Annotated in this window: 95 protein-coding genes and 2 riboswitches (1 of these 97 running past the window's edge); of the genes, 75 read left to right on the top strand and 20 right to left on the bottom strand. The window is 34.3% G+C overall.

Going from position 1 to position 115,343, the window contains the following annotated elements:
- Nucleotides 1-734, top strand: the end of a protein-coding gene (locus tag DOS84_RS16270) for a peptide MFS transporter (RefSeq protein WP_111411165.1). It extends 778 nt beyond the left edge of the window; only the last 734 of its 1,512 coding nucleotides appear in the window; its start codon lies beyond the left edge, outside the window; it ends in the stop codon at nt 732-734.
- Between the two features lie 80 nt (nt 735-814).
- Nucleotides 815-1,351, top strand: a complete 537-nt coding sequence (locus DOS84_RS16265) for a thioredoxin family protein (protein WP_111411164.1) — start codon at nt 815-817, stop codon at nt 1,349-1,351.
- A 9-nt stretch (nt 1,352-1,360) separates the two neighbouring features.
- Here DOS84_RS16265 and DOS84_RS16260 read toward each other — a convergent pair whose 3' ends face one another.
- The 4 genes from DOS84_RS16260 to surE form a co-directional block, all read right to left on the bottom strand.
- On the bottom strand, nt 1,361-3,394 hold the full coding sequence (locus DOS84_RS16260; RefSeq protein ID WP_111411163.1) for a ComEC/Rec2 family competence protein: 2,034 nt from the start codon (nt 3,392-3,394) through the stop codon (nt 1,361-1,363).
- 204 nt (nt 3,395-3,598) lie between these two features.
- On the bottom strand, nt 3,599-4,711 hold the full coding sequence (gene lpxB, locus DOS84_RS16255; protein ID WP_111411162.1) for a lipid-A-disaccharide synthase: 1,113 nt from the start codon (nt 4,709-4,711) through the stop codon (nt 3,599-3,601).
- A gap of 125 nt (nt 4,712-4,836) precedes the next feature.
- Entirely contained in the window at nt 4,837-5,109 is a 273-nt protein-coding gene (locus tag DOS84_RS16250; RefSeq protein ID WP_111411161.1) for a hypothetical protein, read from the bottom strand.
- Nucleotides 5,102-5,881, bottom strand: a complete 780-nt coding sequence (surE, locus tag DOS84_RS16245; RefSeq protein ID WP_111411160.1) for a 5'/3'-nucleotidase SurE — start codon at nt 5,879-5,881, stop codon at nt 5,102-5,104. The genes DOS84_RS16250 and surE overlap by 8 nt, the downstream gene beginning before the upstream one ends.
- A gap of 211 nt (nt 5,882-6,092) precedes the next feature.
- On the opposite strand from surE, the gene DOS84_RS16240 reads away from it, so the two are divergent.
- From DOS84_RS16240 to DOS84_RS16230, 3 genes are all read left to right on the top strand, one after another.
- Nucleotides 6,093-8,267, top strand: a complete 2,175-nt coding sequence (locus tag DOS84_RS16240; RefSeq protein WP_111411159.1) for a carboxy terminal-processing peptidase — start codon at nt 6,093-6,095, stop codon at nt 8,265-8,267.
- A gap of 321 nt (nt 8,268-8,588) precedes the next feature.
- Nucleotides 8,589-10,745, top strand: a complete 2,157-nt coding sequence (locus DOS84_RS16235) for a carboxy terminal-processing peptidase (RefSeq protein WP_111411204.1) — start codon at nt 8,589-8,591, stop codon at nt 10,743-10,745.
- Between the two features lie 283 nt (nt 10,746-11,028).
- Nucleotides 11,029-11,643, top strand: coding sequence for a deoxynucleoside kinase (locus DOS84_RS16230; protein ID WP_111411158.1), 615 nt, complete (start codon nt 11,029-11,031; stop codon nt 11,641-11,643).
- A gap of 81 nt (nt 11,644-11,724) precedes the next feature.
- Here DOS84_RS16230 and DOS84_RS16225 read toward each other — a convergent pair whose 3' ends face one another.
- The 5 genes from DOS84_RS16225 to DOS84_RS16205 all read right to left on the bottom strand — a co-directional run bounded on the left by DOS84_RS16225 (nt 11,725) and on the right by DOS84_RS16205 (nt 19,366).
- The gene (locus DOS84_RS16225) at nt 11,725-14,310 is read right to left on the bottom strand and encodes a sodium-translocating pyrophosphatase (RefSeq protein ID WP_111411157.1); all 2,586 of its coding nucleotides are present in this window, start codon (nt 14,308-14,310) and stop codon (nt 11,725-11,727) included.
- Between the two features lie 112 nt (nt 14,311-14,422).
- Nucleotides 14,423-14,953, bottom strand: coding sequence for an inorganic diphosphatase (locus DOS84_RS16220; RefSeq protein ID WP_111411156.1), 531 nt, complete (start codon nt 14,951-14,953; stop codon nt 14,423-14,425).
- A 112-nt stretch (nt 14,954-15,065) separates the two neighbouring features.
- Nucleotides 15,066-15,665: a DNA-3-methyladenine glycosylase family protein gene (locus DOS84_RS16215; protein WP_111411155.1), complete on the bottom strand. Its 600-nt coding sequence runs from the start codon at nt 15,663-15,665 to the stop codon at nt 15,066-15,068.
- Nucleotides 15,666-15,821: 156 nt separating this feature from the next.
- Nucleotides 15,822-18,323 (bottom strand): DUF5686 and carboxypeptidase-like regulatory domain-containing protein, encoded by a 2,502-nt coding sequence (locus tag DOS84_RS16210; protein ID WP_111411154.1) that lies wholly within the window; start codon nt 18,321-18,323, stop codon nt 15,822-15,824.
- A gap of 65 nt (nt 18,324-18,388) precedes the next feature.
- Nucleotides 18,389-19,366 carry a pyruvate dehydrogenase complex E1 component subunit beta gene (locus tag DOS84_RS16205; RefSeq protein ID WP_111411153.1) on the bottom strand — a complete coding sequence of 326 codons (978 nt, stop codon included), beginning with the start codon at nt 19,364-19,366 and terminating at the stop codon, nt 18,389-18,391.
- Nucleotides 19,367-19,814: 448 nt separating this feature from the next.
- Here DOS84_RS16205 and DOS84_RS16200 point away from each other — a divergent pair, with 448 nt between their 5' ends.
- The 4 genes from DOS84_RS16200 to DOS84_RS16185 all read left to right on the top strand — a co-directional run bounded on the left by DOS84_RS16200 (nt 19,815) and on the right by DOS84_RS16185 (nt 23,335).
- Nucleotides 19,815-20,561, top strand: a complete 747-nt coding sequence (locus DOS84_RS16200) for an electron transfer flavoprotein subunit beta/FixA family protein (protein WP_111411152.1) — start codon at nt 19,815-19,817, stop codon at nt 20,559-20,561.
- An 85-nt stretch (nt 20,562-20,646) separates the two neighbouring features.
- A complete protein-coding gene (locus DOS84_RS16195) occupies nt 20,647-21,615 on the top strand; it encodes an electron transfer flavoprotein subunit alpha/FixB family protein (protein WP_111411151.1) in 969 nt (322 codons plus the stop codon).
- A 162-nt stretch (nt 21,616-21,777) separates the two neighbouring features.
- Complete coding sequence (locus DOS84_RS16190) at nt 21,778-22,401, top strand: bifunctional nuclease family protein (RefSeq protein ID WP_111411150.1); 624 nt, start codon at nt 21,778-21,780, stop codon at nt 22,399-22,401.
- 82 nt (nt 22,402-22,483) lie between these two features.
- On the top strand, nt 22,484-23,335 hold the full coding sequence (locus DOS84_RS16185) for a thymidylate synthase (protein ID WP_111411149.1): 852 nt from the start codon (nt 22,484-22,486) through the stop codon (nt 23,333-23,335).
- Between the two features lie 40 nt (nt 23,336-23,375).
- On the opposite strand, the gene DOS84_RS16180 is transcribed toward DOS84_RS16185, so the two are convergent.
- Entirely contained in the window at nt 23,376-23,672 is a 297-nt protein-coding gene (locus DOS84_RS16180; protein ID WP_111411148.1) for an isoamylase early set domain-containing protein, read from the bottom strand.
- Between the two features lie 232 nt (nt 23,673-23,904).
- On the opposite strand from DOS84_RS16180, the gene DOS84_RS16175 reads away from it, so the two are divergent.
- The 4 genes from DOS84_RS16175 (at nt 23,905) to porT (ending at nt 26,853) form a co-directional block, all read left to right on the top strand.
- Nucleotides 23,905-24,237, top strand: coding sequence for a 2TM domain-containing protein (locus tag DOS84_RS16175; protein WP_111411147.1), 333 nt, complete (start codon nt 23,905-23,907; stop codon nt 24,235-24,237).
- 10 nt (nt 24,238-24,247) lie between these two features.
- The gene (locus tag DOS84_RS16170) at nt 24,248-24,730 is read left to right on the top strand and encodes a dihydrofolate reductase (protein WP_111411203.1); all 483 of its coding nucleotides are present in this window, start codon (nt 24,248-24,250) and stop codon (nt 24,728-24,730) included.
- 636 nt (nt 24,731-25,366) lie between these two features.
- Nucleotides 25,367-26,098: a bifunctional demethylmenaquinone methyltransferase/2-methoxy-6-polyprenyl-1,4-benzoquinol methylase UbiE gene (ubiE, locus tag DOS84_RS16160; protein WP_111411146.1), complete on the top strand. Its 732-nt coding sequence runs from the start codon at nt 25,367-25,369 to the stop codon at nt 26,096-26,098.
- 23 nt (nt 26,099-26,121) lie between these two features.
- Entirely contained in the window at nt 26,122-26,853 is a 732-nt protein-coding gene (gene porT, locus DOS84_RS16155) for a type IX secretion/gliding motility protein PorT/SprT (RefSeq protein ID WP_111411145.1), read from the top strand.
- Between the two features lie 13 nt (nt 26,854-26,866).
- Here porT and DOS84_RS16150 read toward each other — a convergent pair whose 3' ends face one another.
- Nucleotides 26,867-27,595: a TrmH family RNA methyltransferase gene (locus tag DOS84_RS16150; RefSeq protein ID WP_111411144.1), complete on the bottom strand. Its 729-nt coding sequence runs from the start codon at nt 27,593-27,595 to the stop codon at nt 26,867-26,869.
- Between the two features lie 47 nt (nt 27,596-27,642).
- Between DOS84_RS16150 and tamL the strand changes: the two genes are divergently transcribed.
- The 3 genes from tamL to accD all read left to right on the top strand — a co-directional run bounded on the left by tamL (nt 27,643) and on the right by accD (nt 32,337).
- On the top strand, nt 27,643-30,273 hold the full coding sequence (gene tamL / locus DOS84_RS16145) for a translocation and assembly module lipoprotein TamL (RefSeq protein ID WP_111411143.1): 2,631 nt from the start codon (nt 27,643-27,645) through the stop codon (nt 30,271-30,273).
- 70 nt (nt 30,274-30,343) lie between these two features.
- Nucleotides 30,344-31,411, top strand: coding sequence for a class II fructose-bisphosphate aldolase (fbaA, locus tag DOS84_RS16140; RefSeq protein ID WP_111411142.1), 1,068 nt, complete (start codon nt 30,344-30,346; stop codon nt 31,409-31,411).
- 71 nt (nt 31,412-31,482) lie between these two features.
- Entirely contained in the window at nt 31,483-32,337 is an 855-nt protein-coding gene (accD, locus tag DOS84_RS16135) for an acetyl-CoA carboxylase, carboxyltransferase subunit beta (RefSeq protein ID WP_111411141.1), read from the top strand.
- A 34-nt stretch (nt 32,338-32,371) separates the two neighbouring features.
- Here the strand turns inward: accD and DOS84_RS16130 are convergent, their stop codons facing one another.
- Together DOS84_RS16130 and DOS84_RS16125 are read right to left on the bottom strand one after the other, a co-directional pair.
- Complete coding sequence (locus DOS84_RS16130) at nt 32,372-33,256, bottom strand: cupin-like domain-containing protein (protein WP_111411140.1); 885 nt, start codon at nt 33,254-33,256, stop codon at nt 32,372-32,374.
- A gap of 96 nt (nt 33,257-33,352) precedes the next feature.
- On the bottom strand, nt 33,353-34,600 hold the full coding sequence (locus DOS84_RS16125) for an ABC transporter permease (RefSeq protein WP_111411139.1): 1,248 nt from the start codon (nt 34,598-34,600) through the stop codon (nt 33,353-33,355).
- A gap of 247 nt (nt 34,601-34,847) precedes the next feature.
- Here DOS84_RS16125 and purH point away from each other — a divergent pair, with 247 nt between their 5' ends.
- The 6 genes from purH to rodA are packed head-to-tail and all read left to right on the top strand — an operon-like array spanning nt 34,848 to nt 42,020.
- Complete coding sequence (gene purH, locus DOS84_RS16120) at nt 34,848-36,374, top strand: bifunctional phosphoribosylaminoimidazolecarboxamide formyltransferase/IMP cyclohydrolase (RefSeq protein WP_111411138.1); 1,527 nt, start codon at nt 34,848-34,850, stop codon at nt 36,372-36,374.
- A gap of 54 nt (nt 36,375-36,428) precedes the next feature.
- Complete coding sequence (locus DOS84_RS16115) at nt 36,429-37,457, top strand: rod shape-determining protein (protein WP_100433056.1); 1,029 nt, start codon at nt 36,429-36,431, stop codon at nt 37,455-37,457.
- Between the two features lie 53 nt (nt 37,458-37,510).
- A complete protein-coding gene (gene mreC / locus DOS84_RS16110) occupies nt 37,511-38,341 on the top strand; it encodes a rod shape-determining protein MreC (protein WP_111411137.1) in 831 nt (276 codons plus the stop codon).
- Nucleotides 38,334-38,840 (top strand): rod shape-determining protein MreD, encoded by a 507-nt coding sequence (mreD, locus tag DOS84_RS16105; RefSeq protein WP_111411136.1) that lies wholly within the window; start codon nt 38,334-38,336, stop codon nt 38,838-38,840. Before mreC ends, mreD begins: the two co-directional genes overlap by 8 nt.
- Nucleotides 38,837-40,774, top strand: a complete 1,938-nt coding sequence (gene mrdA, locus DOS84_RS16100; protein ID WP_111411135.1) for a penicillin-binding protein 2 — start codon at nt 38,837-38,839, stop codon at nt 40,772-40,774. The genes mreD and mrdA overlap by 4 nt, the downstream gene beginning before the upstream one ends.
- A gap of 10 nt (nt 40,775-40,784) precedes the next feature.
- Nucleotides 40,785-42,020: a rod shape-determining protein RodA gene (rodA, locus tag DOS84_RS16095; protein WP_111411134.1), complete on the top strand. Its 1,236-nt coding sequence runs from the start codon at nt 40,785-40,787 to the stop codon at nt 42,018-42,020.
- A gap of 201 nt (nt 42,021-42,221) precedes the next feature.
- Here the strand turns inward: rodA and metK are convergent, their stop codons facing one another.
- Nucleotides 42,222-43,472: a methionine adenosyltransferase gene (gene metK / locus DOS84_RS16090; RefSeq protein WP_111411133.1), complete on the bottom strand. Its 1,251-nt coding sequence runs from the start codon at nt 43,470-43,472 to the stop codon at nt 42,222-42,224.
- A 700-nt stretch (nt 43,473-44,172) separates the two neighbouring features.
- On the opposite strand from metK, the gene DOS84_RS16085 reads away from it, so the two are divergent.
- The 27 genes from DOS84_RS16085 to DOS84_RS15955 all read left to right on the top strand — a co-directional run bounded on the left by DOS84_RS16085 (nt 44,173) and on the right by DOS84_RS15955 (nt 78,261).
- Nucleotides 44,173-45,465 carry an O-acetylhomoserine aminocarboxypropyltransferase/cysteine synthase family protein gene (locus DOS84_RS16085; RefSeq protein ID WP_111411132.1) on the top strand — a complete coding sequence of 431 codons (1,293 nt, stop codon included), beginning with the start codon at nt 44,173-44,175 and terminating at the stop codon, nt 45,463-45,465.
- 91 nt (nt 45,466-45,556) lie between these two features.
- Entirely contained in the window at nt 45,557-46,558 is a 1,002-nt protein-coding gene (locus DOS84_RS16080; protein ID WP_111411131.1) for an alpha/beta fold hydrolase, read from the top strand.
- A gap of 675 nt (nt 46,559-47,233) precedes the next feature.
- On the top strand, nt 47,234-47,485 hold the full coding sequence (locus tag DOS84_RS16075; protein WP_111411130.1) for a PLP-dependent transferase: 252 nt from the start codon (nt 47,234-47,236) through the stop codon (nt 47,483-47,485).
- Nucleotides 47,486-47,606: 121 nt separating this feature from the next.
- The gene (locus DOS84_RS16070; protein WP_111411129.1) at nt 47,607-47,816 is read left to right on the top strand and encodes a hypothetical protein; all 210 of its coding nucleotides are present in this window, start codon (nt 47,607-47,609) and stop codon (nt 47,814-47,816) included.
- 233 nt (nt 47,817-48,049) lie between these two features.
- A riboswitch (SAM riboswitch) is annotated at nt 48,050-48,157 on the top strand.
- 77 nt (nt 48,158-48,234) lie between these two features.
- Entirely contained in the window at nt 48,235-49,221 is a 987-nt protein-coding gene (locus DOS84_RS16065) for an alpha/beta fold hydrolase (RefSeq protein WP_243636392.1), read from the top strand.
- On the top strand, nt 49,218-51,632 hold the full coding sequence (gene thrA / locus DOS84_RS16060; protein WP_111411128.1) for a bifunctional aspartate kinase/homoserine dehydrogenase I: 2,415 nt from the start codon (nt 49,218-49,220) through the stop codon (nt 51,630-51,632). The genes DOS84_RS16065 and thrA overlap by 4 nt, the downstream gene beginning before the upstream one ends.
- Before the next feature lie 79 nt (nt 51,633-51,711).
- Nucleotides 51,712-52,146 carry an OsmC family protein gene (locus DOS84_RS16055; protein ID WP_111411127.1) on the top strand — a complete coding sequence of 145 codons (435 nt, stop codon included), beginning with the start codon at nt 51,712-51,714 and terminating at the stop codon, nt 52,144-52,146.
- Nucleotide 52,147: 1 nt separating this feature from the next.
- Entirely contained in the window at nt 52,148-53,056 is a 909-nt protein-coding gene (locus tag DOS84_RS16050) for an alpha/beta fold hydrolase (RefSeq protein ID WP_111411126.1), read from the top strand.
- Between the two features lie 45 nt (nt 53,057-53,101).
- Nucleotides 53,102-54,274 carry a trans-sulfuration enzyme family protein gene (locus DOS84_RS16045; protein WP_111411125.1) on the top strand — a complete coding sequence of 391 codons (1,173 nt, stop codon included), beginning with the start codon at nt 53,102-53,104 and terminating at the stop codon, nt 54,272-54,274.
- 107 nt (nt 54,275-54,381) lie between these two features.
- Entirely contained in the window at nt 54,382-54,918 is a 537-nt protein-coding gene (locus tag DOS84_RS16040; RefSeq protein WP_111411124.1) for an alpha/beta hydrolase, read from the top strand.
- 63 nt (nt 54,919-54,981) lie between these two features.
- Nucleotides 54,982-55,392 (top strand): RrF2 family transcriptional regulator, encoded by a 411-nt coding sequence (locus DOS84_RS16035; RefSeq protein ID WP_111411123.1) that lies wholly within the window; start codon nt 54,982-54,984, stop codon nt 55,390-55,392.
- A 113-nt stretch (nt 55,393-55,505) separates the two neighbouring features.
- The gene (locus DOS84_RS16030; protein ID WP_111411122.1) at nt 55,506-56,207 is read left to right on the top strand and encodes a phosphoadenylyl-sulfate reductase; all 702 of its coding nucleotides are present in this window, start codon (nt 55,506-55,508) and stop codon (nt 56,205-56,207) included.
- Nucleotides 56,208-56,344: 137 nt separating this feature from the next.
- Complete coding sequence (cysD, locus tag DOS84_RS16025) at nt 56,345-57,244, top strand: sulfate adenylyltransferase subunit CysD (protein ID WP_111411121.1); 900 nt, start codon at nt 56,345-56,347, stop codon at nt 57,242-57,244.
- Nucleotides 57,245-57,351: 107 nt separating this feature from the next.
- Entirely contained in the window at nt 57,352-58,596 is a 1,245-nt protein-coding gene (locus DOS84_RS16020) for a sulfate adenylyltransferase subunit 1 (protein ID WP_111411120.1), read from the top strand.
- A 147-nt stretch (nt 58,597-58,743) separates the two neighbouring features.
- Nucleotides 58,744-60,834: a HEPN domain-containing protein gene (locus DOS84_RS16015; protein WP_111411119.1), complete on the top strand. Its 2,091-nt coding sequence runs from the start codon at nt 58,744-58,746 to the stop codon at nt 60,832-60,834.
- The gene (gene cobA, locus DOS84_RS16010) at nt 60,827-61,603 is read left to right on the top strand and encodes a uroporphyrinogen-III C-methyltransferase (protein WP_111411118.1); all 777 of its coding nucleotides are present in this window, start codon (nt 60,827-60,829) and stop codon (nt 61,601-61,603) included. The genes DOS84_RS16015 and cobA overlap by 8 nt, the downstream gene beginning before the upstream one ends.
- Nucleotides 61,603-62,178 carry a precorrin-2 dehydrogenase/sirohydrochlorin ferrochelatase family protein gene (locus tag DOS84_RS16005; protein WP_111411117.1) on the top strand — a complete coding sequence of 192 codons (576 nt, stop codon included), beginning with the start codon at nt 61,603-61,605 and terminating at the stop codon, nt 62,176-62,178. The genes cobA and DOS84_RS16005 overlap by 1 nt, the downstream gene beginning before the upstream one ends.
- A gap of 153 nt (nt 62,179-62,331) precedes the next feature.
- Nucleotides 62,332-63,384: an NAD(P)/FAD-dependent oxidoreductase gene (locus DOS84_RS16000; protein ID WP_111411116.1), complete on the top strand. Its 1,053-nt coding sequence runs from the start codon at nt 62,332-62,334 to the stop codon at nt 63,382-63,384.
- A 197-nt stretch (nt 63,385-63,581) separates the two neighbouring features.
- Nucleotides 63,582-63,689, top strand: a riboswitch (SAM riboswitch).
- Between the two features lie 288 nt (nt 63,690-63,977).
- Nucleotides 63,978-64,979, top strand: a complete 1,002-nt coding sequence (locus DOS84_RS15995) for a homocysteine S-methyltransferase family protein (RefSeq protein ID WP_111411115.1) — start codon at nt 63,978-63,980, stop codon at nt 64,977-64,979.
- 81 nt (nt 64,980-65,060) lie between these two features.
- Nucleotides 65,061-65,444, top strand: a complete 384-nt coding sequence (locus DOS84_RS15990; RefSeq protein ID WP_111411114.1) for a hypothetical protein — start codon at nt 65,061-65,063, stop codon at nt 65,442-65,444.
- Between the two features lie 231 nt (nt 65,445-65,675).
- A complete protein-coding gene (gene metH / locus DOS84_RS15985; RefSeq protein WP_111411113.1) occupies nt 65,676-68,357 on the top strand; it encodes a methionine synthase in 2,682 nt (893 codons plus the stop codon).
- Between the two features lie 81 nt (nt 68,358-68,438).
- On the top strand, nt 68,439-69,395 hold the full coding sequence (metF, locus tag DOS84_RS15980; protein WP_111411112.1) for a methylenetetrahydrofolate reductase [NAD(P)H]: 957 nt from the start codon (nt 68,439-68,441) through the stop codon (nt 69,393-69,395).
- Between the two features lie 409 nt (nt 69,396-69,804).
- Nucleotides 69,805-70,881, top strand: a complete 1,077-nt coding sequence (locus DOS84_RS15975; protein ID WP_111411111.1) for a helix-turn-helix domain-containing protein — start codon at nt 69,805-69,807, stop codon at nt 70,879-70,881.
- Between the two features lie 301 nt (nt 70,882-71,182).
- Nucleotides 71,183-74,524, top strand: a complete 3,342-nt coding sequence (locus tag DOS84_RS15970; RefSeq protein WP_111411110.1) for a T9SS type A sorting domain-containing protein — start codon at nt 71,183-71,185, stop codon at nt 74,522-74,524.
- A gap of 273 nt (nt 74,525-74,797) precedes the next feature.
- Nucleotides 74,798-76,210, top strand: coding sequence for a pyridoxal phosphate-dependent decarboxylase family protein (locus DOS84_RS15965; RefSeq protein ID WP_111411109.1), 1,413 nt, complete (start codon nt 74,798-74,800; stop codon nt 76,208-76,210).
- Nucleotides 76,211-76,879: 669 nt separating this feature from the next.
- Nucleotides 76,880-77,413 (top strand): helix-turn-helix domain-containing protein, encoded by a 534-nt coding sequence (locus DOS84_RS19135; RefSeq protein ID WP_165830457.1) that lies wholly within the window; start codon nt 76,880-76,882, stop codon nt 77,411-77,413.
- Between the two features lie 131 nt (nt 77,414-77,544).
- On the top strand, nt 77,545-78,261 hold the full coding sequence (locus DOS84_RS15955; protein ID WP_124020655.1) for a hypothetical protein: 717 nt from the start codon (nt 77,545-77,547) through the stop codon (nt 78,259-78,261).
- A 79-nt stretch (nt 78,262-78,340) separates the two neighbouring features.
- Here DOS84_RS15955 and gldA read toward each other — a convergent pair whose 3' ends face one another.
- A complete protein-coding gene (gene gldA / locus DOS84_RS15950; protein WP_111411106.1) occupies nt 78,341-79,237 on the bottom strand; it encodes a gliding motility-associated ABC transporter ATP-binding subunit GldA in 897 nt (298 codons plus the stop codon).
- Nucleotides 79,238-79,425: 188 nt separating this feature from the next.
- Between gldA and DOS84_RS15945 the strand changes: the two genes are divergently transcribed.
- The 15 genes from DOS84_RS15945 (at nt 79,426) to kynU (ending at nt 98,623) form a co-directional block, all read left to right on the top strand.
- Nucleotides 79,426-80,001: an outer membrane beta-barrel protein gene (locus DOS84_RS15945; RefSeq protein ID WP_111411105.1), complete on the top strand. Its 576-nt coding sequence runs from the start codon at nt 79,426-79,428 to the stop codon at nt 79,999-80,001.
- Nucleotides 80,002-80,111: 110 nt separating this feature from the next.
- Complete coding sequence (locus tag DOS84_RS15940) at nt 80,112-81,356, top strand: dicarboxylate/amino acid:cation symporter (RefSeq protein WP_111411104.1); 1,245 nt, start codon at nt 80,112-80,114, stop codon at nt 81,354-81,356.
- 591 nt (nt 81,357-81,947) lie between these two features.
- Nucleotides 81,948-82,775 (top strand): prephenate dehydratase, encoded by an 828-nt coding sequence (locus DOS84_RS15935; protein WP_111411103.1) that lies wholly within the window; start codon nt 81,948-81,950, stop codon nt 82,773-82,775.
- A gap of 73 nt (nt 82,776-82,848) precedes the next feature.
- On the top strand, nt 82,849-83,994 hold the full coding sequence (locus tag DOS84_RS15930; protein WP_111411102.1) for a pyridoxal phosphate-dependent aminotransferase: 1,146 nt from the start codon (nt 82,849-82,851) through the stop codon (nt 83,992-83,994).
- A 134-nt stretch (nt 83,995-84,128) separates the two neighbouring features.
- Nucleotides 84,129-84,992 carry a prephenate dehydrogenase gene (locus tag DOS84_RS15925; RefSeq protein WP_111411101.1) on the top strand — a complete coding sequence of 288 codons (864 nt, stop codon included), beginning with the start codon at nt 84,129-84,131 and terminating at the stop codon, nt 84,990-84,992.
- 147 nt (nt 84,993-85,139) lie between these two features.
- Nucleotides 85,140-86,222: a bifunctional 3-deoxy-7-phosphoheptulonate synthase/chorismate mutase type II gene (locus DOS84_RS15920; protein ID WP_111411100.1), complete on the top strand. Its 1,083-nt coding sequence runs from the start codon at nt 85,140-85,142 to the stop codon at nt 86,220-86,222.
- Between the two features lie 255 nt (nt 86,223-86,477).
- The gene (gene rsgA, locus DOS84_RS15915) at nt 86,478-87,455 is read left to right on the top strand and encodes a ribosome small subunit-dependent GTPase A (RefSeq protein ID WP_111411099.1); all 978 of its coding nucleotides are present in this window, start codon (nt 86,478-86,480) and stop codon (nt 87,453-87,455) included.
- A 75-nt stretch (nt 87,456-87,530) separates the two neighbouring features.
- Entirely contained in the window at nt 87,531-87,983 is a 453-nt protein-coding gene (gene dtd, locus DOS84_RS15910) for a D-aminoacyl-tRNA deacylase (protein WP_111411098.1), read from the top strand.
- A 54-nt stretch (nt 87,984-88,037) separates the two neighbouring features.
- Nucleotides 88,038-89,954, top strand: coding sequence for a DUF3857 domain-containing protein (locus DOS84_RS15905; protein ID WP_111411097.1), 1,917 nt, complete (start codon nt 88,038-88,040; stop codon nt 89,952-89,954).
- A 7-nt stretch (nt 89,955-89,961) separates the two neighbouring features.
- Nucleotides 89,962-91,980: a DUF3857 domain-containing protein gene (locus DOS84_RS15900; protein ID WP_111411096.1), complete on the top strand. Its 2,019-nt coding sequence runs from the start codon at nt 89,962-89,964 to the stop codon at nt 91,978-91,980.
- A gap of 3 nt (nt 91,981-91,983) precedes the next feature.
- Nucleotides 91,984-93,981, top strand: coding sequence for a DUF3857 domain-containing protein (locus DOS84_RS15895; RefSeq protein WP_111411095.1), 1,998 nt, complete (start codon nt 91,984-91,986; stop codon nt 93,979-93,981).
- Nucleotides 93,978-94,304 (top strand): nucleotide pyrophosphohydrolase, encoded by a 327-nt coding sequence (locus DOS84_RS15890; protein WP_077373631.1) that lies wholly within the window; start codon nt 93,978-93,980, stop codon nt 94,302-94,304. The genes DOS84_RS15895 and DOS84_RS15890 overlap by 4 nt, the downstream gene beginning before the upstream one ends.
- A gap of 80 nt (nt 94,305-94,384) precedes the next feature.
- Nucleotides 94,385-95,620 (top strand): 3-phosphoshikimate 1-carboxyvinyltransferase, encoded by a 1,236-nt coding sequence (gene aroA / locus DOS84_RS15885; protein ID WP_111411094.1) that lies wholly within the window; start codon nt 94,385-94,387, stop codon nt 95,618-95,620.
- 169 nt (nt 95,621-95,789) lie between these two features.
- On the top strand, nt 95,790-96,839 hold the full coding sequence (queA, locus tag DOS84_RS15880) for a tRNA preQ1(34) S-adenosylmethionine ribosyltransferase-isomerase QueA (protein WP_111411093.1): 1,050 nt from the start codon (nt 95,790-95,792) through the stop codon (nt 96,837-96,839).
- Between the two features lie 506 nt (nt 96,840-97,345).
- Nucleotides 97,346-98,623 carry a kynureninase gene (gene kynU, locus DOS84_RS15870; protein ID WP_111411200.1) on the top strand — a complete coding sequence of 426 codons (1,278 nt, stop codon included), beginning with the start codon at nt 97,346-97,348 and terminating at the stop codon, nt 98,621-98,623.
- Between the two features lie 42 nt (nt 98,624-98,665).
- On the opposite strand, the gene DOS84_RS15865 is transcribed toward kynU, so the two are convergent.
- Nucleotides 98,666-99,313, bottom strand: coding sequence for a flavin reductase family protein (locus DOS84_RS15865; protein ID WP_111411199.1), 648 nt, complete (start codon nt 99,311-99,313; stop codon nt 98,666-98,668).
- 271 nt (nt 99,314-99,584) lie between these two features.
- Between DOS84_RS15865 and DOS84_RS15860 the strand changes: the two genes are divergently transcribed.
- Nucleotides 99,585-101,975, top strand: a complete 2,391-nt coding sequence (locus tag DOS84_RS15860; RefSeq protein WP_111411091.1) for a penicillin acylase family protein — start codon at nt 99,585-99,587, stop codon at nt 101,973-101,975.
- 2 nt (nt 101,976-101,977) lie between these two features.
- On the opposite strand, the gene DOS84_RS15855 is transcribed toward DOS84_RS15860, so the two are convergent.
- From DOS84_RS15855 to DOS84_RS15845, 3 genes are all read right to left on the bottom strand, one after another.
- Entirely contained in the window at nt 101,978-102,424 is a 447-nt protein-coding gene (locus DOS84_RS15855; protein WP_111411090.1) for a YybH family protein, read from the bottom strand.
- A gap of 6 nt (nt 102,425-102,430) precedes the next feature.
- Nucleotides 102,431-102,799, bottom strand: a complete 369-nt coding sequence (locus DOS84_RS15850; RefSeq protein ID WP_111411089.1) for a DMT family protein — start codon at nt 102,797-102,799, stop codon at nt 102,431-102,433.
- Between the two features lie 79 nt (nt 102,800-102,878).
- Entirely contained in the window at nt 102,879-104,387 is a 1,509-nt protein-coding gene (locus tag DOS84_RS15845) for a helicase HerA-like domain-containing protein (RefSeq protein ID WP_111411088.1), read from the bottom strand.
- Nucleotides 104,388-104,751: 364 nt separating this feature from the next.
- Here DOS84_RS15845 and DOS84_RS15840 point away from each other — a divergent pair, with 364 nt between their 5' ends.
- The 8 genes from DOS84_RS15840 to DOS84_RS15800 all read left to right on the top strand — a co-directional run bounded on the left by DOS84_RS15840 (nt 104,752) and on the right by DOS84_RS15800 (nt 112,065).
- A complete protein-coding gene (locus DOS84_RS15840; protein WP_111411087.1) occupies nt 104,752-105,576 on the top strand; it encodes a MotA/TolQ/ExbB proton channel family protein in 825 nt (274 codons plus the stop codon).
- 42 nt (nt 105,577-105,618) lie between these two features.
- Complete coding sequence (locus tag DOS84_RS15835; protein ID WP_111411086.1) at nt 105,619-106,242, top strand: ExbD/TolR family protein; 624 nt, start codon at nt 105,619-105,621, stop codon at nt 106,240-106,242.
- Nucleotides 106,243-106,261: 19 nt separating this feature from the next.
- Nucleotides 106,262-106,831, top strand: a complete 570-nt coding sequence (locus DOS84_RS15830; protein ID WP_111411085.1) for an ExbD/TolR family protein — start codon at nt 106,262-106,264, stop codon at nt 106,829-106,831.
- Between the two features lie 31 nt (nt 106,832-106,862).
- Entirely contained in the window at nt 106,863-107,660 is a 798-nt protein-coding gene (locus DOS84_RS15825) for an energy transducer TonB (protein WP_111411084.1), read from the top strand.
- 232 nt (nt 107,661-107,892) lie between these two features.
- Nucleotides 107,893-108,816 (top strand): PstS family phosphate ABC transporter substrate-binding protein, encoded by a 924-nt coding sequence (locus tag DOS84_RS15815; protein WP_111411082.1) that lies wholly within the window; start codon nt 107,893-107,895, stop codon nt 108,814-108,816.
- Between the two features lie 20 nt (nt 108,817-108,836).
- The gene (locus DOS84_RS15810) at nt 108,837-110,510 is read left to right on the top strand and encodes a tetratricopeptide repeat protein (protein WP_111411081.1); all 1,674 of its coding nucleotides are present in this window, start codon (nt 108,837-108,839) and stop codon (nt 110,508-110,510) included.
- 160 nt (nt 110,511-110,670) lie between these two features.
- Complete coding sequence (locus tag DOS84_RS15805; RefSeq protein ID WP_111411080.1) at nt 110,671-111,303, top strand: 7-carboxy-7-deazaguanine synthase QueE; 633 nt, start codon at nt 110,671-110,673, stop codon at nt 111,301-111,303.
- Nucleotides 111,304-111,666: 363 nt separating this feature from the next.
- Entirely contained in the window at nt 111,667-112,065 is a 399-nt protein-coding gene (locus DOS84_RS15800; protein WP_111411079.1) for an energy transducer TonB, read from the top strand.
- An 84-nt stretch (nt 112,066-112,149) separates the two neighbouring features.
- Here DOS84_RS15800 and DOS84_RS15795 read toward each other — a convergent pair whose 3' ends face one another.
- Nucleotides 112,150-112,857 (bottom strand): class I SAM-dependent methyltransferase, encoded by a 708-nt coding sequence (locus DOS84_RS15795; protein WP_111411078.1) that lies wholly within the window; start codon nt 112,855-112,857, stop codon nt 112,150-112,152.
- Between the two features lie 75 nt (nt 112,858-112,932).
- Between DOS84_RS15795 and DOS84_RS15790 the strand changes: the two genes are divergently transcribed.
- Nucleotides 112,933-113,427, top strand: a complete 495-nt coding sequence (locus DOS84_RS15790) for a YkgJ family cysteine cluster protein (protein ID WP_111411077.1) — start codon at nt 112,933-112,935, stop codon at nt 113,425-113,427.
- Between the two features lie 107 nt (nt 113,428-113,534).
- Nucleotides 113,535-114,770 (top strand): ABC transporter permease, encoded by a 1,236-nt coding sequence (locus DOS84_RS15785; protein ID WP_111411076.1) that lies wholly within the window; start codon nt 113,535-113,537, stop codon nt 114,768-114,770.
- Nucleotides 114,771-115,343: the final 573 nt, after the last annotated feature.

The following is a 115,343-nucleotide window of genomic DNA, read 5'->3' as shown; positions in this document are numbered from 1 at the left end:
TCATTGGGCCGGCTTCTATTTTGTATTTGCTTTATGAGATGAAAAACTTCTCGGCTGCCGAAAACAAGAAATTATTTGCTGCATTGATATTCATCATATTTTCCATTTTCTTTTGGGCATTTTTCGAACAAAGTGGAGGTTCTCTTAGCCTTTTTGCAGTGAATAATTTAAACAACACTATTCTTGGAGTGAAATTAAGTCCAAATGGAGTAAACAATTCTGCTAATTCATTCTTCGTTATTGGGTTTGCTGCCTTGGTGGGATTGGTTTGGTTATGGATGGCCAAAAGAAAAATTGAACCCAATACCGTTATCAAATTTGGGTTGGCATTTTTATTTTTGGCGGCAGGTTTCTGGATTTTTTATTATACCAAATTCTTTGCGGGAGCTGATGGAAGAACTTCTTTGGGATTGTTTACTTTCGGTTGGTTCATCATCACTTTTGGAGAACTTTGTTTGTCACCAATTGGCATGTCTGCCATGACCAAATTATCACCGTTAAAAACGCAAGCGGTAATCATGGGAATGTGGTTTTTGGCTAGTGCTTATGGTCAGTATTTTGCTGGATTATTAGGTGCCAATATTGCAGAAGCGTCAGAACATGCGACCAATCTTGAAAAGTTAAATGTGTATGCCGACGGATATAAACAATTAGGTATATATGCTTTGATTGCGGGCGTAATTTTAATCCTTATTTCCCCATTGGTAAAAAAATTAATGCAAGAAGTAAAGTAGCAGACAAATTTTGGTATTATTTTTATTTAAATTTGTAAATAAGAAATTAGTTAGGAAGTAAAAAATAATAAATAGAGCAAATGAAAAAAGTATTTTTGATAACATTGTTTTTAATCGGAACTGTTGCAACTCAGGCTCAAGGCTCGAGCGATAGCGAACAGGCGAAGCAATTAAAATGGTACACAGATGTAAAAGAGGCTATAACAGTTTCCAATAAAGAGAAGAAACCATTAATGTTGTTCTTTACAGGAAGTGATTGGTGTGGATGGTGTATTCGTTTGCAAAATGAAGTACTCAAAACACCTGAATTCAATAAATGGGCCAAAGAAAGTGTTATTCTTGTGGAGTTGGATTATCCTAGAAGAACGGCTCAATCAGATGAAATTAAAAAACAGAATAACGAATTGCAGCAAGCGTTTGGAATTCAGGGGTTTCCAACTGTTTATTTTGCAAATGCAACCGTAAGTAAAGAAGGGAAAGTGAATTTTGAAGGTTTGGGAAGTACAGGTTATGTAGCTGGCGGGCCAACTGCATGGTTAGCAGTAGCCGATCCATTTGTGAAAAAACCGGCATTGAGTGCCGAACCAACAAAAGCAAAAAAATCTAAAAAAGCATAAGAATTACAATTAATTAATTTTATAGAATCCCTTTTCACTTGTTGCGTGAAAAGGGATTTTTTGTTGGGAACAAGTTGTTTTCCATCTTTTTAGAAAAGATTTGTAATTGGATGCATCGACCACAACCAGTTTAGGATTTGTGTTTTGCAATAATCTGTCAAAATTAATTTTTGGTGATTGTATGATTATTAAAATGTCAGGGTGTATGTTTTTTGGATATACTTTTGAACTGTCTATTAGCAGTATTTTATTTCCTTTAAAATAAATCAGGTTCTTCAATTTATGTTTTTCTTTTAATCTGCTGAAATTGCCTGTGAGATAAGAAGACAGCACTTTGTTGGTTTTGGAATTCTTTAAAAAGCTGTCATTAGCGTATAATTTTGCATTAGCGCCATTACGTTCTAGGAGTTGGGTGTTTTTTGAGGTATTTAGAATAACTAATTCTGATTGATTTTGAACTTTCCATTTTGTCGCAATTGCTGATGATTGAAAGATTATAACCGCGATGAATACCCAAACTAGATTTTTAAAATGTTTCTGTTGAAAAACAATGATTACCGTGATAATCACCAGATAACTGCTGATTAAGAGCGGGGTGTTTAACGGAATGTCTTTGACGATGAATTGTTCCAATGAAGCAATGAAGCCAATTATTTTGTCCAAACAAAAGATGCTTATTTCTAAAATTTTTGCAGGATATAATGGAATCCAATTAAAAGCAGCAAAGACCATTACCAGACATCCAATGGCCATAATAATACTTAGGAATGGAATGACGATGATGTTTGTGACAAAAAACAATCCCGGAAATTGATGGAAGTAATAAATACTGAGAGGCAAAGTGCCGATCTGGGCAGCAAACGAAACGGTTAATATGTCCCAAAAGTAGTTTATGATTTTATTTTTTGGTTGCCAAAGGTTTGCGAATAAAGGCTGTAGCCAAACGATAAAAAACAGCGCAACATAACTCAACTGAAAACCAACGTCGAATAAAAAGGAAGGCTGAAACAGTAAAATGAGTAAAATGGAAACAAGCAGTGTGTGATAGATATTGATGCTTCTTCGTAAGTATTGACCAATCGCCATAAACGAAAACATAGTCACGGAACGAACCACCGAAGGAGCCAGTCCAGCCAAGATTCCAAAAAGGAACAAGATTGCAAGTGAAATTAACAGCTTGATAAAAGCACCTTTTTTGGTGTTCGGAAAAGGTTTTAGCAGGAAAGTGACAAACAGCAATATAAACCCAATGTGCAATCCCGAAACTGATAAGATATGGACAGCTCCCGCATATTGATAATCCTGAATAATTTCGGAATCGATGTCTTGCTGTTGCCCCATTATCAGTGCCACAGCAACGTTCAATTCTTTATTGTTGAATTTCTTTTTTTCTAAATTTTGGATAATTCGGGTTCTTAATTGTGCGGTGTAATACCAAATGTCTTTTGTTATTTCAGGATTAAGCTTTATTTCATTTGGTTCAGCATAGAGCTGGGCATAGATTTGTTTGTTTTCGAGGTATTGTCGGTAATCAAATTGGTTTGGATTTTTTTGGCCTGTGTTTTTGTATAAGAGCGCATTGATTTTTAATTGATTGCCAATGACAAAAGAATGTGATAGGTCTTTGTTGACGTTGAGCAGGATTCGACCTGATGCTTTTTCTTGGTCAATCGAATTTAGTATGGCAATATAACGTTCATTGAAAGTGGTCGATTTTAATTTCTCCCTTAATGTCAGTTTGAAAGTGTGATTTTTATCAAAGATATTTTTGTAATGAGTATAGTTGTTTTGTCGAATGGAATCGGTGTGGACTGTTTGTGTGGTGAAACCTATGGTAAAGGCAAGCAAAGAGGTTGCCATTCCAAAAAGCGCTTTGGATCTTACGTTTGTCATACTTGAATAGTACGTTCCGATAAAAATAATAGTGCTTATAGCTAGAAAAGTAAAAACTACCGGAGGGTTTGGCTTTACGAAATAGGCGAGCAGTATGCCTGCAATAAAGGCTATCGTGATTCTGGCGAGTGGGAATTGCATTACTTTCATAATGCCAAAATACAAATATTTTGTAAGAAATAAGTTCTTTTACAGAGAATCTCCTTAGGATTGTCCGTTTTTCATGGGTGAAGGATAGAAGCAAGCTACCGAAGTAGCGCGGATAGCCTGACCCCGTTAAGAAAATGGGCTCTATAAGCGACGCGATGAGTAAACCCATTTTTTTAACGGGGGCACCTCCAAAATATTTTAAAATTATTTTATGGAGGTAACAATTAGATGCGCTGTTTTTTTGCTGGCGCCTATTCCGCCTAGTTTCTCTTGGAGCAAATCGTAGTTTTCGAGTAATTTTTTGCGGTAATTAGGTTCCAGGATTTTAGTCAATTCTTCCTTAATTCGCTTGGTGGAGCAATGGTCCTGAATCAATTCGGTGACAACTTCCCTGTCCATGATTAGGTTAACGAGCGAAATGTATTTTAGGGTGATGATGCGTTTGGCTATTTGATAGGAAACCCAACTGCCTTTGTAGCAAACGACTTCTGGAACTTTGAAAAGAGCTGTTTCGAGTGTGGCCGTTCCTGAGGTCACTAGTGCGGCGGTAGCGTTGCGCAATAAAGCATAGGTTTTATTTGAAACGAATTTTATGTTTTCACCAGAAATGAACTGCTGATAAAATGATAATTCCTGGCTTGGCGCTCCTGCAATTACAAATTGATAATCGGGAAAATCTTTGACAACGCTCAGCATCACCGACAGCATTTTGCTGATTTCCTGTTTTCGGCTTCCGGGTAAAATGGCGATAATAGGTTTATCGGACAATTGGTTTTCGCTTCTGAACGTATTAGCATCAACACCCGATTGGTTGTGGATGGCATCAATCAACGGATGACCGACAAATTCAACTGGGAATTTATGTTTGACTTCGTAAAAGTCTTTTTCGAATGGCAAGATCACATACATTTTGTCAATGTCATGCTTGATGGCCGTGATTCGGTTTTCTTTCCAAGCCCAAATTTGTGGGGAAATATAATAATGGTTTTTATATCCGACTTGTTTCGCCCATTTGGCAATTCGCATGTTGAAACCGGGATAATCGATGTAAATAATCACATCCGGTTTGAATTGCGTAATGTCGTTTTTGCAAATAGTGATGTTATTCAAAATAGTTTTCAAGTTGAACGCCACCTCGATAAACCCCATGAATGCCAATTCGCGATAGTGTTTTACTAAAGTGCCACCTACATTTTGCATCAAATCGCCGCCCCAAAAACGGATGTCGGCATTTGGGTCTTCTTCATAGAGTGCTTTCATCAAATTGGAACCATGTAAGTCTCCAGAAGCTTCTCCTGCAATAATATAGTATTTCATTTTTGTGTTTTTTTTGGATGAACAAAGATAATATTTAGATGCTAAAAAACTAAGATTCTAAGTTGCTAAGACTTAACAGACAATTTAAAAAAACTTAGAATCTCAGTAACTTAGAGTCTTAGTTGCTATAAAAACAAAGTAACAATAGTGAGCATGATAACTGCCAAAACGACACCTCTTGCCATAATTTCTTTATTCATTTTTAGTAAAATTCCGAAAGCAATTAAATCCATTATTGATCCTAGGGTGACAATTTTACCAAGATGTCCTTCGTTTTTCATGGATTGGATTCCGGCCATAAAACCAGAGTGAACAACAAGTGTAATGTACAAAAACATTCCCAAGAGGGAAGCTAAAATTCCTATTATGAATCCGATGAGTAAGTCTGTTTTATTCATTCCAATCTCTTTTGGTTAAGTTTTGTATTGCATGATGTGCGGTTAGGTCAAATTGTACAGGGACTATCGAAATAAATCCATTATGTAATGCCCATTCATCTGTGTCTTCTCCTTTGTCCTGATTAACAAATTCTCCGGTAAGCCAGTAGTAATCTTTGCCTTGAGGGGTTTGTCGTTTGTCAAATTTTTCCGTCCAAAGGGCATTTGCTTGACGGCAAATTTTAATTCCTTTGATCTCTTTTTCCTTTAATTTGGGAAAATTTACATTCAAAATAACGCCTTCCGGCAGTTTGTTTTTCAAAACTTCGAGTGTGATTGTTTTGATAAACGATTTGATTTGTTCAAAATCGGCATTCCAATCATAATCCAATAAAGAGAAACCAATTGCTTGAATACCTTCGATTCCAGCTTCTACAGCGGCACTCATTGTTCCGGAATAGATGACATTTATGGATGAGTTGGAACCATGATTAATACCAGATACACAAAGATCCGGTTTTCGTTTTAAAATTTCGTGTACGGCTATTTTAACACAATCTACAGGAGTTCCTGAACAGCTGTATTCTGTGATTGCATCTGTGTCTTTTGAAATTTTATTGAGATATAAAGTGTCGTTTATGGTAATGGCATGACCCATGGCACTTTGTGGTTTATCTGGTGCGACAATAACAACATCGCCTATTGTTGCCATTACTTCGATCAAAGCTCTTATGCCCGGAGCAGAGACACCATCGTCATTTGTAATTAGTATTAAAGGCCTTTCATTTTTCATTTAATTGCTGTTAAAAATATATAATTTTTCATAAATTTTGACTTCGAAAACAAATGTACTAACACAAAATCTTATATTGCGAACAAATAAAATATATTTTTTGGGTTTAATTTTTGAAACTTAAAAAATCAATTTTATACCTTTAACAAAAAATTATGCAGGTATCTAGGGGGGTGGCATAGTTTTTAATGTAACTTAGATAAAAAAATTGATGAATTCTATTATTAGCTTTATGAAAAGAAATTATAAAATACTCATAGCTGTGGTATGCCTTTCGGCTACCTTGTTCGCCTTTAATATTAATTCAAAAAAATCGATTGATCCAGAGAGAGACAAACTGCTTTTGGAGATATTGACATTTGTAATTGAAAAAGGACATTATAATCCTGCCGTTATTGATGATAGCTTTTCCAAAGGGGTTTACAAAGATTATATAGCTGCATTAGATCCTTCTAAACGTTTCTTCTTGCAGTCGGATATTAATGAATTCTCTAAATTCGAATTGGAATTGGATGATCAATTGAATAACAAAGATTTGACTTTTTTTAATCTTACTTACGATCGTTTGATGCTTCGTATGGAGGAAAGTAAAAAAATATTTAAAGACATTTTAAGTAAACCGTTTGACTATAGTGCTGATGAGGATTTTAATGTGGATTATGACAAAGCTCCCTATGCTAAAAATAGTACAGAGCTAAAGGAAAAATGGAGAAAACAAATAAAGTTATCTACATTATCGTCTTTTACGGACAAGCAAAAATTGGAAGAGGATAAAAAATTAAAAGAGCCTAACTATGTTCCTAAATCGGATGCGGTTTTAGAAAAAGAAACTAGAGAAAGTTCCTTGAATTCGTTAAATGAGTCCTTTGGATTTATGAATGATTTAAAAAGAGATGATTGGTTTACATTGTACATTAATTCCATTATGTCCCGATTTGACCCGCACACCACTTATTTTGCTCCTGAAGAAAAAGAAAGATTTGATGTGAGTATGAGTGGTAAGCTTGAAGGAATTGGAGCAAGATTGCAAAAGAAAAATGATTATACTGAAATTTCAGAATTAATCTCAGGTGGACCGGCTTGGAGAGGAAAGCAATTGGAAGCAGGGGATTTGGTGATGAAAGTGGCTCAAGGGAATGGTGTTCCTGTTGATGTTGTTGGGATGCGTTTGGATGATGTAGTTAAAAAAATCAAAGGGCCGAAAGGTTCTGAAGTTCGTCTTACCGTGAAAAAAGTAGATGGAACTATTCAAGTGATTTCGATCATAAGAGACATTGTAGAGATAGAAGAAACTTATGCCAAGTCAAGTGTTGTCGATAAAAATGGTTTAAAATATGGGGTTATATATCTGCCTAAATTTTATATCGACTTTGAAAATAAAGACGGAAGAGATGCCGGTAAGGATATTGCTCTAGAAGTAGATCGTTTGAAAAAAGCAGGGGTGAAAGGTATTGTTCTTGATGTCCGTGATGATGGTGGTGGATCTTTGTCAACTGTTGTAGATATCGCAGGTTTGTTTATTGAGCAAGGACCTATCGTTCAAATAAAATCGGCGGGTAAGAAAAAAGAAATATTATACGATACCGATAAAAAAATTGAATGGGACGGACCGTTGGTAATTATGGTAAATGAATTTTCGGCTTCTGCTTCTGAGATTTTGGCAGCTGCTATCCAAGATTACAAAAGAGGAATTATAATTGGAAGCAAACAAACCTACGGAAAAGGAACTGTTCAAAATGTAATTGACTTGAACCAATTTGTTCGTAATAGTTCGGCTGGTGATTTAGGTGCACTAAAAACAACCACTCAGAAATTTTATAGAATTAATGGTGGCTCAACGCAATTAGAAGGAGTAAGCAGCGACGTGGTTATGCCGGATCGTTATGCTTATTTAAAAATGGGAGAGCGTGATGAAGAAAATGCAATGCCATGGGATAAAATCGACCCAGCTCCTTATTCTGTTTGGACTAACACTTCGAAATTTGACCAAGCTATTATCAACAGTAAAAAAAGGATTGAAAATAATGTTCAATTTAAATTAATCGAAGAAAATGCCAAATGGATTGACAGCAGAAGTGCTGAAAATAATTATAGCTTGAATATAGATAAATTCAAAGTGGCCCAAAATCAAATTGAAGAAACTGCTAAAAAGTTTAAGCCAATTGTTGATTATAAAAATAATTTGAAGTTCACTTCATTGCCTTACGAATTAGAAGGAATCACCAAAGATCCTGTTTTGAAAGAAAAAAGAGAGAGATGGCATGAAAGTTTGTCAAAAGACATTTATGTCGAAGAAGCTTTAAATGTTTTGGATGATTTACAACCAAAAGCAATCGTAAAAGCCAGTATTCCGGGTGATAAAAAAGGAAAACTGGTTAAATCATAAATTTCAAATATTGCTATAGCAATAAGAAACGCTTCAATTTTTGAAGCGTTTTTTTTATGGATAAAAACATAAAATGTTAAATAATGGAATAAACAGCTTTTCATTCTGTTGATTTGTTTAAGTTGAAAAAACTAATTTATATCTTTAACAAAATATTAGCTAGCAGTCAATATATTTGGCATAGTTTTTAATGTATTTTAGAAAATACTTTAGCTTCATGCAAAGAATAAGATCAAAAAAAAAGGTCGCAAATGCAAACACGTAGAAGTGAATTTATCCCGTCCCGAGTGCTATCGGGAAATCAAAAATAACATGTTACATATGAAAAGAAATTATATAAAACTCATAGCTGTAGTATGCCTTTCGGCTACCTTATTTGCCTTTAGTATAAATTCAAAAAAAATAGTTGATCCGGATAAAGACAAATTGCTATTGGAATTATTGATGTTCGTAATAAAGAAAGGACATTATAGTCCTATAGCAGTTGATGATAATTTTTCAAAAGGAGTATACAAAGAGTATATAGAAGCTTTGGATCCTTCCAAACGGTTTTTCCTGCAGTCGGATATAAATGAGTTTTCCAAATACGAATTTGAGTTGGATGATCAGTTAACGACTAAAGATTTGACTTTCTTTAATCTTACTTACGATCGTTTGATGCTTCGTACGGAAGAGAAGAATAAAATGGTCAAAGAGATTTTAAGCACTCCTTTTGATTATAAAATTGAAGAAAATTTCAATGTTGACTATGAAAAAGCTCCGTATGCTAAAAATAATACTGAACTGAAAGACAAATGGAGAAAACAAATTAAGTTATCTACGCTTTCTTCTTTAACCGAAAAACAGAAATTAGAAGAAGATAAAAAAAATAAAAATCCTGCTTATGTTGTAAAATCAGAAGCTGTATTGGAAAAAGAAACAAGAGAAACCTCAATGAAGTCATTGTATGAGTCTTTTGGAGCTATGAATGAATTAAAAAGAGAAGATTGGTTTACATTGTATATCAATTCTATTATGGTTCAATTTGACCCACATACTTCTTATTTCGCCCCAGATGAAAAAGAAAAATTTGATGTAAGCATAAGTGGTAAATTTGAAGGCATTGGCGCTCAGTTACAAAAGAAAAACGATTACATTGAAGTCTTAGAACTTATTTCTGGAGGACCAGCGTGGAGAGGGAAACAACTGGAAAAAGGAGATTTAATTATTAAAGTAGCTCAATCTAATGGTGCTCCTGTAGATATAGTAGGAATGCGTTTGGCAGATGTTATAAAAAAAATAAAAGGACCAAAAGGTTCTGAGGTTCGTCTTACAGTAAAAAAAACAGATGGTACTATACAAATTATTCCGATCATTAGAGATATTGTTGAGATTGAAGAAACGTATGTAAAATCAAGTGTTGTTGAGAAAAATGGTTTAAAATATGGGGTTATTTATTTGCCTAAATTTTATATTGATTTTGAAAACAAAGACGGAAAAGGAAGAGATGCGGCTAAAGATATGGCTCAAGAAGTGGATCGTTTGAAAAAAGCTGACGTGAAAGGTATTGTTCTTGATATACGTGATGATGGGGGAGGTTCTTTGGAGGCAGTTATAAATATTGCTGGTTTGTTTATAGAAGAAGGCCCTATTGTTCAGGTTAGATCAGCAGTAAAAAAAGAAATTCTGTATGATACCGATAAAAAAATTGAATGGGATGGTCCATTGGTAATTATGGTAAATGAATTTTCAGCATCAGCATCAGAGATTCTAGCAGCTGCTATGCAGGATTATAAAAGAGGGATAATAGTTGGCAGTAAACAAACCTATGGTAAAGGAACTGTTCAAAGAGTAATTGACCTGAATCAATATATTAAGAATAGTGCATATGGAGATTTTGGAGCCTTGAAAACTACTATTCAAAAATTTTACAGAATTAATGGTGGTTCAACCCAATTAGAAGGAGTAAGCAGTGATGTGGTTATGCCAGATCGTTATGCTTATTTAAAAATGGGAGAACGTGATCAAGTGCATGCATTGGCATGGGATAAAATTGATCCAGCTCTTTATACGGTTTGGAATAATACTTCAAAATTTGACCAAGCAATTATTAAGAGCAAAAAGAGGATTGAAAATAATGTTCAATTTAAATTAATTGAAGAAAATGCTAAATGGATGGATAGCAGAAGTGCTGAAAATAATTATAGCTTAAACCTAGATAAATTTAAATCGGAACAGAATCAAATTGAAGAGGCTTCCAAAAAATTTAAGCCAATTGTTGATTATAAAAATAATTTGAAATTTACTTCTCTGCCTTATGAATTAGAAGGAATCAGTAAAGACCCGATCCTAAAAGAAAAAAGAGAAAGGTGGCACGAAAGTTTATCGAAAGATATTTATGTTGAGGAAGCATTAAATGTTTTGGACGATTTACAGCTAAAATCAATTGTAAAAACGAACATTCCTATTGATAAAAAAGGAAAGCTAGTTAAATCATAAAAACGCAAATTTGAAATTAAAAAAGCAGATTATCTACGTTGTGATATTCTGCTTTTTTGATTTATTGGTCATCTGCTTGAAATTTTCGGTTGTCGTTTATTCAAAAAACACTACTTATTTTTTTGAATAAAAGCACTGCATGGAGGAATAAATCCTTAATGGTTGCGTTTGTTAAATGTAGATTTAATTTTTGAAAAATCATTGTTGAAATACTATTGCTAAGACTAAATTTTATCTATTTTTACAACCTCAAATATACCAAAACTAAAATCTCAATACTATAATGCACATAGCTATAGCAGGAAACATAGGATCAGGAAAGACGACATTAACCCGTTTGTTAGCCAAACATTTTAAATGGGAACCTCATTTTGAAGAAGTAGTTGACAATCCATACCTAGATGATTTTTACCATCAGATGGAACGTTGGTCGTTTAATTTGCAAATTTATTTCTTGAATAGTCGTTTTCGTCAGGTAATGCAAATCCGAGAAAGTGGAAAAAAAATAATTCAGGATAGAACTATTTATGAAGATGCCCATATTTTTGCTCCCAATCTTTATGCTATGGGGTTAATGACTCATCGTGATTTTGAAAATTATTCTTCTCTTTTTGAATTGATGGAATCTCTTGTCAAGGCACCTGATTTGTTGATCTATTTAAGAAGCTCTATTCCAAATTTAGTGGGGCAAATTCACAAGCGTGGTCGCGAATACGAAAACACAATCTCTATTGACTATTTAAGTCGTCTTAACGAGCGTTATGAAGCTTGGGTGCATACTTATAACAAAGGGAAGATTATGATTATTGATGTTGATAATATCAATTTTGTTGATAATCCGGAAGACTTAGGGAATATCATTAATCGAATTGATGCCGAGTTGAATGGATTATTTTAAAAAAAACTATTTGACTTTATTCAGATAATAAAAATGCCTCGAAACTTCGAGGCATTTTTTGTTTAATATATTCGGATGCTCTTATTTGACAGCATCAATCTGTGCTTGAACTTCAGCATCTGTACCTTGAAATTGCTTCACGACTATAGTTCCATTTACTGTCGTTGTAACTGTAGCATTTACTTTTCCGTTAAGATTTGTTTTTTCAATTCTAATTTCATCTTTCATTGACATTGGCTTTTTAGCACAACAAGCTTTCCCTTTTGGTTCAATAAATTTTCCGTCTTTATCATAATGAGACAAACACATTTCTTTTTGTTTAGGAGTACATTTTAGACTGTCGCACATTTTTGCACATTCTTCTTTGGTCATTTTTGCGCATTTAGACATGTCGCATTTCCCCATCATCATATCTCCTTTTCCCATTGTGCATTTCTTCATCCAAATTTCTTTCTTTTCAGGACAAGAACCTTTTGCGTCAATAGTACTGCTTCCATTTCCTAAAATAGGTGCCATAACTAGACCAATTAAACAAGTTAATTTAATTAAAATGTTCATTGATGGTCCAGAAGTATCTTTGAATGGATCTCCAACAGTATCTCCCGTAACAGCAGCTTTATGAGCATCAGATCCTTTGTAGGTCATTTCGCCATTAATCATAACACCTGCCTCAAATGATTTTTTGGCATTATCCCAAGCACCGCCGGCATTGTTTTGGAAAACTGCCCAAAGCACTCCTGAAACAGTAACTCCAGCCATATAACCACCTAGCATTTCAGCAATTAATTGATTGTTATCTCCGTATACTAATTTTCCTAAAAGCACAATCGCAATTGGGAAACCAATAGTTAAAATACCGGGTAACATCATCTCGCGTAAAGCTGCTTTAGTCGAAATGTCAACACATTTGGCATATTCGGGTTTTCCGGTTCCTTCCATAATTCCCGGAATTTCTTTGAATTGACGACGTACTTCGTATACCATGTCCATCGCTGCTTTTCCTACTGAATTCATCGCCAAAGCCGAGAAAACGACTGGTATCATTCCGCCAACAAAAAGCATCGCTAAAACTGGAGCTTTAAAAATATTAATTCCGTCAATTCCTGTAAAAGTTACATAGGCTGCAAATAAAGCCAAGGAAGTTAGAGCCGCCGAAGCAATGGCGAAACCTTTACCTGTAGCAGCTGTTGTATTTCCAACAGAATCCAAAATATCGGTTCTAGTACGAACTTCTTTTGGTAATTCGCTCATTTCGGCGATTCCACCTGCATTGTCAGATATAGGTCCGAATGCATCGATAGCCAATTGCATTGCTGTAGTTGCCATCATTGCAGAAGCTGCTAATGCTACTCCATAAAATCCTGCTAAAGCGTAAGAAGACCAAATTGCTGCTGCAAATAACAATACGGTTGGGAAAGTAGAAATCATCCCTGTAGCAAGACCTGCAATTACATTTGTTCCTGCACCAGTACTTGATTTTTGAACAATCGCCATTACTGGTTTTGTTCCTAAACCTGTATAATATTCGGTTACGGATGAAATAGCTCCACCTACAACTAATCCGATAAGGGTAGCATAAAAAACACGCATCGATGAAATATCCATTGATCCTTCACCAAAGAAAGTCATACTCATCGTTTCTGGAAGCATATATTGAACTAAGAAGAAACAGGCGATTGCTGTTAAAACTATAGAAACCCAGTTTCCGATATTTAATGCTTTTTGAACTTGTGCTTCTTTTGCATTCTCATCTGTAATTTTAACTAACATTGTTCCAATTATAGAAAACAAAATTCCAAAACCTGCAATTGCCATGGGTAATAAAATAGGTCCTATTCCACCAAAAGCATCTTGAATGTTTCCACCCATATCTTTGATAACATAATTACCAAGAACCATAGCTGCCAAAACTGTTGCTACATAAGATCCAAATAAATCTGCACCCATTCCTGCAACGTCACCTACATTATCACCCACGTTATCTGCAATTGTAGCAGGATTACGAGGGTCATCTTCTGGAATACCGGCTTCTACTTTACCAACTAAATCAGCACCTACATCGGCTGCTTTGGTGTAAATTCCTCCACCCACACGAGCAAATAAAGCGATAGATTCAGCTCCAAGAGAGAAACCTGCCAATGTTTCTAGGACAACCGTCATATCTTCTGTGGAAGTCCATTGTCCTTTCATAAAGATTTGGAAGAAAACAATAAAAAAACCGGTCAACCCTAAAACAGCTAAACCGGCTACGCCTAATCCCATTACAGTTCCACCACCAAAAGAAACTTTCAAAGCTTGTGGTAAGCTCGTACGAGCAGCTTGAGTAGTTCTTACATTGGTTTTTGTTGCGATTTTCATTCCCATATTTCCTGCCAATGCTGAAAAAAATGCTCCGAACACAAATGCAACTACTATTAATATATTTGTTTTAACTCCAGGGATAAAAGTAATACTTGCTAATACAACACTCGCTATTAATACAAAGACAGCCAATAATCGATATTCTGCCTTTAAGAAAGCTAAAGCTCCTTCATATATGTGATCTGATATCTCTTTCATTTTACCATCTCCAGAATCCTGCTTTAAAACCCACGATCTTTTGATAGCCATAAAAATAAGCCCTATTATTGCCATAAAAATTGGCACATAAATCATAATTGAATTCATAAAATATTCTTTTTGGTTTGTTAGTATAAAATTTTAATCGATAGCAATTTAAACAAAAAAAGCAACACTCATTGAAGAGTATTGCTTTTTTTATAAAATTTGGAGGCTAAAATTATTTAATACTAAATAATCCAGCTGGTTTATTTTCTATTTGATCGAAACGTTCTGTACATTCTTTAATAATGGCGTACGCTTCATTTACATCACCCCAACCTTCAACATCTACTTGTTTGTTTTCAAGATCTTTGTATACTTGGAAAAAATGCTCGATTTCTTTCAATAAGTGTGGATTGATGTCAGAAAGGTTTTCTAATGAATTCCAAATTGGGTCTGAAACTGGTACACAGATTACTTTTTCATCTGGTCCTTTATCATCTGCCATGTGGAAAACACCAATAGGTTTTACTTCCATTACACAACCAGGGAAAGTAGGCTCATTTACCAATACCAAAACGTCTAATGGGTCACCATCTAAAGCCAAAGTTTCAGGAATGAAACCATAATCAGCTGGGTACATCATAGAAGAGAATAACATTCTATCAAAACGCATTCTTTTTATTGAAAAATCATACTCATATTTATTTCTACTTCCTCTTGGTATTTCAATTAATACATCAAAAGTTTTTAATTTGTCTGCAGTCATTATTCTTTTATCTTTTCTTAATTTATTAACGATTGCAAAAGTAATCAAACTATACTTTTTAGCAATAAAAAAACACAATATATAACTATAACGTTTTCGTTAAAATATGTGTTTAGTAAACTATTGTGCGTTTACGTTTTTTTAGATAATAATGCCAAAGTAAAAATGTCGCATAAGAGCGATATGGACTCCATTGTTCAGTATGAATTTCCATTTCTTGTTTGTCATGAATGTCAAGTAATTCTTTGATTGTATTGATGACTGCAATGTCGCCTAAAGGAATTAAATCTGGTTCTTGAAGACAAAACATCAGATAAATATCGATGGTCCAATTTCCGATTCCCTTTAATTTGATTAATTCTTCTCGAACTTGCTGAGCTGATTTTGTGGCTAAACCTTCAATATCAAGCTCTTTATTTAGAACAGCTTGGGCTAATATTTTTATATAATTCGTTTTTTGGCGGCTAACTCCCAAAGCTCTAAACTCTTCGTCGGGCAAAACCGACAGCGTTATGGGATCACAGGTTGTATGTGCTTTGATTTTTATAAATGTGGCTTTCGCCGAATCTATGGAAACTTGTTGTTCTAAAATCAATAGTACTAAAGTCTCAAATCCTTGAGGCCTTTTTGGGATTGTTGGTAATCCGTAGGTGTCTATAATGTGTTTGAATATGGAATCTTTTTGAAAAAGATGCTCAATAGCTTGTTGCATGGTTGTGTTTTTTAGCCTAGATGGAAATGAAAAGCCTTATGAAAAAAACTGCTAATTTTTGTGAAAGTAAAAAAGCGACCAAAGGAAGCTCTTTTTACTTTTTTACAAAAATAGCAGTTTTTGAGTAAGCTTGTAATGGATAGCTGGATAAAGCTTCTAGAAATAGAATCCAAAAGATCCTTTTACGGTAAATCTATTGGTGTTTGGAGTGTCGAGATAACTACCTCTCCAAGCAAAATCCAAACGGAATACTTTGAAGATATTTCCAATTCCGGCATTGTATTCCCAATACACATTTTCGGGCGCCGTATAGACAACTCCCGAAGCATTTATGGCTCTATTGGCGTCCGAAACGGTTCCGTAAGCTGCTTTCACTCCTACAAATTCTCTCCAATTGAGTTTTCGCATAAAAGGAACTCTGGCAAATAACCTTCCGTTAAAATCATGATTCCACTGGAATGTAGCATACTTATCGGTGATGAATTCGTAATAATTAAGATTGCTGAATGTGTTTTCAATAGTAAAAAACGTCTGGTTCCCCGGTACAATACTCAACAAGCCCAAAGGAACTGTGCCGAAAGTTTTTCCAAGTTCCAATATTAGATTGGTACGCCCTAGAGGGCCAATGATGATGGGTTGTTTATAGTATATTTCGATTTTTTTATAATTAAAATCGCTATTGATAATTCCTTTGTATCCCTGACTGTAATTGACAAAAAGGGTAGTGTAGGGACTGCTGGCTATGCTTCTTTCGACTCCATAAGCAATAGTTCTTCGGTTGGGTGTATATTCAGCCTGAATGTTGAACTCCGATTGGGTTGTGTTGCTTTTTACCACACCCGCTGGATTTGCAGCAGAAGGCAAAGTGGTGTAATAATCCAAACTAAAAATAGGCGATGCTGATTCCAGGGTTTTGTAGGTTACGCCCGTTTGAAATGTCAAGTTTTTTATTGGTTCCATCGCAATGTAAGCATTGGTCAGTCCTATATTGGTTAATTTGCCATTGGATCCAGTAGTGAAAAAGGTCGAAGAACCAAAATTCCTGGCCAATATATCATTGGTTGTAGTCAGACTGGCTCCCAGCTGTTCAATGTCGCGCCTGTTTCCAGCAGAAATGATTATTCGGTTTTTCTTTTCAATCATCCATTTTCCAGCAAAACCATATTTGAATTTTTGATCTTGAAATCCATAGGCCGTAAATCCCTGTACACGCCATATATCGTTGGGGCCAAAATAGGTTCGGCCTCCCAATTGTGTCCTGAAGCCCTCAACCTCATTGTATCCAAAGATGGAGAAAATAGGGCCAAAATCAAATCCTTCATAATTTATGTACCCACTGGCGAGTATTGTTACCACATCAGTAAGTCGCTTAAAGGCCTTGACTGTTTGGAGTGTGTCGAGCATTTTATAAACACCCTCTTCGTCTTTGGTTAATTTTTCGAATCGGTTTTGTTCCCAATATTCATCACTCTTTTTATACACTTCATTGTCGACAAAGTTCACTTCTTCCTTGTAGAATTTAGCGGGTTTCTCGATATTGAATTTGTGATTCTGATAATAGGTTGTTCGCTTTCCGTAGATTCCTTTTGATTTTTCTTTTTTGTTTAAAGCAAAATCAGACATCAAATAGTCTTTGGTTAACAGAAAAATGGAATCGTTCAAGACATCAAATTCTTGTTCTACATAAATATCCTTTACCCAGTTGATGTTGGCACTTTTGGTAACGGCCATATTGATTTTTTTGATGGCAAATGTGGTGTCATTAACCCAAAAATCTCCTTTGAAAGTCAGTTCATTTTTTCGCCTTGGGTAAAAAACAATATTGTAGCACCACTTTTTATCAATATAGGCGCTGTCTCTCAATACATAATTGTAGACGTCAATTCCAGTTGTTGAAAGAGGGCTGGTAAAAGATTTGTCAAATAAGGCAATATAATTATTGTAGATATTATAATCCGAATACAAATCTTTTATAAAAGACAAAATTTGCTGGTTTCCTTCAAAGCCTGAAGTTTTATTGGCTTTGGTAATCTCTTTTACTTTGGGAATTTTATTATCTCCATATACATCTATCAGTGCTTCATTAACAAAAATAGGTAAATAGGTTTTTCCTGTTACTTTTGAAGTATCCACATGGTCGAAAATGAATTCCATGCCTTTAAAAATTTTTTGCTTTCTATAGGCACTGTCAATAGAATTAATGTCAAATTCTACTTTTTCATATTTCTCCATTTGGTATTGGTCAAATTGATATAGACCATTTTTGCGCTTTTTCGCCCAAATTTTTCTCAGAATATCAAGTGCCGGGTTATTTTTTTTGGAGGTTTTACCAGTATAGACGACAACTTCTTTTAGGCTTTCCTGTTCACTTAGTTCAATTGTAAAATTATAATTTACCGATTTGGTAAGGGTTATTTCTTTTTCAGAAAAACCAACTGAGCTTATTACTAAGGTTGTATAGGTGTTTGGGGATTCCATATAAAACCGCCCATCTTCGTTTGTGACAGTTCCAATACTTGAGTTTTTAAAGACTACATTGGCAAATGGGACAGGCTGTTTGGATTTGTCAACAACAATACCACTCACTTTTGTTTGACCAAAAATTGGGATTGCGGCTGCAAATAAAAACATGATAATAACCGTTAGGATTTTCTTCATGATATATAAAAAAAAGCTTCATCAGATTGAAGACTTGATGAAGCTTTTTAAATAGTTATATGCAATTATTTGTATAATACTTTCTTAACCGCTTTCACAACATCTGCAGAATTTGGCAACCATTCTTTCAAAAGTACTGGAGAATATGGCGCTGGAGTATCAGCAGTTGTAATACGTTGTATTGGCGCATCAAGGAAATCAAAAGCTTGTTCTTGAACCAAGAAAGCAATCTCAGATGATACACTTGCAAAAGGCCAAGCTTCCTCAAGAATAACCAATCTATTTGTTTTTTTTACCGAAGTTAAAATCGCATCCTTATCCATTGGACGAACAGTTCTCAAGTCAATAATTTCACATGAAATACCTTCTTTTGCCAATTCATCAGCAGCGATATAAGCTTCTTTGATGATTTTTCCGAAAGAAACGATAGTTACATCTGTTCCTTCACGTTTGATATCGGCAACTCCAATAGGAATAGTGTATTCACCATCTGGAACTTCGCCTTTATCACCATACATTTGTTCTGATTCCATGAAAATAACTGGGTCATTATCACGAATAGCCGATTTCAATAAACCTTTAGCATCATAAACATTTGATGGAACCACAACTTTAAGACCTGGAGTATTTGCAAACCAGTTCTCGATTGCTTGAGAGTGAGTTGCTCCTAATTGTCCTGCCGAAGCAGTAGGGCCACGAAAAACGATAGGCACATTAAACTGCCCACCAGTCATCTGACGCATTTTGGCGGCATTATTTATAATTTGATCAATTCCAACCAAACAAAAGTTGAAAGTCATATACTCAACAATCGGGCGACATCCATTCATTGCTGATCCTACTGCAATTCCAGTAAAACCAAGTTCGGCGATTGGTGTGTCAATTACTCTTTTTTCACCAAATTCGGCAAGCATTCCTTTAGATGCTTTGTAGGCACCATTGTACTCTGCTACCTCTTCACCCATTAAGTATATGGACTCATCGCGACGCATTTCTTCGCTCATTGCTTCACAAATGGCCTCTCTAAATTGTATAGTTCTCATATTTATATAGTCTGTGTGTAATTTTTAGAAATGCAAAAATAATTATTTTAAATTACTTAAAAGCATAAATCACTTTAAAATAACAAGGTTTTATGCTATTGTTTTTTTTAGGAGCTATTTCCAGCTATCCGCTATATCTTCTTGTGGTCTCGTTAGAAAAAAACGAGACAACAAGAAGGATGCCGCTGCTATCCGGGCTAGGAATTGCTACTGAATTGGAAATTTGTGGTATCAATATTTTATTTGGATGAATGCCGAGATCTGAATATGTTGCTTAAATCACAAAATTAGCTCAGTTATTTATAATAATTCTGATTAAAACCTTTATTGCACTATTGTGTTTTGCGAAATCGTAATAGTTGTAAAAAATATTATGCATGCATAGTATATTATTCGATTTATTATTTTAAATTTGTCAAAGAAAAAAAAGAATTTAATATATATTATTATGAAAATATTAGTTTGCATCAGCCACGTTCCTGATACTACTTCAAAAATCAACTTCACTAACGGAGACGCTGAGTTTGATACCAATGGGGTTCAATATGTAATTAATCCAAATGACGAATTTGGTCTAACCAGAGCTATTTGGTTCCAGGAGCAACAAGGCGCTACAGTTACCGTAGTGAATGTTGGAGGACCAGATACTGAACCTACTTTAAGAAAAGCATTGGCTATTGGTGCCAATGAAGCCATTCGTGTTAATGCAAACCCTACAGATGGTTTTTTTGTAGCAAAACAATTGGCAGAAGTAATTAAAAATGGTGGGTATGATGTTGTAATCGCAGGGAAAGAATCATTGGACTATAATGGCGGAATGGTTCCTGGAATGATTGCTGGGATTTTAGGATATAACTTTTTGAACTCTTGTACAGGTATCACTGTTGATGGTACTAATGTAACTGCTGTTCGTGAAATAGATGGTGGGAAAGAAACAGTAAACACTTCATTACCTGTTATCATTGGTGGTCAAAAAGGAATTGTAGAGGAGAAAGATTTGCGTATCCCGAATATGAGAGGAATTATGACTGCTAGAACTAAAGTGTTAACAATCCTTGAACCAGTTGATGCTGCCGTAAATACCAAAGCAGTGAAATTTGAAAAACCAGCTCCTAAATCTGCGGTTAAATTAATTTCAGCTGATAATTTGGATGAATTAATTAATTTATTGCACAACGAAGCTAAGGTAATATAATTTTAAATTATGAATTTTTAAGTTGTGAATTAACATTCTCAAATACATTTAAAATTTATAATTCAACATTTAAAATAAAAAAAATATGTCAATATTAATATATGCAGAATCTGCAGAAGGAAAATTTAAAAAAGTAGCTTTAGAATTAGCTTCTTATGCTAAAAAAGTAGCCGAATCATTGGGAACAACCGTTACGGCAGTAACTGTAAATGCCGGAGACGTTTCTGAATTGTCAAAATACGGAGTAGACAAAGTTTTAAAAGTAAGCAATGATAAATTAGATGGTTTTACTGCAAAAGCTTACGCTGATGTTATCAAACAAGCAGCTCAGAAAGAAGCTGCAAAAGTGGTTTTATTGTCTTCTACAACAGACAGTATTTACTTAGCTTCATTGGTAGCTGTAGCATTGGAGGCTGGTTATGCTTCAAATGTTGTTGGTTTGCCGGTAAGTACTTCTCCTTTTCAAGTAAAAAGAACGGCTTTTTCAAACAAAGCTTTTAATATTACTGAAATAAGTACCGATGTAAAAGTTTTGGCACTTGCCAAAAACTCTTATGGTATTTTTGAAAGTGCTTCCTCATTAACAGAAGAGGATTTTAATCCAACAATTGGTGACGCTGATTTTGGTGTAAAAGTGGTATCTGTTGAAAAAGTTTCAGGTAAAGTTTCTATTGCCGATGCTGACATCGTAGTTTCTGCAGGACGTGGTCTTAAAGGGCCAGAAAACTGGGGAATGATTGAAGAGTTAGCGTCCGTTCTCGGAGCTGCAACTGCTTGTTCAAAACCAGTGTCCGATTTAGGATGGAGACCTCACGGAGAACACGTAGGACAAACTGGAAAACCAGTTGCTACCAATTTATATATTGCTATTGGAATCTCTGGAGCTATTCAGCATATTGCTGGTATCAACTCTTCTAAAGTAAAAGTGGTTATCAATAGTGATCCGGAAGCTCCTTTCTTTAAGGTGGCCGACTACGGAATTGTAGGAGATGCGTTCGAAATTGTACCACAATTAATAACAAAATTCAAAGCTTTCAAGGAGCAACAATCATAGATATTTAATTTCTACTATAATTAGCTACCTAAAAATAAGATAATCGTATCTTTGCTTTAGGTAGCTTTTTTGTTCCATATATTTTGATTAAAATTGCACTTTATTTAAAACAAGAAAAAAGACATAATTAATAGAGTACTTAGTGCTTTCCATTATACCAATATGAGCTTAGTTAAATTATCTATAAAAGGAATTTCATACAGTCAAACTCAAAATGGCGCTTATGCGTTAATCTTAAATGAGGTTGATGGGGAAAGAAAATTGCCTATCGTTATTGGAGCATTCGAGGCTCAGTCTATTGCAATTGCTTTGGAGAAAGAAATTAAGCCACCGCGTCCTTTGACTCATGATTTGTTTAAAAATTTTGCTGAGCGATTTGATATTGTGGTAAAACAAGTGATTATTCATAAACTGGTAGATGGTGTTTTTTACTCCAGCATTATTTGCGAAAGAGATAAAATCGAAGAAATAATTGATGCCAGAACTTCGGACGCCATTGCTTTAGCCATTCGATTTAATGCTCCTATTTTTACCTATAAAAACATTTTGGATAAAGCGGGTATTTTCTTGAAAGCAAATCCTCTTGAAACAGATACGCCAAATGAAATGGACGATATTCTTTCCAATCCTGAAACTTTTGGAAGTACCGAAAGCAATGAATCGGGTAGTACTTATTCTAATCATACTTTACAGGAATTAAATGAATTGCTTGAACAGGCGGTTGAGCATGAAGATTATGAAAAAGCGGCTAAAATCCGTGATGAAATTTCCAAAAGAGAATCGTAATTTAGAATAGTTTAATCGGTAATTTGTTTAATCGTTTTTGTTAGACAAATTGACGATTAAACAGTTTAACAATCAAATACAAATGAAGCAATATCTAGACTTAGTACAACATATTATGCATAATGGTTGTCAAAAAGGAGATCGCACAGGAACTGGTACAAAAAGCGTATTTGGTTATCAAATGCGATTTGATTTAAGTGAAGGGTTTCCAATGGTAACTACCAAAAAATTGCACCTTAAATCGATTATATATGAATTACTTTGGTTTCTTAAAGGAGATACCAATGTCAAATATCTTCAAGAAAACGGAGTCAAAATATGGGACGCCTGGGCAGATAGTAACGGTGATTTAGGTCCAGTTTATGGTCACCAATGGCGCAATTGGAACAGTGAGGAAATTGACCAAATTAGCCAACTTATAGTTGAATTAAAAACAAACCCAAACAGCCGAAGAATGTTGATTTCGGCCTGGAATCCGTCAGTTTTACCGGATACGACAAAGTCATTTGAGGAAAATGTTGCTAATAATAAAGCAGCTTTGCCTCCTTGTCATGCTTTTTTTCAGTTTTATGTTGCTTCTCCAGATGAATCCAAAGGAGAGACTAAAGGAAAACTTTCCTGTCAGTTGTATCAACGAAGTGCTGATGTCTTTTTGGGAGTCCCTTTTAATATAGCTTCTTATGCACTGTTAACTATGATGATTGCGCAAGTTTGTGACCTTGAAGTAGGGGAGTTTATACACACATTTGGTGATGCACACATATACAATAACCATTTTGAGCAGCTTGAGTTGCAACTTACCCGCGAGCCAAAACCATTGCCAAAAATGATTTTAAATCCAAATGTAAAAAACATCTTCGATTTTGATTTTGATGATTTTACACTAGAAGGATATGAGCCACATGCCTTAATCAAGGGAAGTGTAGCTGTATAGATTAAAAAAATCCGCTTTAATAGCGGATTTTTTTTAATTGTTATACTACCAATACGCCGTTTTCAGCTCCTGCGAAATCATTCCACTTGAATGAATCAGCTTCTGGCTCATTTACATAAGTACCGTCAATTACATATTTGAACTCGTATGCTGAATCTTTAGTTAAGTCAAAAGATCCTTTAAAAGTTCCATTTTTTAATTTGCTTAAAGCTCCTTCTTCTACTTTCCAATCATTGAAATCACCAATTACAGATACTTGATTAGCTTCTTTCGCTTCTACAGAAAACGTGACCTTACAAACGGGCTTAGTTTTTATAAATTGTTTTTTTATAGACATAACTATTTCATTTTTAAAGTTATAACAAAGTAAATGAAATATTTTTAAGTTTGCACAAGCTGTCTCATTTTTAGCATAAAAGCAAAAAAGCTTTCAGTTTTTTACTTTTAAAAAGAAATTGAATCGTTTAAATTCCAATTTGAAAAAAGAAAACGTTTTCTCTTTAAAGATTCAATAATCATAATGGAGATTTTTAAAAATAAATTTTATCTTTATGAGCAAAATTTAAATCATGGAAAAAGAATTACACGAACAATATGAGTATGCCAGAAACCGAATAAAACAAAAGAAAAGATTATACTACCATTTTGTTTTCTTGATGTTGTTCACTATTTTTTTGATTGCAGCAACTTACTTTTTTGATACGGGATTTAATATACATTGGTGCATTTGGGGCATAACTTTATGGTTGTTCTTTTTTGTTTTGCATTTCATAAAAGTTTTTATAACAGATCGCTTTATGAATAAAAATTGGGAGAGAGATCAAATTGACCGATTAGTTGCTTTACAGCAAAAAAAAATAGAGCAATTGAAATCTAAAATTGAAGAAAATAATTCTAAATAACACCATTCGTATGATTATTATGATTGCTGCCGTGGCGGAAAATAATGCTCTCGGGAAAAATAATGAGCTAGTTTGGCATCTGCCCAATGATTTTAAAAGATTCAAATTCTTAACAACAGGACATCATATAATAATGGGAAGAAAAACTTTTGAAAGTTTTCCAAAGCCACTTCCTAATAGAACGCATGTTGTTATCACACGAAATAAAAACTATAATCCAGAAGGTTGCATTGTAGTTGATAGTATTGAAAAAGCAATCTCAATTTGCCCGGAAAACGAAACTTCATTTATTATTGGAGGAGGAGAAATTTATAATTTGGGGCTTCAATTTGCAGACCAGCTTGAAATCACGAGAGTGCATCATAGCTTTGATGCAGATGCTTTTTTCCCGGAAATCAATTCCGGTGATTGGAAAGAAATCCAATCAGAATTTAATCCTATAGACGAAAAACATCAATTTGCTTATACCTATCAAACATTCGTCAAAGTATAAATGTATGTTGTTTTGGTTCCTTGGTAATATTGAAATAAAACTCAAAAAAAAAGCATCCTAAATATTTAGGATGCTTTTTTTAATGATTAGCGGGATGACTCATTCTTGTACTAAGATTTGATAACATAATATACAAATCACAAATATCAATATTATCCCCGAAATGAAGACAATATAATTTGATAATCTTTGAGAGTACAACTCAAAAAAGCCTTTAGTACCAAATACCACAAAGGTACTAAAGGCAAAGAAAATTAAAATTTCCAAAAACAAATTTAATCCTAAGAACGTATTTTGCGCTTTTAAAATAATACTGCCATTACTGACGGTACCTTCAAAAAATAATACAAGAACAAATGAGATAAATAGCGCAAGAAGCATCCATTTGATTTGGGTCATTAATTCCCGTCTAATCATTTAAAAAAAATATTTAAATTTTAAAGTACAAACATCAGTAATAAAAACAGTTTCCACAATACCCACTTTTGGTGATATTTCAATTTTTTTTCATTTTTTTTATTTTCGTTTTAAGTGTGATATTTGCTACAAAAATGAGTTTTCAAATAAAATTTTAACCAAAACCAAAAACACATTTATAGTTTATACAGTTTGTTTATATTTGTACAAACTAAAAAAATGCCAAAAGAAATCACACCCTATAAAGATTCTTCACTAAGTAAAAAAGAACAAGTTGCCAAAATGTTTGATACCATTTCAGGTAACTATGACAGCCTTAATCGAGTTATATCATTTGGTATCGATGTTAAATGGAGAAAAAAAGTATTGCAATTGGTTACCCAGACCAATCCAGAAAATGTTTTGGATATTGCAACAGGAACTGGTGATCTTGCTATTTTGATGGCGCAAACCAAAGCAAAAAAAATTATAGGACTTGATATTTCGGCTGGAATGCTCGAAATAGGGAAGAGTAAAATTGAGGAAAGAAAATTGTCTCAAACAATTGAAATGGTATTGGGAGATTCCGAGAACATGCCTTTTGAAGATCATTTTTTTGATGCCATAACAGTGGCATTCGGCGTTCGAAATTTTGAACACCTTGAAAAAGGCTTGGCCGAAATTTTGAGAGTACTAAAACCAGGTGGAATTTTTGTTATTCTGGAAACTTCCGTACCGGAGAAAACGCCTTACAAACAAGGATATAATTTCTACACCAAAAATATTTTACCATTAATAGGGAAGCTCTTTTCAAAGGATGATGTTGCCTATGGTTATTTATCCGAATCAGCTGCTTCTTTTCCTTTTGGAGAAGCATTAAACAATATTTTAAGAAAAACTGGGTTTATAAATGTGAAAGCTATGCCACAAACGTTTGGAGTTGCAACTATTTATAGCGCTTCCAAAAAATAATACTGAAAACATTCGGCACAAATATGAAAAAAATAATTGTATTAATTCTATTGACTATAGCCATAAAAGGAAGTGCTCAGAATTCAAAAAGTATTTTCGGTAAGGATCCTATTATAAATCTAGAAAATTGGCAAAAGAAAAAAATCTATTTCGGTTTTTTTTTAGGATTTAACAGTTATGATTTTAAAATAGATTATAAAAAAATGGAAACAGATCCAAGATATTCATCAGATATCCAAACCGACAATACAGTAGGATTCAATGTCGGATTAGTGACCAATTTAAGATTGATGGAATATTTGGATTTGCGTTTTGAACCGGGACTTTATTATTCCAATAGAACGCTACATTATCCTCCAACTGTTGGTTTTGATAGTTCAAGTGATGCAATCAGAGACATAAATAGCACTTATATCAATTTTCCTTTATTGTTAAAATTCTCTTCTCTTCGAACTGGAAATGTTCGCCCCTATTTATTGGGTGGAGTGTCAGCAAATTTAAATTTGTCCAGTAATGCAAAATCATTGGACGACAATCTTGAAGAACGATTTAGAGTAAAAAGTTGGACCACTAACTATGAGTTGGGTTTTGGGATTGATATCTTTTCGGAATACTTTATATTTTCACCATCGATTCGAGGGCAATTTGGAATTTCTGACGAATTAATACGCGACAAAGACCCCAACAGCCCTTGGACAAGTAATATTGAGTCTATGAAATCGAGAGGCTTTTTGATTAATTTCACCTTTCATTAGAAATAAGCTATATTTAATTTTGCCTTCTGAATTCGCTTAGGATAATGGCGGTAGCAGTGGCCACATTCAGACTTTCGGTGATTTGAAGATCCCCAAAACGTGGAATGGTAAGTCTTTTGGTAATTAGTTTTTCTATATTTTCAGAAATCCCGTTCGCTTCATTTCCCATAACAATAATTCCTTCTTGAGGCAAAGTTGTTTTGTAAATGTTTTCACTGTCCATAAAGGTTCCAAAAACGGGTAATTTAGTTTTTTTTAGAAAGGCGTCTAGGTCAATATAATTGACATTTACCCTTGCAATCGAACCCATTGTGGCCTGAACGACTTTCGGATTGTAAATATCAACCGTCTCTTTTGAGCATATCAATTGGTGGATTCCAAACCAATCACAAAGTCTTAGAATAGTGCCTAAATTGCCAGGGTCGCGAATAGAGTCAAGGGCTACAACAAGTCCAGACTCGATAATTTTGCTCTCTAAAGGAATTTTGAATAATGCTAAACATGTATTCGGTGTGGACAAAGCGCTGATTTTGTTTAATTCGTTTTCTGAAATAACACTTCTTTTATTAGAAGCAATGTCAGTAAAATCCTCATTGGTTGTGTAAAGATGTTCTAATTCAAAATTTGATTTTACTAATTCTTGAATTACTTTTACGCCCTCGGCAAAAAACAATTGATTTGCAAAACGATGTTTTTTTTGTTGCAAACTCGATATAAGCTTTATTTGGTTTTTACTAAGCATAAAAAAATGTACTTTTGAATTAAATATTCTATAACACGAGTCCCCTCATGAATAAATTTTTTTCTTTCTTTAAAACAAAAAAGCGGTTTGCTTGGCATCTAGGGCAATTCATACTTTTTGAGAAGAAAAATAATCTCGCAAAAATATCATTATTTATCCTAATTAGTGTTTTTTTCTATGCTTGTAATTCAGAAAAGAGGGTTCCTGCCAGAAAACAGCTTCTTGTCAAAAATGAAATCTTTGAAAATGGCAAATTGCTCAAGAATCAAACCATATATGATCAGTTGTATCAGCAACCAAACAGTAAAGTGCCCATAATAGGATATCGATTTTTGTTAAATTTGTATAATTTGGCCAATCCAAATCCTGATTCTACATTCAATTTGAAATATTTAAACAATAAAAAGAAATATGATAGAGAAGTCAAATGGCTTTCGGCAAAACAAATTGAAGGACTTCGTAAATCTTTTTGGTATCTAGGGTTTCATAAGTTTTTAAAAGAAACAGGAGAAGCACCAGTAATTTTGGATACCCTAAAAGCTAAAAAATCATTAACAAGACTTAAAAGTTATTATTTCAACAATGGTTACTTTGATGTTGATGCAACCTATAAGCGAGATTCTTTAGCTCCTAAAAATGCGAAATTAAAATACTATCTGACAACTGGAAATCCTTATTTTATTGATTCCTTAAGAACGGCGATCGAAACTCCTGTTTTAGACTCTATTTATAAAACTTCAAAATCGTTTATCGTTCCTGGTAAACAATATAAAACCGAAGATTTTGAAAGTGAAAAAAATCGAATAACTACTCTTTTTAGAAACCATGGGGCCTACCGTTTCCAAGCTAATTATGTCACTTTTGATATTGATACCATAAATAAAAAAGACAAGGCTAGTGTAACCTTGAATGTTGGAGATTATTCTTATCAGGAAAATGATTCGACCAAAACAGAGCCATTTAAATTATATAAAATCAGCGAGATTAAAATCTACACCGATTATAAGCCGGAAAGACATGATCTGGCAATTAAAGACAGTGTGACTTATAACAACATGAATTTGTATGGATATGAAAAAATAAAATACCGTCCCCATGCTATAACAGACGCCGTTTTTTTAACTAAGGGAAACCTCTTTAATGACAACAAAACAGTTTTGACTACTCGGTATTTGAATAATTTAAAGATATTTAATTATCCAACCATACAATATCAGGTTGACCCTAAAGACACTTTAGGTGAATCCTTGGTTGCCAAGATTTATTTAACTCCCCGTAAAAAATACAGTTTTGGTTATACTTTGGATGTTACTCATTCGAATATAGAAGATTTTGGGATTACGGGCAGTATTACGGAAACAATCCGAAATGTTTTTAATGGAGCTGAGACTTTAGAGCTTTCGGCAAGAGGAAATATAGGCGCTTCAAATGATATTGCTGATTCAAATGATAGTTTTTTTAATGTATCAGAGTATGGTTTAGATGCCAAGCTGAACTTCCCACGAATTCTATTTCCCGTTAAAACGGAAAAAATAATTCCGAAAAGTATGATACCGTCCACAGTTGTTAGTTTAGGTCTTTCAAAACAAACGAATATAGGATTGGATAAAGAAAATTTTACAGGATCACTTTCTTATAACTGGACACCTAAAAAGAACACTACTGCAAGGTTTGACCTATTCAATTTTCAGTATGTTCGTAATCTTAATCCTGAAAATTATTTTAATGTCTATAATAGTTCTTATGATGCTTTAAATACTATTGGAAAAACATACAATACCAATCCTCTTAATGTTGACGTTGATAATAATTTGATTATTGAAAGCGGGACCTCTACTTTTACAAAAGAAGTTTTAACGTTACAGACAGTTTTGAGACCAGATGATCAAGAATACCAAGATGTAAGTAATATTGAACAACAAAGAATAAGACTTACTGATAATGATTTTATTTTGGCAACCAATTTTAATTTCACCAAAACAAGTAAGAAAGATTTACAAGACAATACCTTTTATACTTTTAGGACCAAAATAGAATCTGCGGGAACTTTATTGTCTTTGATTTCAAATGTAAGCAACATCCCTAAAAACGGAAATGGGAACTATGAAATTTTCAATTTGGAATATTCCGAATACATAAAAACGGAATTTGATTATATCAAACATTGGAATGTAAATAAGGCAAATGTATTTGCGATGAGAGCTTTTTTTGGCATTGCAATTCCTTATGGAAACTCAAATTCGATTCCTTTCTCAAAGAGTTATTATGCAGGTGGAGCCAATGATAATAGAGCGTGGCAACCTTATAATTTGGGGCCGGGAAGCAGCTCTTTTTCTAATGACTTTAACGAAGCCAATATGAAAATTGCGATCAGTGGTGAATACCGATTTCTAATAACCGGAAAATGGAATGGGGCTCTTTTTGCTGATGCAGGAAATATTTGGAATGTTTTGGATGTGGTTAATTATGAACCTGCAAAATTTAATTCAATAAAAGATTTAAAAGAAATGGCTTTGGGTACTGGATTTGGTATACGATATGATTTAGGCTTTTTTGCGGTTCGAGTAGATATGGGATTCAAAACATACAATCCTGCCTTAGAAATGGGCGATAGATGGTTCACACAATATAATTTTGCGAATTCAGTATTTAATTTTGGTATCAATTACCCTTTCTAAGTGCTAATTAATTCTTATTTTTGCAAATTATAATCTAAAAACTAAAAAAACAATTAAAAGAAAAATTACAATGGCACACAATATCAAACCCGGAGTGGCTACAGGAGATCAGGTACAAGCGATTTTCAATTACGCAAAAGAAAAAGGATTTGCACTTCCTGCTGTAAACGTTGTTGGATCAGACACAATTAACGGAGTATTAGAAACTGCAGCTAAATTAAAAGCACCAGTTATTATTCAATTTTCAAATGGTGGAGCACAATTTAATGCAGGAAAAGGACTTTCTAATGCTGGAGAAAAAGCCGCTATCGCAGGTGGTATTGCTGGAGCAAAACATATTCATACATTAGCAGAAGCTTACGGAGCAACAGTTATTTTGCATACTGACCACTGTGCTAAAAAATTATTACCTTGGATTGATGGATTGTTGGATGCTTCAGAAGAACATTTTGCAGCAACTGGAAAACCATTGTTTTCTTCTCACATGATTGATTTATCTGAAGAGCCAATCGAAGAAAACATTGAAATCTGTAAAGGTTATTTGGAAAGAATGAGCAAAATGGGAATGACTCTGGAAATCGAACTTGGAATCACTGGTGGTGAAGAGGACGGTGTAGACAACTCTGATGTTGATAGCTCAAAATTATATACGCAGCCTTCTGAAGTATCTTATGCTTACGAAGAATTATCAAAAGTGAGCCCAAGATTTACAATCGCTGCTTCTTTTGGAAACGTACACGGTGTTTATAAACCAGGAAACGTAAAGTTGACTCCAAAAATCTTAAAAAATTCGCAAGATTACGTTCAGGAAAAATTTAAAACAGGGCATAATCCAGTTGATTTTGTTTTCCACGGTGGATCAGGTTCTACATTGGAAGAAATCAGAGAAGGAATCAGCTACGGTGTTGTAAAAATGAATATTGACACAGATTTGCAATTTGCATTTACTGAGGGAATCCGTGATTTTATGGTAAACAACATTGATTACCTTAGAACTCAAATTGGTAACCCAACTGGTGCCGATGCTCCAAACAAAAAATATTACGACCCAAGAAAATGGTTGCGTGAAGGCGAACTGACTTTCATAGCAAGACTTGAGCAAGCATTTGCTGATTTGAATAATGTGAATACACTATAAATTGTTTCAAGTTTCAAGTTTAAAGTTTTATAACCTGAAACTTTAAACTTGAAACTAAAAATTAAATAAATATGGCTTGGTTTAAAAGAAAAGAAAAAGGAATCACTACGGCTACCGAAGACAAAATGGATATTCCAAAAGGACTTTGGTACAAATCACCTACAGGAAAAATTATCGATGCAGAAGAATTGGCGCGTAATCTATTTGTAAGTCCCGAAGATGGTTTCCATGTTAGAATTGGGAGTGAGGCCTATTTTGATATATTATTTGACAACAATGAGTTTGTCGAATTAGATAAAAATATGACTTCTAAAGATCCACTGCATTTTGTTGATACCAAAAAATATGCAGATCGATTGAAAGAGGTGATGGAAAAAACACAACTTAAAGATGCAGTGCGCACTGGAGTTGGAAAATCCAAGGGAAGAGAATTAGTAATATGCTGTATGGATTTTGCCTTTATTGGTGGATCTATGGGAGCAGTTGTTGGAGAAAAAATTGCAAGAGGAATTGACCATGCTATCAAAAATAGACTGCCTTTTGTAATGATATCCAAATCAGGAGGTGCCAGAATGATGGAAGCAGCTTATTCTTTAATGCAATTGGCAAAAACTTCTGTAAAATTGGCGCAACTGGCTGAAGCTAAATTACCTTATATCTCACTTTGTACTGATCCAACTACTGGAGGAACAACTGCGTCATATGCAATGTTGGGAGATATCAATATTTCTGAGCCAGGTGCCTTAATTGGTTTTGCTGGCCCACGTGTGGTGAGAGATACAACAGGTAAAGATTTACCTGAAGGATTTCAAACTGCCGAGTTTCTTCTCGAACATGGTTTCTTGGATTTTATTACGCCTAGAAAAGAATTGAAAGATAAGATTAACTTATACATCGATTTGATTCAAAACAATGATATTAGATAAATGGAAATCCCGAGAAATCGGGATTTTTTTATGATTAATTTTTTGGTCTTCCTTTTTTAAGTTCTCTTTCAGCTATTTTAAATACCAGTTTTTCTCTCCATTTGGCATAATGGCCTTTGAATGTTACTTTTATAGCACTGTCTACAGCCCCATGCATGAATAAACTCCAAACACTGGCCATTTTGCGTGTAATAGATCTATCCCATGCACGAAGTGTTAGGGAGAAAGAGCCGTCTATATAGCGCATCCAGTGCCACATTCCGGTTGGCATAAATAATGTATCTCCGTGTTCTAGAAAAACTTCATAACCTTCAACTCCTTTTAATGCTGGAAATTTTTCGAAATCAGGGTTCGCAACGTTATAATCTTCTAGGGCATAAGTTGTATTGGGAATGCAATAAAGTCTTTTTTTCCATTTATAATCAAATAATATAATGTGTTTTCTTCCGCCAAAATGAGTATGAAAAAGATGAGGTAAGTCAATATCGTAATGCAAAAAAGTAATAGCACTGGAACCTCCAAAAAACATGGCAGGCATGCTTTCGATAAATCCACCCATTAATTCTTTGGGAACTTTTATATCATTAAGTAATTCAGGTTTGTGTTTGAAAAGATTAAAGAAAAAAATACGCAACTCGGTAGGTTCTCTTTTTATTAAATCCAGATATTCTCCAAATTTCATACTGGCAATAGAGGCATTGATGACTTTAGTTGGATCAGCTTTGGAATTATCCACTAATTTTACTTCAATATCTCCCGCTATTTCCTTGAAATAATCGGTTGACCATTTTTCTCTTGCAGGCCAATCCTTAGTTAGCCCTTTTATGATTAATGGCTTTCTTTTATCTAAATAATTTTTTTTAAAATCTTCTTTAGAAATAGACTCAACAGTGTCAACAGGGTTTAGGATAAAGCTCATTTATTTATTTTTTAATTTAAATAGATCTGCTTATCAAAAATACCTAATTATTCTTAACCATCAAAATTTACAATTAAATAACAAAAACACAATATACTACATTCCAGTTCTAATGGCTTCTACTGGGTCTAGTTTGGATGCGCTAATAGCAGGTAGAATTCCAGAAATTACTCCAACAATAATTGATAATCCTGACCCAATTAAGATATTCCAAAAGCTCAAAACAAACTCAAAATCTAATAAACTAGTCAATAAGATTGATAATAGCCATACTATTGATAAACCTATTGTGCCTCCAATAACGCAAAGAATAATAGCTTCAAATAAAAACTGGAACAATATAAATCTATTTTTGGCGCCTAAAGATTTTTGAATTCCTATTAAATTCGTTCGCTCTTTTACTGAAACAAACATGATATTAGCAACTCCAAACCCTCCAACTAGAAAAGAAAAAAAACTTATAAAAATACCGCCTAAGCGCAAAGAACTTATTATGCCATTAATAAGATCGAGAAATCCGCCAAAAACATTAATAAAGAAATTGTCAATTTCCCCAGCTTTCAACCCTCTAAAATTCCTTAATTTTTGTGTTATCTCACTTTTATACTCTTCCATATCCACCCCATTTTCGGGTTTGAATATGATTACATTCGTTAAATTTGGATTATTGTCGCCATACAGCCTACGAACAAAATTAACGGGAATAAAAGCTGCGGTATCGTTACTGTCGCCAAGTGAAGAACCTTCTTTCTTTAAAACTCCTATTACGGTAAATCGCTGGCCATACAATCTTACATTTTTTCCTAAGGGTTCTGACTCATCAAAAAGTGATTTTGCAATATCGTTACCAATTACAATTACTGGAGTTCCTGAATTGGCTTCAGATTCATTGTAAAATCTTCCTTTTTCAAATTCTAATCCTTGAATGTCTATAAATTCATAGGAAACAGGAACAATATTTACATCACTGACTGTTTTGGATTCGTATTTTATTGATTCTCTTTTGGTAAAAATTTGGTATCCTAATTGTTTTGTATGGGTCATTGCGTTTTTTAGGTAGACATATTCAGTGTATTTTACATTGGGGAATTGTTCTCTTTTCCATTGTGGTATATCCGACGGGCCAAAAGAAAATTTTAATAAGTAAATAGTGTTTTTATCCAGACTGCTTAACTCTTTTGAAATTTTTCTGTCCAAAGAATCTACCGCTGCAAGAACTGCTATTATGGAGAATATACCAATAGTAACCCCCAATAAAGAAAGTAATGTTCTTAATTTATTACTGCGCAAAGCATTCATGGCAAAGCCAAAACTCTCTTTTAATAATCGTAGGTAAACTAGCATGTTTTTTTGAATTTGTATTACTATAAAATTCTATCTTTTTATTTCTTTGGAAAAGTATTTAAAATTTGGTTCTCAGAAAGCGCTTTTGTCATTATAATTTGGATGAAATTTCATCACAGCCGTTTCAAAAACTTAAAAAAAATACATTTAACAATATGTATGTTATTTTAAGACATTGTTACATATTTTTTATTGAATTATATTATCAAAAAAAACTATTTTTGCACTTTATAATCATAACTACTCAATGAACACAACAAAAACAATCCAATCAGCATTAATTTCGGTCTTTTCAAAAGAAGGCCTTGAACCAATTGTAAGAAAATTGCATGAGCAAAATGTAATTTTTTATTCTACAGGAGGAACCGAGGAATTCATTAAAAATTTAGGAATCCCTGTTATACCTGTTGAAGATGTTACTTCTTATCCTTCAATTTTAGGTGGACGTGTAAAAACATTGCATCCTAAGGTTTTTGGAGGTATCTTAAACCGTCAAGATAATGAAAGTGATGTGCAGCAAATGCAGGAATACAACATTCCGCAGCTTGATTTGGTAATTGTTGATTTATATCCTTTTGAAAAAACAGTTGCTTCAGGAGCTAGTGAAGAAGATATTATCGAAAAAATAGATATTGGTGGTATTTCATTGATTCGTGCTGCCGCAAAAAACTTTAAAGATACAGTGATCGTTCCGTCTATGGATCAATACAGTTTGTTTTTGGACATGATTACCACCCAAAATGGAGGAACAACATTGGCAGACAGAAAATTATTGGCTACCAAAGCTTTTCATGTTTCTTCGCATTACGATGGTGCTATCTTTAATTATTTCAATACTGATGAAACTATTTATAAAGCTAGTATAGAAAATGGCCAAGTATTGAGATATGGAGAAAATCCACATCAAAAAGGATTTTTCTTCGGAGATTTCGACGCTATGTTCACCAAAGTTCATGGTAAAGAATTATCATATAACAATTTGTTGGATGTTGATGCTGCAGTAAACTTAATTCATGAGTTTAAAACTGACGGACCAACATTTGCAATTTTAAAACATAACAACGCTTGTGGATTGGCTACAAGAGAAACTATTTCTGAAGCTTACAATGTGGCATTGGCTTGTGATCCTACCTCTGCTTTTGGAGGGGTATTGATTGCTAATACGACAATTGATGTGGCTACCGCAAATGAGATTAATAAATTATTCTGTGAAGTAGTTATTGCTCCATCTTATGATGCTGAAGCAATTGCTATTTTACAAGAAAAGAAAAACAGAATTATATTAATTCAAAATGATGTCGAATTGCCTCAAAAACAGGTAAGAACATGTTTGAATGGGTTGTTGATTCAAGAAAGAAACAACATCACTGATACTAAAGCAGACTTGAAAACCGTTACAACAACAGCACCAACAGAGCAAGAAATTAAAGATTTGATTTTTGCTTCTAAAGTGTGTAAGAATACTAAATCAAATACAATTGTTTTTGCTAAAAACGGAACTTTAATATCTTCGGGAACTGGACAAACATCAAGAGTGGATGCATTATTGCAAGCTATTGAAAAAGCTAGAGTTTTCGGATTTAGTTTAGAAGGTGCTTCTATGGCAAGTGATGCTTTTTTTCCATTCCCAGATTGCGTTGAAATTGCAAAAAAAGCTGGGATAACAGCCGTGATTCAACCTGGAGGATCTATAAAAGACGAATTAAGCATTAATTATTGCAATGAAAATAATCTTGCGATGGTATTTACAGGAACACGTCATTTTAAACATTAATTTGTTTAACTTTGTGCGTAATTTATTTATAACTTTTTAACCCCTAAAAGGCATATGGGATTTTTTGATTTCATGACCGAGGATATTGCGATAGACCTTGGTACAGCAAACACTTTAATCATTCACAATGACAAAGTCGTAATTGACAGTCCGTCTATTGTTGCGCGTGATAGAATATCAGGCAAAATAATTGCAGTTGGTAAAGAAGCCAATATGATGCAAGGAAAGACGCATGAAAATATTAAAACAATAAGGCCTTTAAAAGATGGTGTAATTGCTGATTTTGATGCATCAGAAAAAATGATCAGTATGTTTATCAAAAGCATACCGGCATTGAAAAAAAGAATGTTTACACCAGCCTTAAGAATGGTAGTTTGTATTCCATCAGGGATTACCGAAGTGGAGATGAGAGCGGTTAAAGAATCTTGTGAGAGAGTAAATGGTAAAGAGGTATACTTGATACACGAACCAATGGCAGCAGCAATTGGTATCGGAATCGACATTATGCAACCAAAAGGAAATATGATTGTTGATATAGGTGGTGGAACAACTGAAATTGCGGTAATTGCATTAGGCGGAATTGTTTGTGATAAATCGGTAAAAATTGCCGGTGATGTTTTTACAAATGATATTGTTTATTACATGCGTACACAACACAACCTGTTTGTTGGAGAAAGTACAGCTGAAAAAATAAAAATTCAAATTGGTGCTGCTATTGAAGACTTAGAAACTCCTCCAGAAGATATGTCAGTTCAAGGAAGAGATTTATTAACCGGAAAACCAAAACAGGTTGAGGTATCTTATAGAGAAATTGCAAAAGCATTGGATAAATCAATTCAACGAATTGAAGATGCAGTAATGGAAACATTATCACAAACTCCTCCTGAATTAGCAGCCGATATTTATAATACAGGTATCTATCTTGCAGGTGGTGGATCTATGTTGAGAGGACTTGATAAAAGAATCTCCCAAAAAACAGATTTACCGGTTTATATTGCCGAAGATCCATTGAGAGCAGTAGTAAGAGGAACTGGAATGGCCCTTAAGAATATTACAAAGTTTAAAAACATTTTGATTAAGTAATACCTTTTTTACTGAAGTTACTTTATATCTAACATTCAATATACCGTTAAGAAATGCAGCAAATATTTTCATTTATTATAAAAAACAGTAATAGAATACTGTTTTTGCTGCTTTTGGGTATTTCGTTATCCCTTACCATACAATCTCATTCTTTTCATAGAAGTAAAGTCATTAGTTCAGCTAATTTTCTGAGTGGTGGTGTTTATGAAAAAATAAATTCTGTGGAAGAATACCTTCACTTGAAAGAACAAAATGATGAACTTGCACGGGAAAATGCCAATTTGAAAAGTTTGTTGTTTAAAACTCAAGATTCTGCCAAGATTCCTAATTTAGACAGCCTAAAAGGTGTTCTGCCAAAAGATATTATTGTTTCCAAAGTGATTCATAACTCATATAATGTGTACGAGAATTTTTTAACTTTGAATTCTGGTTCAAAATCGGGTGTAAAACCTGACATGGGGGTTATCAATAGTCTTGGAATTGTAGGTATTATAGATAATGTGTCCGAAAATTATTCTACTGTAATTAGTATATTGAATACTAAATCTCAAATTAATGCCAAAATCAAGAATTCAGATCATTTTGGAACCTTGAATTGGGATGGTAAAAATGCAGGTTTTGTACAATTGATCGACGTACCAAGATTGGCAAGTATTCGAAAAGGGGACACCATCGTTACAGGAGGTCAATCTGTAATATTTCCGGAAAACATTGGGATTGGAACAATTGACAAAATATTCATCCCTGGTGACAAAACTCATTATTATACTATCAGAGTAAAACTATTTAATGATATGACCAATTTAGGACATGTTTATATCATAAAATCCGAAAATAGCGAAGAAATTAAAAATTTAGAAAATCAAAGAAAAAAAGATGAATAGCACGTTGTTAGTGAATATTTTTCGTTTTGTGCTCTTATTAGCTTTACAAATTCTAGTTTTTAATAATATGAATTTCGGAGGTTATGTAAGTGCATTTCCCTATATCCTTTTCATCATCCTTTACCCTGTAAACGGGAACAAGGCCAATCTGCTTATCGCTAGTTTTTTTCTGGGTTTAATCATGGATTTATTTTCTAATTCGGGGGGAGTTCATGCTACAGCATGTGTTCTTTTGGCTTATTTAAGGCCTTACTTTTTTAAATTTTCATTCGGACTAAGTTATGAATATCAAACAATCAAATTGAATGATGTTTTGACTCCAGAGCGATTTACGTTTATTTTATTATCAGTTACTACACATCATGTTGCTTTATTTTTATTGGAATCTTTTCAAATTACTTTCATCTTAGATGTTCTACTCAGAACTTTGCTAAGCACATTGTTTACTATTTTAACCTGTATTATTCTTATTTATCTAATAAAGCCAAATAAACGATGAGAAAAGTCTTGTTACCAGCTTTAATTATTATTGGTGCATCTTTGTTAATCATACGTGTTTTTTACTTACAAATTATTGACGATTCTTTTAAGCTGAAATCAGAAAATAATGCAATTAAAATCAAATATGATTATCCAGAGAGAGGTTATATTTATGATAGAAATGGCGTGTTATTAGTTGCCAATCAGCCTTCTTACGATATAATGGTAATTCCTAGAGAGTTGAATAATACTGACACTCTCGAGTTTTGTAAATTATTGAATATTACGAAGGACGATTTTATAAAAAGGATAGAAAAAGCCAAAGTATACAGTCCAAGATTGCCTTCGGTATTTTTGGCTCAATTGAACAAAAATGAGTTTGCTGCTTTTCAAGAAAAAATCAGAAAGTTTGAAGGCTTTTATTTTCAAAAACGTGCCTTGCGTGATTACGAAGTTGATTTTGGAGCGAATATTTTTGGATTTATAACACAAGTCAACGATAAATTAATTGAAAAAAACCATTATTATAAAAGTGGTGATTTGATTGGTAAACAAGGGGTTGAGGAAAGTTATGAAAAAATTCTTCGTGGTATAAAAGGGGTTAAATATTTCCAAAAAGACAAGTTCAACCGAGAAATAGGTTCCTATAAAGAAGGTAAATTTGATACTATTGCTGTTCAAGGAGAGGATATAAACCTAACTATTGATGCAGAAATCCAAAAATATGGCGAGCAATTAATGGTGAACAAACGAGGAGGAATTGTAGCTATTGAACCCAAAACGGGCGAGATTTTGGCACTTGTAACTGCACCATCCTATGATCCTGGAATTCTGGTCGGAAGACAACGTTCTAAAAACTATACAAAATTATATCATGACTCTATTGCAAAACCACTTTATGATAGAGGTTTATTGGCAGAATATCCTCCAGGATCTCCTTTTAAAATTATGACGGGTCTAGTTGGACTGCAAGAAGGAGTAATAGATGAGCAAACTACTTTTGTCTGTAATCATGGTTTTTATTATGCTCCAGGCCGATTTCAAGGATGTCACTGTGGTATTTTTGGACCTAGAAGTCTCAATGTAGGTATTTACAAGTCTTGTAATGCTTATTTTTCGAATGTGTATTTGAGAACTATTGGAAAATATAAGGCACCATATGCTGTGGATGTATGGAGCAATCATGTTAAGAGTTTTGGATTAGGTCAATTTATGGGTTACGATCTGCCAACTGGTAGAAAAGGAAAGATCCCTACTTCCAAAACGTATAAAAAAATGTATCCTGGTTGGGGCTATAGTGGAAAAACAATTATATCCAATGCCATCGGTCAAGGAGAAGTATTAATGACTCCTATACAATTGGCCAATATGATGTCTGCTGTTGCTAATGAGGGGTACTATTACACTCCTCATATTATTAAGAAAATAAAGGGAGAGAAAATCGATACTAAATTTACGACAAAGCATGTTACAACTATCGACAAAAAATATTTTCCTCCTATGATTCAAGGTTTGTTTGATGTTTATAACCACGGGACCGCCTATGCCTTAAGAGTTGAAGGAATCGATATTTGTGGAAAAACAGGAACAGCCGAAAATTTTGCCAAAATTGATGGAGTAAGAACCAAAATGCAAGATCACTCTATTTTTGTTGCTTTTGCTCCAAAAGATAACCCGAAAATTGCTATAGCTGTTTTGGTTGAAAATGGAGGTTTTGGTGCTACTATTGCTGGACCAATTGCCAGTTTAATGATTGAAAAATACCTTAGAAAAAAAATCACAAGGACCGATTTAGAAACTCGAGTTTTGAATATCAGTTTACAAGGACGTTACGCCAAACTTGGAGGTCTTTCAGAAGAAGTGAAAAAACAATTGCGTATTCAAGATTCTATTACAAACAGTAAAATAAAAGCAGCTCAAAAATTAGATTCTTTAAAAACCAAAAAACAATAATTCATATCAAATGAAAAATCAAAGTTTATCAAGCAATATTGATTGGATATGTATCATTATCTACATTTTACTTGTGTTTTTAGGTTGGTTAAATATTTATTCTTCTTCATTGTCTTCTACTGAAGGGACTTATGAAAAGCAAGCTATATTTATTGCTTTATCTGTTCCTTTGATTTTTATTCTCTTGTATATTGATGGCAAATTTTATGAAAAATATGCCAGTATCATCTTTGTAATTTCTTTACTGTCCCTTGTAGGTCTGTTTGCCTTCGGTAAAACAATTGCAGGACAACGTTGTTGGTACGCAATTGGGAGTTTTACATTGCAGCCCTCCGAGTTTGCAAAAGCGGCAACTTCGTTGGCATTGGCCAAATATTTAAGCGACACACAGATAAACCTAAAAGATGTTAATCGACAAGTACAGGCATTAGCTATTGTCTTTTTGCCGGTTATGCTAATCTTGCCACAGCCCGATCCAGGAAGTGCGATGATCTATAGTATTTTTATTATTGTTTTGTTTAGAGAAGGATTACCATCTTGGTATGTTTGGACTGGTTTTATAACCATAGTGCTTTTTATGTTAACGCTGGTTTTAGAGCCCCAGTATGTTATTTTAATGGCTTTGGTGGTTATTGTCCTTGTACATTACAAATCGAGAATAGGGGATCGGAACATTGTGTTGAGTGCCATGCTTTTTGCGCTTATATCAGGTTTTGTTTTATCTGTGAACTATGTTTTCACCAATGTTTTCAAGCAACACCACCGTGATCGTTTTAATATATTGTTAGGCAAAGAGGTAGATATGAAAGGTATCGGATATAATACCAATCAATCTGAGATTGCTGTAGGTTCTGGTGGCTGGTTTGGTAAAGGATTTCTTGAAGGAACACAAACCAAAGGCGGTTTTGTGCCTGAACAACATACCGATTACATTTTTACTACAGTTGGTGAAGAATGGGGATTTGTTGGATCCTTGGTGGTAATTGGCCTTTTTACAGGTTTGTTTCTTCGAATAATTTACCTTGCAGAAAGACAAAAAACTAAATTTAGCAGAGTATATGGTTATTGTGTGGCAGGAATATTATTTACTCACTTTTTTGTAAATATTGCCATGGTTGTGGGGGTTTTTCCAACTATAGGGGTTCCGTTGCCTTTCTTTTCTTATGGAGGTTCAGGCTTGTGGGGATTTACGATTTTATTGTTCATTTTTATTAAAATGGATGCCAATAAAGTAAATGAATGGTAGTAATCTTTTTGGTTAGAAATTCATTCTTTATAATCAACTTTCTTTTTATCAATTTTTATTTTTTGATTGTCTTTTGAGTTATCTGTACTTTCAACCCAATGATAATAAGTATAATTGGGACTTGGATTATTTGATTTTTATATATAAAAAAAAACCATTCGATTTCGAATGGTTTTTTTTATATAATAAATTTTAGATTTTTTACAATCCAAAAGCAGCTTTAACTTGATCAACAAAATCTAATTTTTCCCAAGTAAACAAGTCAACAGTTACCGTTTTAGTTAATCCACCTGGAGCAGAGAACGTTTTTGTCACTGTTTCTGGAGTACGTCCCATATGACCGTAAGCAGCAGTTTCACTATAAATAGGGTTTCTTAATTTCAAACGTTGTTCGATGAAGTAAGGACGCATGTCAAAAATAGCTTCTACTTTTTTAGCGATTTCACCATTAGTTAAGTTCACTTTTGATGTTCCGTAAGTCTCAATAAAAATACCCATTGGTTTTGCTACTCCAATTGCATACGAAACCTGTACTAAAATCTCATCTGCAACACCAGCAGCAACAAGGTTTTTTGCGATATGACGTGTAGCATAAGCAGCACTTCTATCTACTTTACTTGGATCTTTTCCAGAGAAAGCACCACCACCGTGAGCTCCTTTTCCACCGTAAGTATCAACAATAATTTTTCTTCCTGTCAATCCAGTATCTCCGTGTGGTCCTCCAATTACGAATTTACCGGTTGGATTGATGTGGTATTGAATTTTATCATTGAATAAATGCGCTTGTTTAGGATTTTTTGCAATGATTCTTGGAATTAATATTTCGATGATGTCTTTCTTGATTTTAGCAAGCATAGCTTCTTCCTCGTCAAAATCATCATGTTGTGTAGAAATTACAATAGCATCAATACGTGTTGGCTTGTTGTCGTCGCTGTATTCTAATGTAACTTGAGATTTTGCATCAGGACGTAAATAAGTGATTTCATTATTTTCACGTCTCAAAATAGCTAATTCCTGTAATAATTTATGAGATAAATCAAGTGCCAATGGCATATAATTTTCAGTTTCATTCGTTGCGTAACCAAACATCATTCCTTGGTCTCCAGCTCCTTGCTCTTCTTTACTTGCTCTGTCAACACCTTGATTGATATCTGCAGATTGTTCGTGAATTGCTGAAAGAATACCACAAGAATTGGCTTCAAACATGTATTCGCTTTTTGTATAACCAATTTTACGAATCACTTCGCGGGCAATTTGTTGTACATCTAAGTAGGTATTTGACTTTACTTCACCAGCCAAAATTACTTGACCAGTAGTAACCAAGGTTTCACAAGCTACTTTTGAGTCAGCATCAAATGCCAAAAAGTTATCAATTAATGCATCTGAAATTTGATCTGCAACTTTGTCTGGGTGTCCCTCACTTACAGATTCTGACGTAAATAAATAAGCCATAATAATTATAAATTTTAAAAATTAATCGAGGAAAAATAATTGCTGGAAAGGCTAAAGAAGAGTTTCTGCTTTAGCATTTTTTCTACTGAAAATTTTTCAGCATCCATAATGAATCCATTTCATTATGAAGAGGTTGCAATCAGTTCAAATTTTTCCTCTTATATTCGGGTGCAAATGTATGAAACCATTTTGAATTGCAAATTATTCTTTTGTTTTTTTTAATTTATTAAGAGGAATTTAACAAGTTCTATTAATTACATAGAATTTATAAAAATAAATAAACTTTTCCTTGGTGGATCAAAAAATAGTTTGCACTTTTGCCTCATCAAATAAAAACAAAATGAAATTAATGATGTGCAATATGTGTTATATGATGTGGAAAACTTCCGCAGGGCGCAGTATTGTATAATTGTAAAATATAACAATATAGACCTCTGCCAACAGCAGAGGTTTTTTTTTGAAGAAGTAAGAAAAAAATAAGGAGATGAAAACAATGGTAAATAAAATGATAATGTGTTGTATGATGTGTATGTGCATCCCAATTTGCTATTGCCAAAAGTAAAGGAATTAATCCTTGTTATAGTTGAACTATAAGCCCTTTTGGTAAATCATCCAAAAGGGCTTTTTTGTTTTCCGAATTCATTTCAAAACTCAAAGCTAAATCGTAAAACTAATTATAAAACATTTAAAACTTAAAATTATGAGCACACAAAAATTCGCAACAAACGCATTACATGCAGGGCACGACGTAACTAAAAACGGAGGAACCAGAGCTGTTCCAATTTATCAAACTACTTCGTATGTATTTAATAATTCCGATCATGCGGCTAATTTATTTGGTCTTGCCGAAGCGGGGTTCATCTACACCAGATTAAATAATCCAACGAATGATATTCTGGAACAACGATTGGCAACTCTGGAAGGAGGAATTGGAGCAGTAGTTACCGCTTCAGGGGCGTCGGCTATTTCTACAGCATTATTGGTCTTGCTAAAAGCTGGTGATCATATCGTGGCTTCCAACAGTTTATATGGAGGAACTTATAATTTATTAAAAGTGACTCTCCCAAGGTTAGGAATCACAACCACTTTTGTTGATCCATCAGATCTCGAAAATTTTACCAAAGCCGCTAAAGAAAGTACCAGAGCTTTTTTTGTAGAAAGTTTAGGGAATCCAAAGTTAGACGTACTAAATTTAAAGGCAATTTCGGATGAAGCCAAAGCTTTCAAAGTTCCCTTAATTGTCGATAATACTGTGGCGTCGCCTTATTTATTAAATCCAATTGAGCATGGAGCGGATATTGTTATTCACTCTCTGACCAAATACATTTCGGGTAACGGAACTTCTTTGGGCGGGGTCATCATAGATGCTGGGAAATTTGATTGGGGTAACGGAAAATTTCCTGAATTTACGGAACCTTCTGTGGGGTATCACGGTTTGGTTTATCATGAAGCTTTAGGAAATGCAGCTTTTATTGCAAAAGTAAGAATTGAAGGTTTGAGAGATTTTGGGGCAGCTTTGAGTCCATTTAATGCTTTCCAAATCATTCAAGGATTAGAAACTTTGGAAGTTCGTATTCGAAGACACAGTGAAAATGCTTTGGCGTTAGCCCAATGGCTGGAAATTCAGGAGGAAGTGGCTTGGGTAAATTATCCGGGACTTAAATCGAGTAAGTATTATGTTTTAGCGCAAAAATATTTGCCAAAGGGACAAAGTGGCGTGGTGACTTTTGGACTAAAAGCGGGCTTTGACGCTGCCAAAAAAGTAGCTGACAATACCAAGTTGTTTTCTTTGTTGGCCAATATTGGGGATACCAAATCCTTAATTATACATCCTGCCAGTACAACACATCAGCAATTGTCCGAAGAGGAGCAAATTGCAACTGGAGTAACTAAAGATTTAATTCGACTGTCTGTTGGATTAGAAGATATAGAGGATTTGAAAGCAGATTTAAAAGCTGTTTTTGAAACTATCAAAACGCCTCAATTGGTATAGAAAAGTGTTAGTTTTTGTTAGGTAAAACTGTCTTAGTTATTGATTATAGTCTAAGGCAGTTTTTTAAAAAATAACTAAAAAAATATTCAAAATGGAAAATTTAGAAAAAATAGATCTCTTTAATTTTGATTTAGAAATAGGAAAGCAGAAGTCTTATCTTCCTTTGTTTTATCAAGTTTTTGGGCAACCATTAGGCAGTGCTCCTGTTGTAGTGGTGAATCATTCTTTGACAGGAAATTCTAATGTGACAGGAGAAAAAGGTTGGTGGAGTGGCATTGTAGGCGAAAAAAAGGCAGTTGATACTAATTATTTTACGATTATCGCTTTTAATATTCCTGGAAATGGATTTGATGATAATATTGATAATTTAATTGATAATTACCGAGATTATAGTATTCGTGACATTGCCAGAATCTTTTGGGAAGGATTGTTTTTCTTAAAGGTGGAAAATGTTTACGCCATTATTGGTGGAAGTTTAGGTGGTGCAATAGCATGGGAAATGGCTGCTTTACAACCCGATAAAATTGATAATTTGATTCCTATTGCTTCAGATTGGAAAGCCACCGACTGGGTTATTGCCAATGTTTTGATTCAAGATCAAATTCTAAATCATTCGGATGATCCGATTGTGGATGCTCGCCTGCATGCCACATTATTATATAGGACACCGGAATATGTAAATCAAAGATTTAAGAGAAGTAAATTGGATGAATTGTCCGTTTTGCAGATAGAAAACTGGCTATTGGATCATGGTTTTAAATTAAAGAATAGGTATCGATTGGCGGCCTATAAGCTGATGAATCATTTGCTTAAAACAATTGATATTACTAGGAATAGGCTAGATTTTTTAACAGTTGCCAGTGGTATTGAGGCCAATATTCATCTAATTACTGTTGATACGGATTATTTGTTTATCGCGGAGGAAACTCGTAAAACCTATAGGGAGTTGACCAATAAGAAACACAATGTTTTTTATCACCAAATTCAATCGATTCACGGGCACGATGCCTATTTAATAGAGTTCAATCAATTATCCGATATTTTGAAGCCTATTTTTAACTATCACAAAGAACAAACTTATGTGAGTGCTTAGAATAAGAGTTCTTAATTTAGATAATTTGCAGTTTTAAAAAGAAGTGAAATGAGAAATTTTTGTTAAAAAAATGTAGGAATATGTCAGATTTTGTTTTTTATTATTAAATAATAATCTGATGTTTAGGACGTTGTGATTTTAATTATTTATTTCTTAATCATTAATTTTGTGTTTTGCATTTGGATTATTGAAAAAAAGTTTAGATATTTGTTAAACAGAAATAAAAAAACACAAATGAAATTTAATCTATGCAATATGTCAAAAAAAGCCATTCAGGTGAAAACCTGCAAGGGGAGGTGTATATAGCTTTATTTTAAATTAAAAATATATAGCAAAAAACCTCCCAATTAAACTGGGAGGTTTTTTTTTGAAATTTAAAGGTTAAAAAAACAATAAGAATAAGTAAATCAATAATTAAATATGCAACAACTCGACACTATTAAGGTTACCATTTGCAAGGCAAAGACGATGATGATGTGTATTTACGCCATGATGTGTATTTGTATCTACTGATTCCAAAAGTATAAGTTTATCATACAACTTAAAACCCTTTTGGATATGTGTCTAAAAGGGTTTTTTGTTTTTCGGCCCTCAATGGAGATGGAGTTAAGAATAAAAAAAGTGAATATAAAGCCAAACAAGCTTTGTTTAAAATAATCATAAAAAGAAGAAATTATGAGTTCAATAAAATTTACCGGAAAACATATGGCCGACGATATAAAGTTATTTTCTATTTCGGCGACTATTAAAAATACCAAATCCTTTACTATGCATCCAGCCAGTATACGAGGTCAGCACATGACAAATATAGAGCAGGTCGTCAAGAGAATAAAGAAAGATTTGATTCGACTCTCAATAGGAATAGAAAATCGGAAAAATTTAAAAGTCTGTTGTTTACCAAGAGTTTTTACCGAATTACAAGCATAAAAGCACAATTGATTTTTTTTAGAAAACGAAACTCATTGTGCTATAAAAAAGAAAGAGAATGTTGTAAAAACATTTAAACTATATGCCACAAAGCAAAAATTAATTACAAAAATAAAGCGTCATGAAAACGATAACATATATCACAAGTAGAGTAGAGTTACTAAAAAAAGGAATTTTAAAAGCAATAAAGGTGGAAGCTGTTGACCCAACTAAAGAGTTGGATCATACAAGATTTCATGTAGATGCGAACTTCGATTTGAAAGCTAGAAAAGGCAAAAGTTCTTTATTGTTTCATATGTACTCTAAAGAAAACGAAACTCTTTTCATTTGAGTAATAATGAGTACCTCAAGAAATGTGTAGGTAGAAATTATTTGCCATGAAATGCAGGAATAAAACACAAAATTCTTTTTTTAATAGAAAAGGAATTCGTGAGAATTAGTGCATTTCATGGCAATTTTTTAATTGATTGAGCAATCATAGTTTCAAAGATGAATTGAATAATAATTTGGTTGTTTCATAAAATTGTAGTTAATTTGCACCTTTAAGTTCAGAAACGTATTGAAATGTTATAAAGAAAGGCAGAGGGATTAGACCCGATGAAGCCTTAGCAACCCTTCGATTTATCGAAGAAGGTGCTGCATTCTACCACGCCAAACGTGGAAAGATAACACTAAGAATTCAACTAGTTTTTCTAGCTTTCTTCATAATATTTCCAGGTACAAATCAAAAAATCAAAAAAGATTTGAAATTGGAAAATAAACCAACAACAATTACTATACAAGATTTCACTACCGAAAATGGTGCTTTTTATGCTACAATCAATTTGAGTTATCATCTTTTTGGCCCAGCATTACATACTGCACCAATCGTTTTGGTCAATCATGCTTTAACTGGGAATTCACAAGTTGTGGGTATAAAGGGATGGTGGAATGTACTTATAGGTGAAAACAGAACAATAGACACCAATACATATACCATACTTGCTTTTAATGTACCGGGAAATGGATTTGACGATACCATTATCGAAAACTATTTGGATTTTACAGCCAGAGATGTGGCAAGACTTTTTATAGAAGGGATTAAAGCACTTCAGATTAATCAATTGTTTGCCATTATTGGAGGTTCTGTAGGTGGCGGGATCGCTTGGGAAATTGCCGCATTGGCACCAAAGATAACCAAACACTTAATTCCGATTGCAACCGACTGGAAATCGACTGATTGGTTGATAGCGAATTGTTTTTTGCAGGAACAAATTTTGAACAATTCGGCCAAGCCAATTGAAGATGCTCGCATTCACGCAATGTTGTGTTATAGAACTCCAGAATCTTTTAAGGCAAAATTTGATCGAACTACTAATGAAGAATTGGCTATTTTTAATATCGAAAGTTGGCTGAATCATCACGGAAAGAAATTGCAAAAACGTTTTCAGATTTCGGCGTACAAGCTAATGAATCAATTACTGAAAACAATAGATATTACTCGAAACAGAGAATCTTTTCTTGCTGTAGCGTCACAAATTGAAGCGGATATTCATATTATTGGAATCAATTCGGATTTGTTTTTTACGGTAAACGAAAATAAGGAAACATACGAAACATTGAAAAAGCACAAAGCGAATGTAACGTTTCAAGAGATTGATTCCATTCATGGGCACGATGCTTTCTTGATTGAATATAAACAACTGGATAATTTGCTTAGAGGAGTTTTTAAGCTAGAAAAAAATATATCAAAATGAAAATATTAAAATTTGGAGGAAAGTCTTTGTCAAATGGAGACGGAATCAATAAGGTGGTGGCAATTATTGCTGGGAAAGTGAATAATGGAGAACAGATTGCAGTTGTGGTTTCGGCTCGTGGAAATGCTACGGACGAGTTGCAGGATATATTGACTTTGGCTTCCAAAAACGGGAATTATAAACCGCTTTTTGAGGATTTTAAAAACTACCAACAAGACGTTTACGATGATGTGGATTTGTCTGAAGAATTCAATAAACTGGAAAAACTCTTTGAAGGAGTTAGTTTGATTGGTGATTATAGTGTGAAAATTAAGGACGAAGTGCTGTCTAAAGGAGAGTTGATTTCGGCTAAATTGCTTACTGCTATTTTAGTTAAGAATGGCATAAAAGCCAACTTTTCCGACACGAGAGAATTGATAAAAACCGATTCGAATTATGGAGATGCACAACCAGTGGAGCAGATTTCGAAGAAAAATGTGATAGCTTATTTTAAGGAACATAATGGGGAAACAGTGAATGTTATTACTGGTTTTATTGGTTCCAATAGTAAAAATGAAGCGACCACTCTAGGAAGAAACGGCAGTAATTATACAGCTTCGTTGCTTGCGAATTATCTCGATGCAATCGAACTTCAAAATTATACGCACGTTGACGGAATTTATACAGCCAACCCTGATTTGGTTTTGGATGCCAAAAAAATAGATCATTTGACGTTTAATGAGGCTAATGAGTTGGCCAATTTTGGGGCAACGATTTTGCACGCAAAGACTATTATACCTTTGTTGGAAAAAAATATTCCGCTTCGTATTTTGAACACATTTAATCACGAAAATCAAGGAACGTTAATTACTTCGAATGCAAATAAAGAAGGAATTAAAACTCTTTCGGTTCTTGAAAATGTGGCCTTGGTGAATTTGGAAGGTAGAGGATTGCTTGGAAAAACGGGTGTTGATGCTCGTATTTTCAAGGTGATGGGAGATAACGAAATTAGCGTTAGTATCATTTCGCAAGGTTCATCCGAAAGAGGAATTGGAATCGTGGTTGATGCCGATAAAGCAACTCGTGCAATGATTGAACTCGAGCGCGAATTTGAGAATGACTTTTATTCTAAGGACGTAAATAAAATAACGGTTACGGACAATGTTTCGGTTATTTCTATAATTGGGCAGGATTTGAGCACATTTCACAAACCGTACACAGCTTTAATCAAAAATAAAATTGTTCCTATCCTTTTCAACAACACGGTTACGGGTAAAAACGTGAGTTTGGTGGTTAGAAAATCAGAGTTGAACAAAGCGCTGAATGTAATTCACGGAGAGATTTTTGGTGTTTCCAAGAAAATCAATATTGCGATTTTTGGTCACGGTTTGGTAGGAGGTACGTTGATTAACCAAATTTTGGAATCGGCTGGTGCTATCGAAAAGCGCAAAGGAATCAAATTGAATGTTTTTGCAATTGCCAATTCCAAAAGTGTGCTTTTGAATAAAGAAGGTGTTTCGCCAAATTGGAGGAATGAAATCCAAACCAACGGAACTTCGTATACTATTGATGATGTTATTGCTTATGCTAATGATAATCACTTGGAGAATTTGATTGCGATTGACAATTCGGCAAGTGCTAATTTTGTTGAAAATTATATCAAGTTGGCAGAGAATAGTTTTGACTTGATTTCTTCAAATAAGGTGGCTAATACGTTGAGCTATTCGTTTTATAAAGAGTTGAGACAAGTATTGGAAGACAATCAAAAAACCTATCTTTATGAAACAAATGTTGGTGCTGGTTTACCATTGATAGATACGATAAAATTATTGCACCTTTCGGGTGAAAATATTACCAAGATAAAAGGAGTTTTCTCAGGAACATTGAGTTATTTGTTCAATAATTTCTCTGCGAAAGACGCTCCGTTTAGTGAAATATTAAAAGAAGCAATCGATAACGGTTACACCGAACCAGACCCAAGAGAAGACCTTTGCGGAAATGACGTGGGCAGAAAATTATTGATTTTGGCGAGAGAATTAGATTTACAAAACGAGTTTGAGGAGATTTCAATTCAGAACTTAATTCCGGAGCATTTGCGTGAAGGTGATGTTTCCGATTTCTTAAACAAATTGACAGAGTTTGATTCTGTTTATGCTAAAATCAAAGCAGATCAACAGCCTAATCACGTGTTGCGATACATTGGGGAATTATCAGGTGATTTGCAAAATGACAAAGGAAATCTGGAAGTGAAATTGGTTTCAGTGCCAAAAGAAACTGCTTTGGGCGGATTAAAAGGTTCGGATTCGTTCTTTGAGATTTACACAGAATCTTACGGAGACCGACCAATCGTGATTCAGGGAGCAGGAGCTGGATCTGCTGTTACAGCGAGAGGGGTTTTTGGTGACATTTTGAGATTGTCGGATAAAGGGTAATTTAATGATTTCGGATAAAGGGTAATTTAATGATTTAAGATTGCTGATTTAGATTTAAGATGTAAAAAAAAATACTAAGATGAAAATAACATTAGAAAGAAAAAACGAAAACTTTCATTTTGAATTAAAAAATGAACGAGGTCACATTGTAAATGTTGATGCCCGCCCAGAATTTGGAGGAAATGATATGGGGCCAAGCCCAATGGAATTAGTATTAATGGGGGTTGCAGGCTGCAGCGGGATTGATATGATTTCAATTCTAAAGAAACAACGCCAGGAAATCACTTCTTTCAAAGCTGAAGTAGAAGGCGAACGCGTACAGGTTGGAGAAGCAAAACCTTTCAAGGATATTTATGTAGTGTTTTATTTGGAAGGTCCAATCGTCGGAGAGAAAGCGGCCAGGGCGGCGCAACTTTCTTTCGAGAAATATTGTTCAGTTTCCAAAACATTGGAACCAAATGCGACCATACACTATAAAGTAGTTTTGAACGGAGAAGAATTGGCCAAAATTTAAAATGAGAATCAAAAGTAAATCTTGCTTTAAAGATGCTAAGATTGATTTGGCGATTTTTGAAAATTGGGTTAATCAACTAGAAAAGCATAACGAAAGAGTTTATGAAAGGTTTGAGGTAACAACTTCACTAGGGAAGACCCACATTTGGGGAATTAATACCAAAGAAGAAAACATCGAAACATTGGTTATTTTTCCCGGAGCACGTACATCTTCTCTTTTTTGGGATTTTGATAAAGGTTTGGATAATTTAAACCATAAGCTGAGAATTTATTTGGTTGAAACCAATGGACTGCCAAATTTGAGTGATGGATTAACACCTGATATCAAATCATTGGATTATGGAATATGGGCTTCCGAGGTTTTTGAGAAATTAGGAATTGAAAAAGCATTTGTTGCAGGTGCTTCATTTGGCGGTTTAATCTGTATGAAGCTGGGAATTGTTAAGCCAGAATTGATTAAAGCTGCTTTTTTGCTAAATGCAGGTTGTTTACAGCCTTTTTCGCTTTCTATTAAAAATTTATATTATAATTTGTTGCCAATAATAAGTCCAAGCGAAAGCAATGTTTCTAAGTTTTTGGACAAAGCTATTTTTTGCAAACCGAACCATAAATTATCTTCGATTTCTGAAAAACTGATTGTCGATTATGAAGTATTTGCTTTGACTAGATATAAGGATAATTCACAAAAACCTTATTATATGAACGAGCAATTGGCTGATATTATGGTGGATACTTACTTGCTTCAAGGAGATAACGATTTGTTATTTCCATATCAAAAGTCTATTGATAATGCAAAAAAGCACATTAGAACTTTAAAAGAGATTGAAATCTTTGAAAATGTAGGTCACGGTATAGAAACTTATGCTAAAGCAATGAATTACATTGGGATAAAAATAAAAAATTATAGTTGAGATGTACAAATTGTATATCCAAAAGGCATTAAATACATTAGAAAAATGAACGAACAAGAATTTGGTTTTGAAACTCAAGCCATACGTACCCAATTAGAAAGAACGCAATTTCAAGAACATTCGGTTCCTTTATACTTAACGTCTAGTTTTGTATTTGAAGATGCTGAAGATATGCGAGCTTCTTTTGCGGAGGAGAAAGATCGTAATATTTATAGCAGATACAGTAATCCAAATACCAACGAATTTATAGACAAAATTTGTAAAATGGAAGGTGCTGAATCGGGTTTCGCCTTTGCCTCTGGAATGGCAGCCGTGTATTCAACTTTGGCAGCTTTGTTGAACTCAGGAGACCATATTGTTTCGGCAAGTAGTGTTTTTGGAGCAACACATTCATTGTTTATCAATTATTTTCCAAAATGGGGAATTGAAACATCGTATTTTAATATCGATGAGCCTGAAACCATTGAAAGTTTTATAAGACCAAATACAAAGATTCTTTTTGCCGAATCGCCAACCAATCCAGCAGTCGATATTATCGATTTGGAATTGCTAGGAGCTATTGCCAAAAAGCATAATTTGATTTTGATAATTGACAACTGTTTTGCTACACCTTATTTACAGCAACCGATAAAATGGGGCGCACATTTGGTAGTGCATTCTGCAACAAAATTAATAGATGGTCAAGGCAGAGTTTTGGGTGGAATAACAGTTGGAGATGCTGAATTGATTCAAAAAATCTATTTGTTTTCTCGACTTACAGGTCCTTCTTTATCTCCATTTAATGCTTGGGTATTATCCAAAAGTTTAGAAACTTTGGCGATTCGTTTAGATAGACATTGTGAAAATGCTTTAAAAGTGGCAACATTTCTAGAAAGTCATCCTCAGGTGAATAAAGTGAAGTATCCTTTCTTAAAATCACATCCGCAATACGAAATCGCCAAAAAGCAAATGAAGTTAGGCGGCAATATCGTTGCCTTCGAAATCAAAGGCGGACTTGAAGCGGGAAGAGCATTTTTGGATAAAATAAGATTGTGTTCATTGTCACCAAATTTAGGAGACACAAGAACAATCGTTACGCATCCGGCCTCTACAACGCACAGTAAATTGACCGTTGAAGAACGTTTGGCGGTGAGCATTACCGATGGACTGGTTCGTGTATCCGTAGGACTTGAAACTGTAGAAGATGTAATCGCCGATTTGAAACAGGCACTTTCTTAAAGATATTTGATTTTAGAATGATGATTAACGATTTTAGATTGCGATTTTTTGATCTAAAAAGAATTGTTAATCATCATTTTTTGTTTTTAAAATAATTCCTCATTAATATGAAACCAAAACTTATTATTTTGTCGGATTTGTGGGGAAAAGATAAATCGGATTGGGTTTCGGTTTATTTTGAATTACTGAAAGATAAGTTAGAAATCCAATATTATGATTGTTGCAAATTGGGAGAAATTGACAAAACAAATTATTCTGAAGAAAATCTCCACAATCAATTTATTAATGGTGGAATAGAAAAAGCTGTTGAAAATCTTTTGAATTTTGAAAAGAACCAAGTTGATATTCTAGCCTTTAGTATTGGTGGAACAATTGCTTGGAAAGCTGCTTTAAAGGGATTGAATGTTAGAAGTTTGTTTGCCGTTTCATCAACAAGATTACGGTATGAGGACGAAACTCCTAATGGATCAATAAAAGGCTATTATGGAGAAAATGACACTAATAAGCCAAACAATGATTGGTTTGAAAAACATTCAATAGATTTTGAGATTATAAAAAATCAGGAGCACGATTTTTATACTGAAATAGATTGCGCAACTTTTATTTGTAACGAAATTTTAAAAAAGATTCATACAATTTGCTGATAAAAGGATAAAGTTTGTAGTTTCGTAACAAATACAATCAAAAATCTACAATTAAAAATCATAATGCTTTCAAAGAAAACAAAATACGGAATAAAAGCACTTACCTTTTTGGCTCGCCAAAAAGATAATACACCTGTTCAAATTGCTGAAATTGCTAAAAATGAACATATTTCGATTAAATTTTTGGAAAGTATTTTGTTACTGCTCAGAAACTCTGGTTTTCTGGGTGCCAAAAAAGGAAAAGGCGGTGGTTACTACTTGATAAAAGACCCAAAAGATATCAGTATGGCCAAAGTATATCGCATTCTCGAAGGACCAATTGCATTGCTTCCGTGCGCAAGTCACAATTTTTATGAAAAATGTGATGATTGTGATGATGAAACGACTTGCGCTGCGCGCCGCTTAATGACTCAGGTTAGGGACAACACCCTTAAGGTACTTGAAAGTAACTCTCTGGCAGACATTGCATTCTAAACTATTAAAATTTATTTAAAAATAATTTTGAATTTAAAAAAAAGTGTTACTTTTGCAAAGTAATCTAGTAAGCCGATAGGGTAATGGATTTAAAATTAAAAGCAAGAATATAAATGAGCACAGCAATAGCAAATACTTTATTAGAAAAAACAGCAGGTTTCTCCATAGAGGAAACCTTGTCTTTTTTGGCTAATGAATACAATGGGAAAGTGGTTTTTTCGACTTCATTTGGTCAGGAAGATCAGGTTATAACTGCTATGATTGCCAAAAATGATTTGCCAATTACCATTTTTACATTGGATACAGGTAGATTATTTCAAGAAACATATGACGTTTTTCATAGAACAATAAAAAAATACAAAGTAGCGATTCAAACATATTTTCCGGAGGCCAGCGCTGTAGAAAACTTGTTGAACAAAAAAGGCCCGAATAGTTTTTATGAATCCGTGGAGAATAGAAAAGAATGTTGTTTTATCCGAAAAGTGGCGCCGCTGACCAAAGCTTTGAAAGGAAATGAAATTTGGATTACCGGTTTACGTGCCGAACAATCAGAAAACAGAAATGATTTAGCAGCCTTTGAATATGACGCTCATTTTAATATCATAAAATTCAATCCGTTGTTGAAATGGAGTTTGGCTGATGTTCAAAAATATATTGATGAAAATAATGTACCACAAAATGCCTTGCACAAAAAAGGATTTGTAAGCATTGGTTGTGCACCTTGTACGAGAGCCATTGCCGAAGGAGAAGATATCAGGGCAGGAAGATGGTCTTGGGAATCGAGTCACAAAGAATGTGGTTTACACCAGAAATAGAGCTTAGAAGGCAGAAATCAGAAGGCAGATTTTAGAAAATAGAATAAAGAGAAAAGGAAAAATAATAATAGTTTCAAGATTTTAGCTGAGGTACAACAACCTTAAACTTTAAACTTTAAACTTTTAAACTAATAAAAATGAGTTCAGTTTTAAAAACAAATGCTTTAGAAAGCGAAGCAATTTACATATTCAGAGAAGTTATTTCTCAATTTGACAAACCCGTTTTGCTTTTCTCTGGCGGTAAAGATTCAATTACATTAGTGCGTTTGGCACAAAAAGCATTTTTTCCAGCCAAAATTCCTTTTCCATTGTTACACGTGGATACAGGACACAACTTTCCTGAAACTATTGAATTTAGAGATAAATTGGTGGCTGAATTGGGATTGGAATTAATCGTTCGTAATGTACAGGATGCTATTGATGAAGGTAAAGTGGTTGAAGAATCTGGGAAATATTCCAGTAGAAACAGTTTGCAAACGACGACATTATTGGATGCTATCGAAGAATTTAAATTTGACGCTTGTATTGGTGGCGCCCGTAGAGATGAGGAAAAAGCAAGAGCTAAAGAACGTATTTTTTCTGTTCGTGATGATTTTGGTCAGTGGGATGAAAAAAACCAACGCCCTGAATTGTTTGACCTTTTGAACGGAAAAATTGAAAATGGACAAAACGTACGTGTTTTTCCAATTTCAAACTGGACTGAATTGGATGTTTGGAGTTATATCGAACAAGAGCAAATCGAAATTCCATCGATTTACTTTTCACACAAACGTAAAGTTTTTTTGAGAGACGGTTTAATTTGGTCACACTCTCCTTTTGTGTACCAAGAAGAAGACGAACAAATCGAAGAAAGAATTGTTCGCTTCAGAACCGTTGGAGATATGAGTTGTACTGCCGCTGTTGAATCATATGCAGCAACCATTCAGGAAGTAGTTGGAGAGATTCGTACTTCGACTATTTCTGAAAGAGGAGCCAGAATTGATGACAAACGTTCTGAAGCTGCGATGGAAAAAAGAAAACAACAAGGGTACTTTTAAAATTATTTTAAATTATAAATTTTGAATTATTTAGAAAGCATTTAAAATTTAGAATTCAACATTTAAAATAAAAAAAATCAAATTCAATATTTAAAATAAAAAAACTGATGGAAGTTTTAAAAATAGCAACAGCAGGAAGCGTAGATGACGGAAAAAGTACATTAATCGGAAGACTATTATACGATACAAAATCATTGACTACAGATAAGATTGAAGCAATAGAAAAAAGCAGTAAACAAAAAGGATACGATTACCTGGATTTTTCTTTGGCTACCGATGGTTTGGTTGCCGAAAGAGAGCAAGGAATTACAATAGATGTAGCGCATATTTATTTTTCTACAGCGAAAAAAAGTTACATTATTGCCGATACTCCGGGTCACGTAGAATATACTCGTAATATGGTTACCGGAGCTTCGACTTCACAAGTATCTATCATTTTAATAGATGCTCGTAAAGGTGTGATTGAGCAAACGTACCGTCACTTTTTCATCAATAATTTATTGAGAGTAAAAGACGTGATTGTTGCAGTAAACAAAATGGATTTGGTTGATTATTCGGAAGAAGTGTACAACAAAATCAAAGCCGATTTCCAAGCATTAAATGCAAAAAGCGCTTACAAAGAACAAAACGTAAGTTACATTCCGTTAAGTGCGATCAATGGTGGAAATGTGGCGGATAAGTCAGAGAATATGCCTTGGTACACTGGACAAACTGTTTTGGAGCATTTGGAAGGTTTGGAGCCAAAAGATATTTACGAAAATGGAAAAGCACGTTTCCCTGTTCAGACGGTTATTAGACCAAAAACTGAGGAATATCACGATTTTAGAGGATATGCCGGAAAATTAGTTGGAAACAATATTAAAGTAGGAGATGCTGTTACAGTATTACCTTCATTAACAGAATCTAAAGTGACCAATATTCACTTTTTTGACCAACAGTTTGATGAAGCTACAGCTGGTTCTTCAATCACTATCGAATTAGAAAATGACATCAATGTTACAAGAGGCGATATGATTGTAAAATCAAGTGAGCTTCCAAAGATTGAAAAAGACATCACAACCACAGTTTGTTGGATGGACAGCAAAAAATTAGTGGCAGGTGCAAAATATTTTGTACAGCACAACAGTAACAGAGTTTTGGCAAAAATTGACAGTGTGAAAAACGTAATCGCAACTGATTATTCTGGAACAACTCCAGCAACTCAATTGGCTATTAATGAAATTGGAGAAGTAACCATTAAATTAAGTAAAGCTATCTATTTTGATGCTTACAATGATAACAAATCAAATGGAGCTTTCATTTTAATTGATGCAGCAACCAATACAACAGCAGGAGTTGGATTTATTAAATAGTTTTAAGCTATCAGCTATGGGCTTTGAGCCTAGAGCTTTTGAATAAAGAATAGAAATATAAACTTAGAGTAAATCTCAAAAGTTATAAGGTTAAAAATATAGATAATAGCCCAAAGCTCAAAGCCCAAGGCTCAAAGCCTAAAAAATATGCAAAGTTTTAGAACAGAAATAGAGGACCCAATTGTCCAAAAAGAGATTATCGATTTAGAGAAAAAAATCTTTTCTTTCCGTAACGGACAAATTGATGATGAGCGTTTTCGTAGTCTTCGTTTGGCACGTGGTATTTACGGTCAACGTCAGGAAGGCGTGCAAATGATTCGTATTAAATTGCCATATGGAAAAGTGTCCAGCGAGCAATTGAGAAGAATAACTGATGTATCCGAAAAATATTCTACAGGCCGTTTGCACATCACAACGCGTCAGGATATCCAAATTCACTATGTAAGTTTAGACAGAACGCCAGAACTTTGGGCAGACTTGGCCAAAGATGATATTACTTTGAGAGAAGCTTGTGGAAACACGGTAAGAAATATTACGGCTAGTGAAACTGCGGGAATTGATGTGGACGAACCATTTGACGTATCACCTTATGCACACGCATTGTTTCAGTACTTGTTGCGTAATCCTATTTGTCAGGAAATGGGACGTAAGTTCAAAATATCATTCTCATCTTCTGATAAAGATACCGCTTTGAGTTATTTGCACGATTTAGGATTCATTCCAAAAATTGTAAATGGTGAAAAAGGTTTCAAAATAATGTTAGGTGGAGGTTTAGGTTCACAACCAAGCCACGCTGAATTGCTTTCAGAATTTGTGCCAGTTAACCAAATTATCCCAACTGCCGAAGGTGTAATCAGGGTTTTTGACCGTCACGGAGAAAGAGCAAAACGTTTAAAAGCACGTTTGAAATTTCTAATCAAAGATTTGGGTCGTGATGAATTTATGCGTTTGGTTGACGAAGAGAAAAAAGCTTTGGCTTTTCATACATACGAAATAGACACTACTGATTTTGAAGGAACAATTACGGAACCTTTATTGGAAGTACCTTCAGTAACAATTGATAATGTTGAAGCTTATGAAGCTTGGAAAAAAACGAATGTAATCGCACAAAAACAAGCTGGATATGTTGCTATTGGAATTAAAGTTCTTTTAGGAGATTTTTATATCGACAAAGCAAGATTATTGGCTGATTTGGTTAAAAATTATGGTGCCAATGAATTGCGTTTTTCATTAAGACAAAACATTCTTATCCGTAACATTAAAGAAGAAAATTTGCCATTTTTCTATCAGGAATTAGCCAAATTGGATTTTGTGACTTTAGGATACAATACCGTTGCTGATATCACGGCTTGTCCAGGAACTGACACCTGTAATTTAGGAATTGCGAGCAGTACAGGTATTGCTGAAGAATTGGAAAAAGTTATAGTAGCCGAATATCCACAATTTAATAACAATGTGGATATTGCCATAAAAATTAGCGGGTGTATGAATGCCTGTGGACAACACAATATGTCCGAAATAGGGTTTCAAGGAATGTCCATCAATGCAGGAAAACTAGTAGCTCCAGCACTTCAGGTATTGTTAGGAGGAAAGAATATAGGAAATGGCGTAGGACGTTTTTCAGATAAAGTAATCAAAATACCAAGCAGAAGAGGACCAGATGCCTTGCGATTAATCTTAAATGATTTTGAAGCCAATGGAAACGGACAGCCTTTCGTGGATTATTATGATGCCAAAGGAGAGAAATATTTCTATGAGTTCTTGAAACCATTGGCAGATGTAACGAATTTAACCGAAGCTGATTTTGTGGATTGGGGTAATGCCGATAACTACGTAAAAGCAGTTGGAGTTGGAGAATGTGCTGGTGTTGTAATTGATTTAGTGGCTACATTATTGTTTGAAGCCAAAGATAAATTAACGTTTGCTCAAGAAGCTTTTGATGATAAAAAATGGTCAGATGCAATTTATTTGGCTTACGCTGGATTTGTAAATGGAGCCAAAGCATTATTATTGGCTGAAAACGAAAAAACAAACCACCACGCTGGAATTATCGATTTGTTTGATACTGTTTTTATCGAAAGCAAAAAAATAGAATTGGGATCAGATTTTAAAGAATTGGTTTATCAAATCAGAGCCAACGAGCCATCTGAGGCTTTTGCACAAAAATATATTCAAGATGCTATAGCTTTCTTCGGAAAAATAGAAGCATACAGAACCAAAGATTTAGCTAATGCATAAAATGATACAACCCAAAGTAACTTTAGTGGGCGCAGGACCCGGCGACCCGGACTTGCTTACGCTAAAAGGCGTAAAAGCACTTGCTGAAGCGAATGTGGTTTTGTATGATGCCTTGGCAAATGAAGAAATATTAAAGTATGCTCCTCAAAATTCCATAAAAATATTTGTGGGAAAAAGAATTGGCTGTCACGAATATTCGCAGGATCAAATCAATCAGCTGATTGTCGATAATGCACTTACTTATGGACATGTGGTTCGATTAAAAGGAGGAGATCCGTTTATTTTTGGAAGAGGAAGTGAAGAAATAGATTACGCAGAAAGCTTTGGAATCCCTACATTTGTAGTACCCGGAATTTCATCTGCGATTGCAGTTCCCGCTTATCAAGGAATTTCATTGACCAAAAGAGGAACTTCCGAAAGTTTTTGGGTAATCACAGGAACCACTTCCAATAGAAATTTGTCTAGTGATATCGCTCTTGCAGCAAAATCATCAGCAACTGTTGTGATTTTGATGGGAATGAGTAAACTATCACAAATTGTTACTTTATTTCAAAAAGAATCCAAAGGAGAGACTCCCGTTGCGATTATTCAAAATGGAACAACACCAAACGAAAAAATAGGTGTGGGAACCATTGACACGATTCAAGAAGTGGTTGTCGAAAATAAATTGAGTTCACCGGCAATTATCGTAATTGGGGAAGTAGTCAAAGAAAGCAATCAACTGAAAGGGTTTTACGAAGAGTTTGTAACCGCCGAAATAAAGTTATAATGGAAAGAAACGAATTATATCCTATTTTTTTAAAATTACACAACATCAATGTGCTTATTGTTGGTGGTGGAAATGTAGGTTTGGAAAAGTTGTCGTTTATGTTGAAATCCAGTCCCAACGCCAATGTTGAGGTTGTGGCGACAAAGTTTCTGCCTGAATTGGAAGCATTAGTCGAAAAACATCCTTCAGTAAAATTGACCCAAGCGAAGTTCAAGAAAAAAATGTTGAAAAAACGACATATGGTCATTGCGTGTACTGATGATTTGAAAGTAAACAAACGAGTGTATGATTTGTCCCGAAAAAGATATCTCATTTGCAATATTGCAGACACTCCAGATTTATGCGATTATTATTTGGGTGGCATTGTAACCAAAGGAAACGTGAAAATTGCCATTTCGACTAATGGAAAATCACCAACAACTGCTAAAAGATTAAGGGAGTTTTTTGAAGAAGTAATTCCGGAGGATATCAATAAAATGGTAGAAAACCTGAATGAATATCGCAAAACTTTAAAAGGTAATTTTGAAGAAAAAGTTCAAAAAATGAACGAAATTACAGAAGGATTAAAAAAGTAAGCAGATTTCAGAAGGCAGAAATTAGAATTGTGAAAAATTGAATAAAGAAACAACGGATAAAATTCTCTGACATTAGTCATATTTAGAAATTGAAATCATCCGTTTATTTGCACACAAAATAAAAAATAATAATAAGAGTAAAATTCAAATATAATGGTTAAAACAGACATACTTATAATAGGAGCAGGACCAACAGGTCTATTCGCCGTTTTCGAAGCAGGATTGTTAAAATTAAAATGTCATATTCTGGATGCCTTACCACAACCGGGAGGACAATTATCAGAGTTGTATCCAAAGAAACCTATCTATGATATTCCAGGATTTCCGGAAGTATTGGCAGGTGATTTGGTGGATAATTTAATGGAACAAATCAAGCAATTCGAACCTGGATTTACTCTTGGTGAGCGTGCTGAAACTATCGAAAAACAAGAAGATGGCAGTTTTATTGTTACTTCAAATAAAGGAAAGAAATTCCACGCGTCTGTTGTAGCCATTGCTGGAGGATTGGGGAGTTTCGAACCGAGAAAACCACTTATCGAAGACATCGAATTTTATGAAGATAAAGGAGTGAAATACTTTATCAAAAATCCAGAAAAATTTAGAGACAAAAGAGTTGTGATTTCTGGAGGAGGAGATTCCGCTTTGGACTGGAGTATTTTCTTGGCAAATGTAGCTTCAGAGGTGACTTTAATCCACCGTAGAAACGAATTTAGAGGAGCCCTTGATTCTGTTGAAAAAGTACAAGAATTAAAAAATGCCGGAAAAATTAAAATGATTACTCCTGGAGAAGTGATAGGTTTGAATGGAGCTGAGCATTTAGAGTCTGTTGATGTCGATATAGATGGAGCACATCAAAATATCCCAACCGATTTTTTTATTCCGCTTTTTGGATTGACGCCAAAATTAGGCCCAATTGGACACTGGGGATTGGAAATCGAAAAAAATGCAATCAAAGTGAACAACGCCTTGGATTATCAAACGAATATCCCTGGAATTTTCGCCATTGGTGACGTAAATACCTATCCGGGAAAATTAAAATTGATTCTTTGCGGATTCCACGAAGCCACATTAATGTGTCAAGCGGCTTACCAAATTATCAATCCTGGTAAAAAATATGTTATGAAATACACCACCGTTTCTGGTGTTGACGGATTCGACGGTACTCGTAAAGAAGCTCCAAAAGCGGTAGTGAAAGCTATTGTTTAAGTTGCTGAGTTACTAAGAAACTAAGATTTTTATAAAAGCTCAAACTTGTAATACGGTTTGAGCTTTTTATTTATCGTTATTGAGTATAAAAGATTCACAAATTTGGCTTAATAACTTAGCCTCTAAGAATCTTAAAAAAAAATACTTGCAAGTGGCAAGGCTATTTCATAACTTTGCGCCGTTCCTATTTTTATTGAAAGTTATCACGAAAGGCGGAGGGAAAAGACCCGATGAAACCTTAGCAACCTCCCGTACTTACGGGAAAGGTGCTACATTCTACCACGCATTGCGCGGATAGATAACACAAGAATACATTCCCGTATTTTTCAAACCTTTTCCTGACAACATTTCGATAATTTTTTTAGAGCGAATGATTGGCGCATTTTTTGTAGTCAACGTTCCCGCTTTCCGTTGCAATCTTTTTGTCTCGTAAAAAAACAAGCCAAAAAGGATTTTCACTGCAAACGAAGTTCACTGAACTCCTATGAAAATAGAAATTAAGTGAAGTAATCGGGGCTAAAGAGCCAGAATTAGGAATTTTTGGAATTAATAATGAGCTTAGCGCATTTGCGTCTTTGCGAGAAATAAAAAATATGTCAACAATTCAAGAAGAAATAAAAAAGAGAATACTCGTGCTCGACGGAGCAATGGGGACAATGCTGCAACGTTATAATTTCTCCGAAGAAGATTTTCGTGGTGAACGATTCAAAGATTTCCCGCATCCGCTAAAAGGGAACAATGATTTATTATCCTTAACGCAGCCACAGGCCATCAAAGCTGTGCATGCAGCCTATTTTGAGGCGGGCGCCGATATTGTGGAAACCAACACTTTCTCGGGAACCACCATCGGTATGGCGGATTATCACCTGGAAGAGTATGTTTATGAGTTGAACTATGAATCGGCAAAACTTGCCCGTGAAGTGGCCGATGAATTCACTGCCAAAAATCCAAACCAACCTCGTTTTGTTGCCGGTTCGATTGGACCGACAAACCGTACGGCGAGTATGTCGCCTGATGTAAACGATCCAGGATACAGAGCCGTAACTTTTGATGATTTACGTATTGCTTACAAACAACAAGTTGAAGCCTTAATGGATGGCGGTTGCGATTTACTTTTGGTAGAAACCATTTTTGATACGTTAAATGCCAAAGCGGCACTTTTTGCCATCGAACAAGTGAAAGAAGAACGCAACCTTGATATTCCAATTATGGTTTCAGGAACGATAACGGATGCTTCGGGAAGAACACTTTCGGGACAAACGGTGGAAGCCTTTTTGGTTTCGGTTTCACATATTCCGTTGTTGAGCGTAGGATTCAATTGTGCTCTTGGTGCCGATTTATTGAAACCGTATTTGCAGACTTTGTCACATAATACTTCTTTCAACGTATCGGCGCATCCAAATGCAGGATTGCCAAACGCTTTTGGAGAATACGATGAAACACCAGAGGAAATGCAAGCACAAATTAAAAGTTATTTAGACGATAATTTAATTAACATCATAGGCGGTTGTTGTGGTACGACTCCAGGACATATCAAGTTGATTGCAGATATAGCCAAGGATTATAAACCGAGAGTTTCGACGGCGGTGATGTAAAGGGAACTACTAGAACGGTAAAGATCACATCCTGCGCTAGCCAAGATTTTTAAACAATTTTACTCACAGTAATTAAAATTTATGAAGATCTTAATTAAGTTTTGTTATATAGTTTTATTTGGATTTATAGGTTATTCTCAAGATCAAAATAAAAAATTAGAAGGGGAATTGTTGAAATTAAAGAATCAGGCATTTTGTGATTGTTATTCTGAAGTTTTATCTGGGAAAGAATCAATAAGATATAAAGATGGTAGCAGTTATGTACAGATTATAGATTTGAAGAGAGAATATATTTTTGGAAATAAAATATATAGAGAGATGATAAAAAAATGGGCAAAAAAAGAATACAAATCATACGATCCTAATAACAATTTATATTTAATGAAGTGTTTAGATTTTTATAACAGCCCAGTGCTGATTAAATTTATTGACTCTGTTAGACAGCAAGAAATTAAGATTAAATGATGTTTTATTGCACAATACCCGCGTGAGGGATAGTAGTGGAAAGCCCACAGACCAATGGAGTGATAACGAAATTGATCGAGGACTTGAAACGAATAGCCCGGCCCTTTTGGGACACGCCCAAATAAAGTTGAAATTAAAAATAAATATAGCTGCAGTTTTTTAGACCGTAGACAAGATAATAAAAACTTAGAATCTAAGCCATTTAGAAACTTAGTAACTCAAAATAAAAAAATGGGACACAATAAAAATAGAAGAAACCTTGTATTATCGGGATTAGAGCCTTTGATCATTACGCCGGACAGCGTATTTTTGAATGTTGGGGAACGTACCAATGTAACGGGTTCGAGAAAGTTCCTTCGATTAATCAAGGAAGAAAAATACGAGGAAGCATTGGATATTGCTAGACAGCAAGTAGAAGGAGGCGCGCAAATCATCGATATCAATATGGATGAGGGGATGCTTGACGGCGTTTATGCGATGACCAAATTCTTGAATTTGATTGCTGCCGAGCCGGATATTTCTCGTGTGCCCATTATGATTGACAGTTCGAAGTGGGAAATCATTGAGGCTGGTTTGAAAGTCGTGCAGGGAAAATGTGTGGTAAACTCGATTTCTTTAAAAGAAGGTGAAGAGGCATTCATTCACCACGCCAAATTAATCAAACGTTACGGTGCTGCTGTGATTGTAATGGCTTTTGATGAGGTTGGACAAGCCGATAATTACGATCGTAGAGTAGAAATTTGTCAGCGTTCGTATGATATTTTGGTAAACAAAGTTGATTTTCCTCCGCAGGATATCATCTTCGATTTGAATATATTCCCCGTAGCGACAGGTATGGAGGAACACCGCTTGAATGCTTTGGATTTCTTTAGGGGAACCAAATGGGTTCGTGAAAATTTACCACACGCGCACATCAGTGGTGGGGTGAGTAACGTTTCGTTTTCGTTTAGAGGAAATGACACGGTTAGAGAAGCGATGCACTCGGTTTTCTTGTACCACGCGATTAAAAACGGAATGACAATGGGAATTGTTAATCCGGAGATGTTGTCGATTTATGACGAGATTCCAAAAGATTTATTGGAACATGTAGAGGACGTAATCTTAGACAGACGCGACGATGCCACGGAACGCTTATTGGACTTTGCCGAAAATGTAAAAGGCGATGTAAAGAGCAACGAGAAAGCGGTTCAGGAATGGCGTTCGGGAACGGTCCAGGAAAGAATCACACATTCCTTGGTAAAAGGGGTGGACGAATTTATAGAAATTGATGTTGAGGAAGCGAGATTGGCAGCCACAAAACCGATTGAAGTTATCGAAATCAATTTGATGACTGGAATGAATGTCGTTGGAGATTTGTTTGGTTCAGGGAAAATGTTTTTGCCACAGGTGGTAAAATCGGCTCGTGTGATGAAAAAAGCGGTGGCTTATTTATTGCCGTTTATTGAAGCGGCTAAAGAGGTAGGCGACAAATCAGGGAACGGTAAAATTTTGTTGGCAACCGTAAAAGGAGATGTACACGATATTGGTAAAAATATTGTGGGCGTAGTGCTTGCGTGTAATAATTACGAAATAGTAGATTTAGGAGTTATGGTGGCTCCCGAAAAAATTATTGCGGCCGCTATCGAACACAACGTAGATATTATCGGATTGAGCGGATTGATCACGCCGTCGTTGGACGAAATGGTGTATCTGGCCAAAGAATTGGATAAAAGAAATATTGAAATTCCAGTAATGATTGGTGGAGCAACAACTTCTCGCGCGCATACTGCCGTGAAAATCGCTCCTCAATACAAATCAACCGTGATTCACGTGAATGATGCGTCTAGAGCCGTTACGGTAGCTGGAAATTTATTAGACGATAATAGAGAAAAATACGCAAGGGATATTCGTGCCGATTATGATGCGTTTAGAGAAACATTCTTGAACCGTTCGCGCGACAAGAATTTCTTAACGATTGAACAAGCGCGTAAAAATAAATTGCAATTGGACTGGAGGCATTTTGATCCTGTAAAACCAAAGGTTATTGGCGAGCAAATTGTTGAAGTAGATTTGGATGTATTGGTCCCATACATTGACTGGACGCCATTTTTCAGAACTTGGGAATTGTTCGGGAAATACCCGGCGATTTTAACTGATGAAGTGGTGGGCGAACAAGCGACTTCTGTTTTTGCGGATGCGCAGGCAATGTTGGAAATAATTTTGAAAGAGAAAAAATTACAGGCCAAAGGAATCTACGGAATCTTCCCTGCGAACCAAATCAATGATGATGATATCGAGTTGACTGATGAAAACGGAAAACCATTGCAAACATTCTTGACTTTGCGTCAGCAGTCGCAAAAAACAAAAGGAGCGCCAAATATTGCATTGGCCGATTTTATTGCTCCAAAAGAAAGCGGAAAAGTGGATTACATGGGTGCATTTTGCGTGACCACCGGTTTTGGCGTAGACGAATGGGCTGCCGAATTCGAAAAGGATTTGGACGATTACAATTCGATTATGGTCAAAGCTTTGGCTGACCGTTTTGCAGAAGCGTTCGCCGAATATTTACACGAAAAAATCCGTAAAGAAATTTGGGGTTATGCAGCCGATGAGGTTTTGAGCAAACAAGCACTTATTGAAGAAGATTATAAAGGAATTCGTCCGGCACCGGGTTATCCTGCCTGTCCAGACCACCTGGAAAAACCAACGATCTGGAAATTACTTAACGTAGAAAAAGAAATAGGAGTAACCTTGACCGAAAGTATGGCCATGTGGCCGGCTTCATCGGTTTCAGGATATTATTTCGGAAATCCGGAAAGCAAGTATTTCGGTCTTGGAAAAATAAAAGAAGACCAAGTTATTGATTACGCCAAAAGAAGAAGCGTTTCAACCGATGTTGCGATGAAATGGCTGAATCCAAATATTGCAGATTAAAACATAGTCATAAAGTCAAAAGTCATAAAGTCACAAAGGACTTGACTTTCGACATTCGACATTCAAACTTTAAGACTTAAGATGAAAGTAACAGAACACATAGAAAATGCCAAAGGAGAAACACTATTCTCTTTCGAAATTATTCCGCCACAAAAGGGCAAAAGCATTCAGGAGTTATACGATAATATTGATCCATTGATGGATTTCAATCCTCCTTTTATAGATGTAACGACTTCTCGAGAAGAATACATTTATGTCGATAAAGGCAATGGTTTATTAGAAAAGAAACTGACTAGAATGCGTCCTGGGACTTTAGGGATTTGTGCTTCTATCAAACATAAATACAACGTCGATACCGTTCCTCACGTGCTTTGCGGTGGTTTCACCAAAGAGGAAACAGAATATTTATTGGTTGATTGTCATTATCTGGGTATAGATAATGTTATGGCACTTCGCGGAGATGCAATGAAAGATGAACAGTCGTTTGTGCCTAAAGAAGGAGGAAATAATTATGCATCAGACTTAGTGAGTCAAATTTATCAATTAAATTGCGGAAAGTATTTGCACGACGTTATGGATATCGACAATAAGGCTGATTTTTGCATTGGAGTGGCCGGTTATCCAGAGAAACATTTGGAATCACCTTCTCTAATTTCGGACTTAAAAAGGCTGAAAGAAAAAGTGGATGCTGGAGCCGATTATGTAGTGACTCAAATGTTTTTTGATAATGCCAAATATTTTGAGTTTGTTGCCAAAGCCAGAGAAATGGGAATTACCGTCCCAATTATTCCGGGAATAAAACCGATTGCGGTTCAAAGACATTTACAAGTTTTGCCTCAAATTTTTCGTATCGATCTACCGGAAGATTTAATAAATGCAGTGGATAAGTGCAAAAATAATGCTGAAATTCGACAAGTGGGTATCGAATGGGCCATCCAGCAATCAATAGAATTGAAGGCAGCGGGAGTTCCAGTTTTGCACTATTATTCTATGGGAAAATCAGAAAATATCAGACAAATAGCGAGTAAGGTTTTTTAGGAACTTTTTACAATTTCTTGAAAATCTTACAGTACGTTACAATCCTTTTCTAGTCTCAAAAAAGAGAGACCGGGAAAGGGTTTTTTACTTTAAATGAAAGAATATTGAAATCCAACGTAATTTAATAAAAAAAATCTGAGTTCGCAGAAAAACATATAAGGTATTTTTAATGTAAAAAAACATATAAAAATAATTTTATTAGAATTAAAATTGCAACTATTAGGAATATTATAATAATTCGATTTCAATGAATTAAAATAAAATTTTACAATTATATTATATGTAGCTTTACCCCATTAGATATAAAAGAATTAGCAATTGATCGCAATTTTCTTTAGGTCGTTTCCTGTCAAGAAATCACTCAAACTGATTTGAAATTAGCAATTAAATTTATTACATCAAGCAGGTTATGATAACAAAACAAGTAAACGAATGGGATAAAGTCATTCAAAAATATCTCTTTTTTTACCGTGATGATTTTTTTGAATTACCGTATTTGTCAAATTCTCCACAAAGAATGGTGAATAGTATAACCAAAATTCCCGTTGTACAGCACAAAGCTGTTGAACAAGCGATCTATACCAATAGCCCATTTTGTACAGGAGTAATGCATTATCGTAAAATTGAAGAAGGCCTGTGGATTTTGGCAACAAATATTAAAATTGAACAAAACATTATTGCAAAAGCATTATACGATGAGGCAGAGGTTAGTGATTATTACTTTCTTTCTTTTTCTGTTTTTGAATATGGGTTCCCTACAGGTAATGCTCTAACTGATAAAGTGATGCTTTTGAGTAAATGTTGGACTTTTTATAAGCCTAAAACAGTAGTTTCTACTTATTTTTATAAAGGGACTACAGGCAAATTTTGCAACTTAGTTTTTAATAAAAAGTGGGCAGAAAAGAATCTCTCATCACAAATTCTGGATAAAGGAGAGGAGCTTCAAAAATTTTTAAATCGGGAAACTGGATTTCTAACTTGGTTGGATGTGGTTCCGAATCTTGATAAAATGTCAAATGAGATTTGGAAAGTTTTAGAAAACAACAATAAAGAATCTTTTGATTTAATGAATTTAAAAAATGAAGTATGTAAAACGATCATAACATTTTTTAAAACAACATTAGAAACTTCCCGTATCCAAGAATACAAATCGCTAAGCAATATAGACTATTCAAATGTGGCCAAAGCAGAAAAAATTATATTGCATCATTTGACATCTCCTTTTGTTGGTGTAGAAAAGATTGCTCTTGATGTACATATGTCTCCCACAAAACTAAAAGCTATTTTTAAATCTGTCTTTGGTTCGTCAATGTTGCAATATCATAAAGAAAAAAATATACAACTGGCCATGCAGTTGATTCAAAAATCAGATTTACAAATCAAAAGTATTGCGATTGCTACCGGCTACGAAAGTGCTAGCAAATTTACAGCAGCTTTCAAAAAACGCTTTGGGATTCTCCCTTCCGAAGTACTTCGACCTAATTAACACATCGTTTTTAACTCATTTTAGGATTCAAAAACAGATTTTTATTTTGAGTGTATTTAATTTTAAGTAATTGCATGTGGATTTTACAGAAACTTCACCTTTATCCTTAGAATATATTTTACCGTGAAAATGGCTCAGTACCAAGCCTGATTCAATTAAGGAATCGTCGTGTCTTTTTTGAAGAATAGTATTAGGTTTTAAACAAAACTGACTTATATCAAATTTAAAGTATGTCGTAATGGGCTATTCATTTATTTTATTGTTATCTAGTTTTACAGATTATTAATCTAAACAAACTAGTATGAAATTAAAATTACTCTTTATTATTATTGTTTTTAGTTTTTTTAATACAACAAATGCACAAAATGGAGATCCCTCTGTTTTTGGGGATAATGTATGGAATGTATATGCTTATAATTCCACTGATACTTCGTTTCCTTTATCTAATTATGCGGGATTTTATACTGAATCCAGTTTATCATTTGATACACAGTCAAGATGGGATCTTAATGGCAGTCCATCAGATGCTTCTGGTTATGCAGGAAATGTGGTAGGTAATGATTACCATTCATATGCTGCAAAGCGTCAGGGATTTACTCCAGGGTATTATCTGATTGACATTCCAGGTCATGATGATGAGGCATATTTATTGATCAATGGTGTGGAAGTTTGGAATCATATAGGTTGCTGCGATAGTCATACTGATGTTTGGGAAGGTGTTCTTGATGCTAACTCTACAATTGAATATAGAATCACGGAATCAGGCGGGGGTTCTTATGGTGCTATAAAAATTGCCATGGTGACTATTGACGCAGTTGTTGCACCATTTTCATCTTCTTCATGCTTAACCACAGTTACTGTAACAGCTACTGGAGGGCAGTCTCCGTATACTGGAACTGGTGAATTTATTGTTGGTCCAGGTACACACGATTATACAGTTACGGACTCTTATGGAGCAACATCCAGTACAAGTGTTCTAGTCAAAGACGATAGCAAACCTACTATTAGTACTCAGGACATAACGGTTAATTTAGGAGCAGATGGTCAAGTTGTTGTAACACCGGAGATGATTGACAATAATTCATCGGATAACTGTGGTATTGTAAATAGGAGTTTGGATAAAACGACTTTCTCTTGTGCTGATATTGGAGCTATTTCTGTCGCGCAACCTGTGGCGTTTACAAATGTACCTGATGTTTCTCAAAATATACACTCTTGGGGTGGCGGATACAATCCAAATACAAATGAATTTTGGTATCCGGAGTGGTCTGGGTCAACAATCTATAAATATGATAGTTCACATAATTTAATTGGTAGTTTTACTGCTCCGGTAAGCCAGATTATGCAGTTGTGGATGGATAAATCAAGTTCCGATTATTACACGGCGAATTTTTATAACTACACAATTACGAGAATAAACGGAGATACAGTTGTGTGGTCTTACAATTTAGGTTTCTACGCTTCGGCAGTGACTACTAATGATTTGTATGTGTTTGCAATGACTTACTCTACAGACACTATTGTTGTATTGGATAAAACTACTGGGGCTTTTGTAAAAAACATTACACTTCCGGGTTACTTTGAAATATATGGGGGTTTAGTATACGCGAATGGAATTATTTATATTTCAGGTCATGATAATGATGGTATCTCAACTGTTCCTACTACTATGAATGCTATTCATTCGTTTGATGCCAACACGGGGGCTTATATCAACTCAGTTGCGACTCCTCAATCGGCTTATAATACTGCTTTTGACGGAGAGACTATTTGGACATCCGATTCTAACTCAGGTTCAGGTACAATTAATGGATGTAAAATATCTAATGGGAATGTCTATGAAAATGGGGCATTTGGAAATAGAGTAAAATTAACTGTCACCGATGCAGCTGGTAACTCTGCTTCACGAACTGCAAGAGTAATTGTAAAAGACGTATTAGTTCCAGTCATTACTTCAAATGGAGATATAAATACAGATGCTGAATTAGGTGTATGTGGAGCAACAGTAGTCGTTTCGGCTACGGTAGCAGACAATTGTACAGTTGGGACACCTGACGGAGTACGGAATGACGGTAAATTACTTACAGATCTTTATCCAACAGGAACTACAACTATCGCTTGGAATGTAACTGATGCTAATGGAAATACAGCAGTTGAAGTAACTCAAACGGTTACAGTAACTGATAATGAAGTACCCGTAATAACGGCTGATGGAGATAAAAATGTAAATTTGGATCTAGGCGTTTGCGGTGCAACAGTAGTTGTTTCGGCTTCGGCAGCAGACAATTGTTCGGTAGGCGCCCCAACCGGAGTACGAAGTGACGCAAAATTACTTTCGGACCTTTATCCAACAGGAACAACAACTATTGCATGGAATGTAACCGATGCTAATGGAAATGCAGCGGTTGAAGTTATTCAAACGGTAATAGTTAGCGACAATGAGAAACCGGTAATCACTTCCAATGGAGATAAAAATGTAAATGTGGATTCGGGTGTTTGCGGAGCAACAGTAGTTGTTTCGGCTTCGGCAGCAGACAATTGTACAGTTGGAACACCAACGGGAGTACGAAGCGATGGAAAATTACTTTCGGATCTTTATCCAACAGGAACAACAACCATAGCGTGGAATGTAAATGATGCGAATGGAAATGCAGCGGTTGAAGCTACTCAAACCGTAACAGTTATCGATAATATATTGCCTACAGCTTTAACTCAAGATATCACTGTTCAGTTGGGTACTATAGGAACCGCTTCTATAACGTTAGCCCAAATCGATAACGGAAGTTCAGATAGTTGTGGAATTGCTACACTAGCACTGGACAAAACTTCATTTAGCTGTGCCAATGTTGGTAATAATACTGTTACTTTGACTGTAACTGATAGTAGTGGGAATGCTTCAACTGCAACTGCAATAGTAACTGTTCAGGATGTTACTCCTCCAACGGTTTTAACCAAGAATATCACTGTTCAACTAGGAGTTACAGGAGCTGTTTCGATAATAGCATCCCAAATCGACAACGGAAGTTCAGATAATTGTGGAATAGCAAGTATAATGGTTAGTCCGGATAGTTTTACATGTGATAATGTTGGTGATAATACGGTAACACTAACTGTAACAGATAATAGTGGAAATGTAACGACATCAAGCGCAATAGTTAAAGTGAATAATTCATTTACAGCCAATACGATTACCCGTAATTTAGATACACTTTCTGCAGATGAAACAAGTGCAACAACATACCAGTGGATGACTTGCAATGGCGGAATTTATGCAAACCTAACTGGCGAAACAAACCAATCCTATACAGCTATGGTTGTAGGATCATACTCCGTAGAAGTTACAAAAAATGGGTGTACTCAAAGAAGCACATGTTTTGATATCACTACATTAGGAAACAAAGATTTTGATTTTAACTCAAAACTAAGTGTGTACCCTAATCCATTTAATGATGTGATTTCTATTAGTTTAGATTCTTCTGCAAAAATGGAAATCTATGATATATTGGGACAAACTATTTATAGTAAAAAAATTAATTCAGGTACGACTTCATTAAATTTAAGTAACAATGCAAATGGTATGTATTTAATGAAAATAATTACTGAAAACAATCAGTCAAAAACACTAAAGATACTGAAGGAATAAGTTTTATAATTAGATTATCAATTCTAGAGGCTGTCCGAAAAGTAATTTTTGGACAGCCTCTTTTTTATTGGGATCATTAAATAATTGCAGTTTGACAAACCTAAAATAAAACTGCTTTTCGATATTTTATTTATTCTTCTAACTATTTCTGTTTCTAATATACTTGAATTAGATTTTTAATTTAATGAAAAGTATTCTTTTTGTCTTTTTTGTAAGTTGAATAGGAGTAATTTGTTAAATTCGAGCTCAAAAACATTTTAAAATAAAAATGGAATGAATACAACCCTTCAACAAGATTTAAAAGACATTGAAAACATTCTTGAACAAGTAAAACAACAAGGAATTGATTTTCTCAATGTTATTGATAGCGTTCCCACTTCAACCCAAAATAAAATAACGACCAACAGAAATCTAAATGATTCTGGTTTTGGAGCAATGTCGGCTTTGGAAGAATTCAATCAACGTTTGGCTCCTTTGATGGTTTCACAGGCTGGACCTAGATATTGGGGTTTTGTTACGGGAGGGGCAACACCAGCTTCAATTGTGGGAGATTGGCTGACTACTATTTACGACCCAAATGCTCAGGCCACAAAAGCTCAAGGCGGAGTTTCGGCTTTGATAGAAATAGAAACCATCAATTTATTGTTGCAATTATTGGATCTGCCTAAATCATTTTTGGGTGGATTTGTGACAGGTGCTACAATGTCGAATTTCACTTGTTTGGCGGTAGCTCGACAATGGTTCGGAAAACAATTGGGTTATGATTTTGCAAAAAATGGAATTACTGCTCCTCTAAATATTCTTTCGGCTACGCCACATTCATCTTCAGTAAAATGTTTGGCAATGTTGGGAATCGGAAGCCAAAACTTCACTAAAATAAAAACAGTCGAAGGAAATCGGGAAGCCATTGATATAACCGATTTGGAACTAAACATAAAAAATCTAAATGGTAAGCCTTTTATTTTGATATCGAGTGCAGGAACAGTCAACTCAGCCGATTTTGATGATTTTAATGCAATTGCCAAACTCAAAGAAAAATACAATTTTTGGTGGCATATTGATGCCGCTTTCGGAGGTTTTGCCGCTTGTTCCCCAAAATACAAACATTTAGTAGACGGTTGGAAAAATGCAGATAGTATTACCATAGATTGCCATAAATGGCTGAATGTTCCTTACGAAAGTGCTTTTTATCTGGTAAAAGAGCAACATAAAAATCTTCAAATTGAAACGTTTCAAAATTCGAATGCTCCATATTTGGGGGATCCATTGGAAAATTTCAGTTACCTGAATTTCTTGCCGGAGAATTCCAGACGCTTAAAAGCGTTGCCTGTTTGGTTTTCGTTATTGGCGTATGGAAAACAGGGATTCCAAGACATTGTAGAAAATAGTGTTATGATGGCATTGCAATTGGATGCTTTTATAACTAATGATGAAAGCTTCGAATTATTGGCACCAACCCGTCTCAATAATGTTTGTTTTACTTTAGCAGGAGAACACAATCAGGAAAAAGTAAATTTATTTTTGACTCATCTCAATGATAAAGAAAAAGTATTTATGACACCAACAGTATATCAAAACCGCAAAGGAATTCGGGCTTCGTTTGTCAATTGGAGAACCACTGAATTTGATGTTCAGTTGGCGATAGCGGAAATGAAAGCGAGTGTTTTGGAGTTGGGAATCAAATAGTTGTTTTCTGAATCAATGCATAAATTGCCTTATATTTGAGATTGTTTCTGGAATACTATAAATTGATTTTTTGATATGATGAATTTTCCAATCATAATGGGTATTACCTCTGGAGCAGCGTTTCTGTTAGGTTTTTTGCTTATTGCTCACCTCCGAAAAATTAATGTAATTGCAAATAGATATTTGGGATTATTCATTGTTACGCTTGGATTAACAATGCTTGAAATTCCTTTGTTTTATCAAAACTTCCATTTAAAGCATCCCAATATATTTGAGTTGATAGGTTTGGTAAGATTTCTGACTGCTCCTTTACTTTATATCAGTATTTTATATTTCACCTCATTGCAAAGTAAATTTGACAAGAAAATTTTATGGCATTTTTTGCCTTTTGTGTTTTTTTTACTCTTCAGATTTCCTTTTTTTATTACTGGAAAAAACATTGAATTTAGTTTTTCTGTGAGTAGAATAGTTTTTTTTGTGCTACAAATTGCATTGCCCCTTCAAACAATAATTTACTGGTATTTGTCTTTTAGTAAATTGCAGAAACACATAAAATACATTCGTCAGTTTTCATCATCAACGGAACAAATTGATCTTTCCTGGCTAAAATATTTTTTATTGATTTTGGTAATAATCATAATTGCTTGGCTCAATCTTGTCTTTTTTAACTTGGAAAATATTATTCGGTTTACCCCTTCATTGTATCTTTTATCTGTGTTTTTTCTAGCTTATTTTTCTTTGCAGCAAAAAGAAATTTTTGATTTTAATAAAAATGATTTAGATGAATTATCAACTATTAAAGAGTATAAAAGAGAGAATCCTAAAAGAGTTTCAGAAAATCGACTGAATGAGTTAGATGAAAAATTACGCATGCTAATGAATTCTGAAAAAGTGTATTTGGAAAATGATCTAAGTCTGCCCAAATTAGCCAAAAGTATGGGGGCAAGTTGTAATGAAGCCTCGTTTGTAATTAACGAGTTATATGGCGATAACTTCTATAATTTTATAAATAAATACCGAATCGGAGAGGCGAAAATATTATTGTTATCTGAAAAATATAGTCAATTAAACATTTTGGGAATCGCTTATGAATCTGGGTTTAACTCCAAAACCACTTTTAATACGACTTTCAAAAAGTATATTGGTCTATCTCCAACAGAGTTTGTGAAATCAAATGCAATTTTAGAAAAGAAAGAAGCTTAAATACGTTCGAACGGGTACATCGGAACACTCGATATTTGATTAATAACCAAATTTGTGGTCTATTAACTCAAATAAAAATCGCTATGTTAGGACAATCAACCTCAGAAATTTCAAATTCAATTGGAAAAAAAATGAGCACTTCTTTAATCTTTGGATTTGTGTTTTCCGGTTTAATATTAATGCTTGGTAACGGCGGAAATGTTTCTTGGTTACCACCAGCAGTCATTTTTTCTTTAGTCGGACTTGGGTTATTGGGCGCTTTATTATTCCCTTTTATCTGGCATTATTTAGAACAGAAGCAGAAAATGAATTCTGTAAAAGTGTATGGTTTTTTGTATGGCAGCATTCGGTATTGCATCGCTTTTAATATTGCCAGTTTTGGTTGGAAGAAGTTTTATGGACTTCAATTTATTGTGCCAACAGAAATTGCAAGTTTGCCTATGAATCAACAATCGGGTGAATGGCTAACTTGGTTTTATTTTGGACATTCACAGACATTTGGAATTATAATAGCACTTATCCAAATTGGCGGTGGTTATCTATTATTGTTTCGAAGAACATTATTGATTGGAGCCATAATTTTATTTTCGCTACTGGCTAATTTGACTTTAATTAATGTTTTCTATCAAATGAATGCGGGTGCATTATTGCAATCTGTAGTGTTAACGATTGGTGTTTTGTTCCTGATATTGTTAGATTATAAAAAGCTTGTTGTCTTTTTTCTTAAAACAAAATCCAATTTACCTTCGTTAGGTTTTAATAATGCTCTGGCAAAAAATATGGTTCGTCTTTCGGCAATTTTATTGTCATTACTATTTACAATCTATCTAAAGTCACTGGTAAAATAAAAAAAAGCTCGTTTAAAATGACTTTAAACGAGCTTTTTTTCATCTGCGATCTGCAAACTAAAGTCTGCAATCTGGCAACTTATTTAGTAATTTCTCTAAACACTGCTTCCAAATTCTTATTCTTTTGGTTGAGTTGTAAAGTTTTCAATCCATTATCGTAGGCAAAGTCAAAAACCGTTGGTCGCATATCTTTATCAGAAACAAAAGTCAATTCCCAAGAGCAACCGTTACTGTTCTTATACGATTTCAAATGTGGAATTTGAGCAATTAGGCCTTCTTCTACTTTCAAATCAAATTCGACTTCAATTACTTGTTCTTTATTGGCGGAAATTAAATTGTCCAGTTTTTTATCGGCAACTATTTGTCCTTTGTCAATAATAATCACTCGGTCGCAAATCGCTTCCACTTCCTGCATGATGTGTGTCGAAAGAAAAACTGTTTTGTCTTGTCCTACGTTTTTAATGACGTTTCTGATTTCAACTAATTGATTTGGATCCAATCCGGTAGTAGGTTCATCCAGAATCAAAACATCTGGATTGTGCAATAAGGCATTGGCAAGTCCCACACGCTGACGATACCCTTTAGACAATTGTCCTATTTTTTTATGGCTTTCAGTTTGTAAACCCGTCAACTGAATCACATCTTCGATTCTTGATTTTTCTACATTATAGACATCGGCATTAAAAGCCAAATACTCTCTCACATACAAATCCAGATACAACGGATTGTGCTCAGGCAAATAGCCAATAGAAAGCTGTACCGATTTTTCCTGGGTGTTTACATCAAAGTCATTGACTAACGCAACACCAGAATCAGCATGAAGATAAGTCGTCAAAATTTTCATCAAGGTCGATTTTCCGGCACCATTAGGCCCTAAAAAACCAACAATCTCTCCTTTTTTAATAGAAAAAGAAATGTTGTCCAATGCTTTTTGAGCACCATAACTTTTGGATATGTTTATAACATCTATTGACATGATTTTCTTTTTGTCACAAAAGTAAATAGAAAAGATTGTTTTATGACAAAGCTGACATATTAATTTAAATTTCGCAATAGCTTAGTAATTAAATACATATTATTATTCTGATAAAATAAATATTAAAAAAAGTGTAATGGCATAGTTATTGAAAATGGCACAGTATTAATTTAAAAAAAAATATCAAAATGAAAAAAGCAATTATTATTGTAGCATTAGTTTTCGCAAGTCTTGCAAACGCTCAAAAAGGATCTGTATTAGTAGCAGGAAATATTGGGTATTATTCAAAAAATACAGGAGATTTAAAATCTAATTATTTCGAATTTGCTCCTAAAGTGGGGTATCAGTTTTCTGAGAATATGACTGTTGGTATTGAAGCAGCTATTGGTAACTCAACTAACTCAAATAGAAACGGAAATACAATTATTGAATATAAAGAAAATGACTTTAAGTTAGGCGCTTTCTTACGTTATTCTCAACCTCTTGCTGGAGTGTTTTCTATTTTTGGTGATTTAGGAGTTGGAATGCAATCTGCTAAGTCGTCTAATAATATACCGTTTTCAAATGATGCAAAAGGTGATGGTTTCTATGTTGGTTTAGTTCCTGCTGTTGGAGTTGATCTAAAAAAAGGATTCTGTCTTAACTTTTCAATTGGAGGATTGGGTTACGATTCATTGAAGTATGACGGAGCGTCAGATGCGACAAATACTTTTGCTTTCACTTTTGGGAAACAAGCAAGTGTTGGAATTTCTAAAAATTTCTAATACTTAATCGTATTTGGTTATCTAAAAAGCACTCGTTTTTCGAGTGCTTTTTTAGTTTAATTGTGGTTTTAAAGATTAAGATTTATACATTTACGTTAAACTAAATCAATATGGGAAATAATCAATCAGGCAGTTTCTTAAAAAATTACAGTAGTATTCTATTACTCCTTGGCGGAATACTCGTTGGTAGTATATTAGGTTTGGTTTTTGGAAATGGAGTAGAAGTCATAAAACCATTGGGAGATATATTCCTGAATTTGCTTTTTACGGCCATCATTCCGTTGGTGTTTTTTACCATTGCTTCTTCCATTGCCAATTTGCAAAAATCCGAAAAACTCGGAAAACTTTTTGGAATAGTCTTAGGGGTATTTCTAACAACAGTAATTATCTCGGCTATTATAATGATTATTGCTGTTTTGATTTTTCCGATTCATCAAGGTATAGTAATCTCAAAAGTAGCATTAGAAAACATTCAGGAAAGCAGCACAGGTTCTCAAATCACGCAATTAGTAACAGTCAATGATTTCTATGAGATATTGTCTCGAAAAAATATGTTGGCGCTCATATTGTTTTCTTTTCTAATCGGTTTTTCGACTTTGCGTGCAGGCGAAAAAGGAAAAGATTTTGCACGTTTTCTTAATTCTGGAAACGAAGTGATGAAACAATTACTGCATCTTATTATGAAAACGGCTCCTATAGGTCTCGGAGCGTATTTTGCATATCAAGTCGGTATCTTTGGACCACAATTGTTTGGAGCATATGCCAAACCATTGGGATTATATTATGCGGTTTGTACTTTTTACTTCATTGTCTTTTTCAGCTTGTATGCTTTTTTCGCAGGAGGAAATCTAGGGCTTAAAATATTTTGGAAAAATAACATCACGCCCGCATTGACAGCAGTGGGAACTTGCAGTAGTATTGCAACTATTCCTGCCAATCTTGAAGCGGCAGAGCAAATGAATATTCCAAGTCACATACGGAATCTTGTAATTCCACTCGGGGCACCCCTGCACAAAGACGGTTCGAGTATGTCGTCGATTGTCAAAATCGCAGTCATTTTCGCCTTATTCGGAAAAGATTTTACGGATCCCTATACTTTATTAACGGCAATCGGTATTACCATAATAGTATCGGTAGTCGAAGGTGGCATTCCAAACGGAGGATATATAGGAGAGATTCTCGCCATAACCGTTTATGGTTTGCCTATGGAACAAGCCTTGCCGGCTGCAATGATTATAGGAACTCTGGTCGACCCCATTGCCACATTGTTGAATGCCAATGGCGATGTAGTCTGTGCAATGGTAGTCACCAGAATCTCCGAAGGCAAGAAATGGATTTCCCAAAGTAATACTTAATGGTATAAAAATATTTTACTACGTCAGTTCGCAAAAGCTCGTGTGGGCGTGCCACCATAAAACAAAGGGACCAACTCATCATACTGGTGATTCGGTCCCTTTGTTTTATGGTGTCGGGCTATCCGCGCTACTTTGGTAGTCAGCTTTTATCCCTCACGCGTGTATATCATCTTTAGATTAACCCAGAAATGAACCTTTTTTCATCAACATCCAAAATAAAAGGATTCAAAAAGCAACTTTTTTACAGAAAATCAGAGTCGCAACCCTTTTGATAGCTTTGGAATTAATAATTTTATCCATTTAAAAAGCTTCTTTTTTATGAAATAATGAATTAAAATCCCTTTTAACAAACGAATCTTTTTTTGTTACATAAAAGATTATTTTTATTTTGGCTGACTCGAAATATGTCTTACATTTGCATTAAATAATTGAATAACAAAGCACACAATGTCTACTAACAGTTTTTATTTTAGCAACTCTTTTTATTTCTTCTTTAGGAAGTAAGGGATTGTGCTATGGTTATTTGAAGAACAAAAAACAAATAAAACTAATATACAATCCTGATGAAAATCAGGATTTTTTTTTGACCCAATGAGAACGAAAATTGCAATACAAGGAATTAAAGGATCTTTCCACCATCAAGTGGCTCAAGACTATTTTTATCAAAACATTGAAGTGGACGAATGTCTGTCTTTTGAGGAATTGGTAGATAGTTTGATGTCTGGGAAATCAGATCAGGCAGTAATGGCTATAGAAAATTCTATTGCTGGACCAATAATTCCAAATTATGCATTGATTGACAAAAACAATTTGCATATTATTGGTGAACATTATCTTGATATTCATCAAAATTTAATGGCGCTGAAAGGACAAAAAATAGAAAACATTCTGGAAGTACATTCTCATCCGATGGCTTTATTACAATGTATGGAGTTTTTGAAAAAATATCCAAACATAAAATTAGTTGAAGACAAGGATACTGCTGAAACCGCTAGAAGAATACACGAAAAACAGCTAAAAGGAATTGCAGCTATAGCTAGTAAAACAGCTTCGGAGATGTATGATTTGGAAATTCTGGCGCCAGAAATCCAAACGATAAATAACAATATGACTCGTTTTGTCATTATCAAAAAGGAAAAAGAATTTGCAGACGAAAATGAAATTAGCAGAGCTTCCATAAAATTTGAATTGGATCATAAAAGAGGAAGTCTTGCAGCAGTACTGAATGTAATGAGTGATTGTAAATTGAATTTAACCAAAATACAATCGTTGCCAAAAATTGAAACGCCTTGGAAGTATTCGTTTTTCGTAGATGTGACTTTCGATAAATACGAAGATTTTGCCAAAGCCAAAAAATTACTAACAATAATGGCCGAATTTTTTAAAGTATTGGGAGAATACAAAAATACCAAACCTTAATCAGTCTTAAAGTCAAAAGTTAGAAAGTCAAAAATAAAAAAAGCATATAGCTTAAAGCCTAAAGCCTAAAAAAATGATTACAACAGCAAAACGTCTCGATATAATTGAAGAATACTATTTCTCATCCAAGTTGAGAGAAGTGAGACAATTGGCCTCAGAGGGAAAACCAATTATCAATATGGGAATTGGTAGCCCAGATTTGAAGCCATCAAAAGCAGTTATGGATGCCGTAATTTCGGCAATGCATGATGAGAATGCACATCAATACCAAAGTTATCAAGGATTGCCAGAACTTAGAAAAGGAATGGCCGATTTTTATCAAAATAATTATGGTGTTACCTTGGATCCTAATGTGGAAATTTTGCCATTAATTGGTTCTAAAGAAGGGATTATGCATATTTCTATGGCTTTCTTGAATGAAGGTGATCACGTTTTGATTCCAAATCCTGGTTATCCAACTTATAGTTCAGTCACAAATTTAGTTGGAGCCGTTCCTGTTTATTACGATTTGAAAGAAGTGAATAATTGGGAGCCAGATTTTGACGCCTTAGAAAAATTGGATTTGTCAAAAGTGAAAATCATGTGGATCGGTTATCCACACATGCCTACGGGAGCAAGAGGAAGTTTGGAATTGTTTGAAAAACTAGTGGCTTTTGCGAAAAAGCACCATATTTTATTAGTTAATGATAATCCGTATAGTTTTGTTTTGAATGATAAACCGATGAGTTTGTTGCAGGTAGAAGGTGCTAAAGAAGTGGCTTTGGAACTGAACTCTTTGAGTAAAACGTTCAATATGGCAGGCTGGAGAGTTGGAATGGTTTTGGGAAGTGCAAAACTGATCGATTCGGTTCTTAAAGTAAAAAGCAACATGGACAGCGGAATGTTCTACGGAATCCAAAAAGGGGCCGTTGAAGCTTTGAAAAGCGACCAATCCTGGTTTGACTCGATGAACGAAGTGTATAAAAAGCGTCGTGTACTTACTGAGCAATTGGCTGAAAAATTAGGTTGCGAAGTGTACAAAGAAGGTGTTGGACTATTTGTTTGGGCCAAATTGCCTGAAGGAATAGCATCTGCGGAGGATTTTATTGATAAAATATTATACGAGAAACATATTTTTATAACGCCGGGTACCATTTTTGGTAGCAATGGAGAAGGTTACATCCGATTTGCACTTTGTGTAAAAGAGGAGAAAGTACAGGAAGCTATTGATCGATTTTAGAAACGTAGCCCTAAAATAAAATTTCTGAAAAAACGGAATGCCTAGCCCTGATAGAAGTGAAAATCCTTTTACTTTTTTCTTTAAAAAGTAAAAGATTGCAACGGATAGCAGGATTAGCTCCAAAAAAATAGAACATGAATATATACGTAATAGGTGTTGGATTAATAGGGGGATCAATAGCATTGGACGCTAAAGGTTTGAATCCCGATGCCAAAATTTTTGGAATTGACAGTAATGAAAAGCATCTGCAGGAAGCTATAGCGCTTGGAGTTATTGATGAAGCAGCAACGTTTGATGACTTGTACAAAGCGGATTTTGTGATTGTTTCGGTTCCAGTGGATACGGCGATTGTGGTCTTGCCAACGGTATTGGATTTAATTTCGGATTCGGCTATTGTTTTTGATGTGGGTTCGACCAAAACACCAATATGTGAAGCGGTTTCGGGACATCCAAGAAGAAGGAATTTTGTTGCAACTCATCCTATTGCAGGAACAGAGTTTTCGGGACCATCTGCGGCTATTAGAGGGTTGTTTAATGGGAAAACAAATATCATCTGCGAAGTTGAAAAAACGACTTTCAAATTACAGGAAAAAGCATTGTGGCTTTTTGCGGCAATCGGAATGAGAATCCGCTATATGGATCCGAAATCGCATGATAAACATATTGCTTATGTGTCGCATTTATCACATATCAGTTCGTTTATGCTTGGGAAAACGGTAATCAATAAGGAAAAAGACGAGCAGGATATTTTTGATATGGCAGGTTCCGGTTTTGAAAGTACCGTTCGTTTGGCCAAAAGTTCGCCAGCAATGTGGACACCGATTTTTAAACAAAACAAAAAGCAGGTGGTAAAAACATTGGAAGAATATATTTCAAATTTATCCAAGTTTAAGGAGCTTTTGGTAAATGATGATTACGAAGCGATCTATCATGAAATGGAAAGCGTCAACCGAATTAAGGAAATATTGAACGGAATGAATGCCAAAAAACAGCATTAATCTGTTTAGATAAAAATAAAAATAGAACAACAAAATAAAGTAGTAGTAAGCAATTAATAATAAAGATCTCTCTTGCTCCTTTCAGTTGTTTGGGGAGTTCCGATAGCTATCGGGAGGAGAGAGAAAAAAAGAAAAATTTTAGAAAAGATGGAAAACAAGAAAGAAATGAGAGATTGGTTGAACGAGTTCAAATTGTCTCATCCATTTGTAATAGCAGGACCTTGTAGTGCTGAAACAGAAGAGCAAGTTTTGAAAATTGCTCACGAATTGAAAGATTCAGACGTAAGCGTTTTTAGAGCGGGTATTTGGAAACCAAGAACACGTCCAGGAGGATTTGAAGGTGTCGGAGAGATTGGATTGAAATGGTTGAAAAAAGCCAAAGCGGAAACAGGTTTGCTTATGGGTACAGAGGTTGCAACTGCAGCTCACTGTAAATTGGCCTTGGAAAATGATATTGATGTTTTATGGGTTGGAGCTCGTACAACGGCAAATCCTTTTGCTGTTCAGGAAATCGCCGATACATTAAAAGGAACGGATAAAATCGTATTGATTAAAAACCCTGTAAATCCAGATATGGCTTTATGGTTGGGTGGTGTAGAGCGTTTGTATGCTGCAGGAATCAAGAAATTGGGAGTAATCCACAGAGGTTTTTCTACTTACGAAAAAACAAAATACAGAAACATTCCAGAATGGCAGATTGCTATCGAATTGCAAAATAAATTTCCCGATTTGCCTTTGATTATCGATCCATCGCATATTACAGGAAACCGTGATATGATTCTTGAAGTGACTCAAGAAGCATTGGATTTAAATTATGACGGTATGATTATTGAAACTCATAATGATCCAGACAATGCGTGGAGTGATGCTGCTCAACAAGTAACTCCTGCTGCCTTGAAACAGATTTTCAAAGATTTGAAAGTGAGAAAAGTGAGTGGAGACACTGATGAGTTTACAAGTAAAATGACCAAATTAAGAGCTAATATCGATGTGCTTGATGCTAACTTATTAGACTTATTAGGAAAAAGAATGAAAGTGGCTGACGAAATCGGACAAGTGAAAAAAGAAAATAACGTTGCCATTCTTCAAAACAATCGTTGGAATGAAATCCAGGAAAAAATGATTGCCGAAGGTGCCAAAAAAGGATTGACAGAAGAATTCATAGTTAAATTGTTCAAAAATATCCACCAAGAAAGTATTGGTCACCAAGAAAAAATCTTGAATTCGTAAGTAGAATACAAGTTTAGATAGTTTAGAAAGGTTTAGAAGTTTAGTTTAAAAACTAAAGTCTAAACTTTTCTTGTTTTTAACGCTTAAGTTTTAGGAAAGGATTGATGATTGCAACTAAACCTTCTAAACTTTTCTTACTTAAGTTTTAGAAGAGAATTAATGATTTTTTATTTCATACTGAGGGAATCTAAACCTTCTAAACTCCTAACCCTTCTAAACTTTTTTAATCCTAAAACAAATTACTACCTTTGCCGAATGACAGGACTCGTTTACAAATCTACAGGAAGTTGGTACACCGTAAAATCCGAACAAGGAGATTTTATAGAATGCCGTATGAAAGGGAAATTCCGAATCAAAGGGATTAAAAGCACCAATCCAATTGCTGTGGGTGATATTGTCGATTATGAGCTAGAAGAAACCTCGGATACTGTTACGGGGACGATTCATAATATTCACGAAAGAAAGAATTATATCGTTCGTAAGGCGGTGAATTTATCGCATCAAATGCATATCATTGCGTCCAATATAGATAGAGTATTTCTGTTGGTAACCGTAAACAATCCACCAACCACATTCAACTTTATTGACCGTTTTTTGGTAACTGCCGAAGCTTATGGAATTGAAGCTATTTTGGTTTTTAATAAAATAGATACTTTGGATGAGGTTACGCTTGATGAACAGTTGTATATGCAACATGTGTATCAGGAAATAGGATATAAATGTTTGCGAGTTTCGGCTGCAGAAATGAAGGGTGTTGAAGCTTTACAGGAATTAATGAAGGGAAAAGTAAGTATGTTCTCTGGACATTCAGGTGTGGGGAAATCAACTTTGGTAAATGCTATGGAGCCTTCTTTGCATTTAAAAACTAAAACAATATCTGAAGCAAGTAAACAAGGGCAACACACGACGACTTTTGCAGAGATGTATGATTTGTCTTTTGGAGCAAAAATTATAGATACTCCAGGAATCAAAGGTTTTGGAATGGTCGATATGGATCCGGCAGAGATTGGCGGATATTTCCCTGAATTTTTCAAATTGAAGGACCAATGCAAGTTCAACAATTGTTTGCATAAAGAAGAACCACATTGTGCCATAAAAGCTGCTTTAGAAAAAGATGAGATTGCTTGGTCTCGTTATAACAGTTATCTAAAAATTCTTGAAGGGGATGATGAACATTATCGTACAGATGATTACAATGAGGATAGAATTATTAGTGATAAATCTAGAGAGTAGTCAAATGTCTAAAGTCTTAAAGTCGAATGTTAGACGACTTTTGACTTTCGACTTTCAAACATTAAGGCTTAAATAATGAAAGTTGTTATTCAAAGAGTTTCCTCCGCCTCAGTAACCATCGATTCTAAAATTGTGGCAGATATACAGAAAGGCTTACTTGTTTTGGTCGGTATGGAAGATGCCGATACACAAGAGGACATCAATTGGCTTTGCCAAAAAATTGTAAATCTTCGCATTTTTGGAGATGAAAATGAAGTAATGAATCTTTCCGTAAAAGATATTGATGGCGAAATAATTGTTGTTTCTCAATTCACTCTTCATGCCCTGACTAAAAAAGGCAATCGTCCCTCTTATATAAAAGCCTCAAAACCCGAAATTGCAATTCCTTTATATGAAAGTTTTGTAAAACAAATGGAAAAAGAATTGGGTAAAAAAGTACAAACAGGAATTTTTGGTGCCGATATGAAAGTGTTATTGCTGAATGATGGCCCAGTTACTATTCAAATCGACAGTAAAAATAAAGAATAATTTTAGCTTTTATTTAAACGAAATTTTCTTATATTTCGGAGCTAAATCTTTTTTATGTCCTACAAATTTCTCTCTTCTATTACTTCAATTTTTTTATTTACTACAACATTTCTTTTTGCCCAAAAAAGCGATTACAGTACTCTAACTATTTCCGATTCACTAAAAGAAAATGCCAATGCAGTTGTTCGTTTGAACCAAATTGATATAATAATTGCTTCTCAACGCAGTATGAATATCAAAAATAAACGAGTTGTAACAGTCTTGAATGAAAATGGCTTAGGTGCTATTGAAGCGTATGAAAATTACGACAAGTCTAGTCCTGTCAAAAATATATTGGCAACGGTTTATGATGCTTCTGGAAAGGAAATCAAAAAAATAAAGAGAGGGGATTTCAGAGATGTAAGTGCTGTAAGCGGGAGTACTCTTTTTTCGGAGAGCCGCTATATTTACTTAGATTATACACCAATACAATATCCGTTTACAGTTGTTTTTGAAAGCGAAACAGAAACATCCAATACTGCTTTCATTCCGCAATGGATGCCTTTGAATGATTATGCTGTAAGTATAGAAAAAAGCATTCTGAACATAAGTTATCCTTCAAACCTCAGTTTTAAATATAAGGAATTTAATTTCTCGAATTTTAATGTCAAAAAAACGATAGAAACTTCGACACAACTTTCTTATACAGCATCAAAAATGTTGGCTCAAAAAGAAGAAACAGCAAGTCCTTCGATTAGTTATCTTTTTCCAAGAGTAATGATGGGATTGGAATTATTTCATCTTGAAGGGGTGGATGGAACAGCTAAAACGTGGACAGAATTTGGAAAATGGTACAGCGAAAAAATTCTGCAGGGAACTACTGATTTATCAGAAGAAACCAAAGTTAAAATCAAAGCTTTGGTAGGTGCCGAAACCGACCCTATTAAGAAGGCACAAATCATTTATAAATATGTTCAGGAAAAATCAAGATATGTGAATATAAGTATTGGTATTGGGGGTTGGAAACCAATGCAGGCCAGTGATGTTGATCGTTTGGGCTATGGGGATTGTAAGGCATTGAGTAATTATACCAAAGCACTTCTTAGTGCGGTGGATGTGCCCTCTTACAATGTAATTTTATATGGTAATCCAAGAAAGCGTGATATTGAAACTGATTTTGTTTCAATGCAAGGAAATCATATGATTTTGGCTATACCCAATAAAGATAAATATGTTTTTTTAGAGTGTACCAGTCAAGTTGATCCTTTTGGTTATCAAGGAACGTTTACAGATGACAGAAATGTTTTGGTTGTAAAACCAGAAGGAGGAGAGATTGTAAGAACAAAAGTTTATGAAGATACGGGCAATACACAAGTAAGCAAAGGGGCTTATTCGATTGCAGAAAATGGCGATTTATCAGGGAAAGTAGGAATAGTTTCTGAAGGTTCTCAATACAATCAAAAATTTAATAATGATAAACTTTCTCCAACAGAAATGGAGAAATTCTATAAAGATTATTGGAGCACCATTAATAATTTAAAAATTAAAAAAGTCACTTTTAAAAATGATACTGAAAAAATAAGTTTTACAGAAAATGCAGAAATAAGTGCAGTGAATTATGGAAACGTATCAGTCAATAAAATGATGTTTGCCGTAAATGCCTTTAATCCATTAATTCAAAGTGTCAAACGAATTCGAAGCAGAAAAAATCCTTTAGAGATTCAAAGAGGCTCAGTAGATATCGATGAAATAGAAATTGCTTTACCAGTTAATTTCTCGGTCGAATTCCTTCCTCAGGATGTTGAGATTAATGGAAAATTCGGTGAATATAAAACTGAGATTATAAAAAAAGATAACAATAATATCGTTTACAAACGAAAATTCTTTTTGAAAAAAGGTTTGTACACTAATAAAGAATACGATGAATTCCGCCTTTTTATGGAACAAATTTCCAGAAACGATAACGCCAAAATAATTTTAACCAAATCCTAATTACAAAATGAAAACCAAACACTTAACCCTTTTATTGTTATTAACTCTATTTTGTTTCAATGCAAATGCTCAAGAATTTAAACTAGGAAAAGTTTCTATTGCTGAATTGGAACAAAAAGTTCACCCTAAAGACACGGCTGCTGTTGCAGCAATATTGTTTAAAACTGGTTCAACTAAATTTGAATATATGCAAGGAGAAGGTTTTAGAGTGATTACGGAAGTGGCTATGCGTATTAAAATTTATAAAAAGGATGGGTATGATTGGGCTAATAAAGAAGTACGATTTATATCAGGAGGTAGTTCAATTAAAGAAAGTGTTTCGTTTTCGGATGTGATTACCTATAATTTAGAGGCAGGAAAAATTGAAAAAATAAAGCTAAAAAGTGAAGGGGAGTTTGAGGAAAAGGTGAATAGATATTGGAGTAAAAAGAAAATTACCTTGCCCAATGTTAAAGAGGGATCAATATTAGAATTTAGATATACCATACGAACAAATAATATAGGAATGTTGAGGGAGTTCGATTTTCAAACCAATATTCCTGTAGATTATGCAGAGTATAAAACCTATGTGCCGGAATATTTTATTTACAATACTAAAATGAAAGGATTTGTTACGCCACAAATCAATGTTGAAAAATCTTCAAAATCATTTGTGATTACCAGCAAGGAGAGAACAGAGTCTGGTCATGTTTCTCAGACTAATTTTTCAAGTGATAAGATTGATTATCAAGAAACTAAAACTACCTATATTGCGAGAAACCTACCAGCCATGAAGGAGGAAGTATTCGTGAATAATATTGATAATTATACCACAAGTCTAGTACAGGAATTGTCGATGACTAAATATCCAAATGAGCCACTGAAGCCTTATTCTACAGACTGGGATGCCGTAGTAAAAACCATTTATGACAATGATGATTTTGGACCAGAACTTAATAAAACAGGTTATTTTGAAGATGATTTAAAGGCGGTTACAGCGGGATTAACAGCTCAGGATGAAATTATTTCAGTAATTCTAAATTATGTGAAATCAACAGTAAAATGGAATGATTATAATGGTTATTCATGCGATGATGGGGTTAAAAAAGCATATAAAGACAAGACAGGTAATGTGGCAGAAATTAATTTAATGCTTACTGCTATGTTACGCACCGCGGGGTTAAAGGCAAATCCTGTTTTGGTTAGTACGCGAGCAAATGGGATTTCAATTTTTCCTAATCGAGGCGCATTCAATTATGTTATTGCGGCTGTTGAAACTCCTGAAGGATTGATATTGTTGGATGCAACAAGTAAATTTTCGACTCCAAATGTATTGCCTTTTAGGGATTTAAATTGGATGGGTAGATTAATTAGAAAAGATGGAACATCAGAAGAAGTCGATTTGATGCCTACAAAAGCTTCAGATGATAATGTAACGATGATGTATTCAATTGATGCCACCGGTAAAATTACGGGTAAATTAAGACGTCAACGAACCAATCATAATGCTATGAGTTTTAGATCGGAGATAGAAAACATAAAAGAGGAGGAATATTTGGAAAAATTTGAAAATGAGAACGAAAAAATTGAAATTTCAGATTATTTAAGGACAAATGAGAAGGATGTTAAAAAGCCAATTGTAGAAACCTGCTCTTTTACAGGGACAAATTTATGTGAGATCATTGGCGAAAAAATGTATATTAATCCATTGTTGTTTTTTACCAAAGAACATAATCCATTTAAACAAGAGGTTAGAGAATATCCTATTGATTATGGGTTCCCGTTTATAGACAAATATGCAATAAATATTGATATTCCAGATGGCTATGTGATAGAAACACTTCCAAAATCATCTGTGTTTAATATGGAGGATAATATTGGTAGCTTTAAATTTATAGCAAATGCCACTGGAAGCAATATACAGTTATCCATTAGTCATCAAATTAATACACCAATTGTTTCTCCGGAATATTATACTACACTAAAAGAATATTATCAAGGTATGATTGCTAAGCAAACTGAAAAAATCGTTTTAAAGAAAGCATAAATAATGAGAAACTTTAAATCCGTTTTAGGTTTATTGATTTTGTTTTCTTTTATAAAGTTAAACGCTCAAAACTTTGAATTAGGGAAAGTATCTGTGGCAGAATTAAAAGAAAAGCAACATTCCAAAGACACAAGTGCTGTCGCTGCGGTTTTGTTTAAAAACGGTAAAACTAGTTTCGATTATTCTTTAAAGAATGGATTTGTAGCAATCACAGAAGTGACTATGCGTATTAAAATCTATAAAAAGGAAGGATCAGATTGGGCTAATTTTACCTTGCCTTATTATGTGGGGTATGAAAATTACAATGACGATGTTGTTAAATTTTCGAATGCAGCAACTTATAATCTTGAGAATGGTTCAATTGTAAAAACAAAACTTAATAGTGAAGGAAGTTTTAAAAAAAATGTAAATGAATATTGGAATGAAGCTTGGATAACGTTGCCTAACGTAAAAGTGGGCTCAGTTATTGAATTTAAATACGTTTTAAAAACAGAAAATATCGTTAAGTTTCCAGTTTTCAATTTTCAGGATAAAATTCCAGTAAATTACGCTGAATATACTACCAACATTCCTTATTTTTTCACCTATAAACCTATTCAAGTTGGTTTTATTGATATTAAAATGGATTCAAAGGTGGTGGGCGGAAGTTTTTCTTTTGATGATAAAAATTCCCAAACCGTTAATTTGAGTTTCAGACAATTGAAGACAAAATATACTGCAGAAAATATTCCAGCTTTAAAAGAGGAAAATTTTGTGGATAACATTCAAAATTATCAATCTTCTCTCCATCACGAACTTGAAAAGACAAATTTTCCGGATGAAAAAGAAAAGAATTATTCCAAAGATTGGGATGGTGTAGCTAAAACTATTTATGCGGATAAAGAATTTGGAATTGAATTACAAGAAGGTTCATATCTTCTAAATGATCTGAAGACGATTTTAAAAGACATTGATTCCAAGGAAGAAAGACTTGCAGTAGTTTTTAAATTTGTTCAAAACAGAATGAACTGGAATAATGACAATGGGTATTATACAGATAAAGGTGTTAAGAAGGCTTATATTGACAAAACAGGAAATGTAGCCGAAATAAATTTTATTCTCATCTCTATGTTAAAATTGGCCGGACTGGATGCAAGTCCCGTTTTAGTCAGTACTCGTGAACATGGTATTCCTGTTTTTCCCAATAGAACCGTTTTCAATTATGTTGTCGCAGCTGTTGTTGTTGATGGGAAGCAGGTTTTATTGGATGCAACACATAAATACACCACACAAAACATCTTGCCTTTGAATGTTTTAAACTGGAAAGGGCGACTCATTAAGCAAGAAGGAATTTCTCAAGAAATTGATTTAGTGCCTACAAAACCATCTGGTAAATATTATACTTTGATGGTAAAAATGGATAAGACAGGTAAAATGGAAGGAAAGTATAGATTTCAAATGACGGATTATGATGCCTACAGTTTTAGAGAAAAATATGCAGAAATCAATACGGATACTTACCTGGAAAAGATAGAAAATGACTTTGGTGGTATTAAAATCCAAGATTATTCAATTGATAATAAAAAGACTGATTTAGCAAATCCTATTCTAGAAAATTTTACTTTTACGGCTAGTAATTATTGTGATATTATTGGAGACAAAGTATACATCAATCCGATGTTGTTTTTTACTCAATCTCATAATCCTTTTGTTCAGGAAAAAAGACAAATGCCGATTTATTTTGGTTACCCAAAGCAAGAAAAATATAACATCAGCTTTGAAATACCGGAAGGGTACATTGTGGAATCGATTCCTCAACCGATGAAGATTTCGACAGAAGGTAAAGAGTTATCTTTTTCTGTTAATACATTTTCCCAAGGGAATAAAATACTCATTTTAGTCGTGAAGGAAAATAGTATGGCTATAGCTTCTGCTGATTTTTATGAGCCAATTAAGGAGTTTTATCAAAAAATGATTGACAAGCAAAACGAAAAAATAGTTCTAAAGAAAATTCAACCATGAACCTAAAAAATGCCCAACAAGACGTAGATACTTGGATCAAAGAACACGGAGTTCGCTATTTTAATGAATTGACCAATATGGCACAACTTACTGAAGAAGTAGGTGAAGTAGCCCGAATCATTGCCCGCCGATACGGAGAACAATCCGAAAAGGAAAGTGATAAAAACAAAGACCTTGGCGAAGAATTGGCCGATGTTGTTTTTGTGGTTTTGTGTTTGGCCAATCAAACAGGAATCGATTTGCAAGCCGCTTTTGACAAGAAGATGGATTTAAAATCCGTTCGAGACAAAGACCGACACAAAAACAACGATAAACTAAAATAATGTTATAAGTCAGGGCAAAGTTTTGGTACATCCTTTTTTTAAAATAAATTTGCCAAAACACACCTATCAACTCATCCAAAATGAATTTACTGTTACAAACTTCACAACTCGATTTACAAGAACAAATTGCAATTACAGGTTCCAAGAGCGAAACCAATCGACTATTGTTGCTTCAGGCATTGTATCCAAATATTACTTTGGAGAATACTTCAAATTCTGATGACAGTGAGGTAATGCAAAAAGCTTTAATTGGTAATGAGGAAATAGTGGATATTCATCATGCCGGAACAGCAATGCGTTTCTTAACGGCTTACTTTGCTGTAAATGAAGGTCGTGAGGTTGTGTTAACTGGATCTCAAAGAATGACAGAACGTCCGATCAAAGTTTTGGTTGAAGCTTTACAACAATTAGGGGCACAGATTACTTATGAAAAAGAAGAAGGATATCCGCCTATTCGAATTAAAGGACAAAAAATAACGGCTTCAAAAGTAAGTATTCCTGCTAATGTAAGTAGTCAATATATATCAGCATTGCTTTTGGTTGCCCCAAAACTAGAGAACGGTATTGAGCTGACTTTGGTTGGTGAGATAACTTCGATTCCGTATATCAAAATGACTCTTGCATTATTGAATGATTTAAACATTCAAACTAGTTTTATTGGAAACGTAATCACAGTACATCCAAAAAAAGAAGTAGAAACAAAAGTAATGACAGTGGAATCCGATTGGAGTTCTGCATCTTATTTTTTTAGTTTAGTTGCCTTGGCAAAAACAGCATCTATCTCTTTGACAAGTTACAAAGAAACAAGTTTGCAGGGAGATTCAGCTTTGGTTGAAATTTACAAGCAAATGGGAGTGGCTTCACATTTTGAAGGAAACAAACTTACTTTGAAAAAGCAAACTGATTTCGAATACAAAGACTTGAATTTTGAGTTAAATAATACGCCAGACATTGCACAAACAATTGTAGTTACTTGTTTAGGGTTGGGAATTGGCTGTCATCTTACCGGTTTACATACTTTAAAAATCAAAGAAACCGATAGGCTGGAAGCACTTCGAATTGAATTAACCAAATTGGGAGCCAATATTTCGGTGACCAATGATAGTCTGACACTGATAGCGACAAAAGATATTAAAGAAGAGATAAGAATCGATACTTATAACGACCACAGAATGGCAATGGCATTTGCTCCATTAGGTTTAAAGGTGCCAATTATTATCAATAATGCCGATGTAGTTTCAAAATCATACCCTGATTTTTGGGATGATTTAAAAAAATTAGGTTTTCTTATGATTCAAAAATGGTCGTTTACATAGACTTTTATTGATTTTTGTATAGTCACTTGGCAGGATAGCGTAGGGTTAGGAAAAATAAACACCTAAACACTTGACAACGCCTATCTCACAATCGTATATTTGCACACGATTTATTTTTTAGGACTTTAACAGTTCTAAAATCTAAAATCTAAAATCTAAATTTTAATATATGAAATTATCTCACTTTCAATTCAATTTACCAAAAGAACTTCTTGCAGAGTATCCAGCCGAAAATAGAGATGAGTCTCGATTGATGGTTATCGACCGTAAGAAACAAACGATAGAACATAAAATGTTTAAGGACGTTATCGATTATTTTGATGATGGTGATGTTTTAATCTTAAATAATACCAAAGTTTTTCCTGCCCGTTTGTACGGAAATAAAGAAAAAACTGGAGCAAGAATCGAAGTATTTTTACTTAGAGAACTAAACGCAGAACAAAGACTTTGGGACGTTTTAGTAGATCCAGCTCGTAAAATCAGAATTGGAAATAAATTATACTTCGGAGACGATGATTCATTAGTGGCCGAGGTGATTGATAACACTACTTCTCGTGGAAGAACGTTGCGTTTTCTTTATGACGGATCTTATGAAGAATTCAGAAATAAATTAACAGAACTAGGAGAAACTCCAATTCCTAAATACATCAGTCGTGACGTAACTCCAGAAGACGCAGAGCGTTACCAAACAATTTATGCCAAGGAAGAAGGAGCAGTAGCGGCACCAACTGCTGGTTTGCACTTTTCTAAACATTTGTTGAAAAGATTGGAAATCAAGGGAGTTAAATTTGCCGAAGTTACACTTCACGTTGGTTTAGGAACTTTCAATCCAGTCGAGGTTGAGGATTTATCGAAACACAAAATGGATTCTGAGGAATTAAAAATCACTCAAGAAGCTTGTGATATCGTAAACGCTGCGAAAGCTGCCAAGAAAAGAATCTGTACAGTGGGAACCACTTCTATGCGTGCCGTCGAAAGTTCAGTTTCTTCGCAAAATACACTGAACCCTTACGATGGTTGGACAAATAAATTTGTTTTTCCTCCTCACGATTTCAGTATTCCAACTTGTATGATTACCAATTTTCATACGCCAAAATCAACTTTGTTAATGATGGTTTCTGCTTTCTGTGGTCATGATTTAATGAAAAGAGCTTATGAGGAAGCAATCAAAGAAGAATACAAATTCTATTCTTACGGAGATGCAATGTTGATTATCTAAAATATTCAATTTACATAAAAATTAAAACTCGTCAGAAATGGCGAGTTTTTTTATGCTCTAAATTGAGCGAAGCGAACGCACAGTTTAACAATCTACAATCTACAATCTACAATCTACAATCTACAATCTACAATCTACAATCTACAATCTACAATCTACAATCTACAATCTGCAATCTGCAATCTTTTTTATCTTGGCGTATTACGGGCTATCCATTACAATTTTTTACCCAAAACCAAAGTAATACTAGCACTGCGGGAGCTTCCTTTGGTCGCTTCCTCGTTTCTGTATTACTAATGGTTTCAGGTAAAAACTTTCCATTTTTATCCCTAACGCAATTCGTTTTCATAAGAAGTGATGCGTTATTTTAAATGCAAAATATAGGCTAAAATGAATTTGTTTTTTATTGAATTGTCTTTTTATCATCTCTATTTGTGTTTTTTCTTTATTCAGTTGGTTTTTCTCTATTATCTTTTTCTATTTTTACGGCACAAAATAATCAAAAAATGGATTTCAAAAATACATTAGAATTTGCTCAGCAACTCGATTCACAAGATCATCTACATAAATACCAAGACGAGTTTATATTTCCAAAAGTTAACAACAAAAAAGTAATTTATTTTACGGGTAACTCTTTGGGATTACAGCCAAAAAGAACAAAAAAATATGTTGATGAGGTAATGAATGATTGGGCAAATCTGGCTGTCGAAGGCCATTTTTATGCCGAAAAACCGTGGTGGGATTATCAAGAACGTTTTGCCAATCCATTAAGTAAATTGGTAGGTGCTTTGCCATCCGAAATTACAGTAATGAACACGCTAACAGTGAATCTTCATTTGTTAATGGTTTCATTTTATAGACCAACTGCAAAGCGTTATAAAATCATTTGCGAAGAAAAAGCCTTTCCTTCTGATCAATATATGTTTCAAAGTCAAGTGAATTTTCATGGCTATAAACCCGAGGATGCAATTGTAGAAATCAAACGCAGAGAGGGAGAACATAACATCCGATTGGAAGATGTTTTGACAAAAATTGAAGAAGTGGGTGAGGAGTTGGCATTGGTTTTAATAGGCGGTGTGAATTATTATACAGGGCAGGTTTTTGATATGAAAACCATTACCGAAGCGGGACAAAAACAGGGCGCTTATGTAGGTTGGGATTTGGCCCACGCTGCCGGAAATATTAAATTGGAACTTCACGATTGGAATGTCGATTTTGCTGCTTGGTGCAGTTATAAATATATGAACTCAGGACCAGGAAATGCTTCGGGTTGTTTTGTTCATGAAAAACACCATAACAATAAAGAGCTGCCGCGATTTGCAGGCTGGTGGGGACATAATAAAGAGCGTCGTTTCAAGATGGAACCTGTTTTTGATCCAGTTCATGGAGCAGGAGGTTGGCAAATCAGTAATTTACCGATACTTTCGTTGGCTCCTTATTTAGCTTCCGTTGAAATGTTTGACGAAATTGGAATGGATCAATTAATACTTAAAAGGGATAAAATCACTTCTTATTTAGAATTTATTCTGAACGAAATAAGCAAAGAAGTTCTGGGTTCCTTTGAAATTATTACTCCAAAAGAACCGTCTGAAAGAGCTTGCCAATTATCGGTTTTTCTCCATGGAGAAGGACGCAGTTTGTTTGATTATTTAATGAAAAATGGTGTGATTACGGATTGGCGGGAACCCAATGTAATTCGTCTGGCACCGGTTCCTTTATATACTTCTTATGAGGATATGTATCACTTCGGACAGATTTTAAAAACAGGAATTTTAGGGAAATAAAAAAACAGGAATGGTATAAAAGCCATTCCCGTTTTTTAATACTTATTCTTTATCTTTTTTGAAAGATTTAGTGGGTACATTTTGCCTAGCATATTGAAAGCGATCTATTAGTTTGGGCAAAAAATAACCATCAGCACCATTCAAGGCAACTATATTACCTTTGTCGAGTTGCAACCATCCATCTTTATGTTCCAACGCTTCGTCAAAAAAAACATGCTCGATAGAGGCTATGATATGAATGGTGTCATTTTCCTTGATGATGTATTCATTTACATATTTGCAATAGAGCTGTACCGGACTACCCTTTACAAAGGGAACATTGAATCCCTCTTTGTATTCTTCTTCCAAATTGGTTTTGGCAAATTCTGAGATTCCAGAATCATAATTGGCTGAAGTATGATGTGCATCGGCAATCATATCTATCGTTATATGGTTTACGGTGAAATAACCAGTTTCCATAATGTTTTTATAAGTATCTCTAGGGACAGTTGTAGGTCGAACAATAAAACCAATTAATGAAGGACTACTGCCTAAATGGGTAACACTGCTAAATATGGCAACATTGGTATTGCCTTCAATAGATTTTGTCGCTATTAAATTGGCGGATTTAAATCCTGTGCATGAATTTATTAAATTTAATTTTTCAATCTTATCCATTTGTGAAATGGTTTCTTTTGAAATATTTTTCATGATTTTTAAATTTAAACAAATATAATAAACTGACATTGAATCATTCGGAATTGTTTATAAAAACCTCAATTTATATTGTAAATTTTAACGTATTGCGTGTTTATTCTTTGTTTTATGTTGAAAAATTAACAATAATGATAAAATCGATGGCAATTGTGTTTATTTGTATTTGATAAAAATATTCCCTTTTTTAAATGTGTTTTTTAAAGTTAGTGTATAAAATATGTTGATTTTTGCATAAGTTTGAAGACCCCTATTAAAATTGCTCCCAATGAGATTACTAAAAAGAATTCTGTTTGTTTTTATTTTTTTGCTAATTGCTTTAATTGGCACATTTTTTATTTATAGATCCTATCAAAAACCTAAATATGAAGGTAATGTTTATTTAAAAAATATTAAAAAAGAGACTACGATTTATTTTGATGAATTTGGGGTGCCACATATTTATGCCCAAAATTCGATAGATGCAATGGTTGCTTTGGGATATGTTCACGCTCAGGATAGATTATGGCAAATGGAATTACTTAGACGTATAGCGCCAGGCCGATTGTCCGAAGTATTTGGATCGGTTGCATTGAAGAACGATAAGTTTTTTGTGGGTTTAGGAATTGAAGAGGCATCTCAAAAAGCTATTGCGAACTTAGATAAAAAGAGTCGAGCCTATCAATTGACAATGGCTTATTTGGATGGAATTAATCAATATCTAGAAGAAGGTGTAACTCCTGTGGAATTTCAATTATTAGGGGTTAAAAAGCAAAAATTCACTATAGAAGATGTGTATAACATTTTTGGATATATGTCTTTTAGTTTTGCAATGGCTCAAAAAACAGACCCGTTACTTACCGACATTCGGAACAAATATGGAATGGATTATCTAAAGGATTTTGGTTTGGACGGGAATTTCAATATTACTCAAATTAAAATTGCAAAACAAAAACAGCAACAATATATTGCGATTTCTCAATCAATTGCATCGCTTTTAGATCAGTCTCCGGTAGCGCCATTTGTTGGAAGTAATAGTTGGGTTATTGCTCCTCAAAAAACAAAAAACAAAAAAGTAATTTTTGCCAATGATCCACATATTGGATTCTCCCAACCTGGCACCTGGTATGAAGCTCATATTAAAACGCTTGATTTTGAATTGTACGGCTGTTATCTGGCAGGAGCACCTTTTCCTTTATTGGGACACAATCGGGAATATGCATATGGTTTGACTATGTTTGAAAATGACGATGTTGATTTTTATCAAGAAGAGAATAATCCTAAAAATAATAATCAATACCAAACAAAAAACGGATTCAGAGATTATGAAATCAGAAAAAAAATAATAAAGGTTAAAGATTCGGCAGATGTTATTTTGAATTTAAAAGTAAGTCAGCATGGTCCTATTATGAATGATTTGTTAACTGGTTTAAAAACAAATAAGCCAGTTGCGATGTCTTGGATTTATACGCAACAACCTATTCATAGTATTGAGGCAATTTATGCCATTTCTCACTCGAAATCGGTGGCTGATTTTCAAAAAGGAGTTGCACTTATTGCAGCGCCCGGACTCAATGTAATGTATGGCGATGTAAAAGGTAATGTGGGCTGGTGGGCAACTGGTAAATTATATAAACATAATAATGGCGTGAATACAAATTTTATACTTGATGGTGCGAATGGGAAAGATGACAGTCTGGAATATTTAGATTTTTCAAAAAATCCATCTACGATCAATCCAGATTGGAATTACGTGTATTCCGCAAACAATCAGCCGGAAACTATTGATGGTTTTGCATATCCGGGCTATTATCTTCCTGAAGACAGAGCGAAAAGAATTACACAATTATTGGATTCAAAATCTGATTGGGATGAAAGTTCAGTGGGCGAAATGATTAATGACAATACATCAGCTGTAGCTCCCGAAGTTGTAAAAAATATGGTTTCCAATTTAAATGCAAAATCACTTTCCAAAACGGAAAATGAAGCCGTGCATATTTTGAAATCATGGAAAGGTTCAAATAATTTGAATGATGTTGCACCAACGATCTATAATAAGTGGATTTTTTTATATCTAAAAAATACTTTTCAGGATGAATTGGGTGATGAAGCATTTAAACAATTTTTAGGAACTCATGTTATGAAGCAAATTGTCGCCAGACAAATTTCAAGCGAAAAGTCGCCATGGTGGGATGATGTTACAACAAAAAACAAAAAAGAAACCAAAAGTCAAATTTTAACAAAATCCTTTAAAGAAGCAATATTGGCTTTGAAAAAACAACTAGGTAATTCGCCCTCGGATTGGGCGTGGGAAAAAGTACATTCGGTAGAATACCAGCACCCAATAGGAAAATTAGCACTATTAAGATCATTTTTTAATGTTGGTCCATTTGAAATTTCTGGCTCTAACGAAGTAATAAATAATCAATTTTTTGATTTTGTCGATGATGGATTTTATAAAGTAAAAGGTGGCCCTTCAAGCCGAAGAGTAATTGATTTCTCTGACATTGAAAATAGTTGGGGAATCCTTCCGACCGGGCAATCTGGGAATCCATTTAGTGCACATTATTCAGATCAAGCAGAATTGTACAATACTGGAAAATTTAGAAAAATGAAATTGAATAAAAAGGAAATTATGGAATCTTCAACAAAATTGGTTTTTTATCCTCGGGAAAATTAGTGCTAATCCCAGATGTATTTCCAAGAGCCGTCTTTTTGTTTTTTCCAGACCGTATGAAAGACTCCTTTTGAAACTTGTTCCTTCCCAGAAGCATCTTTAAAAGTCCAAATATATTTGCCGTAACTTGAAGCCATATCACCGGCATCGGAAACGGTTATAGCATCGGGAGACCAAGTTACACTTGCGTTTTGGTACTTCGAGTTTAAATAATAATTTTTAATGTTGATTTTACCAATGATTAAAGTGTCATGCTCTCTTTTGATAACGGCATTGGAATCTGCAAATTCATAAAATCCTTCGGCTATCCCTTTTTCGGCGACTAATTTTTCAAAGTCCTTTTCTGTTTTAACAATCTCTAACTTGATATATGTTAAGTTTTTAGTTTCTGACTTTGGTGAGCAACTGCTCAAAACCAATAAGAAAATAAAGAGTTTGAAGATGTTTTTCATTGAGAATTATTTTTTAAATATAAAATAAACGGCCAAAACCAAGCATAAAAAACCAACGAAATGATTCCATCTTAAGGTTTCATTTTTGAAGAAAAGCAATGAGAACAACACGAAAATGATTAATGTGATCACTTCTTGAATTACTTTGAGTTGCATTAGTGAAAATGAACCTCCATTACCTTCGTAGCCTATTCTGTTAGCTGGGACTTGGAAGCAATACTCAAATAAAGCCAGCCCCCAACTAATCAATACGATGCTTATCAATCCAGCATTTTCAAACCATCTTAATTCTTTGAATTTAAGATGCCCATACCAAGCCAATGTCATAAAAATATTCGATAATATTAATAGTCCTATAGTAGCGAATGCTTTCATGTTTTATTTTTTGGCCAAAAATAGTGATTTTTACTATTCGGACCGGTTGCTGTCTTTGATTTTGGAAACAGAGATATGTTTATTTTTTAAACATTTTTGACAGTATTCCAAATGCCCCTCTAATAAAAGTGGCGCTGGTAACAACTTTTAAAACCGATTTTGTAACGACACTCGCTGTACTTGGTTCGTTGCTTTCTTGCTTTTTTTCTTCAGGAACAGCAGCTTGCTCCTGGGCTGATTCTATTTTTTTATTCAGCATCTCATAAGCACTTTCACGATCTAGAACTTCACTGTATTTTTTGACTAATTTGGATTTGGTATTAATTTCTTCAATTTCGGTATCAGTTAAAATATCCATTCGACTCATGGGAGCACGCATCATTGTGGCAACAAGTGGAGTTGGGATTCCTTTTTCGCTTAATGCGGTAACAAAAGCTTCTCCAATTCCTAAACTGGTTAATACTTCATCTGTTTTGTAAAATTCGGATGTAGGATAGTTGTCTGCCGACTGTTTGATTGCTTGCCTGTCATTGGCTGTGAATGCTCTTAAGGCGTGTTGTATCTTTAATCCTAGTTGTGCCAAAACACCACTTGGAATATCCATAGGATTTTGGGTGATAAAATAAATACCTATTCCTTTGGAACGAATTAATTTAACGATAGTTTCTATCTGTTCTAATAATGCTTTGCTGGCTTCATTAAAAATTAAATGGGCTTCATCTATGAAAATCACTAATTCGGGTTGGTCTGCATCGCCTTTTTCAGGCATTTGTTGGTAAATTTCGGCAAGCAAACTCAGCATGAAAGTGGAGAATAATTTGGGCTTGTCTTGAATGTCCGTTAGTCGTATAATATTAATGTATCCTTTTCCATTTTCATCAAGACGAAATAAGTCGTCAATTTCGAAGGATAGCTCTCCAAAAAATAAATCGGCACCTTGTTGTTCCAGTTCAATTATTTTCCTTAAAATGGTTCCGGTAGTCGAAGTTGATATTTTGCCGTAGCTTTCCTCGATTTCATTTTTTCCTTCATCGGTAATATAATTGATGACCTTTTTAATGTCTTTTAAATCTAATAGTGGCATTTTGTTGTCATCACAATATTTGAATATAACCGAAACAACACCAGCTTGTGTATCATTCAAATCTAAAATTCTTGAAAAAAGAACAGGTCCGAATTCAGAAACTGTAGATCGAAGTCGAACGCCTTCTTGTTTAGAAAGAGATAGTAATTCTACAGGAAAGCTAGATACAGAATAAGGGATATTCAGTTTAGCATGGCGTTCTTTTATAAAGTCTTTTTCTTCGCCTTCCTTTGCAACTCCACTAAAATCACCTTTTATGTCCATCATCAATACCGGAATGCCGAAGGATGATAGCTGTTCTGAGAGAACTTGAATCGTTTTTGTCTTTCCTGTTCCTGTAGCGCCAGCAATTAGGCCATGTCTATTTAATGTTTTTAGTGGAATCTTGACGAATGTATCTGGTAATGCCTTGCCGTCAAGCATCGCACCACCTAGTATTATGCTCTCTCCTTGTGATAGATAGCCTTTATTTATCTGCTGAATAAAATTTTCTTCTTTGCTCATTTCTTGAAGGGGTGTTAAAATCTACTGCAAGATATTAAATTTTTTTAAATGATTAATTAAGGGTTTTCTGTAATAAAATATCACAAAATACTATTGATTCGATAGATTTATTTGTTTTTTAAATTTGGGTCTTTTTTTGAATAAAAATATTAAGAATACTTAAAAATGTTTTTTTTTATAATTTTTTGGAATATATTGTTATATAAAAACTCTAATTATTCTTAAAAAACGTTGTAGTTCTGTTTTGAGAATAAAATAAATTGTAAGATTACTTAAAAAAAAGTTTTTTTATTTCAACTAAAAAATTAAATTTGCTCCTATACAAGTTTATTAAAACTAAAATAAATATTTAAAATTTAAAAAAATGGCAAACGTTAAAGTTAAAAAAGAAAGCACTTCAAACGGAGGAGGAATGGTTTCAGGGATTATTATTGCATTATGTGTATTTGTAGGTTGGTTGGTTTGGTCTCAAGTGATGGGAGATCCTTCGAATTTTGAAGGTGGAGATATTGAAAAAGGACACCCATTAAATACATTAGGACAGGTTTATAAAGGAGGATTTATAGTACCGGTATTATTAGGTATGTTGTTAATGGTTATTGTATTTTCTCTTGAAAGATATTTTGTTATTGCAAAAGCTGCTGGTAAAGGGAATTTAGATAAATTTATGCAAACAGTTCAAGTGAGCATCAAATCTGGGGATATTGATGGAGCTATTGCTACATGTGATAAACAGCAAGGTTCAGTTGCAAATGCAATTAAATCTGCATTAGTAAAATACCAAGATGTTAAAAAAGAGGGATTCAACAGTGAAGAAGCTTCTGAAGTAATTCACAAGGAAATTGAAGAGGTTACTTCTCTTGAAATGCCAATGTTGGAAAAAAATATGACTATTATTTCTTCTTTGGTTTCTTTAGGGACACTTGGAGGGTTATTAGGGACAGTATCTGGTATGATTAAAGCGTTTGGAGCTTTGGCAACTGCTGGAACTCCTGATCAAGCTGCACTTGCGGTTGGTATATCTGAGGCTTTGATTAACACGGCTACAGGTATCTCTACTTCAATCACAGCGATTGTTGCTTACAACTTCTTTACTTCAAAAATTGATGATTTAACTTATTCTATTGATGAGGCTGGAACTACAATTGTAAATACTTACAGACATTTTAGAGGTAGTTTAAAACAATAATTAATTTTTGATATTTTTTTATCAAAATAATAGACATAAATAATGGCTAAAATAAAAATGAAAAAAAAGTCCACATCTACCGATATGACGGCGATGTGTGATGTTGCGTTTCTTTTGCTTACGTTCTTTATTTTGACTGCCACTGCTAAAACACCAGAAGTATTACCAGTTGATACTCCACAGTCTACTGTGCAAACAAAATTACCTGCTGATAATTTGTCTACTTTGACAATTGGTAAGGCTAATGGAAAAACTGCTGTATTTTTTGATCTAAAAGGGAAAGATGTTCGTAAAAAAGCACTTGAATTTATGGCCGATAAATATAATGTTTCTTTTACTGAAAAAGAATCAGAGGAGTTTGGATTAATGGAAAGTTTTGGTGTACCAATTCAAAATTTAAAAGCAATTTTGAATATGAAAGCAGCAGATAGAAGTAAAGCAGGACAACCAGGTATACCTAAAGATTCGTTGGATAATCAGTTAAAAGACTGGGTCTTATATTCGCGAAAAGCAAACATTGAGGTTAATGACAAAGAATTGAATTTTGCAATAAAAGGAGATGCTAAGGAACAATATCCTGCAATCAAACAAGTAATGGATATTTTGCAAGATCAAAAGGTCAATAGCTTTAATTTGGTTACAGGTTTAAGAGGAAAGAATTTTTAATTAAAAAAGACACACTAAAATGGCTGAATTAAATACCGGCGACGGTGGCGGCGGAAAAGGTGGCAAAGTAAGAAGTAAAAAACAAAACTCAAAGGTAGATTTAACTGCCATGGTGGATTTGGCCTTCTTATTAATCACATTCTTTATGCTTACCACTACGTTGTCTAAACCTCAATCCATGGATTTGACGTTGCCAGATAAGGAAAAAGATCCGAAGGTAGAAAATGACATAAAGGTAGATGAAAATCGAACGATGACTTTGTTGCTTGGTGAAAATGGTAAATTGGTACGTTACATGGGAATGTTGGAAAAACCGCTTGCGGCTCCAAAAGACTATTCTTATGGAAAAGATGGCATTCGTAAAGAGTTGATAGCTAGAATGGAAACAGTAAAGCAATATTCAACGGCTAAAGGAAAACCAAATGATGGAATTATTGTAATTATCAAACCAAGCAAAAAATCAACATATCGTAATTTGGTTGATGTTTTGGATGAAATGGCAATTGTTGGCGTGAATAAGACTGGTTCTTATGCAATAGTTAATGAATTTACACCAGAAGAACAAAAATTGTTAGAAGTAAAAAAATAATTTTTTACTAATAACCTAATAATTATAAAAAATGAAATTAGATTTAATTAAAAATCAATGGATAGAGATCGTTTTTGAAGGGCGTAATAAGCTTTACGGAGCTTACGAACTTAGAAAATCGAATCGCAAGACTTCTATGCGTGCGCTTGTCATTGGTAGTGTTCTTTTTAGCCTAGCAGTTAGTGCTCCGCTTATTGCGAGTTACTTGCCAAAAGGAGGTGATGAAATGGATACCGATATCAAGATAACTGCAGTGAAGTTACCTCCTAAGAAGAAAGTGGAAGATGTAAAAGATCTTGCGCCACCACCACCACCACCGCCTAAACAAGATCAGGTTAAATTTGTTAAACCTGTTGTTGCTAAGGCCGAAGATGTTACTGAAGATCCACCAAAAATGGAAGATATCAAGGACAAAAAAACTGGTGCTGAAACAATTAAAGGAGATCCAGATGCTCCACTTACTGTAGAGGAAGTTGGAAATGGACCAGTGGTAGAAGTTATTGAGGAGGATACTAGTGTTCACTCTTTAGCTGGGATTGAACAAAAGCCTGAGTTTCCAGGAGGTATTGAAAAATTTTACCAATTTGTGGGTAAAAACTATCAAGCTCCTGAAGAAGAGGGTCTTAAAGGAAAAGTTTATGTAACTTTTGTTGTTGAAAAAGATGGTTCGTTAACTGATATCAAAGTCGTAAGAGATATTGGTTATGGAACAGGAAAAGAAGCAATCAGAGTTTTAAATAAATGTCCGAAATGGCTTCCAGGTGAACAAAATGGTAAAAAAGTAAGGGTGTTATATTCTCTTCCAATTACTATTCAATCAGCAGAATAATGTTAAATAATTTATTTAATAATTTAAAGAAGAAATCGCTTATTGAGCGATTTCTTCTTATTATAACCGTTTTGGTTTTTTCGGCTTATTTTATTTTGGGTCTAATGGTTATCTTTTGGAAAACATTCCCTTTTAGTATGCAAATGCAATATAGAGTCGCTCTTGGCGTTGTATTAATTGCATATTCTATTATCCGTTTTTTCCGCGTCTATAATGCTAATAAAGAGTAGGTATGTTTAAAGTTAATGTTTACGTGGTTTTGTTATTCGCTGTTTCCATTTTGTTTAGTTGTAAAAAAAATGAAAATGTTGATGCAAACAAAGAAACAATCTTAAAAGGGAAGGCAGAAATCTATGTTGATGAAACTATTGTCCCTATTATGGAAGACGAGACAATGGTTTTTGAGAGCCAATATGACGCTAAATTTACCTTAATTTCTAAATCCGAATCTGAGGTGTTAAATTCGTTGTTTAATAGAAAGGCTAAAATTGTTGTGATTGCTAGAAATTTGACTAAAAAAGAGTTAAATATTTTCGAACAAATTAAAATAGTTCCTAAAATAACTAAATTTGCGATAGATGGCATAGCTTTTGTTTCTAATAAGTCAAGTAATGATACTTTGATTGCCCTGAATGATGTAATCGATTTCATGAAAGGGGAGAGAAGTTCAAAAATTAAGGGTCTAGTTTTTGATAATCCGAATTCAAGTACAGTAAGTTATATGAATAATTTAACTGGCTTAAATGTATTGGCTGGCAAAGGGGTATACACTTTTAAAACTAATAACGAAGTTTTAAAATTTGTTTCAGAAAATGATGGAATGATAGGGGTAGTTGGTGTAAATTGGTTATCGCAACCTAAAGACTCGATGAATTCTATTATTAGCAATATAAATGTGCTAAGTGTCAAAGGTTTAAATAAAGATGGGTATTATGCGCCTTCACAAAATAATTTTGCCGAAGGAACTTATCCTTTATTAAGAGACTTGTATATTGTGAATTGTCAGGGTGCTACTGGTTTAGGGATGGGAATTGCTTCTTTTGTGGCTGGTGATATTGGACAAAGAATCGTTTTGAAGTCGGGTTTGTTACCCTATCAAATGCCAACTAGAAAATTAAACATAATACATAGTCGATCTAATAGTGAAAAGAAATAAAATAAATTAATTTAATGAAGATGAACAAATTTAAAGTTTTAAGTATTGCTTTATTAGCTATAGTTGCGTCAAGCCGAGCGCAAGACATTAATCAAGCAAAAAAGGCAATAGATGCAGAGCAATTTGAAAGTGCAAAAACAATTTTAAAATCTATAATAAATGCAAAACCAACCAATGGTACAGCTGCATTTTATTTAGGAAATGTATATATGTTGCAAAATAATGTTGATTCTGCGAAAATTTATTATCAAAAAGGATTGGCTGGTACTGAAGGAGCGAGATTGAATAATATTGGTTTTGGTTTGATTGATCTTGATAATGGAAATACTGCCGCAGCTGAGCAAAATTTTGCTTTAGCTACTAAAGATTTAAAAAAGAAAGATATTGAGGAGTATATATTTATAGGAAGAGCTTATACGTATTCTTTAAAACCGGATTATAAAAAAGCAATTGAAGTTTTAAACAAAGCTAAATTAATTAATCCTCAAGATGCTCAATTAAATTTAGCGCTTGGTAATGCCTATTTTGGAGACAAAAATCAAAATGAAGCGTATTCAGCTTACCGAAATGCTTATACCATTGATAATACTTTGATTCGAGCAAAAATGCAGTTAGGGGTATTGTTGAAGGGAGCTAAAGCTTATACAGAAGCGATAAAGGCATTTGATGAAGTAATTGCTATTAATGCAAACTACGGGCCTGTGTACCGTGAATTGGCCGAGACATATTATCTATGGGGAAGAAACGAACCTTCTAAATACAGAATTTATGTAGATAAAGCTCTTGTGAATTACGAAAAGTATCTGACTTTGACCGATTATTCTCTTAATTCAAGAATGCGTCATGCAGACTTTTTAGTGCTTGCGGGTGAGTATAAAGCATTGGAAGCTGAAGCAAATAAGATGGTTGAATTGGATAAAGTAAACCCTAGAATTCTTCGTTACTTAGGAATTTCGGCTTATCAGAATGGTAATTATGATGTTGCTATCAAATCTTTAGAGAGTTTTATTGCTAATCCGGCGAATAAAGTTATTGCTATGGATTATCAAACATTGGGATTTGCTAAAATTAAAAAGGCGGTTGGAGAAGATGGTAAGGCAGTTGATAATGCTTTGTTTGATAACGCAATTCTTGATGTTAAAAAAGCTTCTGAAATGGATCCTAATGGATTATCATTAAACATCAGTGATGTTGGGAAAAAATTATATGAGTTAAAGTTATTCAAACAAGCTGCTGCGGTTTATGAAATAGCTGTAGCTAATAAAGAATCTAAAAACTATATTTTGGATAATTTTTATTTGGGGAATAGCTTGTATTTTGACAATACTAGAAAAGATATTGTAAAACCAGATCCAGTAGCTTTGCAAAGAGCTGATGTGGCTTACGGTGCTGTTATTGAGGCTTCGCCAAAAACACAGGATGCTTATTTATATAGAGCAAGAACGAATAGTTTATTGGAGAACGACGAGATGACAATTAAGTATTACAATGATTATGTAAACGTTGTTACAGAAAAAGGACCTGAAGAGTTAGCTAAACCAGCAACTGTTAAAAAAATTATTGAAAGTTACAATACTTCAGCTGCTAGTTATGCAAATACTGATAAAGCTAAAGCAATTGAGTACTTCAATAAAACTTTAGCTTTGGATCCAACAAATCAATATGCGCTTGAATCATTGAAGTCTTTAAAGTAAATTTTTTTTAAATATTTAGAAAGCGACAATCAGAAATGATTGTCGCTTTTTTTTGTAGCATTTTTATAGTCATTTTTTTTGATTATCTGTAATGTTCTTAAAAATCTACATTTCTTGAGATTTCTTTTAATTGCTTATCTTTGTACCTTAAATTTATATAATGTTATCTAAAGAAGTTCAATTAGAAGTCAATAAAGGAACCATGCTTCCTCTTATGGAAGAGTTTTATACAATTCAAGGGGAGGGTTTTCATACTGGTACTGCTGCATATTTTATTAGAGTTGGTGGATGTGATGTTGGTTGTCATTGGTGCGATGTTAAGGAGAGTTGGAATGCAGAATTGCATCCTCCTACTAAAATTGATTTAATTGTTGAGAATGCTGCTAAGTTTGCAGATACTATTGTTATTACGGGTGGTGAGCCCTTAATGTGGGATATGGCTCCTTTGACAGAAAATTTAAAACAAAATAATTTAAAAGTTCATATAGAAACTTCAGGAGCTTACCCTCTAAGCGGAACCTGGGATTGGATTTGTCTTTCACCAAAAAAAAATAAATTGCCAACCCAAACAGTTTATGATAATGCAGATGAACTTAAAGTTATCATATACAATAAACATGATTTTATTTTTGCAGAAGAGCAGGCTGAAAAAGTGAATTCAAAAGCTATTCTTTTTCTCCAACCAGAATGGAGTAAAAAAGAAGAAATGACTCCCTTAATTGTTGAATACGTTATGAATAATCCAAAATGGCGTGTTTCACTTCAAACTCATAAATATTTGAATATTCCTTAAATTGATTTTGGGTAATCAATTTTTTGACTTTCGTAGGTTGCTTAATTTTTGCTTTTTGGTTAATAATAAATAAAGTTATATCTATTAAAGACAAGTTTTTTTTGTCGATGTAAAAAAATACTTAATGCTTGGTTTATAGTTATTTATATTCATTTATGGTTTTTCTTATTAATATATTGTTCTGATTTTATTGCTCTCTTCTTAACTTATTTGTATACAGTTAGTTGGTTTTATTTTGTGCTAATGTGATAATTATCTGTGTATATTTTTGTGCATTTGATTTTTATACGTGTATTTTTTTATATATTTACTAAAAGACACCATGTTTGGTTTTCTTAAAAATATATAATAAAAGAATGGCGTATGAAAAAAAATTTACTCTTAGTAGTAGCTTTGTTTATTGCAAGTTTTGCCTCAGCGCAAGCAACAGCTACAATAATTGATGATGCTCCGTATAATTATGAAGAGGTGGAGGTTAGGCCAGAGTTTCCTGGAGGAAATAATGAGTTGATGAATTTTATTGGAAAAAATTTTAAAATCCCAGATTACGAAGGAAGCGGTGGTACTTTAAAAATTGCTTTCATTATAGAAATTGATGGGTCTATTACTAATGTGAAAGTCGTAAAAGATCTAGGGGACGGAACTGGTGCCGAAGCTAAGAGGGTAATTTCTTCATCTCCTCGATGGTCATCGGGTGAGACTAGAGGTAAAAAAGTTAGGGTTTTATATGAATTACCCATAAAAATTGCCAGTCAAGGATAGAAGGAATAAAATCATAAAGAATAATTATTTATCCAAAAACCAAATGTTGTTAGGCATTTGGTTTTTTTAATTTTATTTCTTAGGTCAAATTGATAATTTTGCTAAATAATCAAAATGTTCTCCCTCAAGAATTAATTCGCATTGAAGTCCATTGGCAAAAGCTGCATTCTGCAAGGTGTTATAATCAAGAAATAACCAACCGAAAGGAAGCTCTTTTTCAGCCTTGTAGGAGATATTGAAAATGGTTTCTCCGTAATAATCATTTTCCGAAGGAATCCATTTACCTCCGTCTTCATCTTCGTCAAACATATATATAATGTCTGAGGAATCGATGAGGACTTGTCCATTAGGGTTTAAAAGACTTTTTAGTTTTTGCAAAAATGTTGGTGTTTCTTTTAGTGTTCCAAATATTCCCGTACCATTCATTAGTAATAAAATGGTGTCGAATTTTTCGCTTTCCAATGTCATTATGTCTTGAACTCTTGCATTTTTCAATCCGCGAAGTTTGCAGGCATGAATTGCATTTTTCGAAATATCAATTGATACGACATCAAGATTCCTGTCATTTTGTAACGTCAGACTATGGCTCCCGGCTCCACATCCCACATCGAGTATTTTTCCTTTTGCTAGTTGCAATGCTTTTTGTTCAATTTTTGGCATTTCGTCATAATTTCTAAAAAGATAAGCAACGCTCATTTCGTCTTCTTCAGAAATGGAGGTTTCCGTAATCAAATTCTCGGGTTGGTTGTTGGTTTGGTAATCGAGTATGGCTTTTCCGAAAAGGTCTTTCATAAAATTTTAGATTCAAGTTTAAATTTCCGAGTTTAAAGTTTAGTACTTTTGCGAAATCATTAACAGATATCGGATTTGAAACCAGCTTTAAACGAATTAGGAAAACTAGCCAAAGATAAGCATATCGAAAACAAAAAGTATTTCGATAAGCTAAAAAAGAAAACGCCTAAGAATTTGGATTATGTAATGCAGGATATTCACGATGCCGAATTTAGAAAAACGGATTGTTTAAAATGCGCAAATTGTTGTAAAACAACCGGGCCGTTATTTACTTTGGCAGACATTGAACGTATTTCTAAATTTTTAAGGCAAAAACCACAGCAATTTATCGAGCAATATTTGCGTGTCGATGAGGATAAAGATTATGTGTTGCAAAGTGTTCCCTGTACTTTCTTGGATAACGAAAATGCATGCATGATATATGATGTGCGCCCAAAAGCCTGCAGAGAATTTCCTCATACAGACCGGAAAAAATTTCAACAAATTGCTGAATTAACAATTAAGAATGTCGCAATTTGTCCTGCTGCTTTTAATATTGTTGAAGAGATGAAAAAAAGATTGCCACTCTAATCAGCTGCTTTCAGCTATCATTGCTAATTTGAAGTTAACCAAATCGGTTAGTAAAGCGTTAAATGAAACTTTATGTATATTTGTTCAGACCCTCAAAATAAATCAATTTGAATTTAGAATATTTTATTGCCAAAAGACTTATTACTGCCAAAGATTATAAAAGTAGTATATCGGCACCTATAATAAACATTGCTATATCTGCAATTGCAATTGGTATGATTATGATGATTGTATCTGTAGCAACCGGAATAGGTTTGCAAAATAAAATAAGGGAAAAGATAGCCGCTTTCAATGGTCATATCATAATTTCAAACTACGATAACAATCAATCCGAAATCACATTATCACCCATTGAAAAAAATCAAGATTTTTATCCTAATTTCAGTGCTGTTCCTGGAGTAGATCATATTCAGGCGATAGCCAGCAAAGCGGGAATAATCAGAACAGAAACTGCTTTTGAAGGAATAATTTTCAAAGGAGTAGGGAATGATTATCAGTGGGGTAATATAAAGGAGTATATCGTTTCGGGAAAATTGCCTAATTTTTCCAAAGATGTCACTCAAGAAGTAGTGATTTCTCAATTTCTTGCCAACAGGCTGAATTTGAAAGTAGGTGATTCCTTTAATACTTTCTTCATAAAGGAAGATCAAAACCAATTACCGAATGTTCGAAGATTCAAAATAGCCGGGATTTTCAATTCAGGATTTCAGCAATTTGATTCTACCTACATAATAGGTGATATTCGACACATACAGCGAATCAATAAATGGACTCCAAACCAAATTGGAGCTTTTGAGGTTTTTGTGAAAGATTTCAATACTATAAAAGAAACCGGAGATCAAGTGTATAAAAAGACGTCTTCAACTCTGGATAGTAAAACAATTATTGAAAAATACAGTTACATATTCGAGTGGTTACAACTTTTTGATTTCAATATTATTGTGATATTAGTTGTAATGATACTCGTGGCGACTATAAATATGGTTGTTGCCTTGTTGGTCCTTATTTTGGAACGTACTCAAATGATAGGGATTCTAAAAGCATTAGGAGCCAACAATTGGTCCGTTAGAAAAATATTTCTTTACAATGCCTTTTACCTTATAGTAAGAGGATTGTTTTGGGGCAACTTAATAGGAATCTCTTTGTTGTTAATCCAGCAGCATTTTGGCATTATTAAACTCAATCCCGAAAACTATTATGTCAATCAAGCGCCCGTGTATCTTAATCTGGGGTATATCTTGGCTCTAAATCTACTCACGGTAACGATTTGTGCATTGGTATTGTTGATCCCGTCATACATAATCACCAAGATTTCACCTGTGAAAGCGATTCGTTTCGATTAAATTAATAAAGATAATCAGGAGCTATTTCCCGCTATCCGCTACAATCTTATAAGTCTCGTAGAAAAAACGAGACTTATAAGGATTTCCGCTTCTATCGGGGCTAGGGCATGGTTTTTCATAAGAGCAAAGTGAAATAATCTGCGCCATCATATATAGGAAGAAAAGAAGCAAAAGGAAATTAGCTAGAACTAGGTACGCGATTCTTCTGCGAATCCCTTAAACAAACCCCAAGAATCAAGCCCCGACAGGGTAAATTATCAAGACAGCTGGGTAAAGCCCCATAAATCCTTAAAAACGACACCCCGTAAAGAACAACATACCAGTTGATTAAAAAATAAAACAAAAAAACCTTAAAAAAGTCATTGTTTAGACGAATAAAGGAGCTACTTTTGCACCCGCAACGACGCAGACGTTCCTAGAAATCCTGACAAGTCTGATGAGATCCTGACGAAAATTTATTTTCAAAAAAGATTCAGAAAAGCTTGTGAGATTCGAAAACGTAAGCTATTTTTGCACCCCGCAAAACGCGTAACGTTCCTTGAGAGACTGGTAAGAAATTGAGAAGAAAATTGG

Source organism: Flavobacterium aquariorum (genome assembly GCF_003254745.1).
GTDB lineage: Bacteria > Bacteroidota > Bacteroidia > Flavobacteriales > Flavobacteriaceae > Flavobacterium > Flavobacterium aquariorum.
Note: the sequence above shows the minus strand (reverse complement) of the source record. Positions and strands in the feature narration are given on the sequence as shown.

Excerpts from the sequence above, each read along its gene's own strand:
- DOS84_RS16265 (WP_111411164.1), top strand. The coding sequence starts at position 815 with ATGAAAAAAGTATTTTTGATAACATTGTTTTTAATCGGAACTGTTGCA.
- DOS84_RS16260 (WP_111411163.1), bottom strand. The coding sequence starts at position 3,394 with ATGAAAGTAATGCAATTCCCACTCGCCAGAATCACGATAGCCTTTATT.
- lpxB (WP_111411162.1), bottom strand. The coding sequence starts at position 4,711 with ATGAAATACTATATTATTGCAGGAGAAGCTTCTGGAGACTTACATGGT.
- DOS84_RS16250 (WP_111411161.1), bottom strand. The coding sequence starts at position 5,109 with ATGAATAAAACAGACTTACTCATCGGATTCATAATAGGAATTTTAGCT.
- surE (WP_111411160.1), bottom strand. The coding sequence starts at position 5,881 with ATGAAAAATGAAAGGCCTTTAATACTAATTACAAATGACGATGGTGTC.
- DOS84_RS16240 (WP_111411159.1), top strand. The coding sequence starts at position 6,093 with ATGAATTCTATTATTAGCTTTATGAAAAGAAATTATAAAATACTCATA.
- DOS84_RS16235 (WP_111411204.1), top strand. The coding sequence starts at position 8,589 with ATGAAAAGAAATTATATAAAACTCATAGCTGTAGTATGCCTTTCGGCT.
- DOS84_RS16230 (WP_111411158.1), top strand. The coding sequence starts at position 11,029 with ATGCACATAGCTATAGCAGGAAACATAGGATCAGGAAAGACGACATTA.
- DOS84_RS16225 (WP_111411157.1), bottom strand. The coding sequence starts at position 14,310 with ATGAATTCAATTATGATTTATGTGCCAATTTTTATGGCAATAATAGGG.
- DOS84_RS16220 (WP_111411156.1), bottom strand. The coding sequence starts at position 14,953 with ATGACTGCAGACAAATTAAAAACTTTTGATGTATTAATTGAAATACCA.
- DOS84_RS16215 (WP_111411155.1), bottom strand. The coding sequence starts at position 15,665 with ATGCAACAAGCTATTGAGCATCTTTTTCAAAAAGATTCCATATTCAAA.
- DOS84_RS16210 (WP_111411154.1), bottom strand. The coding sequence starts at position 18,323 with ATGAAGAAAATCCTAACGGTTATTATCATGTTTTTATTTGCAGCCGCA.
- DOS84_RS16205 (WP_111411153.1), bottom strand. The coding sequence starts at position 19,366 with ATGAGAACTATACAATTTAGAGAGGCCATTTGTGAAGCAATGAGCGAA.
- DOS84_RS16200 (WP_111411152.1), top strand. The coding sequence starts at position 19,815 with ATGAAAATATTAGTTTGCATCAGCCACGTTCCTGATACTACTTCAAAA.
- DOS84_RS16195 (WP_111411151.1), top strand. The coding sequence starts at position 20,647 with ATGTCAATATTAATATATGCAGAATCTGCAGAAGGAAAATTTAAAAAA.
- DOS84_RS16190 (WP_111411150.1), top strand. The coding sequence starts at position 21,778 with ATGAGCTTAGTTAAATTATCTATAAAAGGAATTTCATACAGTCAAACT.
- DOS84_RS16185 (WP_111411149.1), top strand. The coding sequence starts at position 22,484 with ATGAAGCAATATCTAGACTTAGTACAACATATTATGCATAATGGTTGT.
- DOS84_RS16180 (WP_111411148.1), bottom strand. The coding sequence starts at position 23,672 with ATGTCTATAAAAAAACAATTTATAAAAACTAAGCCCGTTTGTAAGGTC.
- DOS84_RS16175 (WP_111411147.1), top strand. The coding sequence starts at position 23,905 with ATGGAAAAAGAATTACACGAACAATATGAGTATGCCAGAAACCGAATA.
- DOS84_RS16170 (WP_111411203.1), top strand. The coding sequence starts at position 24,248 with ATGATTATTATGATTGCTGCCGTGGCGGAAAATAATGCTCTCGGGAAA.
- ubiE (WP_111411146.1), top strand. The coding sequence starts at position 25,367 with ATGCCAAAAGAAATCACACCCTATAAAGATTCTTCACTAAGTAAAAAA.
- porT (WP_111411145.1), top strand. The coding sequence starts at position 26,122 with ATGAAAAAAATAATTGTATTAATTCTATTGACTATAGCCATAAAAGGA.
- DOS84_RS16150 (WP_111411144.1), bottom strand. The coding sequence starts at position 27,595 with ATGCTTAGTAAAAACCAAATAAAGCTTATATCGAGTTTGCAACAAAAA.
- tamL (WP_111411143.1), top strand. The coding sequence starts at position 27,643 with ATGAATAAATTTTTTTCTTTCTTTAAAACAAAAAAGCGGTTTGCTTGG.
- fbaA (WP_111411142.1), top strand. The coding sequence starts at position 30,344 with ATGGCACACAATATCAAACCCGGAGTGGCTACAGGAGATCAGGTACAA.
- accD (WP_111411141.1), top strand. The coding sequence starts at position 31,483 with ATGGCTTGGTTTAAAAGAAAAGAAAAAGGAATCACTACGGCTACCGAA.
- DOS84_RS16130 (WP_111411140.1), bottom strand. The coding sequence starts at position 33,256 with ATGAGCTTTATCCTAAACCCTGTTGACACTGTTGAGTCTATTTCTAAA.
- DOS84_RS16125 (WP_111411139.1), bottom strand. The coding sequence starts at position 34,600 with ATGCTAGTTTACCTACGATTATTAAAAGAGAGTTTTGGCTTTGCCATG.
- purH (WP_111411138.1), top strand. The coding sequence starts at position 34,848 with ATGAACACAACAAAAACAATCCAATCAGCATTAATTTCGGTCTTTTCA.
- DOS84_RS16115 (WP_100433056.1), top strand. The coding sequence starts at position 36,429 with ATGGGATTTTTTGATTTCATGACCGAGGATATTGCGATAGACCTTGGT.
- mreC (WP_111411137.1), top strand. The coding sequence starts at position 37,511 with ATGCAGCAAATATTTTCATTTATTATAAAAAACAGTAATAGAATACTG.
- mreD (WP_111411136.1), top strand. The coding sequence starts at position 38,334 with ATGAATAGCACGTTGTTAGTGAATATTTTTCGTTTTGTGCTCTTATTA.
- mrdA (WP_111411135.1), top strand. The coding sequence starts at position 38,837 with ATGAGAAAAGTCTTGTTACCAGCTTTAATTATTATTGGTGCATCTTTG.
- rodA (WP_111411134.1), top strand. The coding sequence starts at position 40,785 with ATGAAAAATCAAAGTTTATCAAGCAATATTGATTGGATATGTATCATT.
- metK (WP_111411133.1), bottom strand. The coding sequence starts at position 43,472 with ATGGCTTATTTATTTACGTCAGAATCTGTAAGTGAGGGACACCCAGAC.
- DOS84_RS16085 (WP_111411132.1), top strand. The coding sequence starts at position 44,173 with ATGAGCACACAAAAATTCGCAACAAACGCATTACATGCAGGGCACGAC.
- DOS84_RS16080 (WP_111411131.1), top strand. The coding sequence starts at position 45,557 with ATGGAAAATTTAGAAAAAATAGATCTCTTTAATTTTGATTTAGAAATA.
- DOS84_RS16075 (WP_111411130.1), top strand. The coding sequence starts at position 47,234 with ATGAGTTCAATAAAATTTACCGGAAAACATATGGCCGACGATATAAAG.
- DOS84_RS16070 (WP_111411129.1), top strand. The coding sequence starts at position 47,607 with ATGAAAACGATAACATATATCACAAGTAGAGTAGAGTTACTAAAAAAA.
- thrA (WP_111411128.1), top strand. The coding sequence starts at position 49,218 with ATGAAAATATTAAAATTTGGAGGAAAGTCTTTGTCAAATGGAGACGGA.
- DOS84_RS16055 (WP_111411127.1), top strand. The coding sequence starts at position 51,712 with ATGAAAATAACATTAGAAAGAAAAAACGAAAACTTTCATTTTGAATTA.
- DOS84_RS16050 (WP_111411126.1), top strand. The coding sequence starts at position 52,148 with ATGAGAATCAAAAGTAAATCTTGCTTTAAAGATGCTAAGATTGATTTG.
- DOS84_RS16045 (WP_111411125.1), top strand. The coding sequence starts at position 53,102 with ATGAACGAACAAGAATTTGGTTTTGAAACTCAAGCCATACGTACCCAA.
- DOS84_RS16040 (WP_111411124.1), top strand. The coding sequence starts at position 54,382 with ATGAAACCAAAACTTATTATTTTGTCGGATTTGTGGGGAAAAGATAAA.
- DOS84_RS16035 (WP_111411123.1), top strand. The coding sequence starts at position 54,982 with ATGCTTTCAAAGAAAACAAAATACGGAATAAAAGCACTTACCTTTTTG.
- DOS84_RS16030 (WP_111411122.1), top strand. The coding sequence starts at position 55,506 with ATGAGCACAGCAATAGCAAATACTTTATTAGAAAAAACAGCAGGTTTC.
- cysD (WP_111411121.1), top strand. The coding sequence starts at position 56,345 with ATGAGTTCAGTTTTAAAAACAAATGCTTTAGAAAGCGAAGCAATTTAC.
- DOS84_RS16020 (WP_111411120.1), top strand. The coding sequence starts at position 57,352 with ATGGAAGTTTTAAAAATAGCAACAGCAGGAAGCGTAGATGACGGAAAA.
- DOS84_RS16015 (WP_111411119.1), top strand. The coding sequence starts at position 58,744 with ATGCAAAGTTTTAGAACAGAAATAGAGGACCCAATTGTCCAAAAAGAG.
- cobA (WP_111411118.1), top strand. The coding sequence starts at position 60,827 with ATGCATAAAATGATACAACCCAAAGTAACTTTAGTGGGCGCAGGACCC.
- DOS84_RS16005 (WP_111411117.1), top strand. The coding sequence starts at position 61,603 with ATGGAAAGAAACGAATTATATCCTATTTTTTTAAAATTACACAACATC.
- DOS84_RS16000 (WP_111411116.1), top strand. The coding sequence starts at position 62,332 with ATGGTTAAAACAGACATACTTATAATAGGAGCAGGACCAACAGGTCTA.
- DOS84_RS15995 (WP_111411115.1), top strand. The coding sequence starts at position 63,978 with ATGTCAACAATTCAAGAAGAAATAAAAAAGAGAATACTCGTGCTCGAC.
- DOS84_RS15990 (WP_111411114.1), top strand. The coding sequence starts at position 65,061 with ATGAAGATCTTAATTAAGTTTTGTTATATAGTTTTATTTGGATTTATA.
- metH (WP_111411113.1), top strand. The coding sequence starts at position 65,676 with ATGGGACACAATAAAAATAGAAGAAACCTTGTATTATCGGGATTAGAG.
- metF (WP_111411112.1), top strand. The coding sequence starts at position 68,439 with ATGAAAGTAACAGAACACATAGAAAATGCCAAAGGAGAAACACTATTC.
- DOS84_RS15975 (WP_111411111.1), top strand. The coding sequence starts at position 69,805 with ATGATAACAAAACAAGTAAACGAATGGGATAAAGTCATTCAAAAATAT.
- DOS84_RS15970 (WP_111411110.1), top strand. The coding sequence starts at position 71,183 with ATGAAATTAAAATTACTCTTTATTATTATTGTTTTTAGTTTTTTTAAT.
- DOS84_RS15965 (WP_111411109.1), top strand. The coding sequence starts at position 74,798 with ATGAATACAACCCTTCAACAAGATTTAAAAGACATTGAAAACATTCTT.
- DOS84_RS15955 (WP_124020655.1), top strand. The coding sequence starts at position 77,545 with ATGAGCACTTCTTTAATCTTTGGATTTGTGTTTTCCGGTTTAATATTA.
- gldA (WP_111411106.1), bottom strand. The coding sequence starts at position 79,237 with ATGTCAATAGATGTTATAAACATATCCAAAAGTTATGGTGCTCAAAAA.
- DOS84_RS15945 (WP_111411105.1), top strand. The coding sequence starts at position 79,426 with ATGAAAAAAGCAATTATTATTGTAGCATTAGTTTTCGCAAGTCTTGCA.
- DOS84_RS15940 (WP_111411104.1), top strand. The coding sequence starts at position 80,112 with ATGGGAAATAATCAATCAGGCAGTTTCTTAAAAAATTACAGTAGTATT.
- DOS84_RS15935 (WP_111411103.1), top strand. The coding sequence starts at position 81,948 with ATGAGAACGAAAATTGCAATACAAGGAATTAAAGGATCTTTCCACCAT.
- DOS84_RS15930 (WP_111411102.1), top strand. The coding sequence starts at position 82,849 with ATGATTACAACAGCAAAACGTCTCGATATAATTGAAGAATACTATTTC.
- DOS84_RS15925 (WP_111411101.1), top strand. The coding sequence starts at position 84,129 with ATGAATATATACGTAATAGGTGTTGGATTAATAGGGGGATCAATAGCA.
- DOS84_RS15920 (WP_111411100.1), top strand. The coding sequence starts at position 85,140 with ATGGAAAACAAGAAAGAAATGAGAGATTGGTTGAACGAGTTCAAATTG.
- rsgA (WP_111411099.1), top strand. The coding sequence starts at position 86,478 with ATGACAGGACTCGTTTACAAATCTACAGGAAGTTGGTACACCGTAAAA.
- dtd (WP_111411098.1), top strand. The coding sequence starts at position 87,531 with ATGAAAGTTGTTATTCAAAGAGTTTCCTCCGCCTCAGTAACCATCGAT.
- DOS84_RS15905 (WP_111411097.1), top strand. The coding sequence starts at position 88,038 with ATGTCCTACAAATTTCTCTCTTCTATTACTTCAATTTTTTTATTTACT.
- DOS84_RS15900 (WP_111411096.1), top strand. The coding sequence starts at position 89,962 with ATGAAAACCAAACACTTAACCCTTTTATTGTTATTAACTCTATTTTGT.
- DOS84_RS15895 (WP_111411095.1), top strand. The coding sequence starts at position 91,984 with ATGAGAAACTTTAAATCCGTTTTAGGTTTATTGATTTTGTTTTCTTTT.
- DOS84_RS15890 (WP_077373631.1), top strand. The coding sequence starts at position 93,978 with ATGAACCTAAAAAATGCCCAACAAGACGTAGATACTTGGATCAAAGAA.
- aroA (WP_111411094.1), top strand. The coding sequence starts at position 94,385 with ATGAATTTACTGTTACAAACTTCACAACTCGATTTACAAGAACAAATT.
- queA (WP_111411093.1), top strand. The coding sequence starts at position 95,790 with ATGAAATTATCTCACTTTCAATTCAATTTACCAAAAGAACTTCTTGCA.
- kynU (WP_111411200.1), top strand. The coding sequence starts at position 97,346 with ATGGATTTCAAAAATACATTAGAATTTGCTCAGCAACTCGATTCACAA.
- DOS84_RS15865 (WP_111411199.1), bottom strand. The coding sequence starts at position 99,313 with ATGAAAAATATTTCAAAAGAAACCATTTCACAAATGGATAAGATTGAA.
- DOS84_RS15860 (WP_111411091.1), top strand. The coding sequence starts at position 99,585 with ATGAGATTACTAAAAAGAATTCTGTTTGTTTTTATTTTTTTGCTAATT.
- DOS84_RS15855 (WP_111411090.1), bottom strand. The coding sequence starts at position 102,424 with ATGAAAAACATCTTCAAACTCTTTATTTTCTTATTGGTTTTGAGCAGT.
- DOS84_RS15850 (WP_111411089.1), bottom strand. The coding sequence starts at position 102,799 with ATGAAAGCATTCGCTACTATAGGACTATTAATATTATCGAATATTTTT.
- DOS84_RS15845 (WP_111411088.1), bottom strand. The coding sequence starts at position 104,387 with ATGAGCAAAGAAGAAAATTTTATTCAGCAGATAAATAAAGGCTATCTA.
- DOS84_RS15840 (WP_111411087.1), top strand. The coding sequence starts at position 104,752 with ATGGCAAACGTTAAAGTTAAAAAAGAAAGCACTTCAAACGGAGGAGGA.
- DOS84_RS15835 (WP_111411086.1), top strand. The coding sequence starts at position 105,619 with ATGGCTAAAATAAAAATGAAAAAAAAGTCCACATCTACCGATATGACG.
- DOS84_RS15830 (WP_111411085.1), top strand. The coding sequence starts at position 106,262 with ATGGCTGAATTAAATACCGGCGACGGTGGCGGCGGAAAAGGTGGCAAA.
- DOS84_RS15825 (WP_111411084.1), top strand. The coding sequence starts at position 106,863 with ATGAAATTAGATTTAATTAAAAATCAATGGATAGAGATCGTTTTTGAA.
- DOS84_RS15815 (WP_111411082.1), top strand. The coding sequence starts at position 107,893 with ATGTTTAAAGTTAATGTTTACGTGGTTTTGTTATTCGCTGTTTCCATT.
- DOS84_RS15810 (WP_111411081.1), top strand. The coding sequence starts at position 108,837 with ATGAACAAATTTAAAGTTTTAAGTATTGCTTTATTAGCTATAGTTGCG.
- DOS84_RS15805 (WP_111411080.1), top strand. The coding sequence starts at position 110,671 with ATGTTATCTAAAGAAGTTCAATTAGAAGTCAATAAAGGAACCATGCTT.
- DOS84_RS15800 (WP_111411079.1), top strand. The coding sequence starts at position 111,667 with ATGAAAAAAAATTTACTCTTAGTAGTAGCTTTGTTTATTGCAAGTTTT.
- DOS84_RS15795 (WP_111411078.1), bottom strand. The coding sequence starts at position 112,857 with ATGAAAGACCTTTTCGGAAAAGCCATACTCGATTACCAAACCAACAAC.